Annotated in this window: 110 protein-coding genes (2 of these 110 running past the window's edge); 40 read left to right on the top strand and 70 right to left on the bottom strand. The window is 67.4% G+C overall.

The window, feature by feature from the left end; genetic code table 11:
• From WKW77_RS05150 to nac, 9 genes are all read right to left on the bottom strand, one after another.
• Positions 1–97, bottom strand: partial view of an amino acid ABC transporter permease gene (locus tag WKW77_RS05150; protein WP_340355768.1) — the 5' end (the start) only. The gene continues 605 nt to the left of window position 1, outside the view; the window shows 97 of its 702 coding nt (coding positions 1–97); the start codon lies at positions 95–97; its stop codon lies off the left edge, out of view.
• 43 nt (positions 98–140) lie between these two features.
• A complete protein-coding gene (locus WKW77_RS05145; protein WP_340355767.1) occupies positions 141–893 on the bottom strand; it encodes an SDR family oxidoreductase in 753 nt (250 codons plus the stop codon).
• Between the two features lie 111 nt (positions 894–1,004).
• Entirely contained in the window at positions 1,005–1,778 is a 774-nt protein-coding gene (locus WKW77_RS05140; protein WP_340355766.1) for a LamB/YcsF family protein, read from the bottom strand.
• Positions 1,779–1,797: 19 nt separating this feature from the next.
• On the bottom strand, positions 1,798–2,208 hold the full coding sequence (locus WKW77_RS05135) for an acetyl-CoA carboxylase biotin carboxyl carrier protein (RefSeq protein WP_340355765.1): 411 nt from the start codon (positions 2,206–2,208) through the stop codon (positions 1,798–1,800).
• A gap of 1 nt (position 2,209) precedes the next feature.
• Positions 2,210–3,196, bottom strand: a complete 987-nt coding sequence (locus WKW77_RS05130; protein WP_340355764.1) for a 5-oxoprolinase subunit C family protein — start codon at positions 3,194–3,196, stop codon at positions 2,210–2,212.
• Entirely contained in the window at positions 3,193–3,921 is a 729-nt protein-coding gene (gene pxpB / locus WKW77_RS05125; protein WP_340355763.1) for a 5-oxoprolinase subunit PxpB, read from the bottom strand. Before pxpB ends, WKW77_RS05130 begins: the two co-directional genes overlap by 4 nt.
• Positions 3,918–5,270, bottom strand: a complete 1,353-nt coding sequence (accC, locus tag WKW77_RS05120; protein ID WP_340355762.1) for an acetyl-CoA carboxylase biotin carboxylase subunit — start codon at positions 5,268–5,270, stop codon at positions 3,918–3,920. Before accC ends, pxpB begins: the two co-directional genes overlap by 4 nt.
• Before the next feature lie 4 nt (positions 5,271–5,274).
• Positions 5,275–5,721 carry an acetyl-CoA carboxylase biotin carboxyl carrier protein gene (locus tag WKW77_RS05115; RefSeq protein ID WP_340355761.1) on the bottom strand — a complete coding sequence of 149 codons (447 nt, stop codon included), beginning with the start codon at positions 5,719–5,721 and terminating at the stop codon, positions 5,275–5,277.
• A 115-nt stretch (positions 5,722–5,836) separates the two neighbouring features.
• The gene (gene nac / locus WKW77_RS05110) at positions 5,837–6,775 is read right to left on the bottom strand and encodes a nitrogen assimilation transcriptional regulator NAC (RefSeq protein ID WP_340355760.1); all 939 of its coding nucleotides are present in this window, start codon (positions 6,773–6,775) and stop codon (positions 5,837–5,839) included.
• Positions 6,776–6,944: 169 nt separating this feature from the next.
• Between nac and WKW77_RS05105 the strand changes: the two genes are divergently transcribed.
• The 4 genes from WKW77_RS05105 to WKW77_RS05090 are packed head-to-tail and all read left to right on the top strand — an operon-like array spanning position 6,945 to position 10,744.
• Positions 6,945–8,153 carry an aspartate transaminase gene (locus WKW77_RS05105; protein ID WP_340355759.1) on the top strand — a complete coding sequence of 403 codons (1,209 nt, stop codon included), beginning with the start codon at positions 6,945–6,947 and terminating at the stop codon, positions 8,151–8,153.
• A 17-nt stretch (positions 8,154–8,170) separates the two neighbouring features.
• Positions 8,171–8,842, top strand: a complete 672-nt coding sequence (locus WKW77_RS05100; RefSeq protein WP_340355758.1) for an RraA family protein — start codon at positions 8,171–8,173, stop codon at positions 8,840–8,842.
• 52 nt (positions 8,843–8,894) lie between these two features.
• On the top strand, positions 8,895–9,689 hold the full coding sequence (locus WKW77_RS05095) for a glucose 1-dehydrogenase (RefSeq protein ID WP_340355757.1): 795 nt from the start codon (positions 8,895–8,897) through the stop codon (positions 9,687–9,689).
• 20 nt (positions 9,690–9,709) lie between these two features.
• Positions 9,710–10,744: an L-idonate 5-dehydrogenase gene (locus WKW77_RS05090; protein ID WP_340355756.1), complete on the top strand. Its 1,035-nt coding sequence runs from the start codon at positions 9,710–9,712 to the stop codon at positions 10,742–10,744.
• Between the two features lie 23 nt (positions 10,745–10,767).
• On the opposite strand, the gene WKW77_RS05085 is transcribed toward WKW77_RS05090, so the two are convergent.
• The 3 genes from WKW77_RS05085 to WKW77_RS05075 are packed head-to-tail and all read right to left on the bottom strand — an operon-like array spanning position 10,768 to position 13,930.
• Entirely contained in the window at positions 10,768–11,193 is a 426-nt protein-coding gene (locus WKW77_RS05085; protein WP_340355755.1) for a GlcG/HbpS family heme-binding protein, read from the bottom strand.
• A gap of 11 nt (positions 11,194–11,204) precedes the next feature.
• Positions 11,205–12,941, bottom strand: a complete 1,737-nt coding sequence (locus WKW77_RS05080; RefSeq protein ID WP_340355754.1) for a thiamine pyrophosphate-binding protein — start codon at positions 12,939–12,941, stop codon at positions 11,205–11,207.
• 2 nt (positions 12,942–12,943) lie between these two features.
• Positions 12,944–13,930 carry a Bug family tripartite tricarboxylate transporter substrate binding protein gene (locus tag WKW77_RS05075; RefSeq protein WP_340355753.1) on the bottom strand — a complete coding sequence of 329 codons (987 nt, stop codon included), beginning with the start codon at positions 13,928–13,930 and terminating at the stop codon, positions 12,944–12,946.
• A 129-nt stretch (positions 13,931–14,059) separates the two neighbouring features.
• Between WKW77_RS05075 and WKW77_RS05070 the strand changes: the two genes are divergently transcribed.
• Positions 14,060–14,956 (top strand): helix-turn-helix domain-containing protein, encoded by an 897-nt coding sequence (locus tag WKW77_RS05070; RefSeq protein ID WP_340355752.1) that lies wholly within the window; start codon positions 14,060–14,062, stop codon positions 14,954–14,956.
• A 96-nt stretch (positions 14,957–15,052) separates the two neighbouring features.
• Complete coding sequence (locus WKW77_RS05065) at positions 15,053–15,385, top strand: GrlR family regulatory protein (protein ID WP_340355751.1); 333 nt, start codon at positions 15,053–15,055, stop codon at positions 15,383–15,385.
• A gap of 12 nt (positions 15,386–15,397) precedes the next feature.
• On the opposite strand, the gene WKW77_RS05060 is transcribed toward WKW77_RS05065, so the two are convergent.
• Positions 15,398–16,225, bottom strand: a complete 828-nt coding sequence (locus WKW77_RS05060; RefSeq protein ID WP_340355750.1) for an IclR family transcriptional regulator — start codon at positions 16,223–16,225, stop codon at positions 15,398–15,400.
• Between the two features lie 147 nt (positions 16,226–16,372).
• Between WKW77_RS05060 and WKW77_RS05055 the strand changes: the two genes are divergently transcribed.
• The 4 genes from WKW77_RS05055 to WKW77_RS05040 all read left to right on the top strand — a co-directional run bounded on the left by WKW77_RS05055 (position 16,373) and on the right by WKW77_RS05040 (position 21,933).
• Positions 16,373–17,350, top strand: a complete 978-nt coding sequence (locus WKW77_RS05055; protein ID WP_340355749.1) for a tripartite tricarboxylate transporter substrate binding protein — start codon at positions 16,373–16,375, stop codon at positions 17,348–17,350.
• Between the two features lie 32 nt (positions 17,351–17,382).
• Positions 17,383–18,165: an enoyl-CoA hydratase/isomerase family protein gene (locus WKW77_RS05050; RefSeq protein ID WP_340355748.1), complete on the top strand. Its 783-nt coding sequence runs from the start codon at positions 17,383–17,385 to the stop codon at positions 18,163–18,165.
• A complete protein-coding gene (locus WKW77_RS05045; protein WP_340355747.1) occupies positions 18,162–20,243 on the top strand; it encodes an acetate--CoA ligase family protein in 2,082 nt (693 codons plus the stop codon). Before WKW77_RS05050 ends, WKW77_RS05045 begins: the two co-directional genes overlap by 4 nt.
• A gap of 112 nt (positions 20,244–20,355) precedes the next feature.
• Positions 20,356–21,933 (top strand): alpha/beta hydrolase family protein, encoded by a 1,578-nt coding sequence (locus WKW77_RS05040; RefSeq protein WP_340355746.1) that lies wholly within the window; start codon positions 20,356–20,358, stop codon positions 21,931–21,933.
• A 72-nt stretch (positions 21,934–22,005) separates the two neighbouring features.
• On the opposite strand, the gene WKW77_RS05035 is transcribed toward WKW77_RS05040, so the two are convergent.
• The 4 genes from WKW77_RS05035 to hppD are packed head-to-tail and all read right to left on the bottom strand — an operon-like array spanning position 22,006 to position 25,031.
• Positions 22,006–22,701 (bottom strand): SDR family oxidoreductase, encoded by a 696-nt coding sequence (locus WKW77_RS05035; protein ID WP_340355745.1) that lies wholly within the window; start codon positions 22,699–22,701, stop codon positions 22,006–22,008.
• Positions 22,698–23,597, bottom strand: a complete 900-nt coding sequence (gene phhA / locus WKW77_RS05030; RefSeq protein ID WP_340355744.1) for a phenylalanine 4-monooxygenase — start codon at positions 23,595–23,597, stop codon at positions 22,698–22,700. Before phhA ends, WKW77_RS05035 begins: the two co-directional genes overlap by 4 nt.
• 17 nt (positions 23,598–23,614) lie before the next feature.
• Positions 23,615–23,923 carry a 4a-hydroxytetrahydrobiopterin dehydratase gene (locus WKW77_RS05025; protein WP_340355743.1) on the bottom strand — a complete coding sequence of 103 codons (309 nt, stop codon included), beginning with the start codon at positions 23,921–23,923 and terminating at the stop codon, positions 23,615–23,617.
• A 25-nt stretch (positions 23,924–23,948) separates the two neighbouring features.
• Positions 23,949–25,031: a 4-hydroxyphenylpyruvate dioxygenase gene (gene hppD, locus WKW77_RS05020; RefSeq protein ID WP_340355742.1), complete on the bottom strand. Its 1,083-nt coding sequence runs from the start codon at positions 25,029–25,031 to the stop codon at positions 23,949–23,951.
• 121 nt (positions 25,032–25,152) lie between these two features.
• Here hppD and WKW77_RS05015 point away from each other — a divergent pair, with 121 nt between their 5' ends.
• Positions 25,153–25,632: an Lrp/AsnC family transcriptional regulator gene (locus WKW77_RS05015; RefSeq protein WP_340355741.1), complete on the top strand. Its 480-nt coding sequence runs from the start codon at positions 25,153–25,155 to the stop codon at positions 25,630–25,632.
• 24 nt (positions 25,633–25,656) lie between these two features.
• On the opposite strand, the gene WKW77_RS05010 is transcribed toward WKW77_RS05015, so the two are convergent.
• The 8 genes from WKW77_RS05010 to WKW77_RS04975 all read right to left on the bottom strand — a co-directional run bounded on the left by WKW77_RS05010 (position 25,657) and on the right by WKW77_RS04975 (position 33,267).
• Entirely contained in the window at positions 25,657–26,637 is a 981-nt protein-coding gene (locus WKW77_RS05010) for a Bug family tripartite tricarboxylate transporter substrate binding protein (RefSeq protein ID WP_340355740.1), read from the bottom strand.
• Between the two features lie 38 nt (positions 26,638–26,675).
• Positions 26,676–28,007, bottom strand: coding sequence for an FAD-binding oxidoreductase (locus WKW77_RS05005; protein WP_340355739.1), 1,332 nt, complete (start codon positions 28,005–28,007; stop codon positions 26,676–26,678).
• Positions 28,004–29,464, bottom strand: a complete 1,461-nt coding sequence (locus WKW77_RS05000; RefSeq protein WP_340355738.1) for a sulfatase family protein — start codon at positions 29,462–29,464, stop codon at positions 28,004–28,006. The genes WKW77_RS05005 and WKW77_RS05000 overlap by 4 nt, the downstream gene beginning before the upstream one ends.
• Positions 29,465–29,563: 99 nt before the next feature.
• Positions 29,564–30,514: a LysR family transcriptional regulator gene (locus WKW77_RS04995; RefSeq protein ID WP_340355737.1), complete on the bottom strand. Its 951-nt coding sequence runs from the start codon at positions 30,512–30,514 to the stop codon at positions 29,564–29,566.
• Positions 30,515–30,659: 145 nt separating this feature from the next.
• On the bottom strand, positions 30,660–31,142 hold the full coding sequence (locus WKW77_RS04990; protein ID WP_340355736.1) for a hypothetical protein: 483 nt from the start codon (positions 31,140–31,142) through the stop codon (positions 30,660–30,662).
• A gap of 6 nt (positions 31,143–31,148) precedes the next feature.
• Entirely contained in the window at positions 31,149–31,625 is a 477-nt protein-coding gene (locus WKW77_RS04985) for a MarR family winged helix-turn-helix transcriptional regulator (protein WP_340355735.1), read from the bottom strand.
• A 20-nt stretch (positions 31,626–31,645) separates the two neighbouring features.
• The gene (locus WKW77_RS04980) at positions 31,646–32,527 is read right to left on the bottom strand and encodes an NmrA family NAD(P)-binding protein (RefSeq protein WP_340355734.1); all 882 of its coding nucleotides are present in this window, start codon (positions 32,525–32,527) and stop codon (positions 31,646–31,648) included.
• 98 nt (positions 32,528–32,625) lie between these two features.
• Positions 32,626–33,267 carry an HD domain-containing protein gene (locus WKW77_RS04975; RefSeq protein WP_340355733.1) on the bottom strand — a complete coding sequence of 214 codons (642 nt, stop codon included), beginning with the start codon at positions 33,265–33,267 and terminating at the stop codon, positions 32,626–32,628.
• A gap of 117 nt (positions 33,268–33,384) precedes the next feature.
• Here WKW77_RS04975 and WKW77_RS04970 point away from each other — a divergent pair, with 117 nt between their 5' ends.
• Positions 33,385–34,497 carry a GlxA family transcriptional regulator gene (locus WKW77_RS04970; protein WP_340355732.1) on the top strand — a complete coding sequence of 371 codons (1,113 nt, stop codon included), beginning with the start codon at positions 33,385–33,387 and terminating at the stop codon, positions 34,495–34,497.
• On the opposite strand, the gene WKW77_RS04965 is transcribed toward WKW77_RS04970, so the two are convergent.
• The gene (locus WKW77_RS04965) at positions 34,460–35,386 is read right to left on the bottom strand and encodes a LysR family transcriptional regulator (RefSeq protein ID WP_340355731.1); all 927 of its coding nucleotides are present in this window, start codon (positions 35,384–35,386) and stop codon (positions 34,460–34,462) included. The two genes, WKW77_RS04970 and WKW77_RS04965, sit on opposite strands and share 38 nt — an antisense overlap.
• Positions 35,387–35,472: 86 nt before the next feature.
• Between WKW77_RS04965 and WKW77_RS04960 the strand changes: the two genes are divergently transcribed.
• From WKW77_RS04960 to WKW77_RS04935, 6 genes are read left to right on the top strand one after another with little or no spacing between them, the layout of a single operon-like run.
• Positions 35,473–36,507, top strand: coding sequence for an amidohydrolase family protein (locus WKW77_RS04960; protein ID WP_340355730.1), 1,035 nt, complete (start codon positions 35,473–35,475; stop codon positions 36,505–36,507).
• Positions 36,504–37,409: a VOC family protein gene (locus tag WKW77_RS04955; RefSeq protein WP_340355729.1), complete on the top strand. Its 906-nt coding sequence runs from the start codon at positions 36,504–36,506 to the stop codon at positions 37,407–37,409. The genes WKW77_RS04960 and WKW77_RS04955 overlap by 4 nt, the downstream gene beginning before the upstream one ends.
• Before the next feature lie 24 nt (positions 37,410–37,433).
• A complete protein-coding gene (locus WKW77_RS04950; RefSeq protein WP_340355728.1) occupies positions 37,434–38,300 on the top strand; it encodes a fumarylacetoacetate hydrolase family protein in 867 nt (288 codons plus the stop codon).
• Positions 38,297–39,850, top strand: a complete 1,554-nt coding sequence (locus tag WKW77_RS04945; RefSeq protein WP_340355727.1) for a bifunctional 3-(3-hydroxy-phenyl)propionate/3-hydroxycinnamic acid hydroxylase — start codon at positions 38,297–38,299, stop codon at positions 39,848–39,850. Before WKW77_RS04950 ends, WKW77_RS04945 begins: the two co-directional genes overlap by 4 nt.
• A gap of 44 nt (positions 39,851–39,894) precedes the next feature.
• Positions 39,895–40,869, top strand: coding sequence for a Bug family tripartite tricarboxylate transporter substrate binding protein (locus tag WKW77_RS04940; protein WP_340355726.1), 975 nt, complete (start codon positions 39,895–39,897; stop codon positions 40,867–40,869).
• 18 nt (positions 40,870–40,887) lie between these two features.
• Positions 40,888–41,901, top strand: coding sequence for a Rieske 2Fe-2S domain-containing protein (locus tag WKW77_RS04935; protein WP_340355725.1), 1,014 nt, complete (start codon positions 40,888–40,890; stop codon positions 41,899–41,901).
• Positions 41,902–41,932: 31 nt separating this feature from the next.
• Here WKW77_RS04935 and WKW77_RS04930 read toward each other — a convergent pair whose 3' ends face one another.
• The 5 genes from WKW77_RS04930 to WKW77_RS04910 form a co-directional block, all read right to left on the bottom strand.
• Positions 41,933–42,736, bottom strand: coding sequence for an SDR family oxidoreductase (locus WKW77_RS04930; RefSeq protein ID WP_340355724.1), 804 nt, complete (start codon positions 42,734–42,736; stop codon positions 41,933–41,935).
• A gap of 17 nt (positions 42,737–42,753) precedes the next feature.
• On the bottom strand, positions 42,754–43,587 hold the full coding sequence (locus WKW77_RS04925) for a helix-turn-helix transcriptional regulator (protein ID WP_340355723.1): 834 nt from the start codon (positions 43,585–43,587) through the stop codon (positions 42,754–42,756).
• 32 nt (positions 43,588–43,619) lie between these two features.
• Positions 43,620–44,897, bottom strand: a complete 1,278-nt coding sequence (locus WKW77_RS04920; protein ID WP_422823127.1) for an acyl-CoA dehydrogenase family protein — start codon at positions 44,895–44,897, stop codon at positions 43,620–43,622.
• A gap of 13 nt (positions 44,898–44,910) precedes the next feature.
• Positions 44,911–45,990 (bottom strand): phosphotransferase, encoded by a 1,080-nt coding sequence (locus WKW77_RS04915; RefSeq protein ID WP_422823126.1) that lies wholly within the window; start codon positions 45,988–45,990, stop codon positions 44,911–44,913.
• A 126-nt stretch (positions 45,991–46,116) separates the two neighbouring features.
• Entirely contained in the window at positions 46,117–46,914 is a 798-nt protein-coding gene (locus tag WKW77_RS04910; protein ID WP_340355721.1) for an enoyl-CoA hydratase-related protein, read from the bottom strand.
• A 157-nt stretch (positions 46,915–47,071) separates the two neighbouring features.
• Here WKW77_RS04910 and WKW77_RS04905 point away from each other — a divergent pair, with 157 nt between their 5' ends.
• From WKW77_RS04905 to WKW77_RS04895, 3 genes are all read left to right on the top strand, one after another.
• Entirely contained in the window at positions 47,072–47,779 is a 708-nt protein-coding gene (locus WKW77_RS04905) for a GntR family transcriptional regulator (RefSeq protein ID WP_340355720.1), read from the top strand.
• 64 nt (positions 47,780–47,843) lie between these two features.
• Entirely contained in the window at positions 47,844–48,440 is a 597-nt protein-coding gene (locus WKW77_RS04900) for an antitoxin Xre/MbcA/ParS toxin-binding domain-containing protein (protein ID WP_340355719.1), read from the top strand.
• On the top strand, positions 48,437–48,907 hold the full coding sequence (locus WKW77_RS04895) for an RES family NAD+ phosphorylase (RefSeq protein ID WP_340355718.1): 471 nt from the start codon (positions 48,437–48,439) through the stop codon (positions 48,905–48,907). The genes WKW77_RS04900 and WKW77_RS04895 overlap by 4 nt, the downstream gene beginning before the upstream one ends.
• Here WKW77_RS04895 and WKW77_RS04890 read toward each other — a convergent pair whose 3' ends face one another.
• From WKW77_RS04890 to WKW77_RS04840, 11 genes are all read right to left on the bottom strand, one after another.
• Complete coding sequence (locus WKW77_RS04890) at positions 48,908–49,678, bottom strand: crotonase/enoyl-CoA hydratase family protein (protein ID WP_340355717.1); 771 nt, start codon at positions 49,676–49,678, stop codon at positions 48,908–48,910.
• Positions 49,675–50,745 carry a branched-chain amino acid ABC transporter permease gene (locus WKW77_RS04885; protein WP_340355716.1) on the bottom strand — a complete coding sequence of 357 codons (1,071 nt, stop codon included), beginning with the start codon at positions 50,743–50,745 and terminating at the stop codon, positions 49,675–49,677. The genes WKW77_RS04890 and WKW77_RS04885 overlap by 4 nt, the downstream gene beginning before the upstream one ends.
• A gap of 12 nt (positions 50,746–50,757) precedes the next feature.
• Positions 50,758–51,807, bottom strand: coding sequence for a branched-chain amino acid ABC transporter permease (locus tag WKW77_RS04880; protein WP_340355715.1), 1,050 nt, complete (start codon positions 51,805–51,807; stop codon positions 50,758–50,760).
• A 44-nt stretch (positions 51,808–51,851) separates the two neighbouring features.
• Entirely contained in the window at positions 51,852–52,580 is a 729-nt protein-coding gene (locus WKW77_RS04875; protein WP_340355714.1) for an ABC transporter ATP-binding protein, read from the bottom strand.
• Entirely contained in the window at positions 52,573–53,385 is an 813-nt protein-coding gene (locus WKW77_RS04870) for an ABC transporter ATP-binding protein (protein WP_340355713.1), read from the bottom strand. Before WKW77_RS04870 ends, WKW77_RS04875 begins: the two co-directional genes overlap by 8 nt.
• On the bottom strand, positions 53,382–54,590 hold the full coding sequence (locus WKW77_RS04865) for a substrate-binding domain-containing protein (protein WP_422823125.1): 1,209 nt from the start codon (positions 54,588–54,590) through the stop codon (positions 53,382–53,384). The genes WKW77_RS04870 and WKW77_RS04865 overlap by 4 nt, the downstream gene beginning before the upstream one ends.
• 43 nt (positions 54,591–54,633) lie before the next feature.
• On the bottom strand, positions 54,634–56,199 hold the full coding sequence (locus WKW77_RS04860) for a long-chain-fatty-acid--CoA ligase (RefSeq protein WP_340355712.1): 1,566 nt from the start codon (positions 56,197–56,199) through the stop codon (positions 54,634–54,636).
• A 43-nt stretch (positions 56,200–56,242) separates the two neighbouring features.
• On the bottom strand, positions 56,243–57,427 hold the full coding sequence (locus WKW77_RS04855; RefSeq protein WP_340355711.1) for an acetyl-CoA C-acyltransferase: 1,185 nt from the start codon (positions 57,425–57,427) through the stop codon (positions 56,243–56,245).
• 31 nt (positions 57,428–57,458) lie between these two features.
• A complete protein-coding gene (locus WKW77_RS04850; RefSeq protein ID WP_340355710.1) occupies positions 57,459–59,570 on the bottom strand; it encodes a 3-hydroxyacyl-CoA dehydrogenase NAD-binding domain-containing protein in 2,112 nt (703 codons plus the stop codon).
• Positions 59,571–59,684: 114 nt separating this feature from the next.
• Entirely contained in the window at positions 59,685–60,737 is a 1,053-nt protein-coding gene (locus WKW77_RS04845; RefSeq protein ID WP_340355709.1) for a zinc-binding dehydrogenase, read from the bottom strand.
• Between the two features lie 135 nt (positions 60,738–60,872).
• Positions 60,873–61,580, bottom strand: a complete 708-nt coding sequence (locus tag WKW77_RS04840; RefSeq protein WP_340355708.1) for a class I SAM-dependent methyltransferase — start codon at positions 61,578–61,580, stop codon at positions 60,873–60,875.
• 95 nt (positions 61,581–61,675) lie between these two features.
• Here WKW77_RS04840 and WKW77_RS04835 point away from each other — a divergent pair, with 95 nt between their 5' ends.
• From WKW77_RS04835 to WKW77_RS04820, 4 genes are all read left to right on the top strand, one after another.
• Positions 61,676–62,446, top strand: coding sequence for a glutathione binding-like protein (locus WKW77_RS04835; protein WP_340355707.1), 771 nt, complete (start codon positions 61,676–61,678; stop codon positions 62,444–62,446).
• Positions 62,447–62,476: 30 nt separating this feature from the next.
• On the top strand, positions 62,477–62,899 hold the full coding sequence (locus WKW77_RS04830; RefSeq protein ID WP_340355706.1) for a gamma-glutamylcyclotransferase family protein: 423 nt from the start codon (positions 62,477–62,479) through the stop codon (positions 62,897–62,899).
• 128 nt (positions 62,900–63,027) lie between these two features.
• Positions 63,028–63,819 (top strand): SDR family NAD(P)-dependent oxidoreductase, encoded by a 792-nt coding sequence (locus WKW77_RS04825; protein WP_340355705.1) that lies wholly within the window; start codon positions 63,028–63,030, stop codon positions 63,817–63,819.
• Between the two features lie 99 nt (positions 63,820–63,918).
• On the top strand, positions 63,919–64,683 hold the full coding sequence (locus tag WKW77_RS04820; protein WP_340355704.1) for an SDR family oxidoreductase: 765 nt from the start codon (positions 63,919–63,921) through the stop codon (positions 64,681–64,683).
• A 15-nt stretch (positions 64,684–64,698) separates the two neighbouring features.
• Here the strand turns inward: WKW77_RS04820 and WKW77_RS04815 are convergent, their stop codons facing one another.
• The 12 genes from WKW77_RS04815 to WKW77_RS04760 form a co-directional block, all read right to left on the bottom strand.
• Complete coding sequence (locus tag WKW77_RS04815) at positions 64,699–65,694, bottom strand: NADPH:quinone oxidoreductase family protein (protein ID WP_340355703.1); 996 nt, start codon at positions 65,692–65,694, stop codon at positions 64,699–64,701.
• 25 nt (positions 65,695–65,719) lie between these two features.
• Complete coding sequence (locus WKW77_RS04810; protein WP_340355702.1) at positions 65,720–66,487, bottom strand: glucose 1-dehydrogenase; 768 nt, start codon at positions 66,485–66,487, stop codon at positions 65,720–65,722.
• Between the two features lie 16 nt (positions 66,488–66,503).
• Positions 66,504–67,559: a phosphotransferase family protein gene (locus WKW77_RS04805; protein ID WP_340355701.1), complete on the bottom strand. Its 1,056-nt coding sequence runs from the start codon at positions 67,557–67,559 to the stop codon at positions 66,504–66,506.
• 2 nt (positions 67,560–67,561) lie between these two features.
• Complete coding sequence (locus WKW77_RS04800) at positions 67,562–68,785, bottom strand: acyl-CoA dehydrogenase family protein (RefSeq protein ID WP_340355700.1); 1,224 nt, start codon at positions 68,783–68,785, stop codon at positions 67,562–67,564.
• Positions 68,786–68,806: 21 nt separating this feature from the next.
• Positions 68,807–70,369, bottom strand: a complete 1,563-nt coding sequence (locus WKW77_RS04795) for an acyl-CoA synthetase (RefSeq protein WP_340355699.1) — start codon at positions 70,367–70,369, stop codon at positions 68,807–68,809.
• Positions 70,354–71,127: an enoyl-CoA hydratase/isomerase family protein gene (locus tag WKW77_RS04790; protein ID WP_422823148.1), complete on the bottom strand. Its 774-nt coding sequence runs from the start codon at positions 71,125–71,127 to the stop codon at positions 70,354–70,356. The genes WKW77_RS04795 and WKW77_RS04790 overlap by 16 nt, the downstream gene beginning before the upstream one ends.
• Positions 71,128–71,138: 11 nt before the next feature.
• Entirely contained in the window at positions 71,139–73,139 is a 2,001-nt protein-coding gene (locus WKW77_RS04785) for an acetyl/propionyl/methylcrotonyl-CoA carboxylase subunit alpha (protein WP_340355697.1), read from the bottom strand.
• A gap of 32 nt (positions 73,140–73,171) precedes the next feature.
• A complete protein-coding gene (locus tag WKW77_RS04780) occupies positions 73,172–74,326 on the bottom strand; it encodes an acyl-CoA dehydrogenase family protein (RefSeq protein ID WP_340356190.1) in 1,155 nt (384 codons plus the stop codon).
• A gap of 24 nt (positions 74,327–74,350) precedes the next feature.
• Complete coding sequence (locus WKW77_RS04775) at positions 74,351–75,973, bottom strand: acyl-CoA carboxylase subunit beta (protein ID WP_340355696.1); 1,623 nt, start codon at positions 75,971–75,973, stop codon at positions 74,351–74,353.
• An 81-nt stretch (positions 75,974–76,054) separates the two neighbouring features.
• Complete coding sequence (locus tag WKW77_RS04770; protein ID WP_340355695.1) at positions 76,055–76,924, bottom strand: phosphatidylglycerol lysyltransferase domain-containing protein; 870 nt, start codon at positions 76,922–76,924, stop codon at positions 76,055–76,057.
• Between the two features lie 58 nt (positions 76,925–76,982).
• A complete protein-coding gene (locus WKW77_RS04765; protein WP_340355694.1) occupies positions 76,983–77,792 on the bottom strand; it encodes a TIGR03084 family metal-binding protein in 810 nt (269 codons plus the stop codon).
• A 25-nt stretch (positions 77,793–77,817) separates the two neighbouring features.
• Positions 77,818–78,993 (bottom strand): acyl-CoA dehydrogenase family protein, encoded by a 1,176-nt coding sequence (locus WKW77_RS04760; RefSeq protein ID WP_340355693.1) that lies wholly within the window; start codon positions 78,991–78,993, stop codon positions 77,818–77,820.
• Positions 78,994–79,156: 163 nt separating this feature from the next.
• Between WKW77_RS04760 and WKW77_RS04755 the strand changes: the two genes are divergently transcribed.
• Complete coding sequence (locus tag WKW77_RS04755; RefSeq protein ID WP_340355692.1) at positions 79,157–80,971, top strand: acyclic terpene utilization AtuA family protein; 1,815 nt, start codon at positions 79,157–79,159, stop codon at positions 80,969–80,971.
• A gap of 129 nt (positions 80,972–81,100) precedes the next feature.
• Positions 81,101–81,526, top strand: coding sequence for a hypothetical protein (locus WKW77_RS04750; RefSeq protein ID WP_340355691.1), 426 nt, complete (start codon positions 81,101–81,103; stop codon positions 81,524–81,526).
• A gap of 63 nt (positions 81,527–81,589) precedes the next feature.
• Here the strand turns inward: WKW77_RS04750 and WKW77_RS04745 are convergent, their stop codons facing one another.
• From WKW77_RS04745 to WKW77_RS04715, 7 genes are all read right to left on the bottom strand, one after another.
• The gene (locus tag WKW77_RS04745; protein ID WP_340355690.1) at positions 81,590–82,798 is read right to left on the bottom strand and encodes a CaiB/BaiF CoA transferase family protein; all 1,209 of its coding nucleotides are present in this window, start codon (positions 82,796–82,798) and stop codon (positions 81,590–81,592) included.
• 19 nt (positions 82,799–82,817) lie between these two features.
• Positions 82,818–83,768 carry a flavin reductase gene (locus WKW77_RS04740; protein WP_340355689.1) on the bottom strand — a complete coding sequence of 317 codons (951 nt, stop codon included), beginning with the start codon at positions 83,766–83,768 and terminating at the stop codon, positions 82,818–82,820.
• Positions 83,765–84,133 (bottom strand): VOC family protein, encoded by a 369-nt coding sequence (locus WKW77_RS04735; protein WP_340355688.1) that lies wholly within the window; start codon positions 84,131–84,133, stop codon positions 83,765–83,767. The genes WKW77_RS04740 and WKW77_RS04735 overlap by 4 nt, the downstream gene beginning before the upstream one ends.
• An 11-nt stretch (positions 84,134–84,144) precedes the next feature.
• Positions 84,145–84,924, bottom strand: a complete 780-nt coding sequence (locus WKW77_RS04730; RefSeq protein ID WP_340355687.1) for an SDR family NAD(P)-dependent oxidoreductase — start codon at positions 84,922–84,924, stop codon at positions 84,145–84,147.
• Positions 84,925–84,939: 15 nt separating this feature from the next.
• Positions 84,940–86,007: an LLM class flavin-dependent oxidoreductase gene (locus tag WKW77_RS04725; protein ID WP_340355686.1), complete on the bottom strand. Its 1,068-nt coding sequence runs from the start codon at positions 86,005–86,007 to the stop codon at positions 84,940–84,942.
• 192 nt (positions 86,008–86,199) lie between these two features.
• On the bottom strand, positions 86,200–87,201 hold the full coding sequence (locus tag WKW77_RS04720; RefSeq protein ID WP_340355685.1) for a Bug family tripartite tricarboxylate transporter substrate binding protein: 1,002 nt from the start codon (positions 87,199–87,201) through the stop codon (positions 86,200–86,202).
• Complete coding sequence (locus WKW77_RS04715) at positions 87,202–88,269, bottom strand: LLM class flavin-dependent oxidoreductase (RefSeq protein ID WP_340355684.1); 1,068 nt, start codon at positions 88,267–88,269, stop codon at positions 87,202–87,204.
• Between the two features lie 111 nt (positions 88,270–88,380).
• Between WKW77_RS04715 and WKW77_RS04710 the strand changes: the two genes are divergently transcribed.
• Positions 88,381–89,343 (top strand): LysR family transcriptional regulator, encoded by a 963-nt coding sequence (locus WKW77_RS04710; RefSeq protein WP_340355683.1) that lies wholly within the window; start codon positions 88,381–88,383, stop codon positions 89,341–89,343.
• Here the strand turns inward: WKW77_RS04710 and WKW77_RS04705 are convergent.
• Positions 89,340–90,221, bottom strand: coding sequence for an SMP-30/gluconolactonase/LRE family protein (locus tag WKW77_RS04705; RefSeq protein ID WP_340355682.1), 882 nt, complete (start codon positions 90,219–90,221; stop codon positions 89,340–89,342). The genes WKW77_RS04710 and WKW77_RS04705 overlap by 4 nt on opposite strands.
• Positions 90,222–90,521: 300 nt before the next feature.
• Between WKW77_RS04705 and WKW77_RS04700 the strand changes: the two genes are divergently transcribed.
• The 9 genes from WKW77_RS04700 to WKW77_RS04660 all read left to right on the top strand — a co-directional run bounded on the left by WKW77_RS04700 (position 90,522) and on the right by WKW77_RS04660 (position 99,956).
• A complete protein-coding gene (locus tag WKW77_RS04700) occupies positions 90,522–91,532 on the top strand; it encodes a tripartite tricarboxylate transporter substrate binding protein (RefSeq protein WP_340355681.1) in 1,011 nt (336 codons plus the stop codon).
• A gap of 20 nt (positions 91,533–91,552) precedes the next feature.
• Positions 91,553–92,323 carry an enoyl-CoA hydratase/isomerase family protein gene (locus tag WKW77_RS04695; RefSeq protein WP_340355680.1) on the top strand — a complete coding sequence of 257 codons (771 nt, stop codon included), beginning with the start codon at positions 91,553–91,555 and terminating at the stop codon, positions 92,321–92,323.
• A 2-nt stretch (positions 92,324–92,325) separates the two neighbouring features.
• Positions 92,326–94,467 (top strand): acetate--CoA ligase family protein, encoded by a 2,142-nt coding sequence (locus tag WKW77_RS04690; RefSeq protein WP_340355679.1) that lies wholly within the window; start codon positions 92,326–92,328, stop codon positions 94,465–94,467.
• Between the two features lie 2 nt (positions 94,468–94,469).
• A complete protein-coding gene (locus WKW77_RS04685; protein WP_340355678.1) occupies positions 94,470–95,675 on the top strand; it encodes an acyl-CoA dehydrogenase family protein in 1,206 nt (401 codons plus the stop codon).
• A 154-nt stretch (positions 95,676–95,829) separates the two neighbouring features.
• Positions 95,830–96,792 (top strand): acyl-CoA dehydrogenase family protein, encoded by a 963-nt coding sequence (locus WKW77_RS04680; protein WP_340355677.1) that lies wholly within the window; start codon positions 95,830–95,832, stop codon positions 96,790–96,792.
• 14 nt (positions 96,793–96,806) lie between these two features.
• Complete coding sequence (locus WKW77_RS04675; RefSeq protein ID WP_340355676.1) at positions 96,807–97,565, top strand: SDR family NAD(P)-dependent oxidoreductase; 759 nt, start codon at positions 96,807–96,809, stop codon at positions 97,563–97,565.
• A gap of 16 nt (positions 97,566–97,581) precedes the next feature.
• Positions 97,582–98,805 (top strand): SDR family NAD(P)-dependent oxidoreductase, encoded by a 1,224-nt coding sequence (locus WKW77_RS04670; RefSeq protein WP_340355675.1) that lies wholly within the window; start codon positions 97,582–97,584, stop codon positions 98,803–98,805.
• Positions 98,802–99,560: a carboxymuconolactone decarboxylase family protein gene (locus WKW77_RS04665; RefSeq protein ID WP_340355674.1), complete on the top strand. Its 759-nt coding sequence runs from the start codon at positions 98,802–98,804 to the stop codon at positions 99,558–99,560. Before WKW77_RS04670 ends, WKW77_RS04665 begins: the two co-directional genes overlap by 4 nt.
• Before the next feature lie 180 nt (positions 99,561–99,740).
• Complete coding sequence (locus WKW77_RS04660) at positions 99,741–99,956, top strand: hypothetical protein (RefSeq protein ID WP_340355673.1); 216 nt, start codon at positions 99,741–99,743, stop codon at positions 99,954–99,956.
• A gap of 3 nt (positions 99,957–99,959) precedes the next feature.
• Here WKW77_RS04660 and WKW77_RS04655 read toward each other — a convergent pair whose 3' ends face one another.
• Positions 99,960–100,397 carry an Lrp/AsnC ligand binding domain-containing protein gene (locus WKW77_RS04655; protein WP_093165329.1) on the bottom strand — a complete coding sequence of 146 codons (438 nt, stop codon included), beginning with the start codon at positions 100,395–100,397 and terminating at the stop codon, positions 99,960–99,962.
• 121 nt (positions 100,398–100,518) lie between these two features.
• Here WKW77_RS04655 and ilvB point away from each other — a divergent pair, with 121 nt between their 5' ends.
• Positions 100,519–102,303, top strand: coding sequence for a biosynthetic-type acetolactate synthase large subunit (ilvB, locus tag WKW77_RS04650; protein WP_340355672.1), 1,785 nt, complete (start codon positions 100,519–100,521; stop codon positions 102,301–102,303).
• A 9-nt stretch (positions 102,304–102,312) separates the two neighbouring features.
• Here the strand turns inward: ilvB and WKW77_RS04645 are convergent, their stop codons facing one another.
• The 4 genes from WKW77_RS04645 to WKW77_RS04630 form a co-directional block, all read right to left on the bottom strand.
• The gene (locus WKW77_RS04645; protein ID WP_340355671.1) at positions 102,313–103,275 is read right to left on the bottom strand and encodes a Bug family tripartite tricarboxylate transporter substrate binding protein; all 963 of its coding nucleotides are present in this window, start codon (positions 103,273–103,275) and stop codon (positions 102,313–102,315) included.
• 42 nt (positions 103,276–103,317) lie between these two features.
• Entirely contained in the window at positions 103,318–104,538 is a 1,221-nt protein-coding gene (locus WKW77_RS04640) for a CaiB/BaiF CoA transferase family protein (RefSeq protein ID WP_340355670.1), read from the bottom strand.
• 99 nt (positions 104,539–104,637) lie between these two features.
• Positions 104,638–105,777, bottom strand: a complete 1,140-nt coding sequence (locus tag WKW77_RS04635; protein ID WP_340355669.1) for an FAS1-like dehydratase domain-containing protein — start codon at positions 105,775–105,777, stop codon at positions 104,638–104,640.
• Between the two features lie 32 nt (positions 105,778–105,809).
• Positions 105,810–107,369 carry an acetate--CoA ligase gene (locus tag WKW77_RS04630; RefSeq protein WP_340355668.1) on the bottom strand — a complete coding sequence of 520 codons (1,560 nt, stop codon included), beginning with the start codon at positions 107,367–107,369 and terminating at the stop codon, positions 105,810–105,812.
• A gap of 190 nt (positions 107,370–107,559) precedes the next feature.
• Between WKW77_RS04630 and WKW77_RS04625 the strand changes: the two genes are divergently transcribed.
• Positions 107,560–108,339 carry an IclR family transcriptional regulator gene (locus tag WKW77_RS04625; RefSeq protein WP_340355667.1) on the top strand — a complete coding sequence of 260 codons (780 nt, stop codon included), beginning with the start codon at positions 107,560–107,562 and terminating at the stop codon, positions 108,337–108,339.
• 45 nt (positions 108,340–108,384) lie between these two features.
• Here the strand turns inward: WKW77_RS04625 and WKW77_RS04620 are convergent, their stop codons facing one another.
• The 3 genes from WKW77_RS04620 to WKW77_RS04610 all read right to left on the bottom strand — a co-directional run bounded on the left by WKW77_RS04620 (position 108,385) and on the right by WKW77_RS04610 (position 110,957).
• A complete protein-coding gene (locus WKW77_RS04620; protein ID WP_340355666.1) occupies positions 108,385–108,747 on the bottom strand; it encodes a hypothetical protein in 363 nt (120 codons plus the stop codon).
• Between the two features lie 104 nt (positions 108,748–108,851).
• Positions 108,852–109,973: a patatin-like phospholipase family protein gene (locus tag WKW77_RS04615; protein WP_340355665.1), complete on the bottom strand. Its 1,122-nt coding sequence runs from the start codon at positions 109,971–109,973 to the stop codon at positions 108,852–108,854.
• A gap of 33 nt (positions 109,974–110,006) precedes the next feature.
• Positions 110,007–110,957, bottom strand: coding sequence for a LysR family transcriptional regulator (locus WKW77_RS04610; protein ID WP_340355664.1), 951 nt, complete (start codon positions 110,955–110,957; stop codon positions 110,007–110,009).
• Positions 110,958–111,064: 107 nt separating this feature from the next.
• Between WKW77_RS04610 and WKW77_RS04605 the strand changes: the two genes are divergently transcribed.
• Positions 111,065–111,251: the 5' end (the start) of a hydroxymethylglutaryl-CoA lyase gene (locus WKW77_RS04605; protein WP_340355663.1), read on the top strand. Its footprint extends 761 nt past the window's final position; 187 of the gene's 948 nt are visible here — the first part of the coding sequence; its start codon is at positions 111,065–111,067; the stop codon falls past the right edge of the window.

Genomic DNA, 111,251 nt, shown 5'->3' with positions numbered 1-111,251 from the left:
ATCCGGCGGCGATCTTCAGGGTCATCTCCACGCCATGCAGCAGCATGGCGCCGAACTCGGGCTTCAGAAGGACGGCGAGTAGATCGAAGTCTTTCATGGTCCGCTCCTTCGTGGGTGTCGTGCCTTGGCGGCTCCGGGCCTCAGGCCTTCGCCTCTTGGGGCCGGGTGGTGGAGAGTCCGCCCGGCACCTGCAGCGTCGGCGTGATCTCCATGTGGCCGACGTTCACCGCGATCGGCGCGGCGATCGCGAAGGCGATGGCGTTCGCGATGTCCTCGGCCTGCGGCAATTCGAAGCCTTCGACGAAGCGCTTGTAGGTCTCTTGGGAATCGCCGTGCACGTGCGCGAAGATGTCCGTGGCGACGCGACCCGGACAGATCTCCGTGACGCGCACGCGCTTGCCGAAGAGGTCGATGCGAAGCTGGCGCGACAGCATGCTCACCGCCGCCTTGGTCGCGTGATAGGTGCTGTTGCCGTTGAAGTTGTAGGCGCCGGCGATCGAGCTGATGTTGACCACATGGCCGCGATCGCGCGCCGCCATGCCCGGCACCACCAGCCGGCAAAGGTGCAGCACCGCGCGCAGGTTCACGTCCACCAGCAGATCGATGCCTTCCTCGTCGGCCGCAAGGATCGAGCCCGGCCGATCGACGCCCGCGTTGTTGACGAGCACGTCGAAAGGCACTTCCTTCGCGAGCCGCGTGATGCCTTTGGTGTCGGCGACGTCCAGCGCGTGGGGAATGCAGCCGGTGCGCGCGGCGAGTTCGTCCAGCTTGCCGGCGCTGCGCGCGATCGCATGGACCTGCAAACCTTCCTTGCAGAGGCGCTCGACGACGGCGGCGCCGATGCCCGACGAGGCGCCGGTGACGAGTGCGGTCTTGTAATCGGAGAACGGCATCTTTGCTTCTTTCCTTGATGAAATTTCACTGTATCGATCGGCGGGAATCGGCGCCAAGACGGAATGTCTGTGGAGAGATAAGGCGTCCTTATGTCCGGGTTCTCCGGGGTGTCAGGGGTTCAGGGCGAGCTGCCGCGAGATCGGCACCACGCGGCCGGCGGACTCGACCACGCCGCGCACCGCGCGCGCCAGCGCGACCGCGCCCGGCGTGTCGCCGTGCACCAGGATCGAACGGGCCTTCATCGGGATCCGCTTGCCGCCGTAGGTGGTGACCGTGCCGTCTTCCAGCAACTGCCGCACCCGGGCCAGCACCGCTTCGGGATCGTGGATCACCGAATCTGGCAGCTTGCGCGGCACCAGCAGGCCATCGTCGTCGCAGGCCCGATCGGCCAGGAAGGTGGTGGCGACGCGCAGGCCGCATCGTTCGGCCGCGCCTTCGATCGCGCGGCTCGCGGAGGAACTGATGATGAGGTCGGGGTCGAAGTCCGCGACCGCCCGCACCAGCGGCTCCGCCAGCGCCGCATCCGCCGCGGCCATGTTGCCCAGCGCGCCGTGGAAGCTCATGTGGGTCACGCGATGCCCGGCGGATCGCGCCATGCCGGCCAGCGCGCCGAGCTGGTAGGTCACGTAGGTGGCGAGTTCGGCGGTGTCGATCTGCATCTGCCGGCGACCGAAGCCCATGAGGTCGGGAAAACCCACATGCGCGCCGATGTCCACGCCCTTGCTTCCCGCCGTGCGCACGGTGCGGTTCATGATGACCGGGTCGCCGGCATGGAAGCCGCACGCGATGTTGGCGGAAGAGACGACCTCCAGCAGCGCTTCGTCCTCGCCCATGCGCCAGGGGCCGAAGCCTTCGCCGAGGTCGGCGTTCAGATCGATGTCCATGTGAGTGTCCTTGGCGCGTTCAGTCGACGCGCAGTTCGAAGAGCGCGCTGCCGTAGCCGACGGCAGCGCCGGTTTCCTCGCGCACGCCGGTCACTTGCCCCGCGGCCGGCGCGGTGACCGGCACGAGCAGCGGGCCGATCCGCAGAAGGCCGAGCGCCTGCCCCGCCTTCACCCGTCCTCCCTTGCGAACGACGGGCTTGTCGTGCAGCGGATGGGCATGCAGGAACACGCCGACGCCCGGGGCGCTCGCGAGGGCCAGCGGGGTCGCGGCCTCGTCATCCGGCATGTCGTCAGCCAGTTGCACGATCTCGCCCGAAGCCGGCCCACGGCTGAGCCGGATGTTGCCGCCGGGCGTGCGCAGTTCCAGCAGCCCGATGTCGGTGTCGGCCAGCCACGCGGCCATCTGCTTGAGTTCGTCCGCAGTCGGCATGTCAGTTCCTTTGCGGGGCGCTGCGGTGGAGTTCCACGACGCGGCTCACCTTGCCGAGCCAGGCCTCGGTCTCGTCCAGCGCGGCGACCGCCTCGGCCCAGCCGACTTCGACGAAGCGGATGCGGCTGCCGATCGGCGCCTGCCCGAGCCGCCACAGGTCGGCCTCGATGACCGTCCCGAACTTGGGGTAGCCGCCCGAAGGCTGCGCGTCGCGCATCTGGATGATCGGTTGCCCGCTGTGCGGGACCTGGATCACGCCGGGCACGATGCCGTGCGAGCGGATCTCCATCGGCGCGACCGGCTGCAGCGGCTCGCCTTCGAGGCGGTAGCCGTAGCGGTCGCTCTGCGCGGTGATCTTCCATTCGCCGGCCCAGAAGGCGTCGCGCGAGGACTTCTCGAAACCGAGGTACTCGGCAGCCGGCAGCACTCGCACGGCCGGCAGGCCGTCCACCTGCAGCGGCAGCGTCAACGAAGGCGGAACGAGGCCGAAGTGGGTGCGGCAGGTTTCACCCGCGCGACCTGCACGCAGCACGTCGCCGCGCCGCAGCGCGCGGCCTTCGTGCCCGCCGAAGGCGCCGCGCAGTTGCGTGCTGCGCGAACCCAGCACTTCCGGCACGTCCACGCCGCCGGCCACGCACAGCATCGCGCGGCTGCCGCGCTGTGCACCCCCTTGCGGCAGGCCGAGCGTGAGCACTTGGCCCGCGTGGGCCTGGTGCACCCACCACGGCATCAGCGGCGTGTCGTCCAGGCGCGCAGCGCAGTCGGCGCCGGTCAACGCGAAAGCGCAGTCTTCATCGAAGCGCACCTTGAACGGAAACACGGGCACCTCGATGGCCGCCGCGTTCGGGTCATTGCCGAGCATCAGGTTGCCGGCCGCGAGTGCGAGGTTGTCCATGGCGCCCGAAGTGCCCACGCCCCAGCGCAGGCTGCCCTTGCGGCCCGCGTCCTGCACGGTCGCGAGCGCGGCGGAGGAAAGGACTTCGATCATCGGATGATTCCTTGCACGCGAAAGCGGATCATGTCGCCCGGCTGCAGCAGCGCGGGCGGGTTCTGCGCGGGGTCGAAGAAGCACATCGAGGTGCTTCCGATGGTGTTCCACCCGCTCGGGCCGGCGGAGGCCGACACGCCGGTCTGCGCGCCGCCGATCGACACCGCACCGCCCGGAATGCTGAGCACCGGCACCTTGCGGCGCGGGGTGGCGATGCGCGGGTCCATGCCGCCGAGATAGCAGTAGCCGGGATGGCTGCCGAGCGCGTAGACCGGATAGGTCGGCGCGCTGTGCAGTTCGACGATCTCGTCCACGCTGAGCCCGGTGTGCGAGACCACGTCCGCCATGTGCGGCCCGCCTTCGCCGCCGTAGACCACGGGCAGCTCGACCACGCGGCCCTGCAGCGGCAGCGCGACGGCCGCATCCCATGCCGCATGCAGGCGCGCCTCCAGCGCCGCGAGCGCCTTCGCATCGCGCGGTGGCCGCTCGAAGGTCAGCATCAGGTTGTTCATGCCCGGCACCGCTTCGCGCACTTCGGGCCAGTCCTGCGCCTCGCGGGCGAGCGCCCAGATGCGCTGCTGCGAGGCCAGCGCCATCTCGCCGGGCGCCTCGAACAGCAGCGCGGTGGTTCCGAGCAGACTGATGGTTCCGGCCGATGGCGCGGATTGCGCGGATGGCGCCTTGCCGGTCGCGCGCGTCTTCGGGGCGGTCGCCTGCGTATTCATGTCGTGCTCCTTTGCTGAAGCCAACGTTCGAGATGATGGATGTCCACGCCACCGGCGGCAAATCCGTCGTCGCGCAGGATTTCGCGATGGAGCGGCACGTTGGTCGCGATGCCTTCGATGTGCATTTCGGCGAGCGCGAGCCGCATGCGGTCGAGCGCGTCGTCGCGGCTCGTACCCTGCACCACCAGCTTGGCGATCATCGAGTCGTAGTACGGCGGCACGCGATAGCCCGCGCCGGCATGCGAATCCACGCGCACGCCGAAGCCGCCGGGCACTTGCCAGCCGGTGATGCGGCCGGGCGACGGCGCGAAGCTGGACGGGTCTTCCGCATTGATGCGGCACTCGATCGCATGGCCCTGGCAGCGCACGTCGGCCTGCGCGAGCGACAGATGCTCGCCGCGCGCCATGCGGATCTGCTGCTGCACGATGTCGATGCCGGTGGTCATCTCGGTCACCGGATGCTCGACCTGCAGCCGCGTGTTCATCTCGATGAAATAGAACGCGCCGCGCTCGTAGAGGAATTCGAACGTACCCACGCCGCAGTAGCCGATCTGCCGGCACGCGGCCGCGCAGCGCTCGCCGACTTCGGCGATCAGTGCCTCGTCGATGCCCGGTGCGGGTGCTTCCTCGATCACCTTCTGATGGCGGCGCTGCAGCGAGCAGTCGCGGCTGCCGAGCCAGAGCGCATGGCCGTGGCTGTCGGCGAGCACCTGGATCTCGACATGGCGCGGGTGCAGCAGGAACTTCTCGATGTAGACCTCCGGATTGCCGAAGGCGCGGCGCGCTTCTTCGCGCGTCAGCGCCATCGCCTCCGTCAGCGCGGCCTCGTCGTGCACCACGCGCATGCCGCGCCCGCCGCCACCGCCTGCGGCCTTCACGATGACGGGGTAGCCCACATCGCGCGCCAGTGCCTTGACGGCTTCCGGGTCGTCCGGCAGGCCCTCGTCCGGCCCGGGCACGCACGGCACGCCGGCCAGCCGCATCGCGCGCTTGGCGGCCACCTTGTCGCCCATGGTGCGGATGCAGTCGGCGCTCGGGCCGATGAAGACGAGTCCGGCCTGCGCGACGCGATCGGCGAAGCCCGCGTTCTCCGAGAGAAAGCCGTAGCCCGGATGGATGGCCTGCGCACCGCTGACTTCCGCGGCGAAGAGGATGGCCGACTGGTTGAGGTAGCTGTCGCCGGGCGCGGCCGGCCCGATGCAAAGGGCCTGGTCCGCCTGCGAGACGTAGCCCGCGTCGCGGTCGGCCTCCGAATGCACCACGACGGTCCTGAGCCCGAGGCCGCGGCAGGCGCGCAGGATGCGCAGCGCGATCTCTCCACGGTTGGCGATGAGCACGGTATCGAACATCGCGTCATCCTTGCGCCATCAGGCGGAACAGCGGCCGGCCGGACTCGACTTCCTCCCCGGAGCGCACCAGCACTTCGGCGATCGTGGCGTCGTGGTCGATGTGCACCTCGTTGAAGACCTTCATGGCCTCGATCACGCAGAGCGTCTGTCCGGCCTTGACCGACTGGCCCGCCTGCACGAACGGCGGCTCGCCGGGGCTCGACTGGAGGTGGACCACGCCGTACAAGGGCGCGGGGTAGTCGGCCGGCGCCGATGAAGCGGGCGCCGGGGGGTCCTCGATGTCCGGTGCGGGCCCGGCCGCCGCCGTCTTCTGCACTGAACGGCGCGGGACGCCGTTCAGCGCCGACTGCTTCACCAGCCGCAGCGTGCTGCCGTTTTCGCTGAACTCAAGCTCCGACAGGTCCGAGCCTGCCAGCGCGTCGATGAGCGTCTTGATCTGTTCCTGTTTCATGCCGGGTCCGTCGAGACAGAACGTCCTTGGTTGGCATGAAAGGTACCGGCCCGGCGGCCGGCTGCCAAAGACGGATTGGCTGTGCCGGGATAAGGCCCGCTTATGACGCGGTTGGTCAGGACAGCGCGGTCAGCTCCGGCTCCGGCGTGGAGGTGACGGTGCCCGCGAGGTCGACCACCAGTTCGAGCAGGATGTCCTTCACCGCCTGCGCAGGCTCGGAAAGCGGCAGATGGTCCGACTGGCACAGCGCGAGCGGCGCCTCGATCACCGGCTCGACGATCTGGAACTGCCACGCGCCGCTGGCCGCCACGACCTCACGCGCCATGGAGGCAGGCAGGATGCTCGCGCCCAGCCCGTCCGCGATCGCCGAGGTGAGCGTGAAGGCCGATTCGATCTCCGCCACCACGTGCGGCACCATGCCCGCACGCACGAAGGCCGCGTCGACCAGCTTGCGCACGACGTTGTACGGGCGCGGCAACATCAGCTCGATGTCGCGCAGGTCGGCCAGGCGCACCGGCGCGGCCGGCGCGGGCGTGGTGGCGGGGCCGACGAGGTAAAGCGGCTCCTTGAGCAGCGGCAGGAAAGTCAGCCCGTGGATGGCCTTGTCGCCATAAAGAACGGCCAGGTCCATTCGGCCGTTCATGATGAGTTCGCTCAGCGTGGTGCCGTAGTTCTCGTTGAGGTAGAGCAGGATGCCCGGATGCCGCGCGCGCACCGTGCGCAGCAGCGGCAGCGAGAGCGCCGAGGCCGCGGTGCCCGGCGCCAGGCCCACCGACACCTGCCCCGAGAGCCCCTCGCCCGCCGCCTCCATGTCGACGCGCGCCTGCTCGCACTGGCGCAGGATGATCTGCGCGTGCCGGTAGAGCACCTTGCCGGCCTCGGTCGGCGTGACGCCGCGCTTGGTGCGCACCAGCAGCTGCTGCCGCACTTCGCCTTCGAGCGTCGCGAGCTGCTGGCTCAGCGCCGGCTGGGCAATGAAAAGCACTTCGGCGGCCTGCGTGAGGCTGCCGATGTCCACGATCTTGACGAAGTATTTGAGGCGTCTGAGGTTCACGCCTTCTCCCAAGCAAAAGGCAAGCCCGAGCCTAGCACCGGGGCGCCGCAGTGCCTATCGGGCCGCACCATAAGCTCTGCCTATCGAACCAGAGCGATCTTGTCTTGGCCGAGTGGGAGCGATCTGCGTACCGTTACGCCCAATGCATCCCCCACCCCAAGGAAGAGCCGTGAACACCTCCCGCATCGCCGCCCGCGTCCGGCGAATCAAGCCGTCGCCGAGCACCTCCGCCGCCGATCGTGCCAACGAATTGCGCCGGCAGGGCAAGTCGATCGTGAACCTCGTGGTCGGCGAACCCGACTTCGACACGCCGCAGCACATCCGCCGCGCTGCCGCCGAGGCCATGGACAAGGGCGCGACCCGCTACACGCTGATGGCCGGCACGGTCGAGCTGCGGCAGGCGATCGTCGCCAAGCTCACGCGCGAGAACGGCCTGAAGTACGAGATGAACGAGATCATCGCGACCAGCGGCGCCAAGAGCGCGATCTACAACGCGCTCGCGGTCACGCTGGAGGCGGGCGACGAGGTGATCATCCCCGCGCCGTACTGGGTGTCGTACCCGGACATGGTGCTGGCCTGCGAAGGCGCACCGGTGACCGTCGCCTGCCCCGAAGCCAACGGCTTCAAGCTCACGCCGGCGCAGCTCGAAGCCGCGATCACCCCGCGCACGCGCTGGCTGCTGATCAACTCGCCGAGCAACCCGACCGGCGCGAGCTACACCGCCGCCGAGTACCGGGCGCTTGCCGACGTGCTGCTGAAGCACCCGGACGTGATGGTGATGACGGACGACATCTACGAGCACATCCGCTTCGATGGCCAGTCCACGCCGCACATCCTCGCGGTCGAGCCGGCGCTTCGCGACCGCACGCTGGTGGTCAACGGCGTGTCGAAGACCTACGCGATGACCGGCTGGCGCATCGGCTACGCGGCCGGGCCGAGGGACCTGATCGTCGCGATGGACACGCTGCTGTCGCAATCCACCGGCAACTGCTGCTCCATCAGCCAGGCCGCGGCGGCGGCGGCGCTCAACGGAGACCAGAGCTTCGTATCCGAGAGCGTGGCCGTCTACAAGCAGCGGCGCGACCGCACGCTGGCGCTCATCAATGCGATTCCCGGCCTGAGCTGCGCGACGCCGCCCGGCGCGTTCTATCTCTACATCAACTGCGCCGGCCTGATCGGCAAGACGACACCTTCCGGCAAGCCTTTGAGCGAAGACGGCGATGTCGTGATGTACCTGCTCGAAAGCGCGGGCGTGGCGACCGTGGCCGGCACGGCCTACGGCCTGTCGCCCTACTTCCGCCTGTCGATCGCCACCTCCATCGAAATCCTCGAAGAAGGCTGCACGCGCATCGCGCGCGCGGTCGCCGAGCTGCGCTGAACACCGAAGGAAGCACCATGCCCTACAAAGCCATCCGCAAGAACCCATCGGCCTCTCCGGTCGACCCGAAGATCCTCGCTGCGCTGCGCGAGATCCCCGTCGCGGCGCTCAGCGACAACATGCATCGCAACATCGGCACGAGCGGGCTTCATCCCTACCACCGCCCGGTCGCGCCGACCATGGCGGGCACCGCGGTGACGGCGCGCTCGCGCGGCGGCGACAACCTGACCTACCTGCGGGCACTGGAGTTCTGCCGCCCCGGCGATGTGCTGGTGGTCGACGCAGGCGGCGACCTGAACAACGCCGTGGTCGGCGGCATCCTGAGCTTCTATGCGGCGCAGATCGGCGTGCAGGGCGTGGTGATCGACGGCGCGATCCGCGACGTGGCGGAGATCCGCGAGCGCGAGTTCCCGGTGTACGCGCGCGGCATCACGCATCGCGGTCCCTACAAGGACGGCCCCGGCGAGATCAATGTGCCGGTGAGCGTGGGCGGGATGGTGGTCAATCCGGGCGACATCGTGGTCGGCGACCAGGACGGCCTGCTGGCCTTCGCGCCCGACGAGGCCGAACTGCTGATCGAGAAGGCGCTCGCGCATCTGTCGGCCGAAGCGGAAACGATCAAGGCGATGAAGGAAGGCCGCTGGGACCGGTCCTTCATCGACGCGCTCGAGGCGCGCTGCAATAACTGACTGCTTGCGTCGCGCGGAGCCTTCGCTGAAGATCCGCCCCGGCAATCATCATATGAACAACCCGGAGACACTTTTGCAGTCCACCCTCAAGCAGTTTGACCTCACCGGTCGCACCGCCCTCGTCACCGGCTCCAGCGCCGGCATCGGCTACGCCATCGCGCGCGGGCTGGCCGGCGCCGGGGCGCGCGTGATCCTCAATGCGCGCTCCACCGACAAGCTGGAGCGCGCCGCCGCGCAACTGCGCGAGGAAGGCGCGACCGTGTTCACCTCGGCCTTCGACGTGAGCGCGGGCGATGCGGTGAACGCGGCCGTGGACCGCATCGAGGCCGAGGTCGGCCCGATCGACATCCTGGTCAACAACGCCGGCATGCAGCGCCGCGCCCCGCTCGAGCAGTTCGAGGAAGCGCACTGGCACGAGTTGATGAAGACCAACCTGGACAGCGTCTTCCTCGTCGGCAAGGCCGTGGCGCGCCACATGATCGGGCGCCAGCAGGGCAAGATCATCAACATCTGCTCCGTGCAGAGCGAACTCGGCCGCCCCGGCATCGCGCCCTACACCGCGAGCAAGGGCGCGGTGAAGATGCTGACCAAGGGCATGGCGATCGACTGGGGCCCGCACGGGCTGCAGGTCAACGGCATCGGGCCGGGCTACTTCAAGACCGAATTGAACGATGCGCTGGTCAAGAACGCGGACTTCAGTGCGTGGCTCATCGGCCGCACGCCCTCGCGCCGCTGGGGCGATGTCGAGGAGTTGATGGGCGCAGCGGTGTTCCTCGCAAGCGATGCCTCGCGCTTCGTCAACGGCCACATTCTTTACGTCGACGGCGGCGTGACGGCAACGCTCTGAATCAACGCACAGGAACACCCATGGAAGCCCTTGTCATTCACGCCCCCGGCGACCTGCGCGTCGAGGAAGTCCCGACGCCCGAACTCGAAGCCGGCCAGTTGCTCGTGCGCGTGCGCTGCGGCGGCATCTGCGGCTCGGACCTGCACTACTACCAGCACGGCGGCTTCGGCACCGTGCGCATCCAGGAGCCGATGGTGCTCGGCCATGAGGTCGCCGGGATGATCGAATCCGTCGGCCCGGGCGCTGCCTTCAAGGCCGGCGAGCGCGTGGCGATCAGCCCGAGCCGACCCTGCGGCCGCTGCAAGTACTGCCAGGAGGGCCTGCAGAACCATTGCCTGGACATGCGCTACTACGGCAGCGCGATGCGCACCCCGCACGTGCAGGGCGCGTTCCGCCAGCAGATCGTGGTGGAGCAATGGCAGGCGCATCGCCTGGCCGATTCGTTGAGCGACGGCGAAGGCGCGATGGCCGAGCCGCTGTCGGTCGCGCTGCATGCGGTGCGGCGTGCCGGGCCGCTGCTGGGCAAGCGGGTGCTGGTCACCGGCTGCGGGCCGATCGGTGCGCTCGCGATCATCGCGGCGCGGCGCGCGGGCGCGTCGCACATCGTCGCGACCGATGTCGGCAACCACACGCTGGGCAAGGCGCTCAAGGTGGGCGCCGACGAGGCGATCAACGTGGCCGAGCAACCCGACGGGCTCGAACGCTTCACCGCCGACAAGGGCAGCTTCGATGTGCTGCTGGAGGCGAGCGGCAATTCGCGCGCGCTGGTCGGCGCCTTCGCGGCGCTGCGCCCGCGCGGCGTGATCGTGCAGCTCGGGCTGGCCGGCGGCGAGATCCAGTTGCCGATCAACACCATCGTCGCCAAGGAGTTCGACCTGCGCGGGGCCTTCCGCTTCCACGAGGAATTCGCGGTGGCGGTGGAGCTGCTCAACAAGGGGCTGGTGGACGTGAAGCCGCTGATCTCGGCGACGCTCTCCTATCGCGATTCCGCGCGTGCCTTCGCGCTGGCGGCGGACCGATCGCAGGCCATGAAGGTGCTGCTCAGTTTCGAGTAGGCGCCTTCGAACCGGCCGCGGCTTCAGCCGTGCGCGAGGCCCGCGGCCTGCACGCCGGCAATGCAGATGGCTTCGTCCTCGTCGCCGGTGCCACCGCTCGCGCCCACCGCGCCGATGAGCTTGCCGGCCGCATCGCGGATCACCACCGCGCCGGTCTGCGGCAGGAACTTGCCGTCGGCGGTGGCGGCGAGCGAAACGAAGAAGTTGGGGTTGTCCCTGGCGCGCTCGGCCAGTTTGCGGCTCGCGACGCCCATGCCCACGGCGCCCCAGGCCTTGGCGCGTGCGACGTCGAAGCGGAACATGCTCGCGCCGTCCTCGCTCGCGAAGGCCTTGAGATGGCCGGCGGCATCGAGCACGGCGATGCCCATGGGCTGGTAGCCCGCTTCCTTCGACTTCTTCAATGCGGCGTCGATGATGGTCTGTGCTTGTTGCAGGGTCAGTTGGGTCATGCGTAGTGTTCCTATGTTTCAGTTCGCTGGTGCGCGTCGAAGCCGTAGCGGTTCATGCTGCCGAAGGCGGGCATGGCCGGATGCGGCACGAAGCGGGTCTGGCAGTCGATCACCGCCGGCAGGCCCGAGGCCCATGCCCGCTGGATCGCCGGGCCGACTTCGGCCAGGTCGCTGACCCGCTCGCCGTGGCAGCCGAAGCCGCGCGCGATGGCCGCGTAGTCCGTCTCGTCGAGCGCCGTGCCCAGCTCGAAGCCGAGCGCATTGCGCTGTCCGGCGCGGATGATGCCCCAGGCCGCGTTGTTGTGCAGGATGCAGAGCACCGGCAGCCGGTAGCGCCGCGCGGTGTCCAGCTCGTTGAGCGTGAAGCCGAAGGAGCCGTCGCCCGTGATGAGCGCCACCTTGCGCGCAGGGTCCTGCGCCTGCAGAGCGATGGCGTAGGGCAGCCCGAATCCCAGGTGGCTCATGCCCGGCTCGTGGAAGCGCGTGCGGACCTCGTGCACCGGCGTCAGGTCGTTGCTCCAGAAGGTGGTGTGGCCACCGTCGAACACGGCCAGCGCCTCCGCAGGCAGCGCTTCGCCGATGGCGCGGGCCAGCGCGGCTGGATGCATGGGCTGGCCGGGTTCGCCTTGAGCTGACAGTTCGGCGAAGCGCGCCTCGTAGGCGGCGCGCGCTTGCCGCAGGCTCGGCAGCCAGTCGCGGTCGACGTCACCGGCAAGGTCTTCGCCGCAAAGGGCCAGCAGATCGTCGAGTGCCGCACCTGCATCGGCCTGCATCGCGACTTCATGTAGCGCGGGCTGACCCAGCGCAGAGGGATCGATGTTGATGCCGATGAGGCGCTGCGAACGGCGCACGAGCGGCCCCCGCTCGTCCCACATCCACGAAGACCATCGGCACCCGACCGCGAGGACGAGGTCCGCGCGGTCGAAAGCCTCGCGCACCGGCTCGCCCGCGATGAGGCCGCCATGGCCGATGAAATGCGGGCTGTGCGATGCGACGATGCCCAGCGCCATCTGCGTCGGCAGCACGGGTGCATTCCAGCGCTGCGCCAGCGCGCGAAGCTGCGCGGCCGCCCCGCTGGCGACCACGCCGCCACCGGCCACGATCAGCGGCCGCCGCGCCGTTCGCATGAGCGCTACGGCACGCGCGAGATCTTCGGCATCCGGGCGAATGCGGCCGAGGGCGCGGTAGCGCGACGGCGGCATCGCGAATTCCGCTTCGTCGATCGAGCAGGGCTGCCCGAGCACGTCCTGCGGAATGTCCAGGTGCACCGGGCCGGGCCGACCGCCGAGCGCTTCGCGGAAGGCGCGGCGCACCAGCTCCGGCAGGCGCCGCGCATCGTGCACCACGGCGTTCCACTTGGTGATGGGCCGGGTCACGGCCACGGTATCGAGATCCATGAACATGCCGCTGTGCGGATAGCTCGCGGCGCGATGCTGGTTGGTGGTGATGGCCACGAGCGGCAGGTTGTTGCCGAAGGCCACTCCGAGGCCCGATGCGAGGTTGAGTCCGCCCGGCCCCATCTCGCCCAGCGCCACCGCGATCTGCCCGGTGCCCGCGTAGGTCGCGGCGGCCATCATCGGCCCCGCGGCCTCGTGCCGCACGCCGAGGAAGCGAAGCTGCTCCTGCTGCGAGATCGCATGCAGCAGGGGCCCGAGCTTGCCGCCGACGATGCCGTAGATGTCGCGAACCTTCTCCGCGAGAAGAAGCCGCACGAGGACCTGCGCGCCATTCAGTTGCACGATCGCCACCCTCAGTCCTCCGCCGTGAAATTGGCCGCCTTGACGGTGGGCGCCCAGCGCTGCTGGTCGGCGCGCACGATGCGGGCGAATTCCTCCGGGCTCTGGTGCACCGGCTGCAGGCCGACCTTGGCCAGCGACTCGACGAACTCGGGCGACTGCAGGCCTTCGCGCACCAGCGCATTGAGCCGCTGCACGGTGTCGGCCGGCGTGCGCGCGGGCAGGAACCACCCGAGCCACTCCTGCACCACGAGGTCGGCGAAGCCCTGCTCCACGAACGTCGGCACATCCGGCAGGAAGGGCGAGCGCTGCGGGCTCGACACCGCAAGCCCGCGCAGCTTGCCGGCGCGGATGTACGGCATCACCTCGCCGAGCACGCTCACGCTCACCGGCACCTGGCCGCCCAGCACGTCGTTGAGCAGCGGCGCACCGCCGCGATAGGCCACCGCGGTGAGCTGCGTGCCGCTGGCCTTCTGCAGCATCATGCCGACAAAGTGCAGCGCGGAGCCCGCCGCGGGAACGCCGTAGTTGGCCTGCCCGGGGTTGGACTTGGCCCACTTCAGATAGTCGCCCACCGTCTTCATCTCGGCCGGCAGGCCCGGGCCGGCCGTGAGCACGAAGGCATAGTTGACGGTGCTCGTCACCGGCGCGAAATCGGTCAGCGGGTCGTAGTTGAGCTTGCGGTAGGTGTTGGGGTAGAGCGTCATCGGCGAGCTCGGGATCTGCAGGATGGTCAGCCCGTCCGGCGCTGCGCGCTTGACGTATTCGACCGCGATGCGGCCGCCGGCACCGGTCTTCGCATCGACCAGCACGGTGGTAGCGTAGCGCCCGCGCAGCTTCTCGGCGAGCGGACGCGCGACGTTGTCGCCCATGCCGCCCGCGGGAAAGCCCGAGATGATCGATGCATTGCCGTTGAGCTGCGCGAAGGCGCGGCTCACCGGCGCGAGCGCGGCCAGCGCGCCGCCGGTCTGGAGGAGGTGAAGGAAGTGTCTGCGGTCCATGGTGTTGTCTCCAGGGCGTGCATGCCCTTGTCGTCTTTGCCTGGATCGTCGGTGCACCGGGGGCTGCTGCGAATGGACAAATCGCGCCCCGGCGGGTAGTTTTCCGGCCTCGATTGCATTCATCCTGCCGTGAAGCCTGCCGCCGCCCACCTGCTCCTCGTTCCCTTCCGGGAAGTCCGGCACGAACAGCCCGACGATTGCCTGCACTACGAGCCCGTGGCCGTGCGCGGGCAGGAGATGGACTGGACGATTCCGGCGCACCGCCACGAGGGCCTGCACCAGATCCAGTTCCTCGAACGCGGCCACATCAGCGGCACGGTGGACGGCCGCGCGGTCGATGCGCAGGCGCCGGCCATCCTGCTGATCGCGCCGGGTTCGGTGCACGGGTTCCGCCACACGCGCGACACCATGGGCCATCAGGTGACCCTCCCCAGCGCGACCTTGCAGCAGTTGCTCTCGGGCACGCGCCTCGCCGATACGGGCCTGGCCGGTTCCTTCGTGCTGACGGGCCTCGCGGAAGAGGCGCGGGGCGACTGCGCAACGCTCTTCGAGAAGCTGGCCCATGAGTTCCAGGGCCACGGCACCGGGCGCGTGCCCGCGTTGCTGGCCCTCGCCACGCTGCTGGCGGTGCTCCTGCTGCGCCTGCATGGCGAGCACGTGCAGAAGACGCAGCTCCCGGGCGCACGGGATGCATTGGTGCAGCGCTACCTCGTCCTTGCCGAGAAGCACTTCCGCGAGCATCGCGGCCTGCCGTTCTACGCCGAGACCCTGGGCGTCACGCCCGACCACTTGAGCCGCACCTGCCGCAACGTGACGCGGCAGTCGGCCCTGCAACTGCTGCACGAGCGCCTGATGCTGGAGGCCCGAAGGCTGCTGGCCTACACGCCGATGTCGGTGCTGGAAGTCGCCGCATCCATCGGCTACCAGGACCCCGCCTACTTCAGCAAGTTCTTCACGCGTGCGATGGGCTGCTCGCCTTCGCAGTACCGGATGCAGGCGGCGCAGGGCGTCAAGGCGCCGCGCTAGGCACCCCATCGCGGGCTGCTGCCTACCACTGCGGTCAGCGGTCTCCTACGGCGCCTGCCGGTTGCAGCATCTAGCCTGCATCCGGAGTTTGCGAAGATGAAAAGCGGTATCTACGAGTCCACCCTTACCACCAGTGTCGGCAACCTCGGCAAGGGGACCATCCTGATCAACAGGAACCTCTTCGTGGGTGCGGATGCGCTGCACTTCTACCGGGGAGAGATCGATCGCAGAGATGGCGAACTGACCGTGCTCATGGAAGTCACGCGGCACAACTACGCCGCCGAATCGCCGCTCGGGCGCGAGCCGATCTTCACCCTCAACTGGTCGGGGACGTCGCTGGGCGACGAAAGCTTCAAGCTGAGCTGCGAGCCCGGGGGGTCGGGCATCCGGATCTACGCGTCCGGAACGCTTCTGAAGGCATTCGAGTAGTCGCCGCCGACATCACTCGCGGCTGGCACGCGCGAGTGCGTGTTCGATGGCACCCTTCAGGGCCAGCAGGCGGGGCGCCAGTGCGTCGACGGTCTCCGCGACCGGATCGAGCGTCGACACGCTCACGTTGAGCGCGTAGTGCGCACCGTGCACGATCAACGAAGTGGCGACCGCCACGACCTCGGGCTGCCATGAGGCGGCGCAGTAGTCCGATTCGGCCATGCTCCGCAGCGACGCGTCGATCTCCGGGCCCAGCGTTGGCCACTGCGCACGGCGCGAACGCCTGAAGTGGCCGAGCAGTGCCTTGCGCCGCGGCTCGGGCGCGCTGAAGAGATAGGCGCGCCCCAGCGAAGTCAGCTCCATCGGCACGCGCTGCCCTGACACCACCGAACGCAGCGACGGCCGGCGGTTGTAGCGGATGGATTCGAGATAGACCATCTCGTCGCGATCCGGCGCGGCGAGTCCCACGTTGATCCTGTTCGCCTCGGCGGTGGCGCGCATCAGCGGCGATGCAATCGCGAGCACCGTCGAACCCGAGCGCATCGAATGCGCGAAGCTCAGCACCCCGGGAGCGAGACGGTACGCACGCGTGGGCGGATCAGGCTGGAGCATGCCGATACCCACCAGCGTCTGCGTCAGGCGGCTGACCGTGGACTTCGGCAGGCCGGTGCGCTCGGCCAGTTCGGCATTGCCGAGCAACGCGGCACCGGGCCGGAAGGCGCGAAGGATCTCGATGCCGCGCTCCAGCGATCGATTGGCCGCCGAGATCCCCGGCTTCGGGGCGTCGAGCACGCGGCCGGCGGCTCGCCGCACGGATGAGTCACCGGCGTTCTGCTTCATGCGGGGAAGTGTAGCGGCCTCTCGCTTCAATTCCACTGTTTGGAATTCGGTGGATGCCAATCGCGACCCGCGGTCCTAAGCTTTGCCCCATGCAGCGCGGCGACCGAGCCGCCCATCAACCCAGGCCCGACGAGGCAGGAGACACGCATGACATTCCGCTTTTCATCCCTTCGGGCACGACTCGGCGCGGGGCTCGCCATCGCCGCGCTCGCCGCGAGTTCCGCGTTGGCCGCCTACCCCGACAAGCCGATCCGCATGATCGTCCCCTTCGCGCCCGGCGGCGGCACCGACAGCATCGCGCGCACCCTGGGTGCCGGCATGTCGCAGACGCTCGGCCAGCCGGTCATCGTGGACAACAGGCCCGGTGCCGGCACCATCATCGGCACGGACCTCGTGGCCAAGAGCCCGCCGGACGGCTACACGCTGGTCGTGGCGACCTTCGCGCATGCCGTCAACCCCAGCCTGATGGCCAAGCTGCCCTACGACACCGAGAAGGCCTTCACGCCGATCGCGCTTCTCGCGCGCGGTCCCAACGTCCTGGTGGTGCGTGCCGACAGCCCCTACAAGTCGGTGAAGGACGTGCTGGAGGCCGCGCGCGCCCATCCGGGCAAGCTGACCTTCGCCTCGCAGGGCAACGGCACCTCGGCCCACCTCGCGGGCGAGATGTTCAACAACCTGGGGAAGGTCCAGACCACGCACGTGCCGTACAAGGGCGCGGGCCCGGCGATGACCGACCTGCTCGGCGGGCAGGTGGACATGATGTTCGCCACCGCGGCGGCCGCCGCGCCGATGGTCGCCAGCGGCAAGCTCCGCGCGCTGGGCGTGACAACGCCGAAGCGCTCGCCCGCGATGAAGGACGTTCCCGCGATCGCCGAGAGCGTGCCCGACTATTCGATGGAAAGCTGGTACGCCCTCTTCGCGCCGGCCGGAACGCCCGCGGACGTCATCGCCAGGCTGAACGCGGCCGCCAACAAGGCCAGCGGCAATGCCGAATTCCGCAAGCGCCTCGAACCGGAGGGGCTGAGCGTGTCGACCGGCGCACCGGCCGAGCTCGATGCCTACGTACGCGGCGAAGAAGCCCGCTGGCGCAAGGTCATCAAGGAAAACAACGTGAAGCTCGACTGAGCGCTTCGAAGTCCCAACCACGGATCCACACCATGAGCACATCCCTGATCGAACTGCACATCGAGGGCGGCATCGCCACCCTCACCTTCAACCGCCCGGAAAAGCGCAACGCGATGAGCGACGACATGCGCACCGAATTCATCCATGCGCTGGAACGCGTGGCGGCCGACAAGGCCATCCGCGCCCTCGTCCTGACCGGCGCGGGAAAGGGCTTCTGCGCGGGCGGCGACATCGCCGGCATGGAAAAGCGCATGAACGCCCCCACTGGCGAGATCGCGTTCAACGGCTGGCACCGGCAGCAGCGCGTCCACTACACGCAGACGCTGCTGCACACCATGCCCAAGCCGGTCATCGCGGCGGTGAACGGCGCTGCCTCGGGGCTGGGTGCGGACACGGCGCTCGCGTGCGACTTCATCATCGCGAGCGAGTGGGCCAGCTTCACCTGGTCGTACATCCACCGCGGCATCGTTCCGGATGGCGGCGGCATGTACTTCCTGCCGCGCCGCGTGGGCCTGCCGCGCGCCAAGGAACTGATCTTCACCGGCCGCAAGGTGGAGGTGGACGAAGCGCTCGCGCTGGGCATCGTCGATCGCAAGACCGCCGCAGACCGGCTGGTCGCCGATGCGCAGGACTGGGCCCGCGAACTGAGCCGGGGGTCGGCGACGGCGCTCGCGCTGGGCAAGCGCATCCTGGACCAGAGCTTCGAGCTGCCGGCCGAACAGGTCTTTGCGCAGGGCAGCCAGGCGCAGGGGATCTGCTACACGAGCACCGAGCATCGCGAGTCGGTCATGGCATTTCTCGGAGCGCGCTCATGAACGCGATCGCCCGGCTACTCAAGCCACGCAGCGTGGCAGTCATCGGCGCCTCGGCGGATCCGGCGAAGACGGCCGGCCGCCCGGTGTCCTACCTGCTGAAGCACGACTTCGGCGGTGCGATCTATCCGGTCAATCCGAAGGTGCCGCAGATCGGCGGCCTCGCCTGCTACCCGGACGTGGCCTCGCTGCCCGAGACACCCGACGTGGGCATCGTGCTGCTGGGCGCGGAACGCGCGCACCTCGCGGTGCGCGAGCTTGCGCAACGCGGTGCGGCGGCGGCCATCGTGCTGGCCAGCGGCTACACCGAGACCGGCGAGCAGGGCGCGCGGCGGCAGCAGGAACTGATGGAGGCCGCAGGCGCGATGCGCATCCTCGGGCCCAACACCATCGGGCTGGTCAATCTCACGGACAACATCGTGCTGTCCGCGAGCGGCGCGCTCGAGATGGACGACTTTCCCAAGGGCGCGATCGGCGTGGTGTCGCAAAGCGGCGGCATCCTCGGCTCGCTGCTGTCGCGGGCTGCGGCGCGCGGCATCGGACTGTCGAAGCTCGTTTCCACCAGCAACGAAGTCGATCTCGAACTCGCGGACTTCATCGACGCGCTGGTCGACGACGAGGCGACGCGGGTCATCGCGCTCTACGTGGAAGCCGTGCGCGACCCCGGGAAGTTCCGCACCGCGGCACTGAAGGCAGCGCGCGCGGGCAAGCCCATCGTCGCGTTCAAGATCGGACGCTCGGAGGCCGGCGCGAAGGCGGCCGTCTCGCACACCGGCGCGCTCGCCGGAACCGACCGCATGTACGACGCGCTCTTCCGGCAGACCGGCGTGATCCGCGCGCAGAGCTTCAGCGACCTGCTGGACATCCCCGCCGCCCTGGCGACAGGGCGTCGCCTGCGCGGCCATCGCGTGGCGGTGCTGACCTCGACCGGCGGCGCCGGAACGCTGGTGTCGGACAGCCTCGGCATGTCGGGCTTCGAGACGCCCGCGCCGGATGCCGAGACGGCCGCCGCACTGCGGGCCCTGCAGACCGGCGACCACGCCGCACTCGACCGCAACCCGATCGATGTCACGCTGGCGGGCCTTCAGCCGGACCTGCTGCGCGGCGCGATCAAGGCGCTGCTCGCCAGTCCCGGCTACGACGCGCTGGCAATCATCGTCGGCTCATCCGGCGTTGCGATGCCCGAACTCATGGCCCATGCGATCCGGGACTGCCTTCCGCTCTCCGACAAGCCGGTCATCGCCTACGTGAGCCCGCATGCGCCGGAGGCGGCGTCGCTGCTGACCCGGGTCGGCGTGCCCGCGTTCGCCGCTGCGGAAAGCTGCACGGCCGCGCTCGACGGCATGCTGCGCGCCGCTCGCTGGAGCGAACCCCTGACGCAGGAGGCGCCCCCGAGCGTGTCCGTCGACAGCCTCCCCTCGGGCTCGCTGGATGAAGCACAGGCCAAGCAATTGTTCACGCGCTTCGGGGTGCGCTCGGCGCGCGAGATCGTCGTCCGCACGCCCGAGGAAGCACGGCGCGCCGCGCAGACGCTCGGCGGCCGCGTGGTGCTGAAGATCCTGTCGGGCGAGATCACACACAAGAGCGACGTCGGCGGCGTCGCCATCAACCTGACGCCCGAACTCATCGGGCCGCGCCTCGGCGCGATGGCGGACGAGGTCGAAACCAGGACAGGCGTGCGTCCCCAGGGCTTTCTCGTGCAGGAAATGGTCAGCGGCGGAACCGAGCTCATCCTCGGCATGCACCGCGACCCGCTCGGCACCGCGATCCTGCTGGGCATGGGCGGCATCACCGCCGAGCTCTTCAACGACACCACGATGCGGCTGCTTCCGCTGCAAGGCGGCCTCGGCCGCGAAGAGGCACTGGGCATGGCACGCGAGCTCAAGACCTGGCCGCTGCTGGATGGCTTCCGTGGCCGGCCCAAGGCCGATGTCGATGCACTGGCGGAGGCGATCGTCGCGTTCTCGCGGATGGTGGCGCAACTCGGCGATCGCCTCGTGGAAGCGGAGATCAATCCGGTCTTCGTGCTGCCGGAGGGCCAGGGCGTGAGGGCGGCGGACGGCGTGGTCGTCCTGCGCTGACCGGCCGCGCGTCTGTAGGCCGGAGGCTTCAACAAGAAGCGGCTGTCGCCGGCAAGAGCTCGCGGATCGTCGCGGGCACGCTCGCGGGGCCTGCCTTCCACCGGAGACGCCCATGACCCGCCCCGCCGCCAGATTCGTCGTGCCCGCCCTCGCCGCTTCCTGCCTGCTGGCGATGTCGGGTTGCGGCGGCGGAGGAAGCGGCAACAACAGCGCGCTGGCGCTGGCCGTCAACGGCGCCAACACGACGCCGCAGCGGGGCACCGCGCTCAACACGGTACCGGACCGCGTCGTGCGCCTGTCGGTCGAGCAGTTCAAGACGCTGCTCGAAGCCGACTCGACCGGCAAGCGCGTCGAACAGGCCGCGGGCGTGCCCAAGTGCGGCATCGACGTGCGCTACCTGCAGTACCAGACGGTGGGCGCAAAGGGCGAATCGGTTCCTGCCAGCGGCGCGATCATGCTGCCCGCCGGCACCGACCCGGCATGCAACGGTCCGCGTCCCATCGTGCTGTACGGGCACGGCACGGCGACCGATCGCAACTACGACATCTCCAACATCACCAACGTCAACCAGCCCGCCGCCGCCGAAGGCGTGATCGTGGCGGCGATGTTCGCGGCGCAGGGCTACATCGTGGTGGCGCCCAACTACGCGGGCTACGACAAGTCGTCGCTTCCCTATCACCCCTTCCTCAATGCCGACCAGCAGGGCAAGGAGATGATCGACGCGCTCCGCGCCGCGCGCTCCACGCTGGCCGCGCTCTCGGCCTCGGACGCGGGCTCGCTGCTGGTCACCGGCTATTCGGAAGGCGGCTATGCGGCGCTCGCCGCGCATCGCGAGATGCAGGCGACGGGCATGCCGGTGACGGCGTCCGCCCCGATGTCGGCGCCGACCGCCGTCAGCCTGCAGATCGACTACACCGCGAGCGGCCTGCCGGGGCTCAACAGCACGGTGTTCTTCCCGCTGATCACCACGAGCTGGCAGAAGCAGTTCGGCGGCATCTACACGAACACGCGCGAGATCTACGAAGACGCGTACGCGAACGGCATCGACACGCTGCTGCCGAGCTACCTGTCGCGAGAGGATCTGTTCGCGACAGGCAAGCTGCCGAGGTACGCCTTCTTCCCGGCCGATGCCACGCCCGGGCCCTTGAATGACAGCGTGGCGGTCAACTACGGCGCGAACAACCTGGTTCGCCAGAGCTATCTCACCGCATGGTTCAACGACGTGAAGGCCAACCCGTGCCCCGGCAACGTACTGCCGGCGACGCAGGCTTCGTTCAACACCGCGTCGCCGCTCGCCTGCGCCCCGGCGCTCGGACTGCGCAAGGCGGCGGTGGCCAACGACCTGCGCAACTGGCTGCCTGTGCGCCCCGTGCTGATGTGCGGCGGCTCCAACGACCCGACCGTCAACTTCAACAGCAGCCTCGCGACCGCGGGCTACTTCCGCGCTCGCGGGATGCCGGCGACGTCGCTCTCGGTCGTCGACCTGGAATCGACCGGAGTGAACGATGCGTATGCAGCGGCCCGCGCGGGCTTCGCGCAGGCGAAGGCGCAAAAGCTGGCCAGCTCGACGGGCACCGATGCAGAGCGGAACCAGTCGGTAGCCTTCGCCTATCACGCCGAACTGGTGCCGGCCTACTGCATGCAGTCGGTCAAGGTGTTCTTCGAAGGGGTGCTCAACGCAGGGGGCTAGCCCGGCGCAGTCCCAGCCTCCGGCCGTGGCGCTCCTCCGGGCATTGCTGACCGTGGGTCTCCGTGGCTCGAATCACACCAACCCCGTGACGGGAACGGCTGCGCCGTGTATCGCGGATGCTGCATCGGAGGTCAGGAAAGCGATGACTTCCGCGAGCGCCTGCGGCGCCACCCAGCGCGACGGGTCCGCGTCCGGCATCGCCGCGCGGTTGTCCGGCGTGTCGATGATGGACGGAAGAACGCAGTTCACATTGACCCCTTGCTCCCTCAGTTCGGCGGACAACGCTTCGGTCAATCGAATCAAGGCGCTCTTGGAGGCACAGTAAGCGCCCATGTTTGCACTTCCCCTGGCGGCGGCGGCAGCGCCGACGGTCACAAAGCGACCCCGGCGGCGCTCGCACATTCCGGGCACGACCGCCTCTGCCACGTGCAGGAAGGTTCGCGCGTTCAGATCCATGAGAAAGTCCCAAGTCGCTGGTGAGGTTTCATGGACGGCTTCGCCCATGCGGAATCCGCCAGCGATGTGGCAGCACGCGTCGATGGCCCCGAAACGGGCGTTTGCCGCCTTCACGCCCGCTGCAACCTGTTTCCGATCGAGCAGATCCATCGGCAGGAGCAAGACGGCGGGGCCTTCCGTGAACGCGCGCTTCAATGCATCCGCGTCGCGGTCAACGAGCACCAACTGCATGCCGGACTGGCGAAATTTCGCGGCGACAGCCTGCCCGAGGTGGCCTGCCGCTCCGGTGATCAGGACAGTTTGTGGGTTCATTCGGAAGCCTTCTTGCCCCTGGCGGCGTGATAGCGACCGGTCCCACGGGCAATCACGCTGTCCGAGGCCAGCACGACCCCTGGTTCCAGATCGCTTGCATTGGCGACACGGGCGTAGACCGGGCCAAAGTCGATGTGCGCCAGATCGAGCAGTTGGTCGAGGTTGTCCAGCACGAAGTAGGTCTCCTGGAAGTCATCGATCCGGTAGTGGGTCCGCATCACGCGCTCCAGCTCGAATCCCAACCGATTCGGCGACGGGTCCTCGACCGAGAACACGGTCTCCGTGGCCGACGATGCAATGCCTGCTCCGTAGATGCGAAGGCCATCCGCCTGTTTGACCAGTCCGAACTCCACCGTGTACCAGTAGACCCTGGCGAGCTTCTCGAGCACGCCCAGATGCTTGGCGCGCAACCCGCCTTTCCCGTAAGCCTGGATGTAGTCGGCGATGACGGGGTTCATCAGCATGGGAACGTGGCCGAACACGTCATGAAAAACGTCCGGCTCCTCGAGGTAGTCCAGCTCGTGCGGCTTGCGGATGAAGTGTCCAGCCGGAAAGCGGCGGTTGGCCAAGTGCTCGAAGAACACGTCGTCAGGCACGAGCCCTGGCACTGCAACCACCTGCCAGCCGGTTCGCTTCGAGAGCGCATCCGAGAGCTGCTCGAAGTTCGGAATCTGCTCGGGGCCGATCGGGAGGTCCAGCATGCCGCGCACGAATTCGTCACAGGCACGGCCCGGGAGCAGCCTGCTCTGGCGCTCGAACAGGGTTTTCCAGACGGCGTGTTCCTCGGGTGTGTAGGCATCCCATCCCTGATCGATCGTCCAGTCGGGCCGTTCGGGTTGATGGTCGGTGCCCGCGGCAAGACCGTGCTTGGCCGCTTCCTTGAGCTGTTGCAACATGAGTATTTCCCCTGAAGTCAGTGAACCTGGGAGGCGAGTGCTGCAGCAACCCGCTCCATCAGCCGCGCCATCTCGATGTCATTCATCGACAGACCGTCGACGTCGTGGGTGGTGAGCGTGACAGCAACCCGGTTGTAGACGTTGAACCATTCGGGGTGATGGTTTCGCTTCTCGGCGTAGATCGCGACCTGGGTCATGAAGCCGAAGGCCTGCGCGAAGTCGTGGAACACAAACTCGCGTGCCAAGGTGCCGCCACGATCGCTGGTGAATCTCCACTGCGGCAATCCGGCCAACAGCGGCTGGAGGTCCTGCGGCTCGATCTTCATGGCGCCTCCTTCATGCGCTGCTTGCTCACGCCTCGGCCTTGAGCACGCCGCGGTTGATCTGGTCGCGCTCCAGCGACTCGAACAGCGCCTTGAAATTGCCTTCGCCGAAGCCTTCCCGGTAGTTGCCCTTGCGCTCGATGAACTCGAAGAACACCGGCCCCAGCATCGGCTCCGAGAAGATCTGCAGCAACAGGCGCGGCTGGCCGCCTTCGGTCGTGCCGTCCAGCAGGATGCCGCGCGCCTGCAGTTCGCACACGGCCTGCCCGTGCCCCGGCAGGCGCTTCTCCAGGTTCTCGTAGTAGATGTCGTTGGGTGCCGTGAGCAGCGGGATGCCGGCCATCTGCAACTGGTCGATCGAATCGAGCAGGCTGTCGGTCAGGAGGGCGATGTGCTGGATGCCCTCGCCGTTGAACTGCATGAGGAACTCCTCGATCTGGCCGCCGCCCTGCCTGGCTTCCTCGTTGAGAGGGATGCGGATCAGCCCGTCCGGCGCCGTCATCGCCTTGGAGGTCAGCCCGGTGTACTCGCCGCTGATGTCGAAGTAGCGGATCTCGCGGAAGTTGAAGAGCTTGGCGTAGAAGTCGGCCCAGTAGGCCATGCGGCCGCGGTAGACGTTGTGCGTGAGGTGGTCCACGACCTGGAAGCCGTGGCCCTTCGGGTGGCGGTCCACGCCCGGCAGGAACTCGAAGTCGATGTCGTAGATGGACTTGCCGTCCTCGAAGCGGTCGATGAGGTACAGCGGCGCACCGCCGATGCCCTTGATGGCCGGCAGGCGCAGCTCCATCGGGCCGGTGGGGATGTCGACGGGCTGGGCACCCAGTTCCAGCGCCCGCTGGTAGGCCTTGTGCGAATCGCGCACGCGGAAGGCCAGCCCACAGGCCGAGGCACCGTGCTCGGCGGCGAAGTAGGCCGCCTGCCCCGGCTCGTTGTTCACGATGAAGTTGATGCCGCCCTGGCGATACAGCAGCACGTTCTTCGAACGGTGCTTGGCCACCAGCGTGAAGCCGAGCTTCTCGAACAGGGGCTCCAGCACGCCCGGGCTGGGCGAGGCGAATTCCACGAACTCGAAGCCGCACAGGCCCATAGGGTTGTCGAACAGGTCAGCCATGGGTGTCTCCTTGATCACAGTGGGTTGGCGTCCAAGGACTATAGGAAAAACGGCGTGCAGGAATCGTGCAAACTTGCAGGCAAATGGCGAGATTGCGCATGATTCATGCAAGAATGATGGAATGGACGATTCCATCGAACTAAACTCATTGGATCAACGCATCCTTTCTGCATTGCAGGAAAATGGGCGACTTTCCTACGAAGAGCTTGGAGGGAAGGTTGGTCTTTCCGCTTCCGCCACGCTGCGCCGGGTCAAGCGACTCGAAGAAGCGGGGGTGATCGCCGGCTACGTCGCTCTGGTGCGTGCGCGACGCGTCGGTCTGGCGTTGACGGCCTACATCAACGTGCGCATGGCCAAGCAAACCGGCGGCGACAAGCGAAATCCCATGGACGTGTTCGCCGCAGCCGTGAAGACCTGGCCGGAGGTCGTCGAATGCGTCTCCCTGACGGGTGAAATGGACTTCCTTCTGAAGGTGCTGGTGGCCGACATGGACCACTACACCCGGTTCGTGATGGATACGCTGCTCAAGCACACCAGCGTGGAAGATTGCCGCTCAAGCTTTGTGATGCGACCCTTCAAGTCCAACGTCTCATTGATATGACGTCGCAAGGTTCCGTCCCGACGCTCAGGTCGCCTTGATGCCAAATCGCTTGATGACATCGCCATAGAGTCGAGCCTCTTGTCGCATTCGTTCGGCAAAAGGTGCTGCAGGCATCGCGACCAGGTCGGTACCCAGGGCGGCGAGTCGTGGCCGCGCGTCCTCACGCCTGAGTACCGCAAATGCGGCCTTGGAAAGTGCGTCGACTGCTTCGGGCGGCGTGTGGGCAGGAACAAGGAGGCCGTACCAAGCGACGAAGTCGTCCTTCTGCATGATGCCCAACGCCTCGCCGAGGGTCGGGATGTTGGGTACGAGTGGCGAGCGCGCCGGCTGAGTGACTGCGTACCCCACCAACTTTCCGCTGCCGATATGCGGCAGGACAGGCGGTGCGCCGACCAGGGCAAAGCTCACCTCTCCACCTAAAGCGGCGATGGTCGCTGGAGCGGCGCCCTTGTACGGCACGTGCATGATGTCCAACCCCGTCTGCGTGCGCAGCAGCTCGACGGCGATGTGTTGCGGCGATCCATTGCCCGGCGTGGCTACGGAGATTCCACCAGGCCGCTTCTTCGCTGCTTCCATGGCCTCGCGCAAAGTCTTTCCGCCCAGCGACGGGCTGGCAACGAGGATGTTCGGCGACTGCGAGACAAGCACGACAGGCGCAAAGTCGCTCGTCGCGGAATAGTTGGCCTTCTGCAGTTGAGGTGTGATGGTGAGCTCGGGATTGCCGGCCAACAGCACCGTGTAGCCGTCCGGCTGTGCCTTGGCAACTGCTTCAGCGCCGAGCATGCCTCCAGCACCGCCACGGTTGTCAACAACCACTGGCTGGTGCAATTCCTCAGCCATGCCCTGCGCCAACATGCGTGCCACGGCATCGATGCCGCCGCCAGCTGCGTACGGTACAACCATGCGAATCGCTGCGCTGGGATATGCGCGAGCCGCCTGTGCAGGGAAAGCAAGCCAGCCTGCCGATGCCGCCCCAATGACGCCAAGCATTGTTCTGCGTTTCATGTCTCGTCTCCGTGGAACCTGTATTTGTCGGGTGATACCTAGTCGATGATGCGGCCTGGGTTGAGGACGCTGGTCGGGTCAAGTGCCTGCTTCAGGCGGCGCATCAGTTCGATTTCCCCTGGTGAGCGGCTGACGGACAGGTAAGCCTTCTTTAGCCGGCCGACCCCGTGCTCGGCGCTTACCGTGCCGCCGCAACCACGCAATGCGCGGTAGGCGATCTCGTCCACCACGTGTACGCCCGCCTCGTCAACCGGTCCGCTGATGAGGTGCAGGTTGTTGTCTCCCAGATGGCCGAGGAACAGGTGTTCGGCCTCAGGAAGGCGTGCGTGAAGTTCGGCGTCCACGGCCTTGAGGTACTCGCCCGTGCGCGCCCAGGGCAGCCCGATGTCGAGCGTGGCCGCTGGTTTCAGGTGCGTGAGGACCTCAGGAATTGCCTCGCGGATTCGCCAGAACGCTTCTCGGTGCGCTTCACTTGCCGCGACCGCGCAGTCATCGAGTTCGCCTGTCTCGATGGCGTGCGTCAGAGCTTCATGAAGCGCTTCTTCCATGGGCTGTCCGGCCGTGCCGGCGGCCTCGATCAGAACGTGCCAGGCCCCCTCAACCTGGACTGGCGCTTTGGCCCCGGTCAGCCGACAGGCGGTGCGCACATAGCGGCCGGACATGAACTCGAACGCACAGAGCGCGCTGCCCAGCGTGCGCTTGAGCGAACGCAGCAATCGCGGGAGTGCCTCAAACTCCGAGGCAACGACCCACGCGGCTGCCGCCTGCCCCATGGGAGGATGAAGGCGCAGAGTCAGCCGAGTGATGATGCCGAGCGTGCCTTCGGTGCCCACGAAGAGGAACCTCGGGTCGAATCCCGTGCTGTTCTTCACCAGGCGCGTGAGGGAGGACACGACACTGCCGTCCGGGAGCACGGCTTCGACGCCCAGGACCGAATCCCTCATGGTTCCGTACCGGATGACCCGGATGCCGCCGGCATTGGTGGCGGCGTTGCCTCCGATATGACAGCTTCCACGCGCGCCAAGGTCCACCGCGAACATCCAGCCGGCCGCAGTTGCTGCTTCCTGCACCTGCTGCAGCGTCGCGCCGGCTTGCACCTGCATCACGCCTTCAAGCGCGTCGACGTCTTCGATCGCGTTCATCCGCTCGAGGTTGATGACCACGTCACCCTCGGACGGTACGGCGCCACCCGCTACCCCTGTCATGCCGCCCTGCACGGTGATGGACAAGCCTTCGTCCCTGCAACGCCGCACGAGCTCGGAGACCTCTTCCGTGGTCCGGGGGCGATGCACTTCGCATGGGCGCCCGATCTTGAGGCCGCTCCAATCGCTCAGGAAGCGCTCCTCGATCTGGATGTCGGACTCGCTCACGATGGGCTCCGTTCCAGATTGGCAGACACCGGCGTCGAGGTCGACGAGCCGAGCTTGTGCGCCTTGTCGATGCCTCCGTGGCGTTCGATGAGCGCGGCCTGGTCTGCCTTGGCTTGCCTGTCGACGGCTTGTGGGTCGCATATCGCGTACAGAGCGCGGCGCATGCTCTCGAGAACGTTCGCATGCGCTGGGCTCGACGCGAGGTCCTGCAACTCTTCCGGGTCTTCCTGCAAGTCGAACAGTTCGGGCCGGAAGCCCACATAGTGGTGATACTTCCACCGTCCCTTGCGCAACATGAATCCGGCAGAGTTGCTGCCGGCCGCGTGGTACTCGCTCAGGATGGGGCGCTCAGGCTCCGGCGCCGAGGTCGCCACTTCCAGCAATGCTCGACCGGGCCTGTCGTTCATCTCGGGAACCGGGTCGATGCCCGCGCCCTGCAGGATGGTCGGGAACAGGTCCAGCAAGTCGACCGGCGTATCGCAGACCGATGGGGCGATCCCGGGTCCGGCCATCAGCATCGGCACCTTCACGCTCTCTTCGTAGAGCGTGGACTTGCCCCACACGCCACGTGCACCCAGGTTGTCGCCGTGGTCCGAGGTGTAGACCACCTGCGTGGTACTCGCCAGCCCCGACTCCTCGATGGCACCCACAATCTGCCCGACGTTGTGGTCGAGCCAGCTGCACAGGCCGTAGTAGGCGGCGAATGCGCGCAGCCGCTCCTGAGCATCGGCAAACCTTTCCTCCGAGCCCATGAAGTCTTCATACTCCTGCACCCACGGGTGCCGTTGATAGCCGCTGCTCGGGTGCAGCTTCGGCTCGGGCAGGCTGCCCAGCGGGTACAAGTTGAAGAACTCGTCGGGCACGACAAAGGGGAAGTGCGGCGCGACCAGGCCGACATAGAGCACGAACCCGCTCTCGTCCTGGCGTGCCGCGGCGTCCTTCAACCACTGCACGGCGCACTCGGTCACGGCGCGGTCGTACTGGGTGTACGAAGATTCCCCGGGGCCGATGCGTTCGCCCAGCATCCGTGGTCCGTCAACGCGCGGCTTGAAAGGGTCCCGAATGGAAGCCCAGACCATCCCGTGGCCACCCACGACGTGCATTGGCAGATGCTCTTCGTCAAAGCCTGCCGGGTCCTCCGCGCTGCGATAGTGCAACTTGCCGATGCTTTCCACGCGGACACCATGGTCCTGCAGCACATGACCCCAGCCGCGCTGCTCGCCCGTATAAGGCATGGCGTTGTCCCACAGCCGGACCTGATGCACACGAAGCCCTGTTGCAAAGGCCGCGCGGGCCGGCACACAGATGGGGCTCGGCGTGTAGGCATTCGTGAAGCGGATGCCTCGCCTGGCGAGCGCATCAAGATGCGGCGTCTTGACGAAGGGATGCCCCGAGCACCCCATGATTCGCGGGTCGTGTTCATCGGACATGATGACCACGACGTTCTTTCCTGCCATGCCTTGTCTCCGGTTGCTGGAGCCTCATAGGCTCCCTGTGCATCGAAGTTTGGACAAGGTCGGCGCTCGAATCCAATACAGTCTTCGACTGGCGGGGCTTCAGATTTTCTTATGGGCTGGCTCGATGAGCCGCCCATACAGCAGGCCGGACTCCAGTTGCTGACGTACGACCTCGGCAAGGAGGTCGCGCACGGCCGCGGCTGCTGGCGACAGTGGACGCTGCTGGGGCCAGACGATGGCCTGCACACGGGTCAGTTCCGTGCCGCCGATCGGACGGCCGACGATGGATTTGGCTGCTACCGCCTCGATGCAACTGCTTGGAGGCAGCACGGCATACGCGAGCCCTTCCTTGACGACGGCCACGAGCATCGGCGGGCTGTTCAACTCGTACCGTACGTCCAACGGCTGGTCGATGGAAACGGCCGCCCGCTCGATGATCTTGCGCAGGTCATGGGCGCGGTCTGGAGAGGCCAAGGGCCAGCGAGCGACCTTCTCGAACGCTACCTCCGCCGGTTCACGGCGCATCAGCTTGGGGGAGCCGAAGACCATGAAGCGCTCCTCGAAGACCGGCATGGCCTCCATTCCCTGCATTTCCGATGGACTGGGCATGAGGGCCAGCTGCGCGTGGCCAGCTTCAACCTGAAGTCGCGCCTCGAAAGACATGCCATCGCTCACGGATAGCCGAATGGCCGGATACCTGGAGGCAACCGCTTGAAGAAGTGGTGCGATGACCACGCCGGCAACCGAACCCGCCACCATCAACCGAACTGGCCCTGCAGGCGGGGCGTCGCCCCCGTGAACGTCGCTGCGAAGCGAATCAAGGTCCGCAAGGAGGTCCACTGCGCGATCGAAAAGGCGCTGCCCCTCGGGGGAAAGGTCGACGCCCTTGGCGTGACGCTCGAACAGCTTGGCGCCCAGGTCGTCTTCAAGCGCGGCGATGTTCTGGCTCAAGGCCGGTTGGGCGATGCCGAGTTGCTGCGCGGCGCGCGAAAAGCTTCGACTGCGCGCGATTTCGACAAAGTACCTTAGTTGACGCAGCGTGATGTTCATGGCTCTTGCCGACCTGATGGCGCCTCCGTTGAGCGATTACGAGTTGCGTATCCACGGCGCGGCATGGCGATCCAGCCCGAGAGGAACCATGAGCAGGCCGGACCGACCGGACGGAAACCGCGAGGCAGGAGCATGGCACATCAGACTATTCCGGTCCGAATCGAAGGCGCGCAAGGATGAGTACGTGTCCCACCATCAAAGGAGGAACGACGACCATCGGAATGTAGTACGCGGCCCCGAAATCTCCCGGTGCGGCGAACGTCAGCCCACGAGCGAAAGCGTTCAGGAAGTCGACAATTCCCACGAGGCTGAATACCCAGACAAGCGGAAACGCCAATCGCGCTTTCGCCCTCAGCGCCAGGATGGTCACCAGCCCGAGCATCGCCGTCAGCAAGTCTCCATACGCCGTCGGAAAAGAGAACCGATGGTCCAGAGGTGCCGTCGTCACGCCGTGAATGAGGAACGACAGGCCCAGGTAGCGGAAACAATGGGGAAAGATGAGCGCAATCAGAGCACCATGCATCGGCATCGTACGAACGCGGGGCCAGACATACCAGGCGCCGATCAGGCCGGATGTGACCAGACCCATCGTGACGCTGAGCGGGAGAATGAGTTCGACAGGAATCATGTTGGACTACCTCCAGGTGAAATCTGCTGCGGGGCCTGCCGCGGCTGCGTTGTGCATGGCAAGTCCACGCAACTCCGCTCGGAGGGCGGTGACTCGCTGCCTCCCGTTCAAAGCCTCCATCCGGCACTGCGCCGCCTGCCAAAGCGGCACGGCCTTGACGAACAACCGGCGGCCTTCCATGGTGAGTTCCACCAAGCGAGTGCGCGCGTCACCGGGCGCCGGCCCGGCTTGAACCAGACCGTCCCGCACCAGCACGGAAACCATCTTTCCCGTCGCCGTCCTTTCGATGTCGAGACGTTCAGACAGGGTATGGATGTCCGCAGTCCTGACCTCTTCCAGCACGGCCAGAATCAGAAACTGCGCGACCCGAAGACCGGTAGGCTGCAGATGCGCGTCATACAACCTGGCGGCTTGCCGTGCAGCCCGCCTGATGGCGAAGCAGCTGCAGTCCTCCACCCTGGTGTTCATGTCGACCATAGACATGCAACCGTGCGGATGGCTTGTCAGACGAACGCGGCGCGGTTCTTGTCGATGAACTCCGCGACGGAAAGTGCTGGCGTCCCCGTCACCTGTTCCACGGCATCGTTGGTTCCCGCGAATATCCCGTTCCGATAGTCCTCGGCCACCTCGACCAAGTGCTGAACCAGGAACGGGTTGAACTTGTAGGTGTGCTCCATGTGATGCCGGAACTCTTCGATGGAGAGCGGCGCGTAGTCAATTCGTGCGCCGAGAACCTCGCTCATGACGGCGGCAATCTGGTCGTGATTCATCTCGACCGGCCCGTGGAGGGTGTAAGTCTTTCCGGCGTGCTCTGAGGGCTTGTCCAGGATGTGCGCGATGACGCGCCCCTGGTCGTCAGTGCTGATGGGCGCATGGCGGCCGTCCCCGAAGGGGAACTGAATGCGCTTCCGCTCCCAGATCTCGTGCGCGAAATGGGGGTACACGAGCCAGTCGGCGAAGAATGTGGGACGCAAGTGCGTCGTCGCGACGCCCGACCAATCGAACACGCGCTCGGCCACCCAATGGTCCTGTGCCGCGTGGCTCCTGGAGTCTCGTCGCGCCGAAATCTGCGACATGTTGACGATGGCCGTGACTCCCGCTTCTCTTGCGGCCTGCGCGAAGAAGGCGCTTGCGTGAACGATGCCCGGGCTGATGGGATGCAGGAAGTAGGCGGAGCGAGTGCCTTCCATCGCGGAGCGAATGGCATCGAGATCGGTGAAATCACCCACGGCAATCTCGACGCCCTTCTCGCGCAAGGACTGGGCGACCTCGCCATCCGAGCGAACGTAGGCCCGCACGCGCCGGTTCATTTTCAACAAGGTATCTATCGCTGCGCCGCCGGTACGGCCCGTTGCGCCAGTGACGAGGATGTCCGCCTGGTTCATGGTCAGGTTCCTTTCGGTCGTTACGGGCATATGCCCCTATTTGACAAAGCTGTGCCCGTTGAAGTGGAGGCACAAGGCCACTCGTTGCCGTGTGCGGTTCAGCTTTCGAAAGGGGCGCGATCCAGCAGGTCGCACACGTCGGGAAGCTCGAAGCCATGAACATGGCGACGCCCGATATCTGCCAGGCCGGTGCCCACTGCGGTATGCGGCTTCTTTCTGGCCACCTCGGCCAAGGCTTGCTGGAAGGCCGCCTTGAAGCCGACCCGCGGATACAGCGCAAGCGTGTCGTCGATGAGCGAAGGCGAGATCTCCTCGATTCGCAGTCCCATCACATCCACATGAGCACCCATATGGACAAGTGCCACTTCCGGAGCGCCCCGCTCCGCGATGCCCGCACTGGAGTGCAGGGCGATGGCATCCCAGACGAGCCGAGCTCTTTCCTCGGGGTAGCCCTCCGCAATCAGGATGCGGCTGGCGGCGTCCGCTCCATCGACCTCGAAACGGTTGTCCGCGGCGTGCTCGTCCGTGAGGCCCAGGTCGTGAAGCAGGGAGGCGAGGTAGACGGCCTCCCGGTCATAGGTCATCCCCCGCTTGCGGCCGAGGAACTCGGAGAACCACCAGGTGCGGTGGACATGGTTCTTCATCGCCGCTGAATGCACCCGCTCGACCAGCGAGGATGCCTTGCGGGTCAATGCCGAGGCCGGGGCCTCGATACCGCCGATGACGATGGGGGGTTCCATGCCGTGTGCTCCTGAGGGTTTGCTTGACAGCCTCCAATGTAGGATTCGGCAGCTCGGCACAAATGACTACTTACGGATGATTCGTGCCAAAATGGCCTCGCCCAAAAGGAGGCCGCAATGACCCAACGAAAAGTGCCCGGCCCGCCTCTCGTGGCAACGAGACGCATCGTCATCCTTGGTCTGCCGCCGGTGGACGCCCTCGACGTCATCGGTCCCGCAGAAGTGTTCACCATGGCAAATCGCCTGCGTGGCACGGCGTCACCTCCTTATGTGCTCGAGCTGTTGGCCTCGGGAGCCGACGTCCATCTCGCCAGTGAATCCGGCATCGCGCTTCGCGCGCACAGGACGCTCGAGCAAGAGCGCCGTGGGAGCAGGCCCATTGACACCTTGATCGTTGCGTCGGGATTCAATCCGGAGCAAAGCCTGGACCGGACAGCCATCAACTGGATTCGCACGCGGTCGCGGTCCGTGCGGCGCATTTGCTCGATATGCGTGGGAGCGTTCGCCCTGGCCGACGCGGGGCTTCTGGATGGTCGCCGAGCCACAACGCATTGGGGAATGGCAAAGCGCCTGGCCGAGCTCTATCCGGCGGTTCAAGTCGATGCAAATCCCATCTGGGTGAAAGACGGCAACGTGTACACCTCAGCCGGGATATCGGCGGGGATCGACCTTGCACTCGCCCTGGTTGCCGATGACCTTGGCAACGAAACGGCACTCGAAATCGCCAAGAACCTGGTCCTGTTCCTGAGACGTCCCGGCGGGCAAGCGCAGTTCAGCGTTTCGCTACGCGCGCAACAGGGACTCGGCTCCAGGTTGGAAGAGCTGCGGGCATGGATTAGCGAGCACCTCCACGTCGACCTCACGGTAGAGGTCCTCGCAGACAGACTGTCGACGAGTGTCAGGACGCTGATTCGGATGTTCGAGCGAGAGCTCGACACGACACCTGCCAAGTACGTCGAAGAAGTGCGCCTCGAAGCTGTCTGTCGGGCGCTCGAGCTTGGAGGAAGGTCTTTGGAGGAAATCGGACGTCGGTGCGGCTATCGCAGCGTAGACGTCTTGCGCAAGGCGTTCGTGCGGCGCTTGGGTATCAGCCCGAGAGAGTACTCCCAGCGCTTCGCAACAGGGGCGCGCGCTGACGCCGACGCGGCGGGCGGGGTATCAGTTCGCCCTGGGACGGTAGCCCCCGCCGCACTCAGAGCGGCATCCCGGCGCCCGCATCGCGGCGGTTGACCGCGTAGAAGACATCCCGCAGCCATCGGTTCGCCGGATCGTTCTGCATGCGGCGGTGCCAGAACTGCCGCACCTGCAATTGCGGCGGCCTGAACGGCAGCGCGATCTCGCGCACCTTGACCAGCCGCCCGAGCACCGTCGCGATGTCCTGCGGCACCGTGGCGACGAGATCGCTGCCCGGCAGGATCGACGCCAGGCTCATGAAGTGCGACAGCTCCAGCGTGACCGCCCGATGCCAGCCCTTGTCGTCGAGGTAGCGGTCGAGCAGGTGCTCCCGCCCGTCGGGCCGCACCACCACGTGCCGTGCCGCGAGGTACTGCTTGAGGGTCATGCGATCGCCCGCCGCCTCGTTACGCGCGCATGCGACGCAGGCATACGAGCTCGTGAACAGCGCCTGCTGGAAATAGCCCGCGCGCTGCAGGTCGGGAAAGAAGCCGACCGCCAGATCCGCTTCGCCCTTTTCCAGTGATTCCGCCGCCGCGGCCCTCGGGCGGGAGACCGCGTGCAGCTGAACACGCGGCGCCTCCTGCCGCATGCGGCGCAGCACGCCCGGAAGGAACGCCACCTCGCCGATGTCCGGCGTGAGGATCGTGAAGGTCCGTTCGGCGCGAAGCGGATCGAAGCTCGGCTGCTGGAGGATCTCCGACTGGATGGCCTGGACCACCCGGTGCACGGCGGGCGCGAGTTCGAGCGCGCGCGGCGTGGGTTCCATCCGCGATGCGGTGCGCACGAACAGGGCGTCGTCGAACACCTCGCGCAAGCGCGCGAGCGCGCCGCTGGTGGCCGATTGGCTGAGGCCGATTTCCTCGGCCGTCTTGTTGACGCTGCGCAGTCGCGCCATCGCATCGAAGAGCACGAGGAGGTTGAGATCGACCGAACGAATATCCATGAAACCGATTTTATGTATCGGCCAAAACGTCTGTACAGGATTGGCCCCCGTTTCTAGGATGGTGCTCCGGAGACAGATCCAACACGATGAATCAAACGACCGCCTGCCACTGCGGCATCGACGTGCATGCGCACGTGGTGCCCGAGCACTTCCCGCGCTACATCGGCGCCAAGGTGCCTGCCGACTGGCCGTCGATGGCCCCCGCCCACGCATGCCACCGCCACGTGATGATCGCGGACAAGGTGTACCGCACCGTGTCGGATGCGTGCTGGAGCACCCCTCGCCGCCTGCAGGACCTCCCCGGGATGGGCCTGGCGATGCAGGTGGTCTCGCCGATGCCCGAACTGCTGTCGTACTGGATGGCAGCGGGCGACGCGCAGCAATTGCTTCGCTACACGAACGACTGCATCGCGGAGATGGCCCGGCAGAGCGAGGGGCGCATCGCCGGACTGGGGGCGGTGCCGCTGCAGGACATCGACCTGGCGATCGCCGAACTCGAATACGTCGTGAAGACGCTCGGCTTTGCCGGGGTGGAGATCGGCAGCAACATCAACGGCGTGCCGGTCGGCGCCCCGCAGCTCGATCCGTTCTTCGAAGCCTGCGAGGACATGGGCGCGGCGGTGTTCGTGCATGCGCTGCGGCCCGCGGGCATGGACCGCCTCGTCGGGCCTGCACCCTTGCAGCAGGTGCTCGCCTATCCGGGCGACGTGGGCCTGGCGGCGGCCTCCGTGATCACCAGCAACCTGCTGCTGCGGCGTCCGGGATTGCGCATCGCCTTCAGCCACGGCGGCGGCACCCTGCCCTCGCTGCTGCCGCGTCTGCAGCAGGGATGGGACGTCTTTCCGGCACTCAAGGAAAGCATCCGCGCCTCGCCGGCCGAACAGGCCCGCCAGCTCTTCTACGACACGCTCGTCTTCGACACGCCGATGCTTCGCCATCTGGTCGACCGGTTCGGTCCGGACCAACTGCTGGTGGGCACCGACTACCCCTTCAACTTCCACGATCGCACGCCGGTGCAACGCATCGAAGCCGCCGGCTTCGATGCCGACACCGTTGCGGCGCTCGTGCACCGCAACGCCGAGCGCTTTCTCGGCCTCACGACGAAAGAGACCCCCCGATGAGTTCACCCTGGATCGAGAGCCTGCGCAGCGTGGCTCTCCTCGTTCCCGACCTCGCGAAGGCCGAGACGTTCTACACACGCACCTGGAACCTGGAAGTCGCGCATCGGACCGACGACACGCTGTACCTGCGCGGCACCGGCAGCAACACCTACCTGCTGGCGCTGCATCGCGGCGGCGAGGTTGCGCAGCTTCGGCAGGTGACGTTGCGCGCGCGCAGCCGCGCCGCGCTGGATGCGATCCACGCCGCGGTTCTGGCGGCGGGCGGGACCGTGCTTGCGGCGCCCCATGAACTGACGCGCGATCCGGCGGGCGGCATCGGCCTCAAGTTCAAGGATCCGCACGGCCGCGTCTTCCAGGTCGTGCATGGCGACGCCCGCCGCCCCGAAGAGGCACCAGTCGCCGACCGGCCCATCCGCCTGACCCACGTGGTGCTCAACAGCCACGCGGTGGATGAGACGCAAGCCTTCCTGCAGCAGGCGCTGGGGTTCCGGCTCGCGGACCGCACCGGGATCATGGCCTTCATGAACTGCGACAGCGATCACCACACGATCGCGATCGGCATCTCGGACAACGACGCGCTCAACCACATCGCATTCCTGATGCCGGACTTCGAGTCGGTGATGCGCGGCGGCGGCCGCATGAAGGATGCCGGTTTCCCCATCCAGTGGGGACCGGGCCGCCACGGGCCCGGCAACAACCTCTTCAACTACTTCCTCGACCCGTTCGGCGTGGTCATCGAATACACGGCCGAGGTCGAACAGATCGACGACAGCTACGCCTCGCACGGCCCCGAACACTGGAAGTGGCCGCCCGGCCGCGTGGACCAGTGGGGCATCTCGCCGCCGCCCGGCGCCACGCTGAAGGAAGCACAGAAGCGCATCTTCTTTGCACCGAATCCCTGATCTCCAACCCAAGCACCTCTCTCCATGAAATTCACCACCTACCTGCGCGACGACGGCGCAACGCGCCTGGCCGTCGTTGACGGCGACGACCTCATCGACCTCAATGACGCCGACGCGCAAGTGCCGGCCGACCTGCGCGCAGCACTCCGCACCGGCACCGACCTGCACGCCGCCGCTCGCAGCGCGCTCGAAACCGGCAAGCGCAAGCCGCTGAAGACAGCGAAGCTCGCTCCGCTCGTGCCCGAGCCCGGCAAGACCATCTGCCTGGGCCTCAACTACTTCGACCACGCCAAGGAAGGCGGCCGCGAGAAGCCGGACTACCCGTGGTTCTTCTTCCGCGGCGCAAGCTCGCTGATCGCGCACGGCGATGCGGGCGTGGTGCCCAGCGTGTCCTCGAAGTTCGACTACGAGGCCGAACTGGCCGTGGTCATCGGCCGCAAGGTGCCGCGCCACACGAAGGAAACCGACGCGCTGCAATACGTCTTCGGCTACGCCTGCTTCAACGACATGAGCGTGCGCGACTACCAGAAGCGCACGCCGCAATGGACCATCGGCAAGAACTTCGATGGCACCGGCGGCTTCGGCCCGGTGCTGGTCACGGCCGATGAACTGCCGCCCGGCGCGGTGGGCCTGAAGATCCAGGGCCGCCTCAACGGCGAGGTGATGCAGGACGCGAACACCAGCGACATGATCTTCAACGTGGCCGAGACCATCGCCTTGCTGGCCGATGTGCTCACGCTGGAGCCCGGCGACGTGCTCGTGATGGGCACGCCCGCAGGCGTCGGCCAGGCCCGCACGCCGCCGGTCTGGATGAAGGCCGGCGACACCTACGACGTCGAGATCGAGCGCATCGGCGTGCTGTCCAACCCGATCGTGAACGAGGCGTCATGAGCGAGGCCACCTTCGACGTTGCGATCGTCGGCTACGGGCCGGCCGGGCAGGTCGCCGCGGGGCTGCTGGGCCAGCGCGGACTGCGTGTCCACGTGTGCGAGCGCCTGATGGATGTCTACCAGATCCCCCGCGCGATCGCACTGGACCACGAGATCATGCGCATCTTCCAGCAGCTGGGCGTGGCCGAAGCCGTCCAGCCCTTCTGCGAGCCCTTCACCAATTCGGAGTACTTCGGCGTCGATGGTCATCTCATCCGGCGCATGACCATGGTCGATCCGCCCTACCCGCAGGGGTACACGCCGTCGATGGTGTTCACGCAGCCGGTGGTCGAACGCACCCTGCGAGAACGGGTGGCGCGGATGCCGAATGTCGAAGTCGACCTCGGCGTCGAGATGCTGCGCATCGAGCAGGACGCGGAGGGCGTCTCGCTGACGATCGACAACTCCGGCAAGGGAACGAAGACTGTCCGGGCCAGGTACGCGATCGCGTGCGACGGCGGATCGAGCACGGTGCGCACGCAGCTCGGCATGCCGCTCGAGGACCTCGACTTCGACGAGCCGTGGCTCGTGGTGGACGTGCTGGTCAACGAGCGCGGGCTCGCCAGGCTGCCACCGGTCAGCGTGCAGTACTGCGAACCCGAGCGGCCCTGCACGCTCGTGATCGGCCCGAAGAACCATCGGCGCTGGGAGATATCGCTGAAGGCGGGCGAGGACCCGCGCGAGGTCGAGCAGGCCGAGGAAACCTGGAAGCTGCTCGCGCGCTGGTTGACGCCCGAAGATGGCGAACTGTGGCGCCAGGCGAGCTACCGCTTCCATGCCCTGGTCGCAGCCGAGTGGCGCCGGGGCAGGGTCTTCCTGGCGGGCGATGCGGCGCACATGCAGCCGCCATTCCTCGGCCAGGGCATGTGCCAGGGCGTTCGCGATGTCGCCAATCTGACCTGGAAGCTCGGCGCGGTCCTCGCCGGCGAGGTGAACGGTGCAGCGGCCGACGCGCTGCTCGACAGCTACGGCACCGAACGCAAGGCACACGTGCGTGAACTCACGAGCCGGATCAAGGGCATCGGCGCGGTGATCTGCGAGCGCGATGCCGGGAAGGCGCGAGAGCGCGACGCGCGCATGCTGGCCGAATGCGGCGGACAGGTCCGCGACACACCGAGGCAGGACATCCTGCCTCGACTCGAAGGTGGACTCCTGTCGAAGCAGCCGCATGCCGCGCGGGGAACGCTGTTCCCGCAGCCGTGGCTTCGCACCCGAACCGGGAATCAGCGCATGGATTCGGTGCTCGGCCATGGCTGGCGACTCGTGCTCGCCGATGCCGCGACCCGCCGGAGCCCCGTGAGCGCGTTCCCCGGCCTGCAGGTCGCCGATCTCGCATCGACGCCGGAGACGGAGGGTGTCGCAGCGAGCTGGTTCCAGCGCAACGAATGCAGCGCGGCATTGGTGCGGCCGGACAACTACGTCTTCGGCGTCGCTGCCAGTGGGCGTGCGGCCGCGGAACTGGTCGACGAGGCCGCTGCAGCGCTCGGCGTCGCGATGGCGTGCCCCGCGTGACGGTGAGACGCAGCAACAAGACATACCCGCTCAGGAGACATGAAATGAATCGACGTCAATTCACCCTCACGCTCAGCGCGGCGGCGCTCTACGCCACCAGCTTCACAGCCTCGGCGCAGAGCTGGCCCGACAAGCCGGTCAAGCTGGTGCTGTCGCAGCCGGCCGGCTCGGGTGCCGATGCCATGGCGCGAATGATCAGCGACCAGCTGTCGAAGAAGTGGAACCAGCCGATCGTCGTGGAGAACAAGCCCGGCGGCCAGAACGCGATCGGCGCCCAGGCGGTGTCGCGCGCCGCGCCCGACGGCTACACCTTCTACTTCGCCACGGCTGCGGCGCTCGTCACCAACGTCTATCTCTTCAAGAACCTGCCCTACGACCCCAGGAAGGACTTCGTTCCGGTGGGCATGGTGGGCAAGGTGCCATTCGCGATCTCCGTCAATGCGAGCTCGAAGATCAAGACGCTTTCCGATCTCGTCGCCTACGCCAAGGCGAACCCCGAACGGCTGACGGTGGCCAACGAAGGCCCCAAGACCTACAGCGGCATGATGACGCGCCTCATTGGCGCACAGCTCGGCATCCAGGTGAACTCGGTGCCCTATGCATCGGTGTCCGCCGGCGTGACGGACACGGTCGGCGGCCAGACCGAGGTGATCGTGAGCGACGTTCCATCCATCGCCCAGATGGTCAAGGCAGGCAGGCTGCGCCCGCTCGCGGTGACCACGGCCAAGCGCATCGCGGGCTGGGAAAGCATTCCGTCGCTCGCGGAGACCCTCCCCGGCTTCGACTACGCCGGCTGGATCGGCATCGTGGCGCCCGCCCGCACGCCCGCCGCGGCCATCCAGCGCTTCAACCGCGATCTCGATGCGGTGCTGAGCGACAAGGACATGGCGGCGCGCCTGCTCGACATCGGCCCGATCACCGAAGGCGCGGGCTCCGTGGACCAGATGGGAGCCTTCCTTGCCGCCGAGCATGCACGCTGGGCCAAGCTCACCGCAGACCTCGACATCCTTCCCGAATAGAAGCCTGGAGCACCCGACATGGCATTTCTGATGAACGCCTGGTACGTCGCCGCATGGGCGGACGAGCTGGGCGCGAGCATGCTGGCGAAGCAGTTGCTCGGCAAACCCGTCGTGATGTACCGGCGCAGCGATGGCGTCGCCGTGGCACTCGAAGATCGCTGCCCACACCGGTTCGCGCCGCTGCACATGGGGCGCCTCGTCGACGACCAGATCGAGTGCGCCTACCACGGCCTGCGATTCGACTGCCGCGGCGTGTGCACGCTCAATCCGCATGGCAACGGCCACATCCCGCCGAGGGCGCTGGTGCGAAGCTATCCGCTGGTCGAGCGCTACGACCTGCTCTGGATCTGGATGGGCGACCCCGCCAAGGCCGATGCGGGCGCCATCCCCGGATTCGAGTTCCTCTGCGATCCAACCTTCCAGAACGTCAAGGGCTACACGCTGGCGGAAGGGCACTACGAGCTCATGACCGACAACATCATGGACCTCGGCCACATCGAGTTCCTGCATCCCGGCTTGCTCGGAAGCGACGCGGTGCGCCGCGCACAGACGGAGATCGTCCAGGAAGGCAACACCATCCACTCGAATCGCCTGACCCGCGACGAGGTGCTGCCCCCGGTGCTGCAGAAGTGGTACGAGGCCGGCGACCGGCGCGTTCAGCGCTGGCTCAACGTGCGCTGGGATCCTGCCGGCCTCATGAAGCTCACGGTGGGCGTCCTGCCTGAAGGCGAGCCGCGCGAGAACGCGCACGAAAGCCAGGGCTGCCACCTGATGACGCCCGCGACCGAGACCACCACCCACTACTACTGGGCGCAAGGTCGCAACTGGGGCGAACGCGATCCGGCGATGGACGCCCTCCGTCTCGACTCCCTGCGCAAGGCCTTCGACACGCAGGACAAGCCCATGATCGAGGCCGTGCAGCGCAACATGGGGACGACCGATCTCGACTCGCTGCGGCCCGTGATGCTGGCGACCGACGGCGGTCCGGTGCGCGCGCGGCGCGTGCTCAAGCAACTGATTGCCGAGGAGTAGAGCTCACCCCCGCCTGGCTGCGCGGGATGGCCTAGATCTGCGCGCCCGCCGACTCCAGCACCGGCTTGACGCTTTCCAGCGCGCCGCCGCCATCGCAGGGAATGAGCGCGCCCGAGATGTAGCTCGCGTACGGCGACGCCAGGAACAGCGCGAGGTTCGCGATGTCGTCCAGGCTGCCGAATCGCTTGAGCGGCACCGCATTGCGCGCCGCTTCGCGTTCGCTTTCGGAAGGCGCCATCAGTTTGCGGAATCCCTCGGTGCCGTCGATCGGCCCGGGAGAAATCGAGTTGACGCGCACGCCCTGCGCGCCCCACTCGAGTGCCAGAACGCGGGTGAGCTGGTCGACGCCGGCCTTGGCGGCGCAGGCGTGCGCCTGGTAGCGCATCGGCACGAACGATTGCGGCGCGGTGATGTTGATCACCGACGCACCCGGCTTTCGCAGGTGCGCATGCGCCTGTCGCAGCACATGGAAGCTGCCGACCAGATCGATATCGACCACCACCCGAAAGCCGTTCGACGACATGTCCTTGGCCTCGCAGAGGAAGTTGCCCGCGGCGCCGGACACGAGCACGTCGATGGGACCGAACTGCCGGGCCGATGCCTGCAGCGCCGCGCCCACCGCATCGAAATCGCGCACGTCGGCCGTGGTGCCGAACACCTTCCCGCCATGGCGGCGCAGATCGGCGATCGCGGCCTCGACGTTCTCGGCCTTGCGGCTCGCCACCGTGAGATGGGCGCCCTGCCGCGCGAACGCATGGGCGATGCCGAAGTTGATGCCGGTCGTGCCGCCGAACACCACCACATGACGCCCATCGAAATCGAGATCCAACTGCATGGCGGCCGACGCTCCCGTCACGCGAACTGGTAGCGCTGCGGTGCAGCCGCCGGACGGCCGTACAGCGCGAGCTTGCGGCTGCCCGCGAAGATCGACTTGGGGGTGAGCCCGAACACCTGCCGGATCGAATGGCTGAAGTGCGTCGAATCCGGATAGCCGACATCGAGGGCGATGTTGGCGAGGTTGGTGTCCTGCGTCACGTAGTACAGCACGCTGCGGGCGCGCTGCCAGGTGCGAAAGCTGCGAAACGGCGTTCCCGCTTCCGCCTTGAAGAGATGCAGGAAGCGCGACACCGACAGGTGCGTGGCTTCGGCGCAGTCCTGTGCGGACGTCGGGCTGTTCGGGTCGTCCTTGATGCGCGCGAGGACGGCGCCGATCCGGCGATCGACCCGGCGCGTGGCGAGCGCCTCGCCGAAGAATGCGCGATCGAAATCGGCCGTCTGCGGGAACTGCCGCGTCGCGCTGCCCTGGAATGCGCGCAGGGCACGCTGCAATGCGGCCAGCGCCACCACGTCATGGATGGCGCCGCAGCCATGCGCGACGAAGGCCGGCAGGCCTGCGGCGTCCACGCTGTCGGACTCGATCAGGATGTTGCAGAACATGCGTTCGCCGGCCACGATGCCATGCGGCACGTAGGGCGGCACCACCGACAGTTCGGCCTCTTCCCAGACCCCGTCGTCGATGCGGATGCGATGCGGCTTGCTGAGCGACATGTAGATCGAATAGGCGCCCAGCGTGCGCTCCGAAGGCGCCCCCGCGAGGCCGACATACAGCACCCGGTCGGTGTTGAGCCACATCATCGGCTCATGCCTGGCGGTGGACGGGACTTCGATGGTGTCGACGTTCTGCATAGGTGTCTCCTGATTCCTGGCGGGGGTGGCGTTCAGGCGTGCGCGACGACCCGTGCGCTACGGTACTTCCTGAGCTCCAGCTGGCCGATCTGGTTGCGATGCACCTCGTCCGGCCCATCGGCCAGTCGCAGCAGGCGCGCGGTGGCGTAGGCCGATGCGATGCCCATGTCGTTGTTGGTGCCGCCGCCTCCGAAGGCCTGGATCGTCCAGTCGATCACCTGGCAGGCCATCTTCGGCGCGGCGACCTTGATCATCGCGATCTCCGCCTTCGCCACCTTGTTGCCCACGGTGTCCATGCGGTGCGCGGCGTTGAGCGTCAGGAGGCGCGCCTGCTCGATGAGGATGCGCGCCTCGGCGATCCGCTCGACCGTCACGCCCTGCTCCGCCACCGGCTTGCCGAACGCCACGCGCGAGAGGCTGCGCTTGCACATCAGCTCGAGCATCCGCTCGGCGAGGCCGACGAGCCGCATGCAGTGATGAATGCGCCCCGGCCCGAGCCGGCCCTGCGCGATCTCGAAGCCGCGGCCTTCGCCGAGCAGCATGTTCGACGCGGGCACGCGCACGTTCTCGAAGGTGACTTCGGAGGCGCGGTCCGGCACGCCGTAGAAGCCGAACACCGAGATCGGCCGCACCACGGTCACGCCCGGCGTGTCCAGCGGCACGAGGATCATCGACTGCTGCTTGTGACGGTCGGCGTTGTCCGGATCGGACTTGCCCATGAAGATCGCGATCCTGCAGCGCGGATCGGTCGCGTTGGTCGTGTACCACTTGCGGCCGTTGATCACGTAGTGGTCGCCGTCGCGCACGATGCTCGACTGGATGTTGGTGGCGTCGCTCGATGCCACGTCGGGCTCGGTCATCGCGAAGCAGGACCGGATCTCGCCGGCGAGCAGCGGCAGCAGCCAGCGTTCCTGCTGCTCGGGCGTGCCGTAGCGCGCGAGCACCTCCATGTTGCCGGTGTCGGGCGCCGAGCAGTTGAAGACCTCCGGCCCCAGGTGCGAGCGGCCCATGATCTCGCACAGCGGCGCGTACTCGAAGTTGGTGAGCCCGGCGCCGTGTTTCGATTCGGGCAGGAACAGGTTCCACAAACCGGCCGCGCGCGCCTTGGGCTTGAGCTCGTCGAGCACCGGCGCGACCTTCCACGGGCCGAGCTCCTCGGCTTCGCGGTAGTAGCGCTTCTCGTTGGGATAGATGTGTTCCTCCATGAAGGCGCTGAGCCGCTTCTGGAGGTCCTGGACTTTGGGTGAGAACTCGTACACGAATGGACTTTCTTGAATGCGCTCCGCGGGACGCGAAGCGCGAATGGACATGAAGGCGTGCGCGCTAGCGTGGGGACCTCGTGGCGTCGGACAAATGCGCCTTCACCTGGCGCCAGGCGGCCTCGGCGATGGGGCGCGCACGTGCGCCGGTCTCCTGCGCTTGCGCGCTTGCCGCCGTGCCGTCTTTCGCCCGCTTCAGGATGCCCTGCAGGATCGCCGCGAGCCTGAACATGCTGTAGGCCAGGTAGAACTCCCACTCCGCCGGATCGACCGGCGGGCGGCCGACACGGCGGCAGTAGGCGTCGAGATAGGCGCGCTCGTCCGGAATGCCCAGCGCTGCGTAGTCCGCGCCGGCCATGCCGCGAAACTGCTGCGCGGTGAGCCGCCACGGCAGTGCGTGATAGGCGAAGTCGGCCAGCGGATGGCCGAGCGTCGACAGCTCCCAGTCGAGCACCGCGAGCACGCGCGGCGCGGTGGGGTGGAAGATCATGTTGTCGAGCCGCAGGTCGCCGTGGAAGATGCAGGTCTCGTCGTCCGCGGGCACATGCGCGGGCAGCCATTCGATGAGACGCTCCATCGCTTCGATGGGCTCGATCGCATCCGGGCCTTCGACCGTGGCGCGGTACTGGCGGGTCCAGCGCGCGATCTGGCGATCGAAGAAGGCGCCGGGACGGCCGTAGTCCGCGAGACCGGCCGCCCGATGGTCCACCGAATGCAGCGCGGCGACGACGCGGTTCATCTCGTCATACATCGCACGCCGCTCGGCCGGCTGCATGCCGGGCAACGCCGGATCCCAGAGCACGCGGCCATCGACGAAAGACATCACGTAGAAGGCCGTGCCGATCACGTCCGGGTCCTCGCAGAGGCAGTGCACGCGCGCCACCGGGACCTCGGTGTCCTGCAACGCCTGGATCACCCGATATTCGCGGTCCACCGCATGCGCCGAAGGCAGCAGCACGCCATCGGGCTTCTTGCGAAGCACGTAGCGCGTGCCGTTCGCGTCGGCGAGCTGGTAGGTCGGATTGGACTGCCCGCCCTTGAAGCGCGTGGCACTCACCGGCGCGCGAAACCCCGGGATGCGGCCGTCCAGCCACGTGGCCAGGCGAACGGTGTCGAGGGTGCCGTTGGCGGTGGTCGCGCTCACGAGGCCAGTCCTTGCATGCGCTTCATCCTAGCTCGCATTGTCAGACAATTTATTAGGGTTTGTCCGACACTTTCGGAAGACGAAACAAGTGTTTCAACCATGTCCTCGACCTTGGCTACTGAAGGGTCAACGACCCGTGAACACCGGCGCACGCTTCTCGGCAAAGGCCAAGGTGCCTTCCGCCGCATCGGCGGTCGGGCCGGAAGCGACCATGCACTGGTGCTCCAGGTCGAGCTGCTCCTCGAGCGTGCGGCGCGAGACACCGTCGAACAGCATCTTGATGCGCCCGAGCGATGCGGTCGCGTTGCGCGCCAGCGTTTCGGCCAGGGTCAGCGCCTGCGCCTGCAGATCGGCGTCCGCCACGACGCGCGAAACCGCGCCCATGGCAAGGCACTCCCGTGCAGACAGCACCTCGTTGGTGAGGAAGATTTCCTTGGCGCGCGCAGCCCCCACGCGCCGCGCCAGGAACCATGACCCGCCCGCATCGGGCGTCAGGCCGATGGCCGAGTAGCCGCCGCGCAGCTTCATCGACTCGGCGGCGATCGCGATGTCGGCCGCCAGCGCAAGCCCGATGCCGCCCCCGCCGACCGGTCCGTTGAGCGCGCTCACGACGGGCACCGGCAGCGTCGCCAGCGTATGGATCGCGCGATGCAGCGGCGGAATGTGCCGATCCAGGAACTCGGAAAGCCGGCCCCGGGCCGCGACGAAGTCCGCGATGTCGCCGCCGGCGCAGAACTGCCTGCCGTTGGCCCGCACCAGCACTGCGCGGACCACGCCTTGCGCCACGTCCTGGGCGACCTCGGCGACGGCGTCGATCAAGGCCTCGCTCATCGCCAGATCGAGCGCGTTGGCCCGGTCGGGCCGGTCGAGCGTGAGGATGGCGAGTTGGCCGCTGCGCTCCAGCAATACGGGGGAAGAAGACATTCGAGCCCTTTCGATCGCCGTGGAGCTTAGGCGCCGGGACGAAGGCTGTCTTGCGCCCAGCGGCTGCGCGGTCGCGGGTTGGCACGGATGGAATTCGCAGAACCGTCGGCCGATATTGCCTGACAATCCAGTGTCTTTTTGTCCAGCGTCAAGTCGAATGGCAACTACAACAAACAGATCCGCCGCGGATCGCGACGCCGGGGGGAACCGGCATCCGCGCAGCACGCCCGACCGCGTCGCCGATGCCATCAGCAAAGGCATCCTGATGCGCCGCTTCACCGTCGGCCAGCGGCTGATCGAAGCCGACCTCACGCGCGATCTGGGCGTGAGCCGGAGCACCGTGCGCGAGGCCTTGCGCATCCTGGCGTCGAGCGGCGTGGTCGATCTCATGCCGCATCGCGGCGCCGTGATCCGTTCGCTCACGCGCGAGGATGCGGCGAGCCTGCTGGGCGTGCTGGAGGTCCTTTCAGGACTCGCCGCACGGCTGGCCGCGGCCAACATCCACCTCAAGGGCAATGCCGCGCGCTTCGAGGCGGCGGCGAAGAAGCTCATCGGCGCCAACACGCCCGAGGCGCTGGACCGCGTGCTCGACGAGCGCGCCAACTACTACAAGGTCATGTTCGAGATCGCCGGCAGCACCGAGCTGGACCGCGTGCTGCCGCAGGCGCGCGCGCATCTGTTCCGCGCGCAGTTCTATCACTCGCTGACCACGGCCGACCTCAAGGCGATGGTGGCGGAATACCGCGCGATCACGGCGGCGATCCTCGAAGGCGACCAGGCCAAGGCCGAGAAGCGCATGCGGCAGCACCTGCAGAAAACCGGGGAACGCACCTTGCCGCGGATGCCGGTGTTCGCGCTGGCGTAGCGGATCATGTGTTGCAAATGCAATGGATATATATTGCATTTGCGACTATCATCGCATCCAAATCATGACTGCCGCCCGTCGTCCCCTCAAGAAAGCCCCCGCTGCTGCAGTGCGCTATCCGCAGCCCGTGAAGACCGCAACGCTCGCCGTTGCGGCCGAGGACGCCGCCGCGCACGGCCAGGCCGCCAGGTTCCAGCGCGTGTTCGAGTCGGCCTATGGCACCGAGCCGCAGCGGCAGCTCTGGGTGTCGTTCCCCGACAAGGAAGCTGCGGCGCACGCATCCCTGCTTTTCGACCGAGGGCAAGCTGCCGAACTCGCGAGCCACCCGGTGCAGGCCCGCGTCATCGACGAATGGTTCGCCGCATCGGGCCTCGAACGGCGCAAGGACCTGCAGATCGCGCTCAACCTCACGCCCTCGATGCTGTCGCGCAAGGGCGGCGGCGACAAGGACCTCGACGCCAGCGTCACCGAACGCATGCTGCGGCACTCCGACCTGCTGGTGCGCGCCGCCGAAGTCTTTGGCGACGACGGCCCGGCCTGGATGACGAAGCCGCATCCCCTGCTGGACGGCAAGACGCCGCTCGAATTCGCATCCAACGAATTCGGCGCCGAACGCGTGCGCGAAATCCTGAGCGCGATCGAGTATGGGGGCGTCGTTTGACGCGCCCTGCCTGGCGCATCGCGAGCACCCGAAGTCTCACGCTCGACACGATGTGGATCGGCTCCACGCTCGCGGCGGGGCGCTGGCATCCGATGCCGCCGACCGGCAAGCCGGTCGTCTACGCCGGATCGAGCCGCTCCATCTGCCAGCTTGAAAAGCGCGTGCACAGCAACGGCATCGCGCCGAAGAACATGGCGTTGATGCGGCTCGATCTCCCCGCCGAAGCGAAGTTCGACGAGGTCCTCGTCTCCGACCTGCCGGCCGACTGGTCGAGGAACCAGGCGATGACGCAGGCGCTCGGCCTGCAGTGGCGCATCGCCGGAAGAACGCTCGCCCTGTGGGTGCCGTCGGCAGTCGAGCCCGGGGATCGCAACCTCGTCATCAACCCGGACCATCCGCACTACGGCCGGATCGCGGTGAACATCGAGCGCAACCCCTTCGTCTTCGATCCGCGGATGTTCAGCTGATCACCGCCCCTGCCACACCGGCTCCCGCTTCTGCGCAAACGCCGTCGCACCTTCCCGCGCATCCGCCGATCGATTGACCGCCGTCGCGATCGGCCGCTGCAGCGCGAACATCTCCTCGTCGCGCCAGGTGCGCGACGCATCGACGATGCGCTTGGTGGCGGCCACCGCGAGCGGCGCGTTGGCGTCGATCTGCGCCGCGAGCTTCATCGCCGCCCCCAGCGCTTCGCCCGGCTCGACAAGACGGTTGACCATGCCGTACGCGGCCGCCTGCTCCGCGGTGATCGGATCGCCCGTGAGCGCCATCTCCATCGCGATGTTTCGCGACACGCCGCGCGGCAGTCGCATCAACCCGCCCGACGATGCGACGAGCCCGCGCTTGACTTCAGGCAGCCCGAAGCTCGCATTGCGCGCCGCCACGATCAGGTCGCAGGCGAGTGCGATCTCGAAGCCGCCGGCCACCGCGTGGCCTTCGACCGCCGCGATCAGCGGCTTGCGCGGCGGCGCCTCGCACATGCCCGCAAATCCCAGTCCTTCCACCGCCGGCTCGTCGCCACCGGCCGCGAAGGCCTTGAGGTCCATGCCCGAGCAGAAGGTGCCGCCCGCGCCGGTGATGATCCCGACATGCAGATCGGACCGCGCATCGAGTTCCGCCAGTGCCGCCGCGAGCGCCACGGCCACGTCCTTGTTGATCGCGTTGCGGACATCGGGGCGGTCGAGGGTGACGACAAGGACGCTGCCCTCCTGGCGCAGTCCGACGACGGACGAATTCACAGCACCTCCCGCATGGACGAACGGAGCTTGCCGACCACACCGCTCGGAAAGAAATACACCGACAGCACGAACACCGTGCCGAACCACAGCAGCCAGCGGTCCGGATGGAACAGCGCCGCCAGCATCGGCACGGCGGTCAGCGAAGAACTCATGCCGCCCATCAGGCTCTGCAGGTAGTTCTCGGCCACCACGAACAGCGCGACGCCGACCACCGATCCATAGATCGTGCCGAGCCCCCCGATCACCGCCATCAACAGGATGTTGAGCATCACGTTGAAGCCCACCGTGGTCTGCGGCCCCACATAGCGCAGCCAGAGTGCCATCAACACACCCGCGCAGGCCGCGAGCGCGGCCGAGAGGCAGTTGGCGGCCACGCGGTAGTAGAGCGTGCGGTAGCCGATGGCCTCGGCGCGGAACTCGTTCTCGCGGATCGCTTCGAGCACCCGGCCGAAGCGCGAATTGACCACCCGGAGCATCAGCAGGAACAGCGCCACCGCGCAGACGAAGATCAGGTAGTAGGTCAGCACCTTGCCGTTAACGGTCGTGCCGAAGATGTCGTTCTCGAACAGCCGGAAGCCCGGCGAAAGAGTCTCGGGCAGCTTGAAGGTGCGTCCGTCGTCGCCGCCCGTGAGGCCGCTCAGCCGCATGACCAGCGCGCCGAAGGCGGCCGCTACAGCCAGCGTCATCATCGTGTAGAAGATCGCCTTCACGCGCAGCGACACCAGCGCGATCAGGAACGACAGCAGCACCGACAAGCCGATACCCGCGAGCGCACCGATGCCCATGGCGGTCCAGGTCGGGCCGAGCTTGTACATCGAGATCGCGACGCCATAGGCGCCGATGCCGTAGAACATCGCGTGCGCGAACGACACCACGCCGCAGTAGCCCAGCAGCAGGTCGAACGATGCGACCAGCACCACGAACACGCAGATCGTCGCCGCGACATTGAGAGAACGTGCGCCCGAGAACAGGAAGGGCGCGGACGCGAGATAGAGCACGATCAGCACCAGCAGCGCCGTCAGCCAGCGGCTGCGCGGCAGGTCGCCCGAGAGGATTCCGTTGAACATTCCCGTGCCCTCCTAGTGCTTGTTGACCGGATAGAGCCCCTGCGGCCGCCACAGCAGCACGAGCATCATCACGAGGATGTTCGACACCAGCGCCAGGTCCGGCAGCAGGAAGCTCACGTAGTTGGTGCCGAGCGCGATCAGGATCGCCCCCGCGAAGCAGCCCGTGACCGAGCCGAGGCCGCCGATGATCACGATGATGAGCATCTGCACCAGCACCTCCGCGCCGATCGCGACGGTGAACTGCTCGCGGTAGAAGCCCCACATCACGCCGCCCAGCCCAGCGAGTGCGGAGCCGCCGACGAACACCGCGATGAACACGTTGCGGATGCGGTAGCCGAGCGCTTCGACCATCTGGCGGTTCTCGACGCCCGCGCGGATCAGCAGACCGACCCGCGTGCGCGAAAGCAGCAGCGCGAGGCCCGCGAACACCACGAGCCCGACCGCCACCGCGACGAGCCGGTAGCGCTCGATCGCCACGTCGCCGAGGATGAGCGAACCGCGCAGCGCCTCGGGCATCGGCAGCATCATCTGGTTGGCGCCGAACAGCACGAGCACGACCTGCTCGATGATGATCATCGCGCCGATGGTGATCAGGATCTGCTTGAGATGGTCGCCGTACACCGGCCGCACGAAGAGCCGCTCGAACACCCAGCCGAGCGCCGCCGTCACCAGCATCGACAGCGCGATGACCGCCCCGATGGCGGCGAGGCTGGCCCAGACCGATTCGGATTCGAGCAGTCCCCTGAGCGGTCCGACCAGCAGCGTCGCGGTGTACGCCCCGACCGCGACGAAGGCCGCATGGCCCAGGTTCATCACGTCCATGAGCCCGAACACCAGCGTCAGGCCGCTGGCCATGAGGAACAGCATCATCCCCATCGCGAGGCCCGCCACGGTCAGGGTGACCCACGTGGGCACGCTGCCGACCACCGGCAGCGCGATCGCGATGAAGGCCAGGATCAACACGCCCGGGACCAGGTCGCGCGCACGGCCCGGCAGGGCTTCGAGCGCTTCCGTCCCGGCTGGTGGGGCGGACAGATCCGAGACATCGGTTGCAGCAGCCATGGGCACTCCGGAAGATGGCTTGAGAGGGGTCGGAATCACGGCGCTCAATGCACGGCCCCCGCATGAAGTCCGAGCAGGCGCGCCTGCAGGGTCTCGTCGTCCGACAGCTCGGTCATGCGGCCGTGGTGGACGATGCGGCCGTCGTCCATCACCGCCACATGGTCGCCCAGCTCGCGCACGAAGTTGAAGTTCTGCTCCACCAGCAGGATCGTGGTGTCGCGCGCCTTCAGTTCCTCGAAGGCCCGCGCGAGGTTGTCGACGATCGAGGGCGCGAGGCCCTTGGTCGGCTCGTCGATCAGGAGCAGCTTGCGCGGCTCGATGATCGCGCGCGCGATCGCCACCATCTGCTTCTGCCCGCCCGACAGCGTGCCGCCCGGCCGCAGCCAGAAGCGCTTCAGGGCCGGGAAGAAGCTGAAGATCCACTCCAGCCGCGCCTCGTCGAAGCTGCCGCGAATGGCGGCCAGTCGCAGGTTCTCCTGCACCGTGAGGTTCGAGAAGATGCCCATGTCCTCGGGCACGAAGGCGATGCCGGCTCGCGAGATGTCGGGCGTCTGCAGCGCGGTGATGTCCTGCCCGTCGAAGGTGATGCGGCCCGCGCTCGCATGCCAAAGGCCCATGATCGTGCGCAGCGTGGTGCTCTTGCCGGCGCCGTTGCGGCCCAGCAGCACCGTGAGGCCGGAGCGCGGCACCTGCAGGTCGACGCCCTGCAGGATGTGGTATTCGCCGATGTGCGTGTGCACGCCGGCCAGTTGCAGCAGCGTGTCGTCAGGCATGGGCCACCGCCCTTTCCCTGCGCGATTCACGCGTGCGCCGCGCACCGAGGTACGCCTCCTGCACGATCGCCGAAGCCATCACTTCGGCCGGCGCGCCGTCGGCCACCAGCCGCCCGTTGTGCAGCACAACGATGCGATCGGCCAGCGAATGGATCACGTCCATCTTGTGCTCCACGAGAAGGATCGTCTTGTCGCCCTGCTTCTTGAGACGCGCGATGAGGTCGAGCACCACCGGCACTTCGTCCACGCTCATCCCCGCAGTCGGCTCGTCGAACATCAGGATCTCGGGCTCCAGCGCCATGAGGATCGCCACTTCGAGCTTGCGCTTGTCGCCGTGCGGCAGCTTGGCGGCCTGATCGCCCGAGCGCGCTGCCAGCCCCACTTGCGAGACGTAGTGCGCGGCCTGCTCGATGAGGTCGGAGCGGCTGCGCCACACGGCCAGCATGTTGAAGCCCGCGCGATGCCGGCTCTGCACCGCGAGCCGCACGTTCTCCAGCACCGTGAGCTTCGGGAAGAGGTTCGTGAGCTGGAAAGCGCGCCCGATGCCCTTGGCGGTGCGCTGCGCCGCGTTCAGGCGCGTGACGTCCTCGCCCTTGAAATGCACCTGCCCGGCCGTCGATCGCAGTTGCCCCGACAGCAGGTTGAAGTAGGTCGTCTTGCCCGCGCCGTTGGGCCCGACGATGGCGGTGAGCGTGCCCGCGTCGAAGCGCGTCGTCACCTCGTTGACTGCCACGTGGCCGCCGAACTGGATGCTGAGCCCGGTGCTCGCCAGCACCGGGGCGGGGCGCAGCGCCGAATCCGTCATGTTCCGCGCTTGGTCGTGATCGGCACCGGCATCTCGGAAGCCGGGATCTCGCGCACCAGTTCCAGCAGATCCCATTCGCTCGCCGGCGACTTCTTCATGCGGAACTGGTATTGCGCCTGCATCGCCTGGTGATCTTCCTTGCGGAAGTTCATCTTCCCCTTGGGCGTGTCGAACTCCATGCCCTCCATCGCGGCGATGAGCTTCTCGGAATCGGCCGAACCCGCCTTCTTGAGGCCCGCGATGATCGCGGTCGCGGTCACGAAGCCGCCGGCGGTGAACAGGTCCGGCGGCATGTTGAAGCGCTTCTGGTGCTCGGCGACGAGCCAGTCGTTCATCGGGTTCTTCGGGAAGCCGTAGTAGTAGAAGGTGCCGCCGCTCACATCGAGGCCCTTCCAGGGCTTGGTGTTCTCGAGATTCGCGCCGCCGATCGAGAGGAACTCGATGCCGTAGCGTCCCGGGTTCAGCTCCGAGATCTTGCGGATCGGGTTCGGCGCGCCCCAGATCACCACGAGGTACTTCTTGCCGGTCGCGCTCTTCATGCCGTCGAAGATGCGTTGCATCGGCGCGGTGAAGTCGGTGGTCGCGAGCGGAATGAACTCCTCGTGGATCACCTTGGCCTTGCTCTTCGTCGCGACCATCGCTTCCTTGAAGGCCTTCACGCCGTCGCGGCCGTACACGTAGTCCGGCGCGAGAAAGGCGATGTTGTCGCCGTCCTTCAGGCCAGCGGCGCTCGCCAGTGCATCCTGGAAGGAATTGCGGCTCGCGCGGAAGAGATAGCGGTTCCACGCGGCCCCGGTCAGCGAATCGGCGATGGCCGGCTCGACCATCAGCACCTTCTTGTATTCCTCGGCCACCGGCGCCATCGACAGCGCACCGCCCGACCACGAGGTGCCGATCGCGATGTCGGCCTTGTCGTCGGCCAGCGCCTCGGTGAGCATCGCCTTCGACAGCTCGGGCTTCATCTGGTCGTCCTTGACGATCACCTCGATCTTGCGACCCAGCACCGTCATGCTGCCCTGCGTGAGGTATTCCAGGCCGAGGCGCAGGCCGCGTTCGGTATCGCGCGCATAGGCTTCGGAAGGCCCGGTCTTGCTCGCGATCAGCGCGATCTTGATCGGCTTGTTGTCCTGCGCGGTCGCGGAGGACGCGGCGCACAGCAGCGCCACGGCGCCCGCGGCAGCGACGAACAGTTTCTTCAACAGCATCTTGTGTCTCCGGGTTGTGAAAGTGAAAGGAACGGCTTCGGGTTCAGCCCACGGCGCGCGAGCGTCCGCGCCAGTAGGGCTCGCGCAGCACGCGCTTGAGGATCTTTCCGCTGGGGTTGCGCGGCAGCTCGGCGACGAAGTCGACCGACTTCGGGCACTTGTAGTGCGCCAGGTTCTCGCGCATGAAGTCGATGATGTCGCGCGGCGTCACCACCGCGCCGGGCCGGGGCACCACGCAGGCCTTGACGGCCTCGCCCCAGGTCTCGTCCGGCACGCCGATGATGGCGCCATCCAGCACCGCCGGGTGGCGCATCAGCACGTTCTCGACCTCGGCCGGATAGATGTTCTCGCCGCCCGAGACGATCATGTCCTTGATGCGGTCGTTGATGAAGAGATAGCCGTTCTTCAGGTAGCCGCCGTCGCCCGAGCGGAACCATCCGCCGTTGGCATTGCGTCCCTCCGGGTACGCCGCCGCGGTGGCTTCCGGATTGCGCCAGTACTCCTTCAGGTTGCGATCGGACTCGATCCAGATCTCGCCGGTCTCGCCTTCGGGAAGGTCCTGCAGCGAGATCGGATCGACGATGCGCAGCCGCCCGCCGCCGATCGGCCGCCCCGCGGAGCGCAGCAGGTCGGCATCGCCGGAGCGATGGTCGTCCGGCATGAGGAAGGTGGCCGGCCCCGACACCTCGGTGAGCCCGTAGACCTGCAGGAACTTGCACCCGAAGGTCTCGAAGGCCTGCTTCAGCACCGTCTCGCTCACCGGCGATCCACCGTAGGCGATGACCTGCAGCGTGCGGTAGTCGCCCTTTCGCGCCTCGGGCGACTGCAGCATGAAAAGGATCATCGCCGGCACGATGAAGGTGTGGGTGATGCCGTGCTCGCCGATCGCCTTGATGTAGCCGGACGGGTCGAACTCCGAATAGGCCGAAGTCTGCCCGCCCGTGTAGAGCGTGAGCAGCAGCATCGTCATGCCCGCGACATGGAACACCGGCAACGGATTGCCGAGCACGTGGCGGTTGTCGAACTGCCATTCCTTCGACACCACGCGGGACGTGGAGATCAGGCCCGCGTGCGTCAGCACGATGCCCTTCGGCAGGCCGGTCGTGCCCGATGAATAGAGCTGGAGCGCGGCATCGGCCGGCCCGGCTTCGACCGGCGTGAAGCTGTCCGGCTGTTCCGCGTACCACCGTGCGAACGATGGAAGACCGTCCAGCGCCTGCTCCGTGCAGACCAGCGTCGTCACGCGCGGCAGGTCTGCCTCGCGCACCGTCGGCATGAATGCCTTGTCGGCCATCAGGAAAGGCGCTTCGCCGTTCTGCAGGATGTAGGCGATCTCCGGGCCCGACAGGCGCCAGTTGACCGGCATGCAGACCGCACCGACCTTGCAGGCCGCCAGCGTCAGCAGCAAGGTCGGCGTGTGGTGCTTCGTGAGCACCGCCACGCGGCTGCCCTGCCCCACGCCCATCGCCACGAGACCATTGGCGATGCGGTTGGTCAGTCGCTCCACATCGGCGAAGGTCAGCTTCTCATCGCCCGTTCGATAGGCGATCGCGTCGGGCCGGTCGCGCAGTTGTCGTCGCAGGCCATCGATCAGCGTGCGGTCTTCCATTGCATGTCTCCTCTTCTTCCTTGCTTCCGGTGAAGCGGCGCCGTCAGGCCACCTCGAACAGCGCTGCGGCGCCCATGCCGCCGCCGACGCACATCGTGGCCACCACGTACTTGACGCCGCGCCGCTTGCCTTCGATGAGCGCATGCCCGACGACGCGCGCGCCGGTCATGCCGTAGGGGTGGCCGATGGAGATGCCGCCGCCATTGACGTTGTATCTGTCGGGATCGATGCCGAGCTGGTCGCGGCAATACAGCACCTGGCAGGCGAAGGCTTCGTTGAGCTCCCAGAGGCCGATGTCGTCGACCTTGAGCCCGTGCTGCTTCAGCAGCTTGGGAATCGCGTAGACCGGGCCGATGCCCATTTCCTCCGGCGCGCAGCCAGCGACCGCCATGCCGCGGTAGAGGCCCAGCGGCGAGAGGCCGCGCTTCTCGGCGACCGCGCGGTCCATCACCACGCAGGCCGATGCGCCGTCCGAAAGCTGGCTCGCGTTGCCCGCCGTCACCACGCCGCCTTCGATCACCGGCTTGAGCGACGAGAGGCCTTCCAGCGTGGTATCGGGGCGATTGCCTTCGTCGCGGTCGAGCGTGATCTCCTTGTACGAGACCTCCTTCGTGTTCTTGTCGACCACGGCCATCGTGGTCCTGAACGGCACGATCTCCTGGCTGAAGCGCCCGGCCTCCTGCGCGGCGGCGGTGCGCTGCTGCGAGGCGAACGCATAGCGGTCCTGCGCCTCGCGCGAGATGCCGTACTTCTTGGCGACGAACTCGGCCGTCTGCAGCATCGGCATGTAGGCGTTGGCGGCATGCGCGATGACGTTCGGGTCCTTCTCCTTCGCGACCCAGCCCATGTAGGCATCCTGCACCGCGCTGATGTTCTCGTGGCCGCCGGCGATCACGATGTCCATGCCGTCGACGATCACCTGCTTGGCCGCGGTCGCGATCGCCATCAGGCCCGAGGCGCACTGCCGGTCCATGGTCTGGCCCGAGACGGTCGCGGGCAGCCCGGCCGCCAGCACCGCGTTGCGCGCGAGGTTCATGCCGGCGGTGCCGGCCGAGAGCACGCAGCCGATCACCGCGTCCTCGATCTCGGCGCCCTCGACGCCCGCGCGCTGCACCGCATGCGAGATCGCGTGCGCCAGCATCGTGGGCGACTTGGTGTGGTTGAGCGCGCCCTTGAAGGCACGGCCGATGCCCGTGCGGGCGGTGGAGACGATGACGGCTTCTTTCATGCGGGCTTCCGTTTGGATGGGTTCTGCGGGTTCAGGCCGGCGTCCAGTCGGACAGCCGCTTGTTCTGCGCTGCCAGCGACGCCAGCAGCGGCGAGACGGTCCAGTAGCCGAAGGCGTTGCCGCGCGCCTTCGCGTAGTGCGCGAGCCGCTCGGCGATTACCGGCAGGCCGATCGTGTCGGCCAGGTAGATCGGGCCGCCCTGGTGGTCGGGAAAGCCGTAGCCCGCCGTCCACACCATGTCGATGTCGCCGGGACGGTAGGCGATGCCTTCCTCCAGGATGCGGGCACCCTCGTTGATGAGCGGGTACATCAGCCGCTCGACGATCTCCTCTGCGCCGATGTCGCTGCGCTGCGCGATGCCGTGCTGCGCAGCCAGTTCCTTCGCGATGCGCGCGGTCTCCGGGTCGGCCACCGGCTTGCGGCCGTCGTAGCGGTAGTAGCCGGCACCGGTCTTCTGCCCGAAGCGGCCCAGCTCGAACATCCTGCGCACCACCGCGCGATAGCTGTCGTCGGGCGGCAGCCCGCCGGTCTTGCCGTATTCGATGACCGTCTTGGCGCCGACATCGATGCCCGCCATATCGAGCATGCGGCACGGGCCCATCGCCATGCCGAGCGCTTCGACCGCGCCGTCGATCTGCGCCGGGCTCGCCCCTTCCATCATCAAGAACTCGGCCTCGCGCATGTAGACCTCGGCCATGCGATTGCCGATGAAGCCATAGCAGACCCCCGACACCACCGCCACCTTGCGGATGGTGCGTGCGAGCTGCATCACGGTGGCGAGCACCTCGGGCGCGGTCTTCGCGCCGCGCACCACTTCGAGCAGGCGCATCACGTTCGCGGGGCTGAAGAAGTGCATGCCCACCACGTCGGCCGGGCGTCCTGTGGCCTCGGCCAGCACGTCGACATCGAGCGTGGAGGTGTTGGTCGCGATGATCGCGCCGGGCCTGCAGAGCGCACCGAGCCGCGCACAGACCTTCTTCTTGAGGTCCATGTTCTCGAACACCGCCTCGATCACCAGATCGCAGTCGGCGAGTGCGCCGTCGACGATGGCGCCGTGGATCAGGCCCATGCGCTGCTCCACCTGCTCCGTGGTCATGCGGCCCTTGGCGGCGGTCGCCTCGTAGTTGCGGCGGATGATGCCGAGGCCGCGGTCCAGCGCCTCCTGCGTGGTGTCGACCAGCGTGGTCGGAATGCCGGCGTTGGCGAAATTCATCGCGATGCCGCCGCCCATGGTGCCCGCGCCGAGGACGCCGACCGACCGCACCGGCCGAAGCTCGACATCCTTCGGCAGCCCCGGGATTCTGGCCGCCTGCCGCTCGGCGAAGAACAGGTGGCGCATCGCCTTCGATTCGGGCGAGGTGCGCAGTTGTTCGAAGAGCTTCGCTTCCTCGGCCTCCCCTTCGGCGAATGGACGCAGCGATGCCTGCACCGCCAGCACGATGGCGCGTGCGGAAGGATGGAAGGGCTTCGCGCGCCGGGCCTGCGCCAGCGCGCGATCGAAGAAGTCGGCCGGCACCGAATCGGCCGGCACGTTGCGCTCGCTGATGCGGCGCGGGCCTGCGCCGCGCGCCAGCAGTGCTTCGACGAAGGCGAGTCCGGCTTCGAGCGGCGACTCTTCGCGCAACTCATCCACCACGCCGGCCTTGGCCGCCGTCACCGCATCGACGGGGCGGCCGCTGGAGATCAGGTCCAACGCCATCTCGATTCCGACCACACGCGGCAGGCGTTGCGTGCCCAGCGATCCCGGCAGGATGCCCAGCTTCACCTCGGGAAAGCCGAATTGCGTCTTCGGATGCGCGACGCGCCAGTGGCAGGCCAGCGCCAGTTCCAGCCCGCCGCCGAGCACCGTGCCATGCAGCGACGCGACCACCGGACGGTCGAGCGATTCGAGCCGGTTCAGCATGCGGTTGAGCGGCCTGGCCGAGAAGTCCGGCAGGTCGAAGGCGGTGATGTCGCCACCCGCGACGAAGGTGCGGCCCTCGCCGTACAGGAGCAGCGCCTTGTAATCGCGGTCGGCTTCGAAGGCATCGACCGCTGCGATCAGTCCGTCCACCACGGCCGGCGACAGGGCATTGACCGGCGGGTTGTCGATGCAGAGCAGCGCGATGTCGCCATGGCGGTTCAGGGTCACGGTGGATGTCATGAATGCGCGGTCCAGCAACTGATGAATGAATGGCGGATGGCCCGGAGGCCTTGGATGTCACGTTAGCAAAGGGGTATTCAAATCTCTTGCGTCCAGACGCTGCGCCGACCGGGCTCAACCCGGGGTCGTCCCACCCGATGGACGCACCAGCAGCTTGATCTGCGTCGTGGGCCGGCGCAGGGCCTCGAAGGCCTCGGGCAGCGCGTCGAGGGCGACCACGTCGGTGACCATCGCTGACGGGTCGACCCGGCCCGCGTCGAGCAGGTCGAGCACCCGGCGCCATTCGGGCTTGGCATAGCCCATGACGAACTGCATGCTCAGTTCCTTGGCCATGGCGCGCTGCGGCACCAGCCGGTCTTCGGTGGCGCAGACGCCGACCACCACGATGCGCCCGCGCGGCGGCGCGAGATCGACGCACTGCTGGATCAGCCCGGCCGCGCCCACGCATTCGAAGATCACATCGGGCGGTCCGCCCGCATGGCGCGCGAAGGCCGGTCCGACCTCCTCGGCCTGCGGATCGATCAGCGCCGTCGCGCCGAAGGCCGCCGCCACCTCGCGGCGACCCGCGGCGCGCTCGCTCACCACCACGCGCGTCGCGCCGGCCTGCCGCGCGAAGGCCGTCACCGCCAGCCCGATCGGGCCGGCGCCGATCACGAGCACGCGGCTGCCCAGTTCCACGCGCCCCGCCTGCACCGCATGCAGGCCCACCGCCAAGGGTTCGATCATGGCGCCTTCGCGCTCGCCGACCGCGGCCGGCAGCCGGATCGCCTGCCCGGCCGGCACCTTGACGTATTCGGCCAGTGCGCCCGGCCGGTTCGGGCTGAACCCGGTCAGCCGGTTGTGCGGGCAGATCATGCCGAGGCCCTCACGACATTCGCGATAGCCCTCGTCGGTGCAGGAGCGGCAGGCGTTGTTGGGCAGTGCGGTCACCCGCTCGCCCGCCTTCCAGCCCGGCGCGCCGCTGTCGACCACCTCGCCCGCGAATTCGTGCCCGAGCACCGTGCCGTCCTTCACGACGAACAGCCCCGGATGCGTGGCGTGCAGATCGGAGCCGCACACGCCGCAGTAATGCACGCGCAGCACCAGTTCGCCGGGGCCCGCCTCGGGCGTCGGCATGTGCTCGATGGAGAGTGGGCGGCCCAGACCGCGGAAGACGGCAGCTTTCATCCGCGCAGGCTAGTGGCGATGCGCGCGGGAATCTTGCGTACAGGCGCTGAGTTTCAGCGGGCGGGTAGATCCCACCTGTTTGCCAATGCCGGTTACTTGGCCCGCATCCGCGCGCCCGGCAGCGCGCTGGACGGATCAGGCGCTCCTGAAGGCAATCCATGCGCTCCAGAAGAGACTGGAGAAGAATCGAAGCGGACCGTCGAAGCCTGCCGCGGCGAGCTTCGCCTCCACGGCTGCTTCAGAGGCCGGAGGGACGGCCCCCAGGCGAATCCTCGCAAGCTTCGCAGTGACCTCTTCCTCGCTCGCGCCCGCCATGCGCCAGCGTTGGGCCCAGGCCGCGAGGAACAACGGCTGCGATTCATAAGCGCTGCGATTGCATGCGACGACAAGTGGCGCGCCCGGCTGGAGGCGCTCGGCCAGTTCGCGCAGGACCTTGTCCTTCCCTTCGTCGCTGGGGATGTGGTGCAGGACCCCGATGAGGGTTGCCGCATCGAACTTGCGCGTCACGGGAAGCGATTCGACGGCTCCCTCGAATCGCTCGACGCGATCCGACAGTCCTGCGCCCTTCACGCGTTCCATCGCCTGTTCGAGCATCGGAACGGAAGGGTCCGCCGCAACGAAGGTCCACCGAGGCTCCAGCTTTCCCATGACCAGAAATTCCTGGCCAGTCCCGCCGGCGCCAGCGACCAGCACGTGCTTGGCTTCGGACCCGAGGGAAGCAGAAAGGAGGCATGCGGACAGTTCGTGGCAGGCATCGTAGCCGGCGAGTGCGATGCGGCTTTGCGTCTCGTACTCGGAAGCTCGCGAATGGTCGAATTTGGCGGTGGGTTCTGCGGTCGTCATGGGAAAGGCATTGTGTCCAGCGCCTGCGAGCAGCAAAAGCAGTGTTTCGAGAGCGTCCCCATCTGGAACCGAGAAGGGATCCGCTAGCATTTCGCATGGACATTGCATACGTCAGCGTTGAAGAAGCCGTCTCGCGTCCGGGACTGCGCATGGTCGTCGTCGGGAACGTCCCCAGTCCATGGTCGGAATCGGCCAAGGGAATCTTTCGATTGAAGGGCATTCAATGGGCGGCGGTGCGACTGTCGTACGACAGCAGGCTGCTCAAGGAATGGGCGGGCGAGCGAAGCGCGCCGGTCGCCATCTACAACGACGAACCGCCTCGCTCCGGATGGGCGGACATCCTTCAGCTCGCGGAACGACTGGCGCCGACCCCCGCCCTCCTGCCGCACGCCGACGAAGCGCGCGAGGCCGTGATGCAGTGGGGCCGCGACATCTGCGGCGAGCATGGCCTGGGGTGGACCCGTCGGCTTCACATGATTCATGCGGGTCTACAGGGCAACGGAGGATTCAAGCCGGAGGTAGCCGCCTATCTTGCGAAGAAGTACGGATACACCCCCGAAGCCGGCGCCCATGCGGATGCCCGCGTCGGGCAACTGCTGAAGATGCTCTCGGAGCGGCTGAAGGCGCAACGCGCGGCGGGCAGCGACTACCTTGTGGGCGACAGCGTGACCGCGGCCGACATCTACAGTGCGACGTTCATGGCGTTGCTGCGGCCCTTGCCGGAGAGCGTGTGCGCGATGGAGAACAGCACGCGCAGGGCCTTTGAATTGCGTGGTCCTCACAGCGACGACGCGCTGGACGATTCATTGTTGGCGCACCGCGCCATGATGTACGAGCGGCACCTGACGCTGCCGTTGTCGCTGTAGTTTCGCGTTGGCAATCGACGGCACACCTCCATGTCGCAATCTGTCTTCGTCTTCGGAACACTGAAAGAAGGTTTCCCCAACGCCGCGATCAACAAGGGCACGCGAGTGCCGGGCGACTTCATGACTGTCGAGCGCTATCCGCTGTACCTTGTCGGCGAGCGCTATTCACCTTGGCTCGTCGACGCTCCGGGAGAGGGCGAGCGGATTGTCGGCCAGGTGTTTGAAGTCGACGAGGCAACGTTGGCCGCGATGGACAAGCTGGAGCGCATCACGGAGCGGGACGGATACCGGCGCGTGATGCTCGAGGTCGAGGCGCCGAGGGATGTCCGACCAGAAACAATCTGGGTCCACGCGTACATCAAGCCTCGAGAGCAGTTCGCCGTGGCAGATGCCCGGCTTGGCCCTCTGAAGGAATACACGCACGAACACGCGGCGCTGTATCGCAGTCGCTAGGGCCAAGAGGCCGACGCAATCCTCCCTCGACGGCGCCCACGAATTCACCTACGCTGCGCATCAAGGGCCTGTCACCGCCGCACTTCGCTGCATGGCAGGCCCGTCTTCCTGTTCGAAAGGCACGCGCAATGAACCTCCAACTCACGGGCAAGCTGGCGCTGGTCAGCGGCAGCACGGCGGGCATCGGCTTCGCCATCGCGCAGGCGCTGGCAGCGGAGGGTGCACGCGTCATCGTCAATGGCCGTTCGCAGGACTCGGTGGATGCTGCGGTCGCTCAGATCCCCGCGGCGGAAGGCGGCGAAATCATCGGCTTCGCCGGCGACCTGAGCACGGCCGCTGCCGCGCAAGCCTTGGTGGCGCAGCACCCCGGCATCGAGATCCTGGTCAACAACCTCGGCATCTTCGAACCCAAGCCGTTCGAAGAGATTCCGGATGAGGACTGGACGCGCTTTTTCGATGTGAATGTCCTGAGCGGCGTCCGGCTGGCGCGTCTGGTATTGCCCGCGATGAGGCGCGCCAACTGGGGGCGCATCATCTTCATCTCGAGCGAGAGCGCGGTCCAGATTCCCGCGGAGATGATTCACTACGGCATGACGAAGACGGCGCAGTTGGCCGTCTCCCGCGGATTGGCGGAGGCCGTTGCCGGCACCGGGATCACCGTCAACAGCATCCTGCCGGGCCCGACCCGGTCGCGCGGCGTGGGCGATTTCGTCGAGGCGCTCGCCAAGGCCGATGGCAAGTCCTTCGATGCCTATGAGAAGGAGTTCTTCGACAAGGTGCGACCGACGTCCCTCATCAAGCGCTTCGAGTCTCCGGCGGAGATTGCCTCCATGGTGGCCTACGTTGCGAGCCCGCTTTCATCCGGGACGACAGGAGCAGCGCTTCGGGTCGACGGCGGCTGCACGAAAAGCGCGTTCTAGCTCCCACGCACGCATGCGCGTGCGCCGCAGCGGCTCGGCGCAAGACACGTCCGCCCGCCCCGCTTAGCCTGACCGCTGTTTGCAGACTGCGGAGCCTCCATGGAACTCAGGGACAAGGTCGTCGTCGTGACCGGCGGCGCGAGCGGCATCGGCGCCGCCATGGCGCGGCGCTTCATGCGCGAAGGTGCGCGCGCCGTCGTGGTTGCGGATCGTCATGCCGATGCGGCGGAAAGCGTGGCCCGCGAGATCGGCGGCCATGCGGCAACGGTCGATGTCTCCGACGAAGCACAGGTCCAGCGCCTGATCGACGACACCGAAGCGCGCCACGGCACCATCGACCTGTTCTGCTCCAACGCAGGCATCACCGCCCATGGCGGGCCCGAGCTGCCCGACGCCGACTGGCAGCGCGTGATGGACGTCAACCTGATGGCGCACGTGCGCGCCGCTCGCGCCCTGCTGCCGCGCATGCTGGCACGCGGCCGCGGCCACCTGCTGCAGACCGCCTCGGCCGCCGGGCTGCTGTCGCAGTTCGACGCGCCCTACGCAGTCAGCAAGCATGCGGCGGTCGCGTTCGCCGAATGGCTGTCGATCACCTACGGCGCGCGCGGCATCGGCGTGAGCTGCCTGTGCCCGGGCGGCGTCGAAACACCTCTACTGGAAGCGGAGACGCCGCAGCGCCGTGCGCTGATGGCCAGCGGCATCGTGAGCGCCGAGACCGTTGCCGAATGCGTGATCGACGGATTGCGCGAGGAGCGCTTCCTGATCCTGCCGCAGGACTTCATCCGCGAGCAGATGCAGCGCAAGGCCGCCGACACCGAGCGCTGGCTGCGCGGCATGCGCAAGCTGCACGCGGCCGCCGGCTGAGCGGCGCGGCGAGCGCTATTGGCCGCCGCGCCCGAGCGCGGTGCTCAGCATGATCTTGCCGGTCGCCTTGCGATCCGCGACCACGCGCAACGCCTCGGCCGCCCTTTCCAGCGGGTAGCGCGCAGTGATCGACGGCCGGATGCGCCCTTCGGCAAGCCAGCCCAGCAGTTCCTGCATCAGCATGTCGTAGCGCTTCGGCTCGGCCTGCGAGAAGCCGCCGTAGAACACGCCGACGATCGAGCAGCCCTTGAGCAGCGCGAGGTTGAGCGGCGGGCGCGGAATCTCGCCGGCGGTGAAGCCGATCACGAGGTAGCGGCCCTTCCACGCCATGCTGCGCAGCGCGGGTTCGGTGTAGGCGCCGCCGACCGGGTCGTAAACGACGTCTACGCCCTTTCCGCCGGTGAGCGCCTTGATTCGCTCGCGCAGATCCTCTGTGGCGTAGTTGATCGTCTCGTCGGCGCCGGATTGGCGGCACAGCGCCAGTTTCTCGTCGGTCGACGCCGCCGCGATCACGCGCGCGCCCATCAGCTTGCCCAGTTCGATCGCCGAGATGCCGGTGCCCCCGGCTGCGCCGAGCACCAGCAGTGTTTCGCCGGGCTGGATGTTCGCTCGCTCCTGGAGCGCGTAGTGGGAGGTGCCGTAGGTGATGACGAGCGCGGCCGCATCTTCCATCGCGATGCCGGCCGGCAGGCGCACCAGCTTGCGCGCATCGGTCACGACCTCTTCGGCGAAGCCGCCCCAGCCGCAGACCGCGATCACGCGATCGCCGGCGGCGTAGCCCTCGACACCCGGCCCCACCGACTTGATGGTGCCCGCCACCTCGCCGCCGGGCGAGAAAGGCAGCGCGGGCTTGAACTGGTACTTGTTCCCGATGATGAGCGTGTCGGGGAAATTCACCGCGCTCGCATGCACCGTCACCAGCACCTCGCCCTTGCCGGGCACGGGCGAATCGATCTCTTCGACCGTCAGGGTTTCGGGCGGGCCGTGGCGCCGGGCCAGCACTGCTTTCATGGCTTCTCTTCCTCGTGGGTGGGTTTCAGATCATCGAAATCGACATGCCACCATCCGCCGCGAGGCTCGCGCCCGTGACGAAAGCGCCAGCCGCCGAACTCAGGTAGAGCACCGCATAGCCGATCTCCTCGGGTCGGCCGAGGCGGCCGATGGGGGTCTTGCGGAGGATGCGCTCGCGCGCCTTCCCGTCGAAGGCTTCGGCGAGCCGCGTGTCGATCACGCCCGGCAGCACGGTGTTGGCCCGGATGCCGAACTCGCCGTATTCGAGCGCGAACACGCGGCTCATGCCGAGGAGTGCCGTCTTGAGGGTGCCGTACAGGCCCAGCATCTTTTCCGGATGCCAGGCCGACAGCGACGAGATGTTGACGATGCTGCCGCCGCCGCGCGGCTTCATCAGCTTCGTCGCCTCGACCGAGAGAAACCAGTAGCCGCGCAGGTTGACCTCGACCGTCTTCGTGAAGAGGCCCGGGTCGGTGTCGTCGATGGTGCGCCACGGGCTCAGTACCGCGTTGTTGACCAGGATGTCGAGACCGCCGTGCTTGCGGGCCAGATGGCGCGAGGTGGCCTCGATGTCCTCCATGCGGCCGATGTGGCAGGCGTGGCCTTCGGCGCTCAGGCCTTCGTCTCGCAACGCCTGCGCGACCTTCTCGCATTCGTCGGGCTTGCGGCTGCTGACCACCACATGCGCGCCGGCCTGCGCGAGCACGCGCGCGGTCGCGGCGCCGATGCCATGCGTCGAGCCGGTGACCAGGGCGACCTTGCCGCCGAGGTCGAAGGGATTCGGAAAGCTCATTCGTGGACTCCGGGGTTCAGTCGGCGCGATCGAGGATGTCGAGCCCCACGCGCGCGAACACATCCATGGTGTTGCCGAAGAACAGTGCGCTCTCGGCCACTGCAGTACCCAATGCCGCGCGACGGCGCAAACCGGCCGACATCGCGGCCTGCCTGAACATCGCGAAGGCCTTGAAGAAACGCATGTCGGTGGCCGTGTCCCATCCAGTTGCGCGGAAGTAGCGTTCGCGCAGTTCCGCCTGGGTCGGCAGGCCGTGCGCCGCGCGGTCCACGCCTGCGAGGCCGGGCAGCAGGTAGTCCGGCGGGAGGTCCTGCACCGCGAGGAACTGGCCGAGATCGGCGAGCGGATGCCCGAGCGTCGAGAGCTCCCAGTCGAGCACCGCGATCACGCGATCGACATCCGGCGCGAACATCAGGTTGTCGATGCGCGAGTCGCCGTGCAGCAGCACCGTGGGATGCGCCTCGTGCGGCATCGCCGATTCGAGCGCAGCGATCAGCCCGTCCATCGCGGCATCGCCCTCGGGCATCGCGGTGCGGTACTGCTGCGTCCAGCGGTGGAACTGGCGCTCGAAGTAGTTGCCTTCGCGCCCGAAGTCGCGCAGGCCGAGCGCATCGATGTCGGTGCGGTGGATGGTCGCGAGCGTGTCGATCGCGGCTTCGTAGACGGCTCGCCGCCTCTCGATCGGCACCTCGCCGAGCGCCACGTGGCGATGCACCACGCCCGGCAGGAAATCCATCAGGTAGAACTGCACGCCGACCACCGACAGGTCGTTGCACAGCACATGCATCCTGGGCACCGGGACCGTGCTTGCGCCGAGCGTGCGCAGGATGCGGTATTCGCGGTCGAGCGCGTGCGCGGATTTCAGCAACTGGCCGGCCGGCTGCGTGCGCAGGATGTAGCGGCCGCTTGCGGCGTCGAGCTTCCAGATCGGGTTGGAATTGCCGCCCACCAACCGCTCGGCACCGCGCAGACCCCGAAAGCCCGTCACCTGTTCTTCGAGCCACGCACCGAGCCGGACCAGGTCCAGCGGCGGCGTGCTGACCACCCTCGACGCCGCCTGTGCCTCTTCCACGCTCACGCCACCACCGGCGCCTTGCCGTGCTGCCTGAGCATCTGCTTGCCGAGCGCCGAGAGATGCACCTGATCCGGCCCGTCGCCGATGCGGATGAAGCGCGCATAGACGTAGGCGCGCGGCAGGAAGGTGTCCTGCGACACGCCCGCGCCGCCGAAGACCTGGATCGCGCGGTCGATCACGCGCGCCGCCATCGTGGGCACGACGATCTTGGCCGCCGCGATCAGGTCGCGCGCGGCCTTGTTGCCTTCGCGGTCCATCTTGTCGGCCGCGCGCAGCGTGAGCAGCCGGGCCTGTTCGATCTCGCAATACGAATGCGCGATGTCCTCGCGCACCGAGCCCTGCTCGCCCAGCTTGCGGCCGAAGGCCAAGCGTGATTCGGCGCGCCGGCACATGAGTTCGAGCGCGCGCTGCGCACAGCCGATCAGCCGCATGCAGTGGTGGATGCGCCCCGGCCCGAGCCTGCCCTGCGCGATCTCGAAGCCGCGGCCTTCGCCGAGCAGGATGTTGCCCGCCGGCACGCGCACGTCGTCGTACACGATCTCGGGGTGGCCGACCGGCGCGTCGTCGTAGCCGAAGGTCGTCAGGTCGCGCACGATGCGCACGCCGGGCGTGTCCTTGGGCACGAGGATCATCGACTGCTGCTTGTGCAGATCCGGATCGTCGGGCGCGGTCTTGCCCATTACGATCAACAGCCTGCATTCGTCGTTGAGCGCGCCGGAGGTGAACCACTTGCGCCCGTTGATCACGTAGTCGTCGCCGTCGCGCCGGATCTCGCACTGGATGTTGGTGGCATCGCTCGATGCCACCGCCGGCTCCGTCATCGAGAAGGCCGAGCGGATGGTGCCGGCCAGCAGAGGCTCCAGCCACCGCGCCTTCTGCGCGTCGTTGCCGTAGTGGGCCAGCAGTTCCATGTTGCCGGTGTCGGGCGCCGAACAGTTGAAGACCTCGGGCGCCCAGAGCACGCGACCCATGATCTCCTTGACCGGTGCGTATTCGAGGTTCGTCAATCCACTTCCGTGTGGGCCCGACAGGAACAGGTTCCACAGCCCTTGCGCCTTCGCGCGCGCCTTCAGCGACTGCAGCACCTCCGGCGTGCGATAGGGATGGCCGCTCTTGTGCGGCTCCTCGTAGTAGACGTTCTCGACCGGGTAGACATGCCGGTCCATGAAGTCGGCGACGCGCGCCTGCAGCTCCTGCGAGCGCGCGGAATGCGTGAAATCCATCGTCTTCCTCTCGTGGGGGATTCAGGCCCGGTTCTGCTCGCGCAGCCGCGCCTTGAGCACCTTGCCGGTCGGGTTGCGCGGCAGCGCCTCGACGATGCGCAGCTCGCGCGGCAGCTTGTAGCGGGCGAGCCGCGTCTCGGCGAAGGCCTGCAGCGCTTCGAGCGTGAGGCTCTTGCCCGCCTTGGGCGCCACCACCGCGACCACGCGCTCGCCCCACCGCTCGTCGGGCGCACCGATCACCGCGACTTCGGCGATGTCCGGATGGTCGTAGAGCACGCTCTCGACCTCGGCCGGATAGATGTTCTCGCCGCCGCTGATCACCATGTCCTTGAGGCGGTCGCAGATGTAGAGGAAGCCTTCGGCATCGCGATAGCCCACGTCGCCGCTGCGGAACCAGCCGTCGCGCGTGAAGGTCGCCGCGGTCGCCTGCGGCTGGTTCCAGTAGCCGGCCATCACGTTGGCGCCGCGCACGCACACCTCGCCGGCCGTGCCGGGTTCGGTGATGGCCTCGCCGGTGGCGTCGATGATCCTGATCTCGGTGAGCAGCGGGGGCGTGCCGCACGAGCCGAGCTTGTCGGTGGCGCGGTCCGGGTTCAGGAAGGTGATCATCGAGGCGGTCTCGGTCATGCCGTAGCCCTGGTGCACCGGCACGCCACGCGCGGCATACAGGCGCAGCAGCGGCTCCGGCATCGGCGCGCCGCCCACGGCGACGAGGCGCAGCGAGCTCAGGTCGGCCTGAGCGAAATCCGGATGCTGGCTGATGAAGAGCAGCATCGCCGGCACGCCGAAAGTCACGGTCACGCGGTGCTCGGCCACCGCCTGCATCACGGCCGCGACCTCGAAGCCGCGCTGAAGCACCAGGTGCCCGCCGGCCATGAGGGTCGAAAGGCTTCCGCACAGCAAGCCTCCGACATGGAACATCGGAGCGAAGTTGAGCGTCACGTCGGTCGAGACCATGTCCCACAGCAGCATCTCGTTGAGGTTGTTCGCCCAGAAGTTGCCGTGGGTGAGCATCGCGCCCTTGGGGTGGCCGGTGGTGCCCGAGGTGTACATGATCACCGCCACGTCGTCGGCCGAGGCCGGCACCGCGGGCGGTGCGGCGAGGGGCTGCGCCATCAGTGCATCGGCCGCTTCCCAGCCCGCCGAGCCGCCGCCGCGATGGATGAAGCGCGCGCAGGCGAGCTTGTCGCGCACGCTGTCGATCACCGCGATGTGCTCTTCGCCCGTGACCAGCGTGTGGATGCCGGCATCGCCGACCACGTAGGCGAGTTCGGGCCCGCTCAGGCGGAAGTTCAGCGGCACGAAGATCGCGCCCAGGCGCGACGCGGCGAACATCGCGACCACGAACATCGGATCGTTGAAGCCCAGGTAGCCGACGCGGTCGCCGCTCGTCACGCCGCCCTCGGCGAGCACCGCCGACATGCGTTCGATGCGCTGCTGCAATTCGGCGTAGCTCCACCGCGTGCCGTCGCAGCTCAATGCGGGCTGGCGCGGCACGCGTGCCGCGCGGCGCGACAGCCATTCGTGAAGGCCGACCGCGTGCGCGCCGCGCGCGGTCGGATCGGTGTTCAACGGCCGGTCCATGTCGGTTTGCGCTTTTCGTTGAAGGAAGCGAGGCCCTCCCTGGCGTCCTCGGTCATGGCCAGCAGGGCGATCTGGCTCTCGGTGTAGGCGATGCCTTCGTCGAAGGACATCGCTTCCAGCGCACGCATCGCGTACTTGCCGCGCCGGATGGCGGTGGGCGACTTGCCGGCCAGGCGGTCGACGAGCCATTGCGTCTTGTCGTCCAGCTCGGCGGTCGGCACCACGTAGTTGAGCAGCCCGCCCTCCTTCGCTTCGGCCGCGCTGAAGGGCTCGCCACTCAGGCACCACTCGCGCACCGTGCGCCGCGGCGCGATGCGCTGCAGCAGGCTCAGCACCTGCATCGGGAAGAGGCCGATCTTGACTTCGGGCAGGCCGAACTGCGCGTGGTCGGCCGCGACCGCGAGGTCGGTCATGCACAGCAGGCCGATGCCGCCCGCCATGCACACGCCGTTGATGCGCGCGATGGTCGGCAAGGTCGCGTTCTGCGCTTCGCGCAGCATGTCGGCGTAGTCGATGTTGGGGCGCGACAGGTCGAAGGCGAATCCCGCCCCCGGCTGGAGGTCGCCGCCGGCGCAGAAGGCCTTGTCGCCCGCGGCGGTGAGCACGATCACGCGCACCTCGGGGTCGGCATGCGCACGGCGCAAGCCTTCGCGGATGCCGGCGATCACGTCCTTGTTGATCGCGTTGCGCTTGTCGGGCCGGTTGATCGTGATCCAGAAGGCGCGGTCGCGCTTGTCGAGCAACACCGCGTCGTTCATCGCTTCGCTCGTCACTTGGCACCTCCGTCTTCCGCGATCGCTTCGATCTCGGCCACGACGCGGCTCGCCGCGACCTGTTCGCCGGTCGCGACATGCACGGCGGTCAGCTTGCCGCGGAGCGGCGCGGTGTGGACATGCTCCATCTTCATCGCCTCCAGCGTCACGATCGGCTGCCCGGCCTGCACGATCTGTCCGACATCGGCGAGCACCGCGACCACGCGGCCGTTCATGGAGGCGCGCAGCTTGCCGTCGCCGCCGCTCTCACCCTGCCGCGCGGAAGCGGCGCGTGTCTTGTCCTCGACGCGCAGCGAGAGCCCGCGGTATTGCATCAGCAGCGTGGCGCCATCGCGATGCCAGGCGGCGGCTTCCAGCACGCCGTCGCAGACGAATCGCGCGCTGTCGTCCGTGAGCGCGGCGATCTCGATGACGAAGGTCCCGCCGCCCTGCGTCACGTCGAAATGCCGGTGACTGCCCAGCACGAGGCTTGCGTTGTGCGTCGCACCACCGATGTCGAAGCGCAGCGAGATCGGCAGCTTGTGCGGCATGCGCCGGCCCGGCGGCGCGTGCCGGCGGCCATTCGCGGTTTCGTGCAGGAGCACCGCCGCCAGCGCAGCGGCCCTTTCGCGGGTGGCGGGATCCGTCGCGAGCAGCGCATCCTGGTGCTGCCCGATGAATGCCGTGGAGGCTCCGCCGGCTGCAAACACAGGGTGCAGCAGGCAGCTGCGCAGGAAGGCCTGGTTCGTGGTCACGCCGAGCGCCACGGCATCTTCGAGGCCGGAGGCCAGCTTGCGGCGCGCCTCGTCGCGCGTGCGGCCGTGGCTGATGAGCTTCGCGATCATCGAGTCGTAGAACGGCGGCACCTCGCTGCCGGAGCGCAGCGCATCCTCCACGCGCAGCTGCGCGGGCATCTTCCAGAGCGCCACGGTGCCACTCTGCGGCATGAAGCCCTTGTCCGCGTCCTCGGCGCACAGGCGCACCTCGATCGCATGGCCCGAGAAGCGGACATCCTCCTGCGCCAGCGGCAAGGGATCGCCGGCCGCGACTCGCAATTGCAGCTCCACGAGATCAAGCCCGGTGATCGCCTCGGTGACCGGGTGCTCCACCTGCAGCCGCGTGTTCATCTCCATGAAGTAGAAGTTGCCCTCGCGATCGAGCAGGAATTCGAGCGTGCCCGCGCCCTCGTAGCGGATCGCCTTGACGGCGGCCACCGCGGTCGCGCCCATGCGGGCGCGCAGCTCGGCATCGACCGCAGGCGAAGGCGCTTCCTCGACCACCTTCTGGTGCCGCCGCTGCACCGAGCAGTCGCGCTCGCCCAGGTGGATCGCGTTGCCGTAGCGGTCCGCGAAGACCTGGATCTCGATGTGGCGCGGTTCCACGATCGCGCGTTCGAGGATCACCTCCGGGTCGCCGAAGGCGCTCTGGGCCTCGGAGCGCGCGCTGCGCAGCAGGTCCGGAAACTCCTTCGCCGATGGCACGAGCCGCATGCCGCGCCCGCCGCCGCCGGCCGTGGCCTTGATCATCACCGGGAAGCCGATGCGCGAGGCCTCCTGCGCGAGCCGTTCCTCGTTCTGGTCCTCGCCCTGGTAGCCCGGAATGCAGGGCACGCCCGCCGCCTGCATCAGCGACTTGGCGCCCGCCTTGTTGCCCATGGCGACGATGGCCTCGGCCGAGGGCCCGATGAAGACGAGCCCTGCGTCCTTGCAGGCCTCTGCGAAGTCCTCGTTCTCGGCCAGGAAGCCGTAGCCCGGGTGCACCGCATCGGCGCCGGTGAGCTTCGCCGCCTCGATGATGGCCGGGATGCGCAGGTACGACTGCGCCGGCAGCGGCTCGCCGATGCAGACGGCCTGGTCCGCTTCCTGCACATGGCGCGCGCCGGCATCGGCGGTGGAATACACGGCCACCGTGCGGTAGCCGAGCGCCCGTGCGCTGCGGATCACGCGCAGGGCGATCTCGCCGCGGTTGGCGATCAGGATCTTGTGGAAGGGCGTCGCGTGTCGTGTGGGGACGGTCATGAATCGGGTCCGTGTGAATGTCGTTGCGCCGGTCACTGCGGCTTCGGAAAAGTGCCCATGAACTTGCAGAGGATCTGCAGCATCACTTCGTCGGCGCCACCGCCGATGGAGGTCAGGCGGCCGTCGCGGAAGATGCGGGAGATCGGGCTCTCGTCCATGAAGCCCATGCCGCCCCAGAACTGCAGGCAGCCATCGGCCACCTCGCGGATCACGCGGCCGGCCTTGAGCTTGGCCATGGTCGCGGTGCGCGTGGCGTCCTGCCCTGCGCTCACTTCCGCCACGCCCTGCCAGCAGAGCGCACGCAGGCTGGCGACTTCGGTCTGCAGCTCCGCGAGCTTGTAGTGCACCCACTGGTTGTCGAGAATCGAACGGCCGAAGGCCCGGCGCTCGCGCGTGTAGTCGATGGTGGCGTCGATGGCACGCTGCGCCATGCCGGCGTTGTTGAGCGCACCCCAGAGGCGCTCGACCTGGAACTGCTCCATCTGGTAGATGAAGCCCATGCCCTCTTCGCCAACGCGATGGCGCTGCGGCACCCGCACGCCGTCGAAGTGGATCTGCGCGGTGTCCGAGGCATGCATGCCCATCTTCTTCAGCTTGCGCGCGACGCTCACGCCGCGTGTCTTCATCGGCACCACGATGAGCGACTTGTTCTTGTGCGCGGCGCCGGTGGATGTGTTGGCGAGCACGCAGCAGAAATCGGCCTGCGTGCCGTTGGTGGTCCACATCTTGCCGCCGTCGATGACGTAGTCGCCGCCGTCCTTGCGCGCGGTGGTTTTGATCGAAGCGACGTCGGAGCCGCTGCCCACTTCCGAGACGCCGAGGCAGGCGACGTACTCGCCCGTGATCGCCGGCGCGAGGAATTCGTCGCGCAGCTCGCGGCTGCCATGGTGCGCGAGCGCCGGCGTCGCCATGTCGGTCTGCACGCCGATGGCCATCGGCACGCCGCCGCAATGAATGCGCGCGAGCGTCTCGGCCATCACGGCGCCGTAGGAGTAATCGAGACCGGAGCCACCGTTCTCCACCGGCTTGGTCAGGCCCAGGAACCCGAGCTGGCCCATGGCACCGAAGACCTCGTGCGCCGGGAAGATCTCGTCGCGCTCCCAGGCATCGACGTGCGGGTTGATCTCCTTGTCGATGAATCGGGCGAGCGTGTCGCGCAGCGCCTCGTGCTCGGGCGTGAGCTGCATGAAGGGAACTTCCATGGCGCGTGCTCAGGGCCGGGCGACCGAGAACTGCATCTTCTGCGGCTGGCGCAGCTCCGCGTCGCGGCAGATCGACAGGACCTTGGCGAGCACCGCCCGCGTGTCGCGCGGATCGATCACGCCGTCGTCGAGCACATGCGCGCTGGTCGTGAAGACACTCATCTGGCTGTCGAAGCGGTCGATGATGCGGCGCTCCATCTCCTGCAGCTTCTCGCGATCGACCTCGCCGCCCTTGCGCTTCATCGCGGCTTCGGTCACGTTGACCATGGTCTGTGCCGCCTGCTCGCCGCCCATGACCGCCGTCTTGGCGTTCGGCCACGAGAAGCAGAAGCGCGGATGGAAGCCGCGGCCGCACATGCCGTAGTTGCCGGCGCCGAACGAGGCGCCGCAGTAGATGGTGATCTGCGGCACGGTGGCGTTGGTCACCGCCTGGATCATCTTCGAGCCGTGCTTGATGATGCCTCCCTCCTCGTAGGCCTTGCCCACCATGAAGCCGGTGGTGTTGTTGAGGTAGAGGATCGGCGTCTTCGCCTGGCAGCAGGCCTGGATGAAGTGCGTGGCCTTGGTGGCGCCGGCCGGATCGATCGGGCCGTTGTTGGTGATGATGCCCAGCGGCAGGCCTTCGATCTTGATGTGGCCGCAGACGGTGGCGCTGCCGTAGTTTTCGCCGAACTCGAGGAACTCCGAGTCGTCGGCGATGCGCGCGATCACCTGCTTCATGTCGACCGGTCGCTTGTGGTCCATCGGCATGATGCCCAGAAGCTCCTCCGCGTCGTAGCGCGGCGGCTTGAAGCGGCGCGACGGCTCCTGCGGCATGTCGCGGTTCCAGTCGATGTGGGCGAGGATCTCGCGCGCGATGCGGATCGCATCGCGGTCGTCTTCGGCCAGGTAGTCGCCGAGGCCCGAGATGGCGGTGTGCATCACGGCGCCGCCGAGTTCTTCCTCCGTCGCGATCTCGCCCGTGGCGGCCTTCAGCAGCGGCGGCCCGGCCAGGAAGGCGCGCGAGCGGCCGCGCACCATCACGATGTGGTCCGACAGGCCCGTCTGGTAGGCACCGCCGGCCGTCGAGGAGCCGTGCGTGACGGTGATCACCGGCAGCCCCGCGGCCGACATGCGCGCCAGGTTGCGGAACAGGTTGCCGCCGGTCACGAACTCCTCGACCTTGTAGGTCATGAGGTTGGCGCCGGCGCTTTCCACGAGCTGCACGTAGGGCAGCTTGTTCTCCAGCGCCAGTTCCTGCATCCGCATCTGCTTCGGAATGCCCATGGGCTGCAGCGCGCCGGCATCGATGCCCGAGTCGGAGGCGTTGACCATCACGCGCACGCCCGACACCCACCCGATGCCGCCGATCACGCCGCCGCCCGGCACGCTCTTCTCCATGTCGGGGTTGTCGAGGCCGAGGCCCGCAAGAGATGAAATCTCCAGGAACGGCGTGCCCGGATCGAGCAGCAGCGACAGGCGCTCGCGCGGAAGCAGCTGGCCCCGCTTCTCGAATCGTTCGCGCGACTTGGCCGACGTATTGACGGTGCGCTGTTCGTAGCGGTGCACGCGCTCGATGAGCGCCAGCATGCCTTCGCGGTTGGCCTTGAAGGCTTCACCGCCAGGGGAGATGGTCGATTCGATGGTTGCCATGTTCTTGCGATGTGTGTGTTGCAGGAACTTTAGGCAGCGGGTCGTGCAAGGTCTTGCGCGAACTGGCTGATGTGGTGCTGCTCAGACGCGCAGGCGGACCCGCAGCTTGGGAATGAGCGCTGCAGGCCCATAGGACCGCTTGCTGCGCCGGAAACCCGCGAGCCCCATGTCCTGCTCGAAGTTGAGCCAGTCCACCGCCCGTGCGAAGTGCCGGCAGAAGTGCTGGAACATGTAGGGATAGATGCCGATGTGCGTGTCCAGGCCCTTGGCGAAGCGCATCGCGTAGACGCCGGGCTGAAGCGCCTGCGCGAGTACGAAGCCCACCGGCAGGCCCTCCGCGAAGTGCACGAAGCCTTCGAGGCCGAAGCGCGCGGCGTGGGCGATCGCCTCGATGCAGGCCTGCTCGTCGGCTTCTCCGGCCGACTTGCCCTTGTGCTTCATCCAGCCTTGCAGCACCTCCCGCGCCGCCGCGGATTGCGAGTCGTCGAAGGGCTTCGCGATCAGGCGATGCGTCTGCACCAGTTGCCGGATCTGGCTGCGCTTGTGCGCCAGTGCGCGGCCCGGGTAGTCCGTGAACTGCCGGGCGGTGTAGAGGTAGTCGGCATCGTCCGGCGAATCGGTCTGGTTGAAGAGACCCGGCGGCAGCCGCTCCGTCTCGCGCCTTGCGAGCGGGTAGAGACAGTCGTGTCCCTCAAGCAGCGCGCGGAGCACATCGACCGGCGCATCGGCCGGCGAGAACAGGGGCATCAGATGCCGCACGCCGTCGTAGGTCCGGCCCGAGATGCACGGCCACTCGCCCGGCAGGTAGCGGTAGTCGTGCGCCTGGCGGAAGAGATAGAGATTCGAGAAGGTGCGCTCCGAGAGGCACTGCTCGGCGCTGCCTTCGCGCAGGCGCGCGAGCGCCGCCTCGATCGGCCCCTGCATATCGAGCGCCAGCGGCAGGCTCGTCACAGGACGAGCCTCCGCGCTGCGCACTTCGTGCACGCGCCTTCGGGCCGCCGGGCGGCGTTCATGCGCCGGCGTAGACGACCTTGCGCACGCCGGGTGCCGGCGGATCGGCCGGCGGGCCGGCGAAGCACTGCGCGATCGACAGCCATTGCGTCGCGCTGCCGTCGGTGCATCGCAGGTCCGTATCGGCGAGATGGCGCCGCTGCGTGACGACGAGGCAGAAATCGAGCGCCCTGCCGCGCACCGATTCGCCCGACGCCGGATCGCCCCAGCGCCAGGTGTCGCCATCCGGCGCCTCCAGTTCGATGAACGGCACGGCCTCCGGAACCGCCAGCCTGCGATTGACGAAGGTCCAGCCGAAGGTCGTGACGCCGATGTGCGCGATGTGCCGCAGGCGCGCAGTCAGCGGGCGGGCTCGGCGCACCACGTCCCACACGTCCTGGCCGTGCGCCCAGGTCTCCATGAGGCGCGCGGTGGCGAACGAGCGCGCGCTCATCGTCGGGCCGTACCACGGCAGTCGCGCCTTGGGGTCGAGCGCCGCGAGCACGTCGACGAGCCGCATCGCGATCGGCTCCCAGTGCGCGAGCAGTGCCGCCCCATCGAGGTGGCCGTACTTCTCGCGCGCGATGGCGCTGATCTCCTTGCCGGTTTCCAGCACGGCGTTCAGCGCCGCGGTGTCGCGGCCGAAGGCCTCGGCGTCGGTCGCAGCCAGCAATGCGGTCTCGTCGAAGAAGCAGAGATGGGCGATCTCGTCCCACGGCGTCCACTCGTAGAACTTGCTGCGCAGCCGCCACTGGGCCGGCGTGAGCGTTCGGCAGAGATCGGCGAGTTCGCGGTACTCGGCGCGCAGGTCGTCGGCTGTGTCTTTCATCGAGCTTGCCTTTTCCCTTTTCTCTTCAAAGGCCCAGCTGCCGCGCGGCGAGGTCCTTCATGATTTCCTCGGAGCCCCCGCCGATCATCATGACCTTGACTTCGCGGTAGATGCGTTCGGTGCGCGTGCCGCGCATGAAGCCCATGCCGCCGAGCAACTGCACGGCCTGGTCGGCGCAGAACTGCATCGCCTGCGTGGCCTGCACCTTGGCCAGGCAGATGCGCGCGACCAGCTTGGCCGGATCGGCCAGCTTGTGCTCCACGCGGTAGGCCAGGTCGTAGACCAGTGTGCGCGCGGCATCGATGCGCAGCGTCATGTCCATGAGCTTGTGGCGCACCACCTGCCGCTCGGCGAGCGGAACGCCGAAGGTCGTGCGCTGGCGGGCCCAGTCGACGGCCTCTTCGAGGCACACCTCGGCGAAGCTGCAGGCCAGTGCGGACATGAACAGGCGCTCGGTGTTGAAGTTGTTCATGAAGGTCTTGAAGCCCTTGTTCTCGACCCCCACGAGGTTGGCCGCCGGCACGCGGCAGTCGTTGAAGCGCAGGTGCGCGGTGTCGGAACTCCACCACCCCATCTTCTTGAGCGGCGTGCGCGAAAGCCCCGGCGTGTCGCCGTCGATCACCAGCACCGAGATGCCGCCCGCGCCCTTGTTGGCCGGATCGGTGCGCACGGCGGTCGTGATGAAGTCCGCGCGCATGCCGGAGGTGATGAAGGTCTTCTCGCCGTTCACCACGTAGTGGTCGCCGTCGCGGACCGCGGTGGTCTTCAGCGCCGCGACATCGGAGCCGCCCGAGGGCTCGGTCACCGCCAGCGCCGAAATCTTCTTGCCGGCCAGCACCGGCGGGATGATTCGCTGCTTGAGCTCGTCGCTGCCCGCATGCAGGATGGGCGGCAGGCCGATGCTGTGCGAATTGAGCGAGGCTTGCACCCCGCCGCAGCCGCTGCGCGCGAATTCCTCGGCGACCACGATCTGATAGAACACATCCGCGGGCGTGCCGCCGTAGGCCTCCGGGTAGCCGAGCCCCTGCACGCCCAGTTCGGCGGCCCGCTCGTACAGCGCGCGCGGAAAGGTCTCCGCCTCGTCCCATTCGGTCACGTAGGGCGTGATCTCGCGCGAGACGAACTCGCGCAGGCTGCTGCGGAACTGCTCGTGCTCGGGTGTGAAATAGATCGGCAGCGGCGGCGCGTCCAGGAATTCCATGGTGTCTCCTTCTGGCCGGGAAGGCTATCCGCAGCCCGGCGCACCGTCTTGCGCGGACTGGCTGCGCGCCGGCGGCCTGGAGCGCGCAGCGAGTTGGCACAAGCATTCCGCATACCCGGTCGATAAGCTCGGGCGCATCCACCAGAACGGAGAGCGCAGAGCCATGAGTGAATCCCGCAGCAAAGAGAAGGTCGTTCGCATCGGAGGCGCCTCGGGCTTCTGGGGCGACAGCATGGTGGCCGCGCCGCAGCTGGTGCAGCGCGGAGACATCGACTACCTCGTCTTCGACTACCTGGCCGAAACGACCATGGCGATCCTCGCGTCGGCGCGCGCCAAGAAGCCCGAGATGGGCTATGCGACCGACTTCGTGGACATCGCGATGAAGTCGGTCCTCGCCGAGGTCAGCAAGCGCGGCATCAAGGTGATCAGCAACGCGGGCGGCATCAACCCGCAGGGGTGCGCCAACGCATTGCGGGCGCTGGCGCAGGCAGAAGGCATCGAGCTTCGCGTTGCGGTGGTCGAAGGCGACGACGTCACCGCACAGATGCCTGCGCTGCGCGATCGCGGCGTCACCGACATGTTCACCGGCGAGCCCTTGCCCGAGAAGGTCCTGAGCGCCAACGCCTACCTCGGCGCCTTGCCGATCGCGGCGGCGCTGGACGCGGGGGCCGAGGTGGTCATCACCGGCCGCTGCGTGGACAGCGCCGTCACGCTGGGCGCCCTCATGCACGAGTTTGGCTGGAAACCCGGCGACCACGACCTGCTGGCCTCCGGCAGCCTGGCCGGCCACATCATCGAATGCGGCTGCCAGGCGACGGGCGGGCTGCACACCGACTGGGAGGACATCCCGGACTGGGCGCACATCGGCTATCCGGTCGTCGAATGCCACGCCGACGGGAGCTTCGTGGTGACCAAGCCGCCGGGCACCGGCGGCAAGGTGATCCGCGCCGGCGTTGCGGAGCAGTTGCTCTACGAGATCGGCGACCCCGGCGCCTACTTCCTGCCCGACGTCACCTGCGACTTCCGCGAGGTGGTGATCGAACAGCAGGGCGTGGATCGCGTGCGCGTCAGTCCCGCCAAGGGGCGGGCGCCCCTGCCCACCTACAAGGTCTCGGCGACGCAGCTCGACGGCTTCCGCAGTGCCGGAAGCATGGTCATGGTGGGGATCGACGCGGAGAAGAAGGCGCGGCGCACGGCCGAGGCGATCATCGAGCGCACCAGCGAGATCCTGCGCGAGAGCGGCCAGCCGCCTTTCACCTCGACCTACATCGAAGTCATCGGCCCCGAATCGCTGTATGGACCCCATGCCCGCACGCGGGCCGTGCGCGAGGTCATGATGCGCGTGGTGGCCAACCATCCGCAGAAGGCGGCACTGGCCATGTTCGCGCGCGAGATCGCGCCCTCCGGGACCTCATGGGCGCCCGGAACGACCAGCCCCGGCGGCGGCCGTCCGGCGGTGTCTCCGCTGATCAAGCCATTTGCCTTTCCGCTCGACAAGGGCGCATTGCCCGTGTCGTATGTCCTCGATGGGGAGCGGCATGCCGTGGATGTGCCCAAGGGCTCGGGCGTTGCGGCGAACGACGACCGCGCACCCCTGCCGCCCGCCTGGGCTGAATCGGGCGAAGACCAGGAAGAGGTGCGGCTCATCGAACTGGCCTGGGCGCGCAGCGGCGACAAGGGCAATCTCTCGAACATCGGCCTGGTGGCGCGCAGGGCCGAATGGCTGCCGCTGCTCTGGAGCCGGGTGACGCCCGAACGCGTGCGCGCGTATTTCGCGCACCTCGTCCATGGGGAGGTGGAACGCTTCTACCTGCCGGGCACGGCCTCGATGAACCTGCTGCTCCACGAAGCGCTCGACGGCGGAGGTCCCTCCTCCATGCGCATGGATCCACTGGGCAAAGGCATGGGACAGATGCTGCTGGACATGACCGTACCGGTGCCACGCCGCGTTGCGGCTGAGCTGCGCGGGATGTCCTGACCCGATGCTGGACACGGCAGGTGCCTATCCAAGCGAGCCGTTGCCTACATCCATTCGGCCCTCCGGCCGATCAACCTGTCGTGTGGTCGAGCGATGCTGATTACCCGAACCGATGACACGAGAGACGCCATGCAAAGCCAATCATCCAACCTGCCGGGCAGGACTGCCGACGACCCGCAAGACACCAGCGGCTCCGACGCCACGCGGAGCACACCTCATGAGCCGGGGGAGGACAACCCCACCGGCGCATCGATGCGCAGGGCCCTGGACGACGCCGACGAGATCGGGCGCCGGACAGCCGACGCGGCGCAGGGTTATTTCCAGGAGGCCAAGGGAAAGGCCAGTGCGGCGGCACAGGCCGGGAAGGCCTATGCAGAGAATGCCGTCAATGCGGCCGGCAAGAAGATCGACGACATGAAGGATCAGGCAGCCGCATTGCAGCAGCGAAGCATGCAGTTCGTCGCGGATGAGCCGCTGAAGGCCGTGGCCTGTGCCGCAGCGGCGGGCGGCGTGCTGACGGCGCTGCTGATGTCGTGGAGCCGGGCTCGGCGCTAGCGTCGTCCGCACGCGCTCGATAGCGAGATCCGACCGGTCGCCGCGCCACGCCCCGCCGAGCCTTCAGCCGATGACCCCCTTCTCGGTCAGCGACTGCAAGTGCGCCTCGCCAACGTCGAGCAACTCGCGCAGCACCTCGCGGGTGTGCTCGCCCAGGTGCGGCGGCTGGCGCCGCAGCCCTGCGCGTTGTCCGTCGAGGACGTAGGGCGGCGCGTGGACGGCCTGCGTGCCGGCTTCGGAATCCTCGAACTCGCACCAGACCTTCGCCTCTGCCGTGCGCTCGGAACGGATGGCATCGTAGAGACCCAGCACCTCGCCGCAGGGAATGCCCACGCGCTGCATGCCTTCGATGAGTTCCGCGCGCGAATAGCGCTTGAACCGCTCCTGCAGGATGGGCAGGAGCTCCTGGCGATGGCGCGAGCGCTCGGTGTTGGTGGCAAAGCGCGGATCTTCCGGCAGCGACGGGCAGTCGATCACCGACTCGCAGAGCTTGCGGAACTGTCCGTTGTTGCCCACCGCGATCACCAGCGGCCCGTCCCCGGCCTCGAACACGCCGTAGGGAACGATCGAGGGATGCGAGTTGCCGAACTTCGCGGGGTCCGCCTGGTTGAGCCACGCCGTCAGCCCGTAGTAGGAGCTGATCATCATCCCGCTGTCGTAGAGCGACATCTGGATATGCCGGCCCTGTCCGGTGCGCGCGCGCTCGTGCAGCACCGCGAGGATCGCCTGCGCCGAATACATGCCGGTGAACATGTCGACCGCGGCGATGCCGAACTTGAGCGGGCCCTGCCCTTCCTCGCCATTCATCGCCATCAGGCCGGTCTCGCCCTGGATGACCAGGTCGTAGCCCGGGCGGTCCTTCTCGTTGCCGAGCACCGAATAGCCGGAGATCGAGCAATAGATGAGCTTCGGATTCACGGCGCGCAGGTCCTCGTAGCCCAGCCCCAGCTTGTCGGCACCGCCGTGCTTGAAGTTCTGGATGACGATGTCGCTGCGGGCCGCGATGTCGCGCACCAGCTTCTGGCCGGCCTCGTCCTGCAGGTCGACGCAGATCGAGCGCTTGTTGCGGTTGCAGGCGTTGAAGTAGGTCGTGTTGCTTCGGCCGATGCGCACGCCCCAGTCGCGGGTGTCGTCGCCGCGCTCGGGGTGCTCGACCTTGATGACGTCCGCACCGAGGTCGGCCAGCGCCATCGCGCACATCGGGCCGGCGAGCACGCGCGAAAGATCGAGGACGCGGATGCCGGCAAGCGGCTGGAGAAGGGAACCGTTCATTCGGATGTCGATCGTTTCTTCAGGTCTCCACGGTCGCGCCTGCGCGCAGCGCCGTGATGAATTCGTCCAGTGCGCCCGCAGCGCCGTCGGCGTCGCGGGCCCTCAGGCGCTCCACCACCTTGCGGCGAAGCGGGAACACGTCCGTCCGGGGATGCGCCGGGATGACGAGGGCCATGCGCTCGCGCAGCACCGCGGTCATCGTCTTCGCCATGAGCTGGAGCGCCTCGTTGTGGCCCGCCAGCGCGATCGACGAGAAGAAGCTCGCCATGGCCTCGATGCGCTGCGGCAGCGCCTTCTCGCCCTGGTTCTGCTCGATGCGGTCGACCGCCTGTTCGATGGCGTCGAGTTCCGCATCGGAAGCCCGCGCGCAGGCCAGCCGAAGCAGCGTCCCGTAGAGCGCGCGGTAGGCCTCGTCGATGTCGTCGGTGCCGAGCTGTCCTTCGAGCACCAGCTTGCGCAGCGACTCGGCCAGCATCATGTAGGCGCCCTTGTAGAACACCAGCGCATGGTCCGTAGCGCCGGGCGCCATGTGCCGGACCTCGCCGATGAAGATCACGTGGTCGCCGGCCTCGTGGCGCGCATGGACGCTGCACTCGAAGCTGGCGAGGCAGTCGTCGATCAGCGGCGTCGCGAGCGGGCCGCGGCGCCAGGCCACGCCCTCGAACTTGTCGGCGATCTTGCTGGATGCGAAGCGGCCCGACAGCACATCCTGGCTCTGCGAGAGGATGTTGATCGCGAAGCTGCCCGCCGAGGTGAAGGTCGGCAGCAGGCTGCTCGCCTTGCGCAGGCTGAAGAGCACCAGCGGCGGCTCCAGCGACACCGAGCTGAACGAGTTGCAGGTGAGCCCCACGGGCCGCCCGTCGGCGTCGTTGGTGGTGACGATCGCGACCCCGGTGGGGAAGCAGCCGAGCAGCTGGCGGAACAGCTTGGGATCGATCGTGTCGATCTGCGTTGCCACGGCGGCGCTCATGATGCGGGCGCCGACTGGCGCTTGAAGAGTTGAACGATGTTGCCTTCGGGATCGCGCAGCGACAGCACCGTGCCGTGCGCGCCCATGTCGCGCATGCCCAGGACTTCGCCGCCCGAGGCCGCGACGCGCCCTGCGGCGCCCACCAGGTCGTCCACCTCGAACACCATGACCACACCCGAGGTCGCGGGCGCCGCTTCCTCGCGGCACGCCAGCGCGACGCTGGTGTTGCCCACGCCGTACTGGATCCAGCGATCCTCGTCGCGGAACTTGAGCGTGAGGCCGAGTGCGGACTCGTAGAAGGAATGAAGCTCGGCCGGCCTTTCGGCCACGACGAACACGTTCTGCAGGCGCTTGGGCGATTCCATGCTGTTGTCTCTCACTTGTTTTGCATATTGGTCAAGGTCGCCTTCAGGAAGCCACCGTCGACCACGATGTCCTGGCCGTTGACGTAGGCCGAGGCGTCGCTGGCCAGGAAGGCGACCACCGAGCCGATGTCTTCCGGCCGGCCGATGCGGCGCGCCGGGATGCTCGAGGTGCGGCTGTGCAGGACCGCCTCGTTGCGATAGTGCGGCTCCGACAGCGGCGTGCGGATCATTCCCGGGCTGACCGAGTTCGCACGGATGCCGCGCGGGCCCCACTCCAGGGCCATCTGGCGCGTGAGCGCGCACAAGGCCGCCTTGGTCGGCCCATAGGCGCCGAACCGCGTCGGCGCCTGCGCGGCGATCGAGGCCACGTTGACGATGCTGCCCGCCTGCTGGTCGAACATCAGCGGCACCAGCGCCTGCGCGCACAGCAGTGCGCCGCGCAGGTTCACGCGGAAGACGCGGTCCCAGAGGTCGATCGGCAATTCGTGCAGGCCCACGGGCGAGCCGCTGATCCCGGCGTTGTTCACGAGCACGTCGCAGCGCCCGAAGCGCGAGCGCACCTGCTCGGCCATCGCGGCGACGGATGCGGGCTCGCCGATGTCGCAGTGCAGGGTCAGCACGCCTTCGCTTTCGGCAGGCTCGGCCGCATGGCTGATGTCGAGCTGCACCACCGAGGCGCCCGCCGCGCGCAGGTGTTCGCAGATCGCGAGCCCCAGCCCGCCGGAGGCGCCGGTGACCACGGCCACCCGGCCCTTCAGGGCCTGGCTGTCGAAAGCACTTTGAAGTGGCATCGCCGACATGCGCGCTCAGGCGGAGACGGTGTTCATCGAGGCGACTTCCTTGCGGATCGCCGGGATGATCTTCTCGCCCCAGAGTTCGATCTGGCGCAGCATGGTCTTCTGGTCGCAGTCGCCGAGCTGCGTCTGCAGCGCGATGTGCTTGGGACGCAGGATGCTGATCTCCTCCAGCATCTTGTCGATCACCTGGTTGACCGAACCCACCGGCAGGTTCTTGCGCAGCTGCTCGAAGCTCGGGTCGGTGGGGGACGGCACTTCCTTGACCATGTAGCCGTCGTCCGACTGCGCGCGGCGGAACTTGAGGCTTTCGGAGATGCGGCGCTGGAAGCGCGCGTTGTCCAGGTAGTTGTCGATCTCGGCCTGGTTGTCCGATGCGAAGGCGCAGCGCAGGAAGCCGAACTTCACGTCCTCGTCGAGGTCCGCGCCGTTGTCCTGTGCCACCTTGTCGAGGCGCTCGCGCAGCGCGACGATCGCTTCGGTGCCATTGAGCAGCGCGGTGACGAACAGGTTGTGGCCTTCGCGCACGCCGCGGCCGAGCGTGACCGGGTTGCCCGAGGTGATCCACAGCGGCGGCATCGGCGATTGCACCGGGCGCACCGCGATCGAGCTCGGCGGCAGCTTGAGGAACTTGCCGTCGTAGGAGACGATCTTCTGCGTCAGGCCCTTGGGGATGATGTCGAGGAACTCGTTGTAGATCGCGCCCGAATCCTCGATCTTCACGCCGAAGCGTTCGAACTCGAATTCCTGGTAGCCCGAGCCGATGCCCAGTTCGAGGCGGCCGTTGGAAACGGTGTCCACGAAGCCCACTTCCGCGAGGAAGCGCGCGGGGTGATAGAGCGGCAGGATGCACACGGCGGAGCCCAGGCGGATGCGCTGGGTCTTGGCAGCCATGTGCGCGATCATCATCAGCGGCGACGGCGACAGCGAGTAGTTGTTGAAGTGATGCTCCGCATACCAGGCGGTGTTGAAGCCCGCCTGCTCGGCGACCACGGTCTGCTCGATCGAGTTGCTGATGACCTGCTGCGAGGTCTGGTGATAGCCGCGCTGCTGGGCCAGGATGAATACGCCGAATTCCATGAAGTCCGCCTTCCGAAGGGTGGTGTGCAATGAAGGGAATTCTCTTGATCCGGCCCGCACCCGTGAATACGGAAGGAGCGTGGATCAGTCCTGCAGAAAATGCAGGATGCGCGTTGCGAAGGCGCAAAAAAAAGACCGGAGCCTCTTGGCTCCGGTCCGGTTTGCAGGTCCACGAGGCTGCCTGCGCGCGGCCTACTTCTCCTTGAGGTCGGTCGTGCGCGCCAGGCCCTGCCAGATCGCGGCATCGCGCTTGATGGAGGCCGCGTACTGCTGCGCCGTGGCGCTCGCCGGCACGATCATGTTCTGCCCTTCGATCTTCTCGCGCACGGCGGGCGTCTGCTGGATGCGGTTGATCTCCGCATTGAGCCGGTTGATGATTTCCGGCGGCGTTCCGGCCGGCGCGAACACGCCGTACCAGCCGTCGGCCTCGAACTTGTAGCCCTGCTCCGACAGCGTGGGCAGGTCCTTGGTGGCGGGCCAGCGCTGCGAGCCCGTCTGGCCCAGCCCGACCAGCCGGCCGGCCTTCATGTGCGGAATGGGCGATGCGATGTCCGTGAAGCCGACGCTGATGTTGTTGCCGATGAGGTCGGTCACTTCGGACATCAGCGTCTTGTAGGGCGCATGCGGCATGTCCAGGCCATAGCGCGCCTTGATGCCTTCCATCGCGAGATGGCCCGACGAGCCGGTGCCCCACGAGCCGTAGGCCAGCTTGCCGGGATGCTTCTTGGCATAGGCCACCATGTCCGCGAGGTTCTTGAAGCCGGTGCTCGGGTTGGCCACCAGCAGGATGCCGGCCGCGCCCACCTGCGCGATCGGGAGCAGGTCCTTCTCCGCGTCGTAGGGCATCTTGGGATGGATGACCGGGTTGATGAGGATCGCGGAGGACGGCGCGAACAGCAGCGTATAGCCGTCGCCGGGCGACTTGGCGACCGCGTCGCAGGCGATGAGTCCGTTGGCGCCCGCCTTGGGGTCGACGACCACCGGCTGCTTGAGCGCCTCGGCCAGCGGCGCGGCGATCAGGCGGGCGAAGATGTCGCCGCCGGCGCCGGACGAGCCGGCCACCACCATGCGGATCGGGCGCGAAGGCCAGCTGCCCGTGCTGGTGTTCGTGTTGTTTGCGAAGCTGCTCGCGCCGCTGCCCAGCAGCATGCCACCGAGCAGCAGGGTACGCCGGTTGATCGATGTCTCGTTCATTCAAGTCTCCTGTCTTTGAGAGGTGCCCAGTTCCTTCTGGATCGCCGGGATGATCTTTTCGCCCCACAGCTCGATCTGCCTGAGCATCGTCTTCTGGTCGAAGTCGCCCAGCTGCGTCTGGATGGCGATGTGCTTGGGCTTGAGGATGCTGATCTCTTCGAGCATCCGGTCGATGACCTGGTTGACCGAGCCCACCGGCAGGTTGCTGCGCAGCTGCTCGATGCTCGGGTCTGTCTCGTAGGGCACTTCCTTGATCATGTAGCCGTCGTCGGACTGCGAGCGGCGGTACTTGAGGCTCTCGGAAATGCGGCGCTGGAAGAGCGCGCACTGCAGGTAGGCATCGATGTCGGCCTTGTTGTCCGAGGCATGGGCGCAGCGCAGGAAGCCGAACTTCACGTCCCGGTCCAGGTCCTTGTCGTTGTCGTCCGCCACGCGTTCGAGCCGGTCGCGCAGGCCGCGGATGGCCTCGGTGCCGTTAAGCAGCGCCGTGACGAACAGGTTGTAGTTCTCGCGCACCCCGCGCCCGAGCGTGGCCGGGTTGCCGGAGGTGACCCACACCGGCGGCATCGGGCTTTGCACGCATCGCACCGCGATCGAGCTCGGCGGCACCTTCAGGAACTGGCCTTCGTACGAGAAGATCTTCTGCGTGAGGCCCTTGGGCAGGATGTCGAGGAACTCGTTGTAGATCGCGCCCGAGTTCGCGATGTCGACGCCGAAGCGCTCGAATTCGAATTGCTGGTAGCCCGAGCCCACGCCGAGGTCGAGCCGGCCGTTGGAGACCGTATCGGCAAAACCGACCTCCGCCAGGAAGCGGGCCGGCTGATAGAGTGGCAGGATGCAGACGGCAGTGCCCAGGCGGATGCGCCGGGTCTTTGCCGCCATGTGGGCCACCATCATCAGCGGCGACGGCGACAGCGAATAGTTGTTGAAGTGGTGCTCCGCGTACCAGGCGCTATCGAATCCAGCCTGCTCGGCAGCCACGGTCTGCTCGATCGAGTTCTGGATGACCTGCTGCGAAGTCTGCTCGTAGCTGCGCTGCTGCGCGAGAATGAATACGCCGAATTCCAAGGTTGTCTCCGCGGGAAAATGGCGCCCGCCTGTATTCGGAAATTCTAGAGAGACGCACCGCGACGGCTATGGCTGAAACTGCAGATCAGAACTGCATCAATTGGAGTATTCATGGATAGGTTGCGCGCCATGGAACTGTTCCTGTCGATCTCGCAGACACGGAATTTTTCCGAGACGGCACGACGCTTCGGCATTTCGGCGACGGGCGTGTCCCGCATGATCACGGACATCGAGGAAGAGCTGAAGGTCAAGCTGCTGCTGCGCTCCACGCGCCAGATCGCGCTGACCGAGTCGGGCCAGGAATACGCGCGCCAGCTCGAAGGCATCCTCTGGCGCATCAACGAGCTGCAGAGCAACATCACCGCGATCAGCACCGCGCCGCAGGGGTCGCTGCGGGTGCATTCGCGCATGATGTTCGGCCTGGGCGTGCTGCCGCAGCTCATCGCCGGCTTTCGCAAGCTCTACCCCGAGATCCACATCGAGCTCACGCTCGGCGAAGCGGCCGTCGATCTGAGGCGCAACCAGTTCGACGTCGACTTCCGCATCTCGCCACCGGTCGAGGCCGGCGTCAAGCGACGCATGCTGTTCCAGAGCGACCGCTACCTCGTCGCCTCGCCGGGCTACCTGGCGGGCAAGCCCGGCCTCGACGAGCCCGAGAGCATCCTCGCCCACGACTGCCTCGCCTATCAGTTGCCCGGCGACGACTACACCTGGTTCTTCAAGCAGCAGGATCAGCTCAGGCCGGTCGCGTTCCGGCCGCGCCACATCACCAACAGCGGCATCGCGCTGCTCGAGCTGGCCCGCCTCGGCGAAGGGCTCGCGCTGCTCGACGACTACACCGTTCACAACGACATCCGGCAAGGACGGCTCTTGCGGGTGCTCGGCGACTACCGCATCAGCAACAAGGGCTTCGACGAGGGCATGTACGCCACCATCCTCGACACGCCGATCGTGCCGGCCAAGATCCGCCTGTTCCTCGACTTCGTGGCCGAGCGAGTGGCCGGGCCCGAGCTGCGCTTTCTCGCACACGGCAAGGCCGCCGGGCTCGACGCCGCGCCGCCCGCAGCCAGCTAGAACTGGAGCGGCAGCCGGCACACCGGCCGCGCGGTGCCGCGAAAGCCCACGCCGGTCAGCTTGAGCACCGCGCCGTCCAGCGGCCCCGAGGCATGCAGGCGCCCGCTGTCGCTGATGCTGGTGACGAAGAGATCGGCCATCTCCGACCCGCCGAAGCACAAGGCGCTCGGGTGCGCCACCGGCACGTCGATCCAGCGCGAGAGGCCGCCCTGCATGTCGAAGCGCGCGACGGCGCCGGTGCGCACGAGCGCGGTCCACAGCCCGCCTTCGCTGTCGAAGGTGCAGCCGTCGGGCCCGGAGTCGTAGGCATCGGTGCGGAGGAACACCTGCTTATCCGAGAGCGTTCCATCCGATGCGATCGCATACGAGTAGATGACCCGCTCGGCGCTGTCCGCCACATGCAGGCGCCCGTTGACCGGATTGACGCAGGGGCCGTTCACGATACCGAGGCCTTCGTCCAGCTTGTGCAGGCGCAGGCCGGTGTCCAGGCGGTACAGCCCGCCCAGCGGGGCCTCGCCGGGCTCGCGGAGGACATGCATGGTGCCGGTCAGGAAGCTGCCGTCGGCCAGGGCGGTGCCGTCGTTGAGCCGCAGATGCGGGTGGCTCGCTTCGATGCGCGCCAGTGAACGCAGCGATCCGTCCTGCAGGTCCAGCGCGGCGATCTCTTCCTTCAGCGACAGGACGATACGGCCGTCGGCATTGAAGGCGAAGGAGCCGAGCGGCGCCGGCGCCTCGTGCCGCGCAGTGACCCGCCCGCTGTCCGGGTCGAGCGCGAGGATCAGCCCCTGCCGGCAATCCAGCAGCCAGAGCCGGCCGTCGTGCCATGTCGGGCATTCGCCCAATGCCAGTTTCAAATCGCCGAGACGCTGAATATTCATTGAATTCTTTGGCGCCCGATTTGTATTTTTCAATTCACGGGAATAGGAATTGAAATTGGAATTCGGATGAATTCACGAGTCTCCGGATCGGGCGCCCGGGCATCCTAGCAGCCCTGCCGCGGGGGAATGCTTCATTTTCTGCAGGACTCTCCTTCAAGATGATCTGCAAATGATTTCGGGGGTCGTTCCTATAATTTTTTGCACGAGACAAACCGGCGACTGTGGTGCTTTTCCCTGCTGCCAAAGCCGCCTTTTATTCAATGGATGCCGCACGAACCGGCGCCCGCCCCCAGGTGATGTATGAGCGATGAACGGACCCGCGCGAAGCAGACCGACATGATGTCCATGGGCCGTCGTGCGCTGCTCGGCCTGGCCGTTCTGTGCGCAGCGGCCGTTTCGCTGCCCGCGGCGGCGCAGGCGCAGCGCTACCCCTCGAAGCCGATCAAGTTGATCGTCCCCTACCCGCCGGGTGCCGCGACCGACAACATCGCGCGTGCCTTCGGACAGGAACTCGCGAAGGTCGTCGGCCAGCCGGTGATCGTCGAGAACCGGCCCGGTGGCGGCTCGTCGCTCGGCATCGTCGCCGCGAAGGGCCAACCCGCCGACGGCTACACGCTGCTGGTGCGTGCCGAGGGCTTCTATGCCGCCAAGCTCGCCACGCCCACCCTGGCCTACGAGTTCTCCGATTTCGAGATCCTCGCGCCGCTGGCGCAGAGCAGCTACGCCTTCATCGTCGCGGCCGACCGAGGCTGGAAGCAGCTCGACGACCTGAAGAAGGCGCAACGCGAGATCGACGTGGGCAGCCTCGACCTCGGCGTGGGCGTGTACTCCACGCTGGCCGCCCGCATGGCGAAGGACCTCGGCATCCGCTTGCGCACCATTCCGTTCAAGGGCGGCGCCGAGGGGCTCACCGCGATCCTCGCGGGCCAGATCGACGCCTACTTCACGACCATCGGCACCACGCAGGCCGTCAAGGACAGTCCCAAGGTCAAGGTGCTCGCCACCACCGGCCTGCCCGGCAGCAACAACTTCCTGCCCGGCGTGAAGACCTTCCAGGAACTCGGCCTGCCCAACATGACGTTCAGCAGCAGCTACAGCCTGAACGTGCGCAGCGACACGCCGGCCCCGATCAAGGAACAGCTCGCGCGCGCCGTGCAGCAGGCCCTCTCATCCGAGGCGATGAAGACCGCGCGCCGGCAACTCTTTCTGGAGCCGTACGCCGGCAGCGCCGCGGACTACCGGCGCGACCAGGCCGGCGTGCTCAAGGAATTCGAGGCCGCCGCGGCCGAAGACGGCAAGTCGGCGAAGTAAGTCTTTTCTAGAGGTGATGTATGAGTAATGAATGGGTTCGTTTGGAAGTGTCCGAGGGCGTCGCGCTGGTCACGATGGACCGCCAGCCGGTCAATGCCCTCAACCGCGAGATGCGTCGCCAGCTGGTGGCCACCTTCGATGCGATCTCCGAGCGCGAGGACATCCGCTGCGCGGTGCTGACCGGCACCGGCAGCGTCTTCTGCGCCGGCGCCGATCTCAAGGACCGGCCCGACAGCGCCGTGCCCGGCGACTTCCTCGATCACAACCGCATCACGCGCGAGACCGGCAACGCCATCCGCGAGTGCGCCAAGCCGGTGATCGCGGCCATCAACGGCACGGCCCTCGGCGCGGGCCTGGGCCTGGCAGCGGCCTGCGACATCCTCTACGCCTCGGAGAACGTCACCGTGGGCATGCCCGAGATCAACGTCGGCCTGGCCGGCGGCGCCTCGATGCTCAAGACGCTCTTCGGCCGCTCCACGCTGCGCCGCATGTTCTTCACCGGCCAGCGTCTGACGGCGCAGGATCTGCTCAGGCGCAACGTGATCGAGGACGTGGTGACCGAGAAGGACCTGCTGCCCGTCACCATGGCGCTCGCGCGCGAGATCGCGTCGAAGGCGCCGCTCGCGGTGGTCTATGCCAAGCGCGCGGCCAACATGGTGGACCTGATGCCGCAGCGCGATGCCTATCGCTTCGAGCAGGAGTTCACCGTGGCGCTGTCGAAGACCGAGGACGCGCGCGAAGCACGCATGGCCTTCCTCGAGAAGCGCGCGCCGGTCTTCAAGGGTCGCTGAGCATGTTGAAGCAAGTTCAGGCCGCCCCGGGCACCGGGATCGACGCCTTCTTCAGCGCCGGCAGCGTCGCGGTGATCGGCGCCTCCGACGACATCACCAAGATCGGCGGCCGTCCCGTGCAGCTTCTGCGCAAGTACGGCTACGCCGGTGCGATCTATCCCATCAACCCCAAGGGCGGAACCATCCAGGGACTGACGGGCTACGCATCGATCCTCGATACGCCGACGGCGCCGGAGTTGGCCGTCGTGGCCGTGCCCGCGCAGGCGACGCTGCAAGCGGTGCGCGACTGCGCGAGCCGCGGCGTGCGCGGCGTGGTCGTGCTGTCCACCGGCTTCGCCGAGGCAGGCCCCGAAGGCGCGCAGTTGCAGGCCGAACTCGTCGGCATCGCGCACAACCACGGCATGCGCCTCCTGGGACCGAACTGCCTCGGCGCCGTGAACGTGGTCGACCGGCTGGTGGCTTCGTTCTCCATCGCGCTGGAAGAAAGCATGCCGCCTGCCGGCCAGATCGGCATCGTTTCGCAGTCCGGCAACATCGGCAGCTTCACCATGCGCTGCATGGCCGATCGCGGCCTGGGCGTCAGCCGCTTCATCGCCACCGGCAACGAAGCCGACGTGGACGTGGCCGACGGCATCGCGGCGCTGGCGAACGATCCGGCCACGCGCATCATCCTGTGCTGCATGGAAACCTGCCGCGATGCCGGACGCCTGATCCAGGCGCTGGACATGGCGCGCCGGCAGAACAAGCCGGTGATCGCGCTGAAGATCGGCGCCACCGAGCAGGGCCAGGCCGCCGCCGCCTCGCACACCGGCGCGCTGATGGGATCGGACGCGGTGTTCGATGCCGTCTTCCGCCGCTATGGCGTGCTGCGCGTGCATTCGTTCGAGGAACTGCTCGACGTGGGCCATGCCGCCGTGCTCTTGGGCGCAGAGCGTCTGCCCACCACGCGCGCGGTGACGCTGGTCGCCGCATCGGGCGGCTTCGGCATCATGATGGCCGATGCGATGGTGCAGGCCGGCATGGAACTGCCGCAGCTCGCCGACACGACCAAGGCGCTGATCCGCGAGGCGGTGCCGACCGCCGGCACCAACAACCCGGTGGACGCATCGGCCCAGATGTCGGCACGGCCCGACATCCTGCTGAAGATGCTGACCGCGCTGCAGAACGATGCGAACGGCAGCACGCTGGTGCTGCTGCTCGCGCTGTCGCTCTACAACCCGCGGCTGCGCGGCGTGTACCTCGAAGCCCTCTCGAAGATCCGCGCGAGCCATCCCGATCGCCTGCTGGTCATCATCAGCCGCGGCCCGGCGGATGCGGTGGCCGAGATCAATGCGCTGGGCATTCCGGTGTTCCCGAGCATCCCGGCGGCGGCGAGCGGGCTGGCCGGCCTCGTGCGCCTCGGGCAGCTCGCCACCCTGCCTCCCGCCGCCGCGTATGGCGGGCCGGTCGAGAAGGTCGACGCCGCGGTGTTCCGCAACGAGTTCCATGCCAAGAAGGCGCTGGCCGCCGCGGGCATCAGCGTGCCGCGCGAAGAAGTGGTCGCCTCGGCGGACGAAGCGGTGCGCAGCGCGCGCGCGACGGGCTATCCGGTGGTGCTCAAGATCGCATCCGAGGACATCGCCCACAAGACCGAGATCGGCGGCGTGGCGCTGGACCTGAAGGACGACGACGCGGTGCGGCAGGCCTACGGCCGCCTCATGGCCAATGCGAAGCAGCATGCGCCGCAAGCGCGCCTGGACGGCGTGCTGGTGGCCCCGATGGTGCGCGGCGGCGTCGAGCTGATCGCCGGCGTCTCGCGCGACCCGGTCTTCGGACCGGTGGTCATGGTCGGCATGGGCGGCATCTACGCCGAGGTCCTGAAGGACGTCGCGGTGCAAGTCGCACCCGTGTCCGAGGACGAAGCGGCGCGCATGATCCGCAGCCTGCGCATGTTCCCCTTGCTCGACGGCGTACGCGGCCAGCCCAGGGCCGACGTGGCCGCGGCCGCGCGCACGGTGGCGCGGCTGTCGGAGTTCGCGTGCCGGCATGCCGGCGACGTGGCCGAGATCGACATGAACCCGATCCTGGTCCGGCCCGAGGGCGAGGGCGTGCTCGTGCTCGATGCGCTGATGGTCCCGACCTCCTCTTCAACCCCTGGACATTGAACATGCACATGGACAAGAACCCGGCCATTCCGGACGCCTCGGCGGGCCCGGCCGTCTACCGCCAGTACGCGCGCGAGTGGCTGCGCGTCAACCTGCCCGAACACATGCGAGCCGACAGCCTCGCCTACCGCACGCCCACGCTGGACGAGTGCCGCGACTGGGAAGCGTCGATGTACGACGCGGGCCTGGCCGGCATGACCTGGCCCAAGGCCTACGGCGGGCTCGGGTTGACGCTGCGCGAACACCTCGTCGTGAACAAGGAAGTGGGAGCGCTCGCCATGCCCGAGAGCGTGAGCTCGATCGGCAAGGAACTGGCCGGGCCGATCATCCAGACCGTGGGCACGGAAGAACAGAAGCAGCTCTTCCTGCCGCGCATCCTGTCGATGAGCAACTACTGGTGCCAGGGCTTCTCCGAACCCGACGCCGGCTCCGACCTCGCGCGGCTGCGGACCCGGGCGGTGCAGGAAGGCGACACCTGGCGCATCAACGGCCAGAAGATCTGGACCAGCGGCGCGGCCAAGGCGCACTACTGCCTGCTGCTGACGCGCACCGGCACGGTGGCCGACAAGCACCGGGGCCTCCTGATGTTCGCGGTGCCGATGGACACGCCCGGCATCCGCGTGGTGCCCATCAAGTCGATCGACGGCAAGGAGTCGTTCGCCGAAGTGTTCTTCGACAACGTGGTGGTGCCCGACAGCGCGCGCCTCGGCGCCCCGGACGAAGGCTGGAACGCGGCGATCCGCGTGCTCTCGATCGAACGCGCGACCAACCGCATGTACCGCGCCTGGCGCTTCGAGTGCGAGCTGCGCCAGCTCGTCGCGGCCTGCAAGTCCGACCCGGAGCTGTCGAAGCTGCTCGACGACGGCCACTACCAGCGCCGCATCGGCGACGTGGTGGGCGAGATCGCCGCGCTCAAGGGGCTGGTAGAACGCACGGTGGACCAGCTCGTGGCCGGCGACCGGATCGGCGCGCGCGGCTCGCTGACCAAGCTGTACTGGTCCGAGTGCCACCAGGCCTTCATGGGCCTCGCGCTGTCGATCGTCTCGAAGGTGACCCCGCGATCGAGCGCGCTGGCCCAGCGTGCCCGCAAGCACTTCACCACGGCCTATCTCTTCGCCCGGGCCGAAACCATCTACGCCGGCACCACCGAAGTGCAGTTGGACATCATTGCCCAACGCATCATGGACTTGCCCAAGGACATCAAATGAAGCTCACCCCCAGGCTCGCGCACTTCGTGTCGCTCTCCACCCCCTCTCCGGGGGCAACCCCGGCGGCCCGGCGAAGCCGGTTCCGCGGGGTTCCTGGCTTCGCATGCATGGGTTTCGTGCATCGTGGGTCACGCAACGCAATGGAGCAACTGAAGTGAACGCACCCTACAACGATCTCAAACCCGAAGAGTTCGCACAGGCCGCGGCCGATGCGATCGCCGACGCGCAGGCCCGCGGCTTCCGCGAGGCGGCCACCGTGCTGGCCAACGCGGGCCTGTGCGGCGTCTGCGCACAGGAAGATGCCGGCGGGCTCGCGCTGGGCATCGAGTTCGCGCTGCCCATCGCGACCGAGGCGGGCCGGCTGCGCCTGCAATGGCCGCTGCTCGAAACCATCCTGATCGCGAAGGCGCTGGGCGATTCGCCGCTCGCTGCCGAATTGGCCGGCGGCCAGCGCGTGGCCACCTGGGCGCTGCAAGGCAGCCTGCAGGACGGCTTCGCGGGCCACGCGCGCTACGCGCGCGACTGCGACTGGGTGCTCGTCGCGAACGGCCAGGGCGGCGGCGCGCTGCTCGAAGTGGCTTCAGTCGAGATCCAGGACGATCCCGCGCTGGACCCGGAGCATCCCCAATCGTGGCTGACGCTGGCCGGCGCCAAGGTGCTCGCCGAAGTCGACGCGTCCACCTTCGCTGCGCTCGGGCGCGACAGCGAGATCCTGATCGCCGGCTTCGTCAACGGCGCCGCCGAAGGCGCGCTCGCCGCCACGGCCGCGTACATGTCCACCCGCGTGCAGTTCGGGCGCCCCCTCTCGGCCAAGCAGGCCGTGCGGCATCTGCTGGCGCGCATGCGCCTCGTGCAGGAGGCATCGAACGCGAGCATCCAGCGCGTGCTTCGCACCGACGAAGACGGCCGCGTGCGCAGCACCGGGCCGGCGCTCGCGAACGCACTGGCGAACGCGGCCTTCGTGCTGGAGAAGTCGATCCACCTGCACGGCGGCATGGGCTTCACCTGGGAAGTGCCCCTGCACTACGCCTTGCGCGAAGTGCGCAAGTTCGATGCGGCCTTCGGCTCGGGATCGCTCGCGCGGCAAGCCGGCCTGGATTTCATCCAGTCCGTATGAATGAAGGAGTTCGAATGAATCAGGATCTGCTCGGCCGCGTGGCCCTCATCACCGGCGCGGGCGCCGGCATCGGCCGCGAAACCGCATTGCAGATGGCCGCCCGTGGCGCGACCGTCTGCATCAACGACATCAAGGAAGAACTGGTCACCCCGGTCGTCGACACCATCAAGGACCGCGGTGGAAAAGCCTTCGCGGTCCCGATGAACATCGCCAGCCGCGAAGGCATCCGCGAGGCGATCCGCCGCTCGTTCGAGCTGGGCGGACGCTTCGACATCCTGGTCAACAACGCGGCCTGGGTGCGCTACCAGGCCGTCCCGGACATCATGCCGGAGACGATGGAGCGCATGCTGGACGTGGGCTTCAAGTCGGTCGTCTGGAGCCTGCAGGAAGCGGCAGCGGTGATGGACCCGGAGCGCGGCGGCTCGATCGTGAACGTGGCCTCGGTGGCGGCCCTGCGCTCGGCCGCGAACTCGGTCGTCTATTCAGGCATCAAGGCCGGCATCCTCGGCATCACGCGCGCGGCTGCTGCGGAGCTCGGCGCGCGCAACATCCGCGTCAATGCGGTGTGTCCGTCGGCCGTTCCCACCGAAGGCACGCAGCGCAACCGCGATGCCGAACGCGATGCCAACCGCATCGCACGCACGCCGCTGGGCCGGCTGGGCACGGTGGAAGACATCGCCCGTGCGATCTGCTTCCTGGCCAGCGACGACGCAGGCTTCATCACCGCGCAAGCCCTCACGGTGGACGGCGGCATCACGCTCACCAACATCTGACGCCACGAAAGCGCAGATGCAGACGGTTCTGATCACCGGTGCCGCTTCGGGCATCGGCCGCGACGCGGCGCGACTGTTCGCCGCGGCCGGTTGGCAATGCGTGCTGGTCGACAACAACGCGCAGGCCTTGCAGGCGCTCGGGCCGACGCTGCCTTCTCCGGCCTCGGCAGCGCATGTGCTGCGCGCGGTCGACCTGACCGATGCCGCGCAGATCGCGTCGCTTGGCGACGGCATCCCGGCACTGGACGCCATCCTCAACAACGCCGGGATGTCGGATGATTCGAACACGCCGTTGGCCGAGCAGTCCTCCGCGCAGATGGCGCGCCTGCTCGCGCTGAACCTGGCCGCACCGGCGGCCGTGGTCGATGCGTGCGCGCACCTGCTCAAGCCCGGCGCGCGCATCGTGAATGTCGCGTCCGGCGCAGGGCTGCATGCCATTCCATGGCGCGGCGCCTACAGCCCCAGCAAGGCCGGGCTCATTGCCCAGACGCAAGCCCTGGCCAAGGCACGTCCCGAGTGGTGCGCCACGGTGCTCGCGCCTGGATTCGTGCGAACGGAACTGGTGGACGCATTGATCCAGGCCGGCCGGATCAAGCCCGAGAACGCGGTAGGCAAGATTCCCCTCGGGCGCATGGCCTCGCCCGCCGAGATGGCGCAGGCGCTGTTCTTTCTTGCGAGTCCCGGCGCCGCGCCCCTGCGAGGGCAGGTGCTGGCGTTCAACGGGGGCTCGTCGATCTTCGGCGGGAGCCAGCGCTTCGAGCCGGCCGTGCTGGAGCCCCTGCCGCTGGACATACCGATGCGGCTCGAAGTCCGCGGCGGCGACGGCGCGCCGTGGCAGGCCTCGACGCAGGCGCCATCGGTGCAGCCCCATTACGAGGCGTGCCTCGACCTGTCGCCGCTGTCGTGCGAAGGGCCGGCGCAGTTGCACGCGGTGCACGCGGCTGCCGTGCGTTTTTCCGCGCGCCACGCGCAGCAGGCCAGCCTGACCGTGCTGCTGCCCGCTTCACGTTCCGGCCGCTGGCAAGACGCCGGCGACGGCGCCGCCGCGCGCATGCTGGTGTCGACCCTCGCCTGCGAATGGGGTGGGCGTGCACTGCGGATCAATGCGCTGGAAGTGCCCGAAGCGATCGATCCGCAGTCGCTGCACCCGCTGCTGCGTTTCGTCTGCGGGCCTGCCGCGCAGTACCTGACCGGGCAGACGCTCGCTTGCAACGGCATTTCGCAGGGAGCACCGCTGTGAACACGAAACCAGCCGACACGGCCGAGGCCGAACGGATCAAGGACTACTTCATCGCCGAGCGCGGCTACTGGCGCCCCTGGACCGAGACCATGCTGCAGGCCTGCCCCGGCTTCGTCGAGCAGTACGCGCGCTACGCCGGCTATCCGGCACGCACGGGTCCGCTGACGGAGCGCATGGTGGAGCTCATCTACATCGCGCTCGACAGTTCCTCGTCGCACCTTTTCCAATCCGGCCTGCAGACGCACATGAAACGGGCGCTCGAAGTGGGCGCGACACAGGCGGACATCTTCGACGTGCTGCACCTCGTGGCCGTGCAAGGCGCTGTCCACACCTGCCAGGCCGCCGACATCCTTGCCGAGTTCACCGGCGGGAAAGAAACGGCGGTGATCGACGGAAAGCTTCAGGCACGGATCGAATCGCTCGGCTCCGCACACGCGCTCTCCCTTGCGGCGGTGGCGCGGATGGACCCCGGCTATGCCCACGTGCTGCTCGACTTCATCGAGCAGGGGCGGCCGGGCACGGGACTCAGCCCCGGCGAGCGCAGCCTGGTTCAACTGGCGCTGCACGCATGCTTTACCGCCTTCAATCCCGATGCGATACGGCGGATCGTGCCCGTGGCGCTTTCACAGGGACTCGCACCGGCCGAACTCCTGCAGGCCATCCAGCTCGGGGCCCATCTGGCGGTGCATGGCACGGCGCTGGGCGCAAATGTGTTCCGGCAGTCGACAGCGCCGGCTGCCGAGCAGGGTTCATGAAGCCTTCATCGGCACCCGCGCCGAAGCGATGCGCCACGAACGTCGTTGCCGCCTCGACAACAAAGCGGCGGCATCGCGGACTATTTCGTGGAATGGAACACCGCGTTCATCCGCGATGGCTTTTTAAGGACGACGCGCAGGACTAGATTGGAGCCATCGCAGCCCATCGGAGATCGCACCATGTCCCAGCCGAGTCACGCCGAGTCCGGTGACCGTTTCGAGGTCCGGTTCCGGTCGCTGTTTCGCGAAGGTCGCGGGTTTGCGTTTCCTTGCGATGCCCGCGGCCATGTGAATCTCGAATCGTTGTCCGAACGCGGCCGCAGCAACTACCTCTTCGCCAGCGCCATGGTCGGCCGCGAGTTCGCGGCCCCCAGCGTCACCATGGCGCTGCGATAGCCCTCAATCGATCGGCACGCTGGCCTCTTTCAGCACGCGCAGCACGAAGTGCGACTTGCTGTGCCGGATACCGGGAATCTTGTAGAGCTTCTCGCGCAGCAGGCGCTCGTAGTCGCGGGTGTCGCGCACCGCGATGCGGATGTAGTAGTCGTAGTCGCCCGAAACCAGGTAGGCCTCCAGGATCTCGGGGATGGTCGCGAGCACGCGCCCGAACTCGTAGAGGGTTTCGTCGGTGTGGCTTTCGAGGGTGAGCTGCACGATCACCGAATCGCGATAGCCGAGGCTCGCCGGGTCCACGTCGACCGTGTAGCGCCGGATGACGCCTTCGGCTTCGAGGCGCTTGATGCGGCTCCAGCAGCTGGTGGCCGAGAGCCCGACCTCGGTGCCGATATCCTGCAGCGAGCGGCGCGAGTCCTGCAGCAGGATGCGCAGGATGGCCATGTCGATCTTGTCGAAAAATTCTTCGGCCGGCTTTTGATTTTTCCGTTGAATCTTCAAGGAACTCTCCTTTTCTCTCGAAATTCTGAAGCACATTCTGCGGCAAGGCCGGAAGAATTGCGGGATGGAAATCGCTACGAGAAATCCGGCACCGACCGGCACTGAGGAAGCCCCCGCCGCCCCCCTGCGCAACGGCGCCGAACGGCTGCTGGATGCGCTGGTCGAAGGCGGCGTCGACACCCTGTTCGGCTACCCCGGCGGCGCCGCATTGCCGCTCTACGACGCGCTGCATGGAGAGCCCCGGCTGCGCCACATCCTCGTCCGCCACGAGCAGGCGGCGGTGCACGCCGCCGAGGGCTATGCGCGCACCACGGGCAAGGTCGGCGTGGTGCTGGTGACCTCCGGCCCCGGCGTGAGCAACACCATCACGGGGCTACTCGATGCCATGAGCGACTCCGTGCCGGTGCTCTGCATCAGCGGGCAGGTGGCGACGAGCGTGATCGGCACCAACGCCTTCCAGGAAAGCGATGCCCTGGGCATGTCGCGCCCCGTCACCAAGTGGAACTTCCAGGTGCGCTCGGCCGCGCAGGTGCCGCAGGCGGTGCGCGAGGCGCTGGCCATCGCCAAGAGCGGGCGGCCCGGGCCGGTGCTGCTCGATGTGCCGAAGGATGTTCAACTGGCCCGTGCCGATGGCATGCCGACCGCCGGCATGCCGCGCTCACGCACCACGCCTTCGCAGCCCGCCGTACCCCGCGGCAGCCTGCAGCGCGCAGCCGACCTGATCTCGACCGCGCGGCGGCCCGTGTTCTATGGCGGCGGCGGTCTCGTGAACTCAGGCCCCGACGCCTGCGCCGCCTTCGCGCGGCTGGTGCGCGCGACGGGCGCACCTTGCACGCTCACCCTCATGGGCCTTGGCGCGTTTCCCGCGTCCGATCCGCAGTGGCTCGGCATGCTCGGCATGCACGGCACGCTCGAAGCGAATCTCGCGATGCACGAAGCCGACCTCGTCGTCAACGTCGGAGCGCGCTTCGACGATCGCGTCACCGGCAAGCTCGACATGTTCTGTCCGCATGCACGCAAGATCCACATCGACATCGATCCGAGCAGCATCCACAAGACGGTGCGCGCCGATGTGCCGATCGTGGGCGACTGCGGCCAGGTGCTGAACGGACTGCTGGCGCTGCCCGAGCTGCAGGGCCTCGCGCCCGAACGGCTGGCGCCCTGGTGGCAGCGCATCGCGCGCTGGCGCGATGCGCGCTGCCTGGACTTCGCCACGCATGCGGACCACATCCTCCCGCAGCACCTCATGGCCGCGCTGCAGTCACGGCTGCAAGGCCGCGATGCCATCGTCTCCACCGACGTCGGCCAGCACCAGATGTGGGCCGCGCAGTACCTGCGCTTCGAGCGGCCCGCCCGGTGGCTGACCTCGGGCGGTGCCGGCACCATGGGGTACGGACTGCCCGCAGCGATCGGCGCGCAGGTGGCGCATCCCGATGCGCTCGTGGTCTGCGTGAGCGGCGACGCGTCCGTGCTGATGAACATCCAGGAGCTCTCGACCGCGGTGCAGCACGCAACGCCCGTCAAGCTCGTGCTCAGCAACAACGGCTACATGGGCATGGTGCGCCAGTGGCAGGAGCTGAACCATGGCAACCGGCTGTCGCACAGCTGGAACGCCGCGCTGCCGGACTTCGTGGCGCTGGCGAAGGCCTTTGGCTGGGGTGCGCGCCGCGTCGCCGATCCGCGCGAGTTGGACGACGCGCTGGCCGAATGCCTGGCCTTCGAGGGGCCGTTCTTCCTCGACGTGCAGGTCGCGCCAGAGGAGAACTGCTTTCCGATGATTCCGGCGGGCGCGGGACATCACGAAGTGATGTTGTCCAAGGATTGCTGGCACGAAGAGAAGGCGTCGTGACGCCGCCGCTCACTCCAGTTTCATTCCTGCGCTCCGGATGAGCGGCCCCCACTTCTCGCGTTCGCTGCGCGCGAAGCGATCGAGGCTCTCGGGCGTTCCGCCGGCCGGCTCGTGCCCGAGTTCCAGGAGACGCTGCCTCGCTTCGGGCTGCGTGAGGATCTTCGCGATCTCCGCATTGAGCTTCTGGACGATCGCCGCGGGTGTTCCACGCGGCGCGTAGAGCCCGTTCCATGCGACGACCTGGAATCCCTCCAGCCCCTGGCTGGCCGCCGGCTTCGTGCCCGGCAGGAGTGCCGACTCCTGGAGCGACGTCACTGCGAGCGCCTTGAGCTTGCCGTTCGCGATGAAGGGCCGCGCCGCACTGGCCGTGTCGATGCCGACCAGCACCTGCCCACCCATGAGATCGGTCATGGAGGTGCCGGAGCCCTTGTAGGGGACGGACCGCATCACCACGCCGCCCTGCTTCTGGATGAGTTCGAGCACGAGGCGCGACGTTGTGCTCGGCAGACCGACGTCGACGGCGTCGGGCCTTGCCTTCGCGGCCGCGAGCAGGTCCGCCATGTTCCTGTAAGGCGCGTTCGGATTCGCGAGGATCACCATCGGGAAGGTGCTGACCAGCGCCACCGCCTCGAAGTCCTTCTCCGGATCGAAAGGCATCGCCGGATAGAGGAACTGGTTGAGCACGTGGGTGCCGTTGGTCCCCATGAGCAGCGTGTAGCCATCGGGAGCGGCGCGCGCGACTTCGGCGGCACCGATGTTTCCGCCGGCGCCCGCCCGGTTGTCGATCACCAGGGGCTGGCCCAGTGCACGGCCCAGATGCTCGGCCAGATAGCGGGTCGCGACATCCGTCCCCTGCCCCGCCTGGTAGGGAACGATGATGCGTATCGGCTTCGTGGGATAGGCCTGGGCCAGCGCGAAGGAAGAACTCAAGAGCGCTACGAGCGCAACAAAGATGCTGACGATCCGTTTCATTGCATGGTCTCCTTTTTTGATTGTTTCCGCGATCGCCCTCGTTCAGGGCGCCGCTTCCGGACAGATGTCGATGGCCTGCAGACGGCGGATCTGGCCCGGGTCGAGTCCCGCTTCATCGAGGACTTCGCGCGCGTGCTGACCGAAGCGCGGCGGAGGCCGGCCCGGCCGGCCCGGCGTTCGCGAAAGCCGCACGGGCACGCCGATGCCCCGGTAGCCATCGATGTTCACGCTCATGCCGCGATGCATTGCATGCGCCTGTGCGAAAGCCTCCGGCACGGTGTGCACCGGCCCCACCGGCACGCCGCTTCGCATGAGCGCGCTGCACACCGGATCGCGCTTCCAGCCTGCAAGCACGGCTTCGATCCGCCGCCGCAGTTCGTCGCGGTGCTGCAGGCGCGCCGCATTGGTCGCGAAGCGCGGATCGCCCGCCAGCCCGTGGAGATCCATGACCGCGCAGAACTTCGCGAACTGCCGGTCGTTGAGGATGCCGAGGAACACCTGTCCGTCTTCGCACTGGAACTTGTCGTAAGGCGCGATGTTGGGATGGGCGCTGCCGAGCAGGCCGGGGACCTGGTCCGAGTGCATCCAGTTGGCGCCATGCGGCACGAGCAGGCTCAATGCGGTGTCGAACAGCGTCGCCTCCACGCGCTGGCCGAGGCCCGTGCGATCGCGGTGATGCAGCGCCAGCAGGATGCCCGTCAGCGCGGTGTAGCCGGTCAGGTGGTCGACGATGGGGATGCCCATGCGCGTCGGGCCCGAGGCAGGGTCGCCATTGACGCTCATGAGGCCGCACATCGCCTGCAGAACGGCGTCGTAGCCCGGCAGTCCGCCCAATGGCCCATCCGGGCCGAAGCCCGAGATCGCGCAGTAGATGAGGCCGGGAAAGCGCGGCTTCAGTTCGTCCTCGAAATCCAGCCCCCAGCGCTGCATCGTGCCCGGGATGAAGTTCTCCACCAGCACGTCGGCGTCCTGCAGGAGGTGCAGCAGCGTGTCACGGCCTTCGGGCTGCGCGAGGTTCAGCGCCAGGGCGCGCTTGCCCCGGTTGACCGCCGTGAAGTAGGCCGCGTCGCCGTCGTCGTTGAACGGCGGCCCGAGCGTCCGGGTCTCGTCGCCGGTCGGCGGTTCGATCTTGATCACGTCGGCGCCATGATCGGAAAGGATCTGGGTGCACAAGGGGCCGGCGAGGACTCTGGACAGGTCGATGACCCGCAGCCCCGCGAGCGCCCCGTGCCCATCGGCACCGCGCCTTGAAGTAGTTGGCATATCAGATCCGAGAGGAATGGCCGCGGCCGCCGGCGCGAGCCGGGCCGCCGTGCCATCCGGTTGTCGATCCCGCCGGCGCCCCGGCTGGGGCGAGGCGACTCAGCCGCGCGTGGGAAGCTCCACGACGCCCGACCCGATGACCGACAGCTCGTCGTCCTGGTTGTGGGCCTCCTGGGAGATCTCCACGAGGTGCCGTCCGTTCTCGACGAACTTGCGCTTGACGAAGCCCTTGATGAACAGCATGTCGCCCTCTGGGTTGTGGCGGCGGATCTTGCAGTGCGCCTTGCAGAGGAACCCGTCGTCACCCATCCAGTTGGTCAGGTGATGCGTGAGCCACGACGTGCGTTCCGGACCGTAGTCGTAGGCGCCCGGCGCGCCGACCTCCAGCGCGAAGTCCTCTTCCCAGTGCACGCGCTCCGGCACGTCCGGGATGCCGAAGCGGTTCGTGATGCCGACGCCAGGGTGCGCGTCGATGAGCTTCCACGCCAGCTTGTTGGCCCGGATGTAGAGCCCGCCCCAGCCTTGCGCATAGGCGATGAAGCCGGTCACCGTCATCGGGCCCTTGAACATCACCGGGAGCGCCTCGCCTTCCTTCACGTCTTCCCAGTAGCGGGGCGTGCTGCCCCGAACTTCTTCCTTGGCGTAGAGCTTGTAGGCCTCCTGGATCTCCTCGGTCGAATAGCGGCGCGGCGCGCGTTCACGCACTTCCTTGTACTTGCTGCCCTGCTCGCGCGCGTGGTCGCGCTCGGTGCGGAAGCACCAGCTGTCCGCCTCGGCCACCTTGTCGCCTTCCTGGTTGAAGAAGTCGACGTGATAGATCTGCTGCACCGCGCGGCCGGCAAAGCGGGTCTCGTGCTCGATCAGGTCCTTGAGGTAGGCCTCGGTCCGGATCGTGTCGTTGCGATGGACCGGCTTGTGCCATTCCCAGTCCGCGCCCGACCACATGGCGTGCACGCCCGGCAGGCCGCCCACGTAGCCCGAGACGATCCGGCTGGTCGAGAACAGGAAGCTCGGCAGCGCGACGATGCCGCCGTACTTCGTCTTGGCTGCGTAGTCCGGATCGCACCACAGCGGGTTGTCGTCGCCGATGCCGTGCGCGTAGTGGCGGATGTTGTCGCGCGTCGCTTCGTAGCACCAGGGCTCGGCCGTCACGCCGATCTTCAGGCCAATGCGCTCGCGCAGCTCGTCCAGGCCGTTGTCGGTGATCTTCGGGAAGGTTCTTTCGGTGGTGGTGGACATGCCGTCTCCTGTTGAATGAATGGGGGGTTGGGTTACGAAAGGGCGGACGCGCCGGCGGCTTCCTGCTCGCGCAGCTTCTTCCGATGGATCTTTCCGGCGGGCGTCTTCGGCAGCTCGGCGACGAATGCGACCTGCCGCGGGTACTCGTGCTGGCTCAGGCGGGTGCGGACCGCGTCCTGTATTTCCTCGATGAATTGCTCGCCCGCGGGGCGGTCCGAGACCACGAAGGCCTTGACGACCAGTCCGCGCAGCGCGTCGGGCACGCCGATGGCCGCGGCCTCCTTGACGTCGGGGTGCTTGAGGATCGCGTCCTCCACCTCCACCGCGCCGATGGTCCAGCCGGCCGAGATGATCACGTCGTCCGCGCGGCCGCCGTGCCAGAAGTAGCCCTCCTCGTCGACGCGGCCGAGATCCTTCGTCGCGACCCATTCGCCGCGGCGCCAGAGCTTCAGCTCGCCGGTCGCACCGGGCGCACAGGGCTTGCCGTTGACGTCGTGCACCTGGACCCGAAGGCCGGGGATGGGCTTGCCGAGCGAGCCCGACTTGACCGGGAAATCCGCTGCGCCCGGATAGGACACGAGGCACACGCCGATCTCGGTCGTGCCGTACATGCTGCAGGCCTTGTGGCCGAAGGTCGCCTCGATGAACGCAGCGGTCTCGCTGTCGATCGGCTCGCCGGTGAACGACACCTTGTCGAGCGCGTACGCGTACTTCGACGCCGCGCCCGAGTTGCGCATCATCCGGTAATGGGTCGCCGCCGCCGACAGGTTGTTGAACCGGTGCGACGCCAGCGCCCGCAGCAGCCGCTCGCCATTGAACTTGCCTGCGTAGGCGCCGATCGTCACGCCCATGGCGAGCGGCGCCAGCGTGCCGTGCCAGAGCCCGTGCCCCCAGGCCGGAGACGAAGGGCACATGAAGCGGTCGCCCGGCCGCACGCCGGTGCCGTACAACGCGGCGAGCATCAGCGTGACGATGGCCCGGTGCGTGTGCTTGACGGCATCCGGCAGCTCCCGCGTGGTGCCGGAGGTGTACTGGAAGATCGCGAGATCGTCCGCCCGCGTGTTGACGTCGAAGCGTGAAGAGAAGCGATCGAGCGAAGCGATGAAGGCTTCGTCCGCGACCACCACCTTCAGATCGCCGGAGGCGGGCACGACCTCCGCCTTCTCCGGATTCGTCACGAGCAACCGGGGCTTGCAGTCCTGCACGCGCAGACGGATGCCGTCCGGACCGAACAGCGTGAAGAGGGGAACCGCGATCGCACCCAGCTTGATCGCGCCGAAGATCGCCACGTAGAAGGCCAGCGAGGGTTCGAGCATCACGGCCACGCGGTCGCCCGGCCGGATGCCCTCTGCCGCGAGGAAGTGCGCGAATCGCGACGAGCCTTCCGAGATCTGCCGAAAGCTCAGCGTCTCGTCTTCGCCGTTCGCACGCACGAGGACCACGGCCTCGTTCTCTCCATCCACATGGCGATCGATGCACTCGTGCGCAATGTTCATGCGCTCGGCATCGCCCTCGAAGAGCTCCCACAGGCCTGCGGTGCTGCAGTGCGTTTGCGCATCCGCATAGGAGGTGAACTGCGTCAGTTTCGTCATCGCTGTCTCTCGTTTCGTGATGGAGAGACTTTGCGCGTCGGTGTCGTAATTGTCAATAGCATCCATGAATTGTCTATAGACAATTCATGGCGACACTCGGTAGAGGCACGCGACGAGGTCCGGCGCGTCGCACAGGTATGCGCGCAACAAAGCGTCGTATGCTTCGCCCACTTCGTGATCCGCCATCCCCATGCCTGCCGCAGCACCTGCATCTCCGCCCGTCAAGGGCCCTCGTGTTCGCCCCGTTCCCGCGGTTTCCCGCGCCCTCGCCATCCTTCGGTTGCTGGCCGCGAACGCCGAGCCGATGACGCTCAAGACGATCTCGGAGGAACTCGAGCTGGTGACGAGCACCTGCCTCCACATCCTTCGCGTGCTGGTCGAGGAAGGCATGGTCAAGGTCGAGGCGGGAACGAAGCGATACAGCCTCGATGTCGGCGTGCTGTCCCTCGCGCGCAGCGTGGTGGAGAACAACCCCTTCCCCATGCGCGTGCAGAGCGCGCTCGATCGCATTGCCGAGCGATGGAACGTCACCACGATCGGGATGAAGGTCTCGGGCCTCGACGACCTCGTGGTGCTGGCCCTGGCACGCTCCAGAGGGCCGTTCCGCCTGTACGTGGAAGTGGGCAGCAGGGTGCCCGCGCTGACCAGCGCGACCGGGCGGATCGTCGCGCACTACGCCGGCTTGACCGATGTCGAACTCGCCCGCCAGTTCAAGTCGCTGCACTGGGAGAACCCGCCTTCGTTCGAGACCTGGCTGAAGGAAGTGAAGTCGGTCCAGCGCAAGGGGTTCGCCATCGATCGTGGCAACTACATCAGCGGTATCTCGGTCCTGGCGGTTCCGATCCTCGATGCGCATCGTCGCGTGACGCACGCGATCGCCGCGCTCGGTGTCGCGGACACGTTGACCGCTTCAAAGGTGCAGGCCCTGGCGACGGACATGCAGGCGGAGGCCGCGGGCCTCGCACAGTGACAGCGAACCAGGTTCGGCCAGTAGCGGTACGCGAGTCAATCGCGACTACTTGACGCCGACCACCGCGCCACGAAACCTGCCGTCGGGCCGCAGCGCAGTCAGCGCTCCATCTCGCCGAACGATGGCCACGCAGCCCTCGGTGACTGGCTGCTTGTTCCAGCTGGTGCAATATCCGCCCGGGCTGAATACGCGCCATTTGCCGACGTCGTTGTAGGGTCCCGAAACGATCGCCTTGCCGCTTGGGGCAAGCTCCACGTCGTAGGTCTTGCCATCGTCCAGGTTCCAGCGCACGGTCTTCCCCACGATCGTGGACTGAAACTCCTCGTCGGTCAGAGGAACATCGAGGGCCAGTACGTGCCCCGTCCCGATGACCGATCCGAAAGCAATCAAGATGACTGGCAACTTCATGGGCATCTCCACGTCGATGTGATCGAGATTGGATCGCGCACGAGCGACCAGTTCATCATCAGCTTGCGGCTTGACGCCAGGCTTTCGGCGCTGATGCGCCCGCCTCATTGAAGCGGAAAGCGCGCATACGGCAGCGCCGCCGGCAGCGGGTGCGTGACGATCTCCGGCGCCCGGGCGCGCACGGCCGCATCGCTGACCGCATAGCCCCAGTTGATCAGCTCGCATTGCTCCTGCTCCGTGAACCGGTCCAGGCGTGTGCGGATGCTGCTGAGATCGGCGATCTTTTGCGCGGAAACGGGCAGCGCGCCGGGAGCTTCGAAGTCCTGGATGGGCGTGTTGATGGCCCAGAAGGCCCCGGCGACTGTCTTTTGCTCGTACTCCCGGATCAGCATGCGCTTGCGCAACGCCAGTGCCTGGTTCAGCCCGATGTCCATGACCCTGAAGATCTGCTTGGGCGCGAGGCTTGCCATGCCCGCGTCGAGTTCGAACGGCTTGCCCGCATCGCTTGCCAGCACGGTGGCGTAGCGCCCCCACACGGTCTCGAGCCCGAGGTTGTCGTAGACGCCCCCGTCGGCCAGCAGCAGGCGGCGGCGAAAGTCTTCCTGCGGCCACAGGTCGGCGCCATCGGTCTTTTCGAAGAGCGCCGGGTCGACCTCCAGCTCGATGGGCGCGAGCACCGGTGGAAAGGCGCTGGAACAGGCGACCGCCGTGGCCACGTCGAACCGGGGCTGGCGGATCAGGCCGATGCGGTAGTCGCCGGCAAAGGGCTTCGAGAAACGGAAACTCACGCCGGTCGCATAGTTGGTGGCGTTGAACACGAAGCGGGGCGCGTCCGGCAGGTCCTGCAGCGACGCATCCATGCCCAGGTGCTTGCGGTACGCATTCGCCACCTCCTCGCCCGCCGACCGGAATGGATTGAGCGCGCCGGATATGACCGAGCCGACGTCGATGTTCCGGGAGCAGAAATCCCGCAGCGGCGCCTCGACCTCGTCGATGAAGTTCGAGGCCTGTGCGTTGGCGTCGAAGCCGAGGTGCGACCAGCGCAACGCGAGATGGCCCGCGGTGATGGACCCGCCGGACACGCTGGAGATGCGCGCGAGCCGGGCCAGCACACCCAGTTCGTTGAGCCGCCGCAGCACCCCCACGTGAAACAGCACCGCCCGGAATCCCCCGCCGGACAGGGCGAGTGCGATGCCCTCCTTCCTGGTCTCGTCGCGCAATGCCATGGCGCCTCTCCAACGATCGCTGAAGGAGACAGGCTAGGACCCGCGTCGTTTGCGCGCATCCACCAGTCTGGGTAGGCCTGAAGTGAGAACCGGCAACGCGCTCAGGTGATCCACCAGCAGTCTCGCCGCAGGCGAGAGCTGCTCGAAGTCCCGATAGCAGATGGCGAATCGCCTTTTCGCCCACTCCTCCTTGAGCGTGACCACCCGGGTTCGCGCAGGGTCCCGCGACATCTCCGCGATCTGCCTGGGAACCACGGCAAGGCCCAGTCCGGCACCGACGCAACGCAGCGACGCGTCGAAGGTCGAAACGACGGCCCGATAGAAGATCGGCTTGCCGATGATCGCCGCCGCACGGGCGAGCATCGTGTGCACCGCCGTGTTCGCCGGCAGGCCCACATGGTCATGGTCCAGCGTCTGGGCAAAGCTGCAGGCCTTCAGCCTGGCCAGCGGATGGTCCGCGTGGACCACGATGCCGAGTTCGTCGCCGCGATAGGGCCGCGTCTGCAGGCCTTCCAGGTCCGCGGCGTCCCAGCACACGCCCACGGGCGCGAGGCCCTCCCGCAACGCGCTGACCAGCTCGGCGCTGTTGCGCTCCTCGATGTCCACGCGGATCTGCGCATGCGCGGGCTGCTGCAGGAAGGCGGCGATGTCGTCCGGCAGCGACTCGGTGATCGAGGACACGGATGCGAGCATGCGGACCTGTCCCTTGACGCCATGCCGGTATGCGGCCATGTCGCGCGCGACCCGGTCCGCAGTGGCCAGCATGGCGCGCGCGTGTTCGAGCAGGATTTCGCCCGCGGCTGTCGGCACGACGCCGCGCCGGTGCCGCTCGAAGAGCGGCGCATGCACCTGCTCTTCCAGTTGCGCGAGCCGCTTGCTGATGGCCGACGAGCCGATGTGCTCCTGCTCGCCTGCACGGGCGATGTTCCGGTGATCGCAGGCGGCCACGAAGAGCCGCAATGTCGTGAGATCGAGGTCGCGCATGACGAGACTTTCCTGATTGGAAACGCAAACACGACAATTTATCGCTTCACCGTCGACCGGGGCAACTCTAAAGTTCGGCAAACGCTGGATTTCCGAAAGACACCCCCATGACTGCAGCCCCTTCATCCCTGACCCGAAAGGCCATCATCCGCGAAGTCGGTCTTCGCGATGGGCTGCAGAGCATCGCCACCATCGTCCCGACCGAGCGCAAGCGCGAATGGCTTCGCGACGCCGTGGCCGCCGGTCAGACCGAGATCGAGGTCGGCTCTTTCGTTCCGGCCCGGCTGATGCCCC

Origin of the sequence: Variovorax ureilyticus (assembly GCF_037889935.1) — a bacterium.
Taxonomy (GTDB): Bacteria; Pseudomonadota; Gammaproteobacteria; order Burkholderiales; family Burkholderiaceae_C; genus Variovorax; species Variovorax ureilyticus.
Note: the sequence above shows the minus strand (reverse complement) of the source record. Positions and strands in the feature narration are given on the sequence as shown.

Coding starts and splice junctions, on each gene's coding strand:
- WKW77_RS05145 (WP_340355767.1), bottom strand. CDS start 893: ATGCCGTTCTCCGATTACAAGACCGCACTCGTCACCGGCGCCTCGTCG.
- WKW77_RS05140 (WP_340355766.1), bottom strand. CDS start 1,778: ATGGACATCGATCTGAACGCCGACCTCGGCGAAGGCTTCGGCCCCTGG.
- WKW77_RS05135 (WP_340355765.1), bottom strand. CDS start 2,208: ATGCCGACTGCGGACGAACTCAAGCAGATGGCCGCGTGGCTGGCCGAC.
- WKW77_RS05130 (WP_340355764.1), bottom strand. CDS start 3,196: ATGATCGAAGTCCTTTCCTCCGCCGCGCTCGCGACCGTGCAGGACGCG.
- pxpB (WP_340355763.1), bottom strand. CDS start 3,921: ATGAATACGCAGGCGACCGCCCCGAAGACGCGCGCGACCGGCAAGGCG.
- accC (WP_340355762.1), bottom strand. CDS start 5,270: ATGTTCGATACCGTGCTCATCGCCAACCGTGGAGAGATCGCGCTGCGC.
- WKW77_RS05115 (WP_340355761.1), bottom strand. CDS start 5,721: ATGAAACAGGAACAGATCAAGACGCTCATCGACGCGCTGGCAGGCTCG.
- WKW77_RS05100 (WP_340355758.1), top strand. CDS start 8,171: ATGCCCTACAAAGCCATCCGCAAGAACCCATCGGCCTCTCCGGTCGAC.
- WKW77_RS05095 (WP_340355757.1), top strand. CDS start 8,895: ATGAACAACCCGGAGACACTTTTGCAGTCCACCCTCAAGCAGTTTGAC.
- WKW77_RS05090 (WP_340355756.1), top strand. CDS start 9,710: ATGGAAGCCCTTGTCATTCACGCCCCCGGCGACCTGCGCGTCGAGGAA.
- WKW77_RS05085 (WP_340355755.1), bottom strand. CDS start 11,193: ATGACCCAACTGACCCTGCAACAAGCACAGACCATCATCGACGCCGCA.
- WKW77_RS05075 (WP_340355753.1), bottom strand. CDS start 13,930: ATGGACCGCAGACACTTCCTTCACCTCCTCCAGACCGGCGGCGCGCTG.
- WKW77_RS05065 (WP_340355751.1), top strand. CDS start 15,053: ATGAAAAGCGGTATCTACGAGTCCACCCTTACCACCAGTGTCGGCAAC.
- WKW77_RS05060 (WP_340355750.1), bottom strand. CDS start 16,225: ATGAAGCAGAACGCCGGTGACTCATCCGTGCGGCGAGCCGCCGGCCGC.
- WKW77_RS05055 (WP_340355749.1), top strand. CDS start 16,373: ATGACATTCCGCTTTTCATCCCTTCGGGCACGACTCGGCGCGGGGCTC.
- WKW77_RS05050 (WP_340355748.1), top strand. CDS start 17,383: ATGAGCACATCCCTGATCGAACTGCACATCGAGGGCGGCATCGCCACC.
- WKW77_RS05045 (WP_340355747.1), top strand. CDS start 18,162: ATGAACGCGATCGCCCGGCTACTCAAGCCACGCAGCGTGGCAGTCATC.
- WKW77_RS05040 (WP_340355746.1), top strand. CDS start 20,356: ATGACCCGCCCCGCCGCCAGATTCGTCGTGCCCGCCCTCGCCGCTTCC.
- WKW77_RS05035 (WP_340355745.1), bottom strand. CDS start 22,701: ATGAACCCACAAACTGTCCTGATCACCGGAGCGGCAGGCCACCTCGGG.
- phhA (WP_340355744.1), bottom strand. CDS start 23,597: ATGTTGCAACAGCTCAAGGAAGCGGCCAAGCACGGTCTTGCCGCGGGC.
- WKW77_RS05025 (WP_340355743.1), bottom strand. CDS start 23,923: ATGAAGATCGAGCCGCAGGACCTCCAGCCGCTGTTGGCCGGATTGCCG.
- hppD (WP_340355742.1), bottom strand. CDS start 25,031: ATGGCTGACCTGTTCGACAACCCTATGGGCCTGTGCGGCTTCGAGTTC.
- WKW77_RS05015 (WP_340355741.1), top strand. CDS start 25,153: ATGGACGATTCCATCGAACTAAACTCATTGGATCAACGCATCCTTTCT.
- WKW77_RS05010 (WP_340355740.1), bottom strand. CDS start 26,637: ATGAAACGCAGAACAATGCTTGGCGTCATTGGGGCGGCATCGGCAGGC.
- WKW77_RS05000 (WP_340355738.1), bottom strand. CDS start 29,464: ATGGCAGGAAAGAACGTCGTGGTCATCATGTCCGATGAACACGACCCG.
- WKW77_RS04995 (WP_340355737.1), bottom strand. CDS start 30,514: ATGAACATCACGCTGCGTCAACTAAGGTACTTTGTCGAAATCGCGCGC.
- WKW77_RS04990 (WP_340355736.1), bottom strand. CDS start 31,142: ATGATTCCTGTCGAACTCATTCTCCCGCTCAGCGTCACGATGGGTCTG.
- WKW77_RS04985 (WP_340355735.1), bottom strand. CDS start 31,625: ATGTCTATGGTCGACATGAACACCAGGGTGGAGGACTGCAGCTGCTTC.
- WKW77_RS04980 (WP_340355734.1), bottom strand. CDS start 32,527: ATGAACCAGGCGGACATCCTCGTCACTGGCGCAACGGGCCGTACCGGC.
- WKW77_RS04975 (WP_340355733.1), bottom strand. CDS start 33,267: ATGGAACCCCCCATCGTCATCGGCGGTATCGAGGCCCCGGCCTCGGCA.
- WKW77_RS04970 (WP_340355732.1), top strand. CDS start 33,385: ATGACCCAACGAAAAGTGCCCGGCCCGCCTCTCGTGGCAACGAGACGC.
- WKW77_RS04965 (WP_340355731.1), bottom strand. CDS start 35,386: ATGGATATTCGTTCGGTCGATCTCAACCTCCTCGTGCTCTTCGATGCG.
- WKW77_RS04960 (WP_340355730.1), top strand. CDS start 35,473: ATGAATCAAACGACCGCCTGCCACTGCGGCATCGACGTGCATGCGCAC.
- WKW77_RS04955 (WP_340355729.1), top strand. CDS start 36,504: ATGAGTTCACCCTGGATCGAGAGCCTGCGCAGCGTGGCTCTCCTCGTT.
- WKW77_RS04950 (WP_340355728.1), top strand. CDS start 37,434: ATGAAATTCACCACCTACCTGCGCGACGACGGCGCAACGCGCCTGGCC.
- WKW77_RS04945 (WP_340355727.1), top strand. CDS start 38,297: ATGAGCGAGGCCACCTTCGACGTTGCGATCGTCGGCTACGGGCCGGCC.
- WKW77_RS04940 (WP_340355726.1), top strand. CDS start 39,895: ATGAATCGACGTCAATTCACCCTCACGCTCAGCGCGGCGGCGCTCTAC.
- WKW77_RS04935 (WP_340355725.1), top strand. CDS start 40,888: ATGGCATTTCTGATGAACGCCTGGTACGTCGCCGCATGGGCGGACGAG.
- WKW77_RS04930 (WP_340355724.1), bottom strand. CDS start 42,736: ATGCAGTTGGATCTCGATTTCGATGGGCGTCATGTGGTGGTGTTCGGC.
- WKW77_RS04925 (WP_340355723.1), bottom strand. CDS start 43,587: ATGCAGAACGTCGACACCATCGAAGTCCCGTCCACCGCCAGGCATGAG.
- WKW77_RS04920 (WP_422823127.1), bottom strand. CDS start 44,897: ATGTCCATTCGCGCTTCGCGTCCCGCGGAGCGCATTCAAGAAAGTCCA.
- WKW77_RS04910 (WP_340355721.1), bottom strand. CDS start 46,914: ATGTCTTCTTCCCCCGTATTGCTGGAGCGCAGCGGCCAACTCGCCATC.
- WKW77_RS04905 (WP_340355720.1), top strand. CDS start 47,072: ATGGCAACTACAACAAACAGATCCGCCGCGGATCGCGACGCCGGGGGG.
- WKW77_RS04900 (WP_340355719.1), top strand. CDS start 47,844: ATGACTGCCGCCCGTCGTCCCCTCAAGAAAGCCCCCGCTGCTGCAGTG.
- WKW77_RS04885 (WP_340355716.1), bottom strand. CDS start 50,745: ATGTTCAACGGAATCCTCTCGGGCGACCTGCCGCGCAGCCGCTGGCTG.
- WKW77_RS04880 (WP_340355715.1), bottom strand. CDS start 51,807: ATGGCTGCTGCAACCGATGTCTCGGATCTGTCCGCCCCACCAGCCGGG.
- WKW77_RS04875 (WP_340355714.1), bottom strand. CDS start 52,580: ATGCCTGACGACACGCTGCTGCAACTGGCCGGCGTGCACACGCACATC.
- WKW77_RS04870 (WP_340355713.1), bottom strand. CDS start 53,385: ATGACGGATTCGGCGCTGCGCCCCGCCCCGGTGCTGGCGAGCACCGGG.
- WKW77_RS04865 (WP_422823125.1), bottom strand. CDS start 54,590: ATGCTGTTGAAGAAACTGTTCGTCGCTGCCGCGGGCGCCGTGGCGCTG.
- WKW77_RS04860 (WP_340355712.1), bottom strand. CDS start 56,199: ATGGAAGACCGCACGCTGATCGATGGCCTGCGACGACAACTGCGCGAC.
- WKW77_RS04855 (WP_340355711.1), bottom strand. CDS start 57,427: ATGAAAGAAGCCGTCATCGTCTCCACCGCCCGCACGGGCATCGGCCGT.
- WKW77_RS04850 (WP_340355710.1), bottom strand. CDS start 59,570: ATGACATCCACCGTGACCCTGAACCGCCATGGCGACATCGCGCTGCTC.
- WKW77_RS04845 (WP_340355709.1), bottom strand. CDS start 60,737: ATGAAAGCTGCCGTCTTCCGCGGTCTGGGCCGCCCACTCTCCATCGAG.
- WKW77_RS04840 (WP_340355708.1), bottom strand. CDS start 61,580: ATGACGACCGCAGAACCCACCGCCAAATTCGACCATTCGCGAGCTTCC.
- WKW77_RS04835 (WP_340355707.1), top strand. CDS start 61,676: ATGGACATTGCATACGTCAGCGTTGAAGAAGCCGTCTCGCGTCCGGGA.
- WKW77_RS04830 (WP_340355706.1), top strand. CDS start 62,477: ATGTCGCAATCTGTCTTCGTCTTCGGAACACTGAAAGAAGGTTTCCCC.
- WKW77_RS04825 (WP_340355705.1), top strand. CDS start 63,028: ATGAACCTCCAACTCACGGGCAAGCTGGCGCTGGTCAGCGGCAGCACG.
- WKW77_RS04820 (WP_340355704.1), top strand. CDS start 63,919: ATGGAACTCAGGGACAAGGTCGTCGTCGTGACCGGCGGCGCGAGCGGC.
- WKW77_RS04815 (WP_340355703.1), bottom strand. CDS start 65,694: ATGAAAGCAGTGCTGGCCCGGCGCCACGGCCCGCCCGAAACCCTGACG.
- WKW77_RS04810 (WP_340355702.1), bottom strand. CDS start 66,487: ATGAGCTTTCCGAATCCCTTCGACCTCGGCGGCAAGGTCGCCCTGGTC.
- WKW77_RS04800 (WP_340355700.1), bottom strand. CDS start 68,785: ATGGATTTCACGCATTCCGCGCGCTCGCAGGAGCTGCAGGCGCGCGTC.
- WKW77_RS04795 (WP_340355699.1), bottom strand. CDS start 70,369: ATGGACCGGCCGTTGAACACCGATCCGACCGCGCGCGGCGCGCACGCG.
- WKW77_RS04790 (WP_422823148.1), bottom strand. CDS start 71,127: ATGAACGACGCGGTGTTGCTCGACAAGCGCGACCGCGCCTTCTGGATC.
- WKW77_RS04785 (WP_340355697.1), bottom strand. CDS start 73,139: ATGACCGTCCCCACACGACACGCGACGCCCTTCCACAAGATCCTGATC.
- WKW77_RS04780 (WP_340356190.1), bottom strand. CDS start 74,326: ATGCAGCTCACGCCCGAGCACGAGGCGCTGCGCGACACGCTCGCCCGA.
- WKW77_RS04775 (WP_340355696.1), bottom strand. CDS start 75,973: ATGGCAACCATCGAATCGACCATCTCCCCTGGCGGTGAAGCCTTCAAG.
- WKW77_RS04765 (WP_340355694.1), bottom strand. CDS start 77,792: ATGAAAGACACAGCCGACGACCTGCGCGCCGAGTACCGCGAACTCGCC.
- WKW77_RS04760 (WP_340355693.1), bottom strand. CDS start 78,993: ATGGAATTCCTGGACGCGCCGCCGCTGCCGATCTATTTCACACCCGAG.
- WKW77_RS04755 (WP_340355692.1), top strand. CDS start 79,157: ATGAGTGAATCCCGCAGCAAAGAGAAGGTCGTTCGCATCGGAGGCGCC.
- WKW77_RS04750 (WP_340355691.1), top strand. CDS start 81,101: ATGCAAAGCCAATCATCCAACCTGCCGGGCAGGACTGCCGACGACCCG.
- WKW77_RS04745 (WP_340355690.1), bottom strand. CDS start 82,798: ATGAACGGTTCCCTTCTCCAGCCGCTTGCCGGCATCCGCGTCCTCGAT.
- WKW77_RS04740 (WP_340355689.1), bottom strand. CDS start 83,768: ATGAGCGCCGCCGTGGCAACGCAGATCGACACGATCGATCCCAAGCTG.
- WKW77_RS04735 (WP_340355688.1), bottom strand. CDS start 84,133: ATGGAATCGCCCAAGCGCCTGCAGAACGTGTTCGTCGTGGCCGAAAGG.
- WKW77_RS04730 (WP_340355687.1), bottom strand. CDS start 84,924: ATGCCACTTCAAAGTGCTTTCGACAGCCAGGCCCTGAAGGGCCGGGTG.
- WKW77_RS04725 (WP_340355686.1), bottom strand. CDS start 86,007: ATGGAATTCGGCGTATTCATCCTGGCCCAGCAGCGCGGCTATCACCAG.
- WKW77_RS04720 (WP_340355685.1), bottom strand. CDS start 87,201: ATGAACGAGACATCGATCAACCGGCGTACCCTGCTGCTCGGTGGCATG.
- WKW77_RS04710 (WP_340355683.1), top strand. CDS start 88,381: ATGGATAGGTTGCGCGCCATGGAACTGTTCCTGTCGATCTCGCAGACA.
- WKW77_RS04705 (WP_340355682.1), bottom strand. CDS start 90,221: ATGAATATTCAGCGTCTCGGCGATTTGAAACTGGCATTGGGCGAATGC.
- WKW77_RS04700 (WP_340355681.1), top strand. CDS start 90,522: ATGAGCGATGAACGGACCCGCGCGAAGCAGACCGACATGATGTCCATG.
- WKW77_RS04695 (WP_340355680.1), top strand. CDS start 91,553: ATGAGTAATGAATGGGTTCGTTTGGAAGTGTCCGAGGGCGTCGCGCTG.
- WKW77_RS04690 (WP_340355679.1), top strand. CDS start 92,326: ATGTTGAAGCAAGTTCAGGCCGCCCCGGGCACCGGGATCGACGCCTTC.
- WKW77_RS04685 (WP_340355678.1), top strand. CDS start 94,470: ATGCACATGGACAAGAACCCGGCCATTCCGGACGCCTCGGCGGGCCCG.
- WKW77_RS04675 (WP_340355676.1), top strand. CDS start 96,807: ATGAATCAGGATCTGCTCGGCCGCGTGGCCCTCATCACCGGCGCGGGC.
- WKW77_RS04670 (WP_340355675.1), top strand. CDS start 97,582: ATGCAGACGGTTCTGATCACCGGTGCCGCTTCGGGCATCGGCCGCGAC.
- WKW77_RS04660 (WP_340355673.1), top strand. CDS start 99,741: ATGTCCCAGCCGAGTCACGCCGAGTCCGGTGACCGTTTCGAGGTCCGG.
- WKW77_RS04655 (WP_093165329.1), bottom strand. CDS start 100,397: ATGGCCATCCTGCGCATCCTGCTGCAGGACTCGCGCCGCTCGCTGCAG.
- ilvB (WP_340355672.1), top strand. CDS start 100,519: ATGGAAATCGCTACGAGAAATCCGGCACCGACCGGCACTGAGGAAGCC.
- WKW77_RS04645 (WP_340355671.1), bottom strand. CDS start 103,275: ATGAAACGGATCGTCAGCATCTTTGTTGCGCTCGTAGCGCTCTTGAGT.
- WKW77_RS04640 (WP_340355670.1), bottom strand. CDS start 104,538: ATGCCAACTACTTCAAGGCGCGGTGCCGATGGGCACGGGGCGCTCGCG.
- WKW77_RS04635 (WP_340355669.1), bottom strand. CDS start 105,777: ATGTCCACCACCACCGAAAGAACCTTCCCGAAGATCACCGACAACGGC.
- WKW77_RS04630 (WP_340355668.1), bottom strand. CDS start 107,369: ATGACGAAACTGACGCAGTTCACCTCCTATGCGGATGCGCAAACGCAC.
- WKW77_RS04625 (WP_340355667.1), top strand. CDS start 107,560: ATGCCTGCCGCAGCACCTGCATCTCCGCCCGTCAAGGGCCCTCGTGTT.
- WKW77_RS04620 (WP_340355666.1), bottom strand. CDS start 108,747: ATGAAGTTGCCAGTCATCTTGATTGCTTTCGGATCGGTCATCGGGACG.
- WKW77_RS04615 (WP_340355665.1), bottom strand. CDS start 109,973: ATGGCATTGCGCGACGAGACCAGGAAGGAGGGCATCGCACTCGCCCTG.
- WKW77_RS04610 (WP_340355664.1), bottom strand. CDS start 110,957: ATGCGCGACCTCGATCTCACGACATTGCGGCTCTTCGTGGCCGCCTGC.